The organism is Bradyrhizobium sp. CSS354 (assembly GCF_029051725.1).
Taxonomy (GTDB): domain Bacteria; phylum Pseudomonadota; class Alphaproteobacteria; order Rhizobiales; family Xanthobacteraceae; genus Bradyrhizobium.
In genome coordinates this window covers 1-99,794 of record NZ_JAACFU010000023.1, presented here as the reverse complement: position 1 = coordinate 99,794, position 99,794 = coordinate 1, and the positions used below count along the sequence as shown (strand labels likewise).

Below are 99,794 nucleotides of genomic sequence, written 5' to 3'. Positions count from 1 at the left end.
GTGGAGGGTGATCTCGGGCACGTCAATTATCCGCAGTTGTAGCCCGCATGAGCGGAGCGACATGCGGGACAGCAAAGACCCGGATGTCGCTGCGCTCATCCGGGCTACGCGTGCTAGTCCGATTTGCGCGTCACACGCACCGCCCGAGCCGCTTCTAGTTCATAAATTCCGTCGGTGCAGTGGCCTGTCAAAAGATCGAGGCTGAATGATACCCAAGAGTCTCCAATTGGAGACCATGCTTCGCCGGCAAGTTTGGATTCTTTAACATTGATATTGCGGAAGCCATCCCACGAAATCCGCGGGCTAATCCATCGCAGGTCATCTGACCGAACCGCGCTGAAGTCGACCAATCCTTGGAAAACGATCAGTCCAAGAGCCGGTACCGCAATCGCGCGTTTGGTATCACTTGCAATGTGATCTCTAACTGCACGGTGTTCCGGATCGATAATGCAGGTGTCGCCATACGCGACAACGATCACGTCCCTTCCGTTGGGATGATCGAGCACAGCGGTGTAATCGAAGATGCCTCCCACGAAATTGCCCACCCATGAATCGGAACCCTTGGGATGGAAACGGACAACCAAACCTTCCCGAAATTCGCGGTCACCGCGTCCGGTCAAAGAGATGGCCGGAGGTCCGTACGGTGGTAGTCCTGGTAGTATTTCAAACCGCATGGGCTGTTTCCAACTTTGGGGGCGACGACCGTCGCCCCCAGAATTCGTACGGGCCCGCTCACAACACCCGATTGCTCTCCTTCACCTTCTCGGCATCCAGATACAAGTTCTCGCCCATCTCCTTGAACTTCGCGCTCATCTGCTTCATGCCGTCCTCGGCCGTCCCGCTCATCGACATGCCCAAGCCGTTCGGATCATTCAGCGTCGCCGCGTAGTCGCGGACGTCCTGCGTGATCTTCATCGAGCAGAATTTTGGCCCGCACATCGAGCAGAAATGCGCGACCTTGTGGGCTTCCTTCGGCAGGGTCTCGTCGTGGAAGTTCTTGGCGGTGTCGGGATCGAGGCCGAGGTTGAACTGGTCGCTCCAGCGGAAGTCGAAACGGGCGCGGGAGAGCGCGTCGTCGCGCAGTTGCGCGGCCGGATGACCCTTGGCGAGATCGGAGGCGTGGGCGGCGATCTTGTAGGTGATGACGCCGACCTTGACGTCGTTGCGATCGGGCAGGCCGAGATGCTCCTTCGGCGTGACGTAGCAGAGCATGGCGCAGCCGAACCAGCCGATCATGGCGGCACCGATGCCGGAGGTGATGTGGTCGTAGCCCGGCGCGATGTCGGTGGTCAGGGGTCCGAGGGTGTAGAACGGCGCCTCGCCGCACTCCTTGAGCTGCTTGTCCATGTTGATCTTGATCTTGTGCATCGGCACGTGGCCGGGGCCTTCGATCATGACCTGGCAGCCCTTGTCCCACGCGATCTTGGTGAGCTCGCCGAGCGTCTCCAGCTCCGCGAACTGCGCGCGATCGTTGGCGTCGGCGATCGAGCCCGGACGCAGGCCGTCGCCGAGCGAGAACGAGACGTCGTACTTGCGCATGAGGTCGCAGATCTCGTCGAAATGGGTGTAGAGGAAGCTCTCCTTGTGATGCGCCAGGCACCACTTCGCCATGATCGAGCCGCCGCGGCTGACGATGCCGGTGACGCGGCTGGCGGTGAGGTGGATGTATTGCAGGCGCACGCCGGCGTGGATGGTGAAATAGTCGACGCCCTGCTCGCACTGCTCGATCAGCGTGTCCTTGTAGAGCTCCCAGGTCAGCTTGACCGGATCGCCGTCGCACTTCTCCAGCGCCTGATAGATTGGAACGGTGCCGATCGGCACCGGCGCGTTGCGCAAAATCCATTCGCGGGTGGTGTGGATGTTGCGCCCCGTCGAGAGGTCCATCACGGTGTCGGCGCCCCAGCGGATCGCCCACACCATCTTCTCGACCTCTTCCTCGACCGATGACGTCACCGCCGAGTTGCCGATATTGGCGTTGATCTTGGTCAGGAAGTTGCGGCCAATAATCATCGGCTCCAGTTCACTGTGGTTGATGTTGCAGGGGATGATGGCGCGGCCGCGGGCGATTTCGCTGCGCACGAACTCGGGGGTGATGAAAGCGGGGACTTCGGCGCCAAAACTTTCGCCGTCGGCGAGGGCTGCTTCGGCACGTTCGAGCTGCTGCTTGCGGCCGAGATTTTCGCGCGCGGCGACGTAGATCATCTCCTTGGTGATGATGCCGGCACGGGCGAATTCGAGCTGGGTGATTTTGTGGCCGTCAAGGCCACGCAGCGGCTGGTGATAGGCCGAGAAGGCGCGCGCGGCCTTGTCCGTGGAGACGCTGCCGTTGTCCTCGGGCTTGATCTGCCGGCCCTGATATTCCTCGACGCCGCCGCGCTCCAGCACCCAGGCCTTGCGGCCGCGCGCGAGACCGGCGTTGACGTCGATGGTCACGCTGGGGTCGGTGTAGGGGCCCGAGGTGTCGTAGACCGGCAGGTTCGGCTCGCCGGCGCCTTCGGACAGGATGATCTCGCGCAGCGGCACGCGCAGGTCGGGCGCGGCATCGGGCGAGGCGAAGATTCTTCGCGACGAGGGCAGCGGGCCGGTGGTGACGGCGGGGACGGTCTTGTCGGGATTGGAGCGGATGTTCATGGGATCCTCCGGTTTAATTCGTATGTGTGTGCGTCTGGGCGATGGCGGTGAATTCTTGCTCCGTCATTGCGAGCGCAGCGAAGCAATCCAGAATCTCTCTGCAGAGACAGTCTGGATTGCTTCGTCGCAAGTGCTCCTCGCAATGACGAAGTGAGAGAGTGAGACGCATCACGCCGCCTCCGCGGACAGGCCGAGCCATTGCCGCACCCGCGCATCCGGGTCGGCGTTCTGGGTGACGTCGGAAACAACGGCGATGGAATCCGCGCCGGCGGCAAAGATCTCCGCCGCGTGCTCGAACTTGATGCCGCCGATCGCGACCAGCGGGATGGTGCCGATGCGCTTCTTCCATTCCGTGATCTTTGGAATGCCCTGCGGCTCGAAGCGCATCGACTTCAAGGTGGTGAAGAAGATCGGGCCCAGCGCGACATAGTCGGGTTTTGCGGCGAGCGCCGTTTCCAGCTCGGCATCGTCATGGGTGGAGAGGCCGAGCGACAGGCCGGCCTCGCGGATGGCGCCGAGGTCTGCGTCGGCAAGGTCCTCCTGGCCGAGATGTAAATATTTCGCGCCGGCGACGATCGCCGCGCGCCAATAATCGTTCACGACGAGCTTGGCTTGCGTGCCCGCGGTGATCGCCAGCGCGTCGGTGACCATCTGGAGCGACTGGGAATCGTCGAGGTCCTTTGCCCGCAGCTGGATGGTGCCGACGCCGAGTCTGGTCAGGCGTTCGACCCAGGCGAGGCTGTCGACGACTGGATAAAAGCGATCAGGATACGGCATGCCAAAAGGGTGTCCCAACGACAGGGGTGGAAGGGGAGGCGAAATCGCGGGCGTTCATCAGCCCGGCTTCGTAAGCGGTGCGGCCGGCCTCGATACCGAGGCGGAAGGCGTTGGCCATCGCGACGGGATCGGCGGCTTTTGCGATGGCGGTGTTGAGCAGCACGGCGTCGTAGCCGAGCTCGAGCGCCTGCGCCGCATGCGAGGGCGCGCCGATGCCGGCATCGACCACCAGCGTGATGTCGGGCAGCCGCTCGCGCATCAGCTTGAGCGCGTCACGGTTGGTGATGCCTTTCGCGCTGCCGATCGGCGCCGCCCACGGCATCACCACCTTGCAGCCGGCATCGACCAGGCGGTTGGCGACCGAGAGATCCTCGGTGCAATAGGGGAACACCTCAAAGCCGTCCTTGATCAGGATGGTGGCGGCTTCCACGAGTCCGACCACGTCGGGCTGCAGCGTGTCGTTGTCGGCGATGACTTCGAGCTTGATCCAGGACGTCGCAAACAATTCGCGTGCGAGCTTTGCCGTGGTTACCGCCTCGCGCACGCTGCGGCAGCCGGCGGTGTTCGGCAGCACGGTGACGTCGAGCTCGCGGATCAGATTCCAGAACGCATCGCCGGTCTTGCCGCCGGCGGATTCGCGCCGCAGCGACACCGTGACGATGTTCGAGCCCGAGGCGCGGATCGCCGACTGCATGATCGCAGGCGAGGGATAGAGTGCGCTGCCGATCAGCAGGCGGGAGGGGAAGGTCTTGCCGTAGAAGGTCACCATGTGGGAGGTGTCTCCTCAAATTCAACTGTCGTCCCGGCGAAGGCCGGGACCCATACCGCGTGATTTCCCTTAGGGCAGCTTGGCAGAGACCTTCCGTCCCAATGAAGGACGGTGGCTATGGGTCCCGGCCTTCGCCGGGACGACAAGGAGAGAGAACGTGCGATCATCTTCACCCTCCCTGCCGCGGCGTGATGATTTCGATCTCGTCGCCGGCCTTCAGCGCGGTCTCGGCCCAGCGGCTCTTCGGCACGACGTCGTAGTTGAGCGCGATCGCGAAATGGGTGCCTTCGTAGTCGAGCTCGCTGAGCAGCGCGTCAACGCTGGCCGAATTGATCTCGCGTTGCTCGCCGTTCACGATCACGCGCATTGCATCACCTCATTGTCGATCTGGCCGCGCTCGACATAGGCGAGCGTCAGCTCGGCCAGCGCCGGCGCGATCAGGAAGCCGTGGCGGTAGAGCCCGTTCACGGCGATGTTTTCGCCGCGAATGCCGATGCGCGGCAGATTGTCGGGGAAAGCGGGGCGCAGGCCGGAGCCGAATTCGACGATGCGGGCCTCGCCGAAGGCGGGATGCACGGCATAGGCCGCGCCCAACAGCTCCAGTGCCGAGCGGACGCTGACGCCGGTGTCCTCGGCCTCGATCGAGGTCGCGCCCAGCATGAACAGATTGTCCTCGCGCGGAATCACGTAGAGCGGCCAGCGCGGATGGATCAGCCGAACCGGGCGCGCGAGCTGCACCTCGGCGGTTTCGATCAGGATCATCTCGCCCTTGACGCCGCGAAGCTCTGGCTGCTCGTCGCGCGCAGAAAGGCCGCGGCAGTCGATGACGATGCCGTCGAGATCCCCGGCGGTGACGTCGCTGTCGAACTTGATGGTGCCGCCAGCAGCTTTGATGCGCTCGTGCAGTTTCGGCAGCACGCGGCGCGGCTCGACATGGCCTTCGGTCGGGAAGAACAGCGCGTCGCGGAAGCGGCCTTCGAGCGACGGCTCGAGCTCGGCCAGGCCGGCGGCATCGAGCCGGCGATGGCCTGCGGTCATCCGGGCAAAACGCTCGAAGTCGTGGCGCTCGCGCGGATGGGCGACGACCAGCGATCCGTTGAAGGGCGTGTCGGGCAGCTCGCGCCGCCAGATGTCGAGCGAGCGCAGGCCGAGCCTGGAGATGATGGGTTCGGAAACTTCCGCCTCGCAATAAGGCGCGAGCATGCCGCCGGCCCAATGGCTGGTGGCATCGGTCATTTCGGCGTCACCCCGCTCGTGCAGGGTGACGGCGTGGCCGGCCTGCGCGAACAGCAAGGCCTGCCAGGCGCCTGCAATGCCTGCGCCGATGATGGATACCGGGGAATCCGGTCGCTTGGTCGTCTGCAACATCCCTGTCCCTTCGCCGGCATGACCCGGATCAGGTTCAAAGGGTCACCGCGGTCCTGGGCGGATTTGCCCATTTAGCGGTATCTCAGCTCCTCCTCGGAGCACCCCTCGGAACGGACGGAATGTATGCCAGTGGAGTGGGATGTCAATGTGCTGTCGGTCGTCATGCCCGGGCTTGTCCCGGGCATCCACGTTCTTGATGCGGCGCGAAAGTTCGTGGATGGCCGGGACAAGCCCGGCCATGACGGCGATCAGCGAGCGGGCGCCTGCGCCCGGGCGTTGCGAACGCGCTGGGCGAGCTTACGGTGCGGGACGGCGCCGAATATCGGCTGCGGATTGCCGTTCGGCTCGAGCCAAGGGGCGCCCATACTGGCCTCGCCCATATTGGCGACTTGGACGGCTTCCTGCCGCTGCCGCTTTGCGGCGTAGTAATAGCCGCCGGCGAAATAACGAACGGCTCTCGCGTGATCGCCATTGGCGGCGTGATAGGCGCCGGCGAGATATTTCACGGCATAGGTGAGGTTGGTGTTGGGATCGCGCAGGCCGGCGGCATCACCGGTGTAGCCGACGCCGCGGGCGGTCGCGAGCTTGATCTGCATCAGCCCGATGGTGCCGCCATGGCCGACCAGGCCGGGCTGGTAGCGGCTCTCGCGCATGATGACGCGATGCACGAGCGCCTCCGGCACGCCGTTGGCGCGGGCATGGGCCGCGACCATCTCGGCGTATTCCGCTTGGCCCGCGAATGCCGCCTGCGGCAACGTCAGTCCGGCCGCGAGCAGCGCGGCAACATGTAAAATTTTCATCAGATATCCCGGAGGCCCCTGAGACTGATTGAACGCCTGCGCCCGGCTGCCGTTTAGGCCTCCCGAACGCGGCGATGATGTGACCAAACGCCGCCGTTAACGTTTTCGCGGCGCCGAGCCGCTGTGACGACTCAATGCTGGCGCAGGAGTTCCTTCAGGCGGACACCTCGCGACAGCAGGCCTGTCTATTCGCATAGGCGGATGAAAGCGAGTATGTCACGGCCAGCGAATCGGGAGAGGTGCCATGACAAAATCAACCATGGTCAATGCCCACACCGGCGAGATCCCCAGACATAACCCCTGTGCCCAATGCGGCACGCCGATCGCGCAGCCCGACTGGATCGAGCCGGGCGAAGGGCGCGTCTCCTATCTCTGGACCTGCCACGCCTGCAATTATCGCTTCGAGGCGGTAGCGATCTTCGACGAGGCGGCGCTCCAACATCCGCCGCTCGCGGCCTGAGGTTTATCTTTGGGCATGATTTCGGAAAAACCGCTGCACATTTTTCCGGATCATGCCTCAAGCCGCAAAGCCGCGGCTGCTGCCGCACCAGCAACTGCATCCGCTCGATCCCGCGCCCCGCGCGATGGTCGGCGAGAAACGGTGCGCTGCAAAATGTTCCTGAGTGACTTAGGAACAATCACGCGCAGCTCTGATACTCGCCCAGCGCGCGACGAAATTGCAGCGCGCGCGGAACTGGGACTGATCCGGACTGTTTTCTCCGCACAAGTTTTCTGCTGAAGGAGAGGACAATATGTTGATGAAATCGATCGCGGCCGGTCTCGCCGGTACCGCACTGCTCGCAACCGTTGCGTTCGCGCAAAATCCGACCGCCACCACCGACAAGGCGCCGGCTGCCGCCGCCTCGACGACCACCACGACCGCGTCGGGACAGTGGCGTACGTCCAAGATGGACGGCATCAAGGTCTACAACGACGCCAACGAGAACATCGGCTCGATCAATGATCTGCTGATGGACAAGAGCGGCAACATCAAGATCGCCGTGATCGGCGTCGGTGGCTTCCTCGGCCTCGGCGAGCATCTGGTCGCGGTGCCCTATGAGAAGCTGAAGTTCGTCAACGAGGCGGTTGCCTACACCGGCGCTGCTGGCAACAACCCGAACAGCGCAGCCAACCGGCCCGCGGCGAGCACCACGACGGGTGCCGCGACCGGCACCGACAACAAGCCCGCGACGACAACGACCGCGTCGTCCTCGTCGAAATGGTATCCGGATCACGCCGTGTTCAATGCGAGCAAGGACGAGCTGAAGAACATGCCCGAGTTCAAGTACTCGGAGTAATTCGGCTCTGAACGGCTAAACGAAGCGCGCCTGGTTTTTGCCGGGCGCGCTGTCGTGTCTTTTTTCGTCTGCCGTCGCCCCTCAGTCCGAGGAGCCCGCTGCAGGCGGGCGTCTCGAAGGACGGGGCGGGCGCGGGGTAGCCGCTAACGGCCAACTCCGCCACGCCACTCCGCAATCAGCCTCAGCCATGCCGCCGAATGAAACGCGCTCATCAGCAGATACATCGGCACCATCCCTCCGAGCATCGCCCCGTGTCCGGAGCCGCACAGCACGTCCGCCGGGCCATCGAGCACGGCCGTCAGCACGGCCATGATCGCGAAGGTCGGCGTCGCCGCCAGCCCGAGCCATCTGGCGAGGTGGCGCGCTGCCACCACACCGTTGCGGCTCGCGCCGGCAGTTGCGCTCACGGGACTAGTCACGTCCTTCAGCCGCCTCCTCGCGAAATGCCTTCTCGCCGGCGGTCGAGATCTCGACCCATTTCTTGTCGGGCGCCGCGCCTTCAGTGTAGCTGTCGTGCCAGTTCCACCATTTGTAGGTCGGCGTCTGCGGATAGCCTTTCGGCGAATCCTCCCAGACCTCCTGCCGTCCCAGCGGCGTGATGTCGAGATAATTCCAGGTGCCGCCCATCTGCTCGTCGCCGCGGCTCTTGACGAAGTAGGTGCGGAATATCCGATCTCCGTCGCGGTAGAACACGTTGGTCCCGTGCCATTCGTCGACGCCGAAATCCGCATCGAAACTGTCGGTGACGGTGACCCATGGCATGGTCCAGCCCATCCGCTGCTTCAGCCTGATGATATCGGCCTGCGGCGCGCGCGAGGCGAACACCAGCGTGGTGTCGCGGGCATTCAGGTGCGCGACATGGGCGACCTGATCGGCCACCATCGAGCAGCCGCGGCAGGCGTGATCCGGCCAGCCGAACACGCCCGGCTCGAAGAAGGCGCGGTAGACGATCAGCTGCCGCCGCCCCTGGAACAGGTCGTGCAGACTGATCTTGCCGCCGGGCCCCTCGAACGCATAGGTTTTGGTGACTTCCATCCACGGCATGCGCCGGCGCTCGGCGGCCAGGGCGTCGCGGGCACGGGTATGCGCCTTTTCCTTCACGAGCAGTTGCTGACGGGCGGCCTCCCAGTCCTGCGGCGACACCACCGGCGGTGTTTGCATGGCGGCCTGTCCGTTATTTCCTGCGTTGTCAGCTGATGTCATCATGGCTCTCCAACTTTTCCCGGGCGGTCGTTCCGTATCTCGCTATGCAAGATGCGGAACCGCTCGCTCCTCGCCGCACATTGTCGGCCGTCAACGATCTCTCGCACCGGACAGTTGCGCGGTGGGAGTAACAAGTGTGGCGGGATTTGAATGGAGTCGCTGATCACGGCCGCGGCCCGCGCGCTTGAAGCCGGCGATCCGCTCGGCGCGCTGAACCGCGTCGCACTGCGCAACGATGCACCTTCGCTGGCGCTGCGCGGCATCGCGATGGCGCAGCTCGGCGACCTCGCGAAGGCGAAGACGCTGCTGCGCAGCGCCGCACGCGCCTTCGGTCCGAGAGAGGCGGTCGCGCGTGCAAGATGCGTGGTGGCGGAGGCCGAGATCGCGCTCGTCTCGCGTGACCTGAACTGGCCGGCGAAGACGCTCGCGGCCGCACGGGCGACGCTCGAAGGTCACGGTGACCTCGCCAACGCCGCCCATGCGGGTCACATCGAGGCGCGACGACTTCTCCTTCTCGGGCGCCTCGACGAGGCCGAACGCACACTGGCCGAGATCAACACCACGCCGTTGCCCCCGCCTGCGCAGGTCGCCCGCGAACTCGTGATCGCCGGCATCGCCATCAGGCGGCTCCGAACGAAAGACGCGCGCGTGGCGCTCGGGCGCGCGGCGAGCGCAGCGCGGCAGGCCGGCATTCCAGCACTTGCGGCCGAGGTCGAAGGCACGAGCCGCGTGCTCGACACGCCCGCAGCGCGCCTGATCACGCGTGGGCACGAACGGCCGTTGCTGCTCGAGGAGGTCGAGGGCCTCGCGACATCGGAAGCGCTCGTGGTGGACACATTCCATCACGCGGTTCGCAGGCGAGGCATCCTCGTGCCGCTCGGAAGGCGGCCGGTGCTGTTCGCACTCGCCCGCATCCTGGCGCAGGCCTGGCCGGCCGACGTCTCGCGGGAAATGTTGATCACGGGAGCGTTTCAGGCAAGGCACGTCGATGAATCGCATCGCGCCCGGCTCCGCGTCGAAATCGGGCGGCTCCGCACCAAGCTCGAGCCTCTCGCCGACGTCAGCGCGACGAAGGAGGGTTTTGTGCTGACATCGCGCAAGACGCGGCAGGTCCTCGTGCTGGCACGGCCCGTCGAGGAGAAGCACGCCAGCGTGCTGGCTTTCCTCTCCGACGGCGAGCCCTGGTCGAGCTCGGCGCTCGCGCTGGCGCTGGCAACGAGCGCGCGCACCGTGCAGCGGGCGCTCGAAGAGCTGGCGCGATCGAACAAGGTGCAGTCCTTCGGACACGGACGGGCGCGGCGCTGGATGACGCCGCCCGTCCCGGGTTTCCCGACAGGCTTGTTACTCCCCGGATCGCTCATGAAGACGTAAGGTGGGATTCACACCACAGGGACCGAGCAGATGAAACGTTCAGCCGCCGAGATCGTCAGGGAATACGGGCCCTTTGCGGGCGTCGAAGCCGTGCACGGCGTCACCTATGACGGCAGCCATATGTGGTTCGCATCCGGCGACAGATTGAATGCGGTCGATCCGGCCGACGGCAAGATCGCCCGCTCCATCGATGTCGCCGCGCATGCGGGAACGGCGTTCGACGGCCGGCACCTGTTCCAGATCGCCGAGGACCGCATCCAGAAGATTGACGCTGCGACCGGCAAGGTGCTCGCCACCATCCCTGCACCTGGCGGCGGTGGCGATTCCGGATTGGCTTGGGCCGAGGGCTCGCTCTGGGTCGGGCAGTATCGGGAGCGCAAGATCCATCAGGTCGATCCCCAGACGGGAAAAATTCTCCGCACCATCGAAAGCAAGCGCTTCGTCACCGGGGTGACCTGGGTCGACGGCGAACTGTGGCACGGCACCTGGGAAGGGGAGGACAGCGACATCAGGCGGATCGACCCAGATACGGGCAAGGTGCTGGAGCAGCTCGACCTGCCCGCCGGGACGATGGTGTCGGGATTGGAGTCCGATGGCGGCGACCGTTTCTTCTGCGGTGGCGGAGATCGCGGCAATGTGAGAGCGGTCCGCCGTCCCAAACGCGGCTAGTTTCGTGAGGGGCTGCCTGAATCCACGGCAATTGCGCATTCGCAGCCGTTAACCCATTCGCCGCAATTCCACCCCATCGGTACGCTCTAGCGCCCCTCTCTCCCGCCCTGTAAAATCCCTCCCGGGCGGCCTGGGGGATTGATGCGACTAACTCTGAACTTGAAGACCATCCTGATCGCCGTCGCGGTACTCGCGGCGTCGTTTTTCATCAGCCTGAAGGCGATGGACTTGCTGTCGCCGCGGGCGACGAATTCCGCGCCGCCGGTCGCGCAACTGCCGCCGCTGCCGCCGGTCTCGAAGAGTTCGATCGTGGTGGCGCCGGTCGCCATCGCGCTGTCGGCGATCCGCGAGCAGGCCGAGAAGGCCGCCCCGCGCAATTTCGCCGGCAAGGCCGAGAACCCGATTTCGCAAATCCTGGAGAACGCCGACATCGGCTGGTCCGCCGTGCGCGGGCCGATGTCGGCTGCGGGCGACAAGGACGTGCTGACGATCTCGACACCGCTCACGGGCAAGCTGAACGTGACGGGATCGCTGTCGTCGAAAGCCACCGGCGCCCTCGGCGAGGCGCTCGGCAGCGTGCTCGGCGGCAATGCCGCAAAACAGATCGGCGCGGTCAACATCAAGAATCTGAACGCCAGCGCCGAGATCAAGGGCAACGTCGTCGTCACCTCGCGGCCGAAGCTCGCGGCCAACTGGCATCTCGAGCCCAATCTCGGCGCCCAGGTCAATCTTGGCGACACCAACCTCAACGTCTCGGGCGCCAAGGTCAACGTGCCGGCGCAGGTGAAGCCGCTGATCGACAAGACAGTCGGCGAACAGATCAACGCCGTCTCCGAACGCATGCGCAACGATCCGACCTTGCGGGAGAACGCGAAGCTGCAATGGGCCAAGGCCTGCCGCTCGATCCCGCTGCAAGGCTCGGGCTCCTCGGCCGCGCTGCCGCCGCTCTGGCTGGAGATGAAGCCGATCCGCGCCATCGCGGCGCAGCCGCGCGTCGATGCGCAGGCCGTGACCCTGCTGCTGGGCCTGGAAGCGGAGACGCGCGTTACGTCCACGCCGACCAAGCCCGACTGCCCGTTCCCCGACAAGATATCGATCGTGCCGCCGACCGGCACCGGTGTGAATATCGGCGTACCCATCGACGTGCCCTTCACCGAGATCAACAAGCTGATCGCGGCGCAGATGGTCGGCCGCACCTATCCCGAGGACGGCTCCGGTCCGGTGGACGTCACCGTCAAGAGCGTCAACGTGATCCCGTCGGGCGAGCGCCTCCTGATTTCGCTGCTGGTGCGCGCCAAGGAGAAGAAGAGCTGGCTTGGTCTCGGCGCCGAAGCGACCGTGCACATCTGGGGCCGGCCGATGCTCGACCAGGCGCAGCAGACGCTGAGGCTCGCCGACATCCAGCTCGCGGTGGAGTCGGAGGCGGCCTTCGGCCTCCTGGGTGCCGCGGCGCGCGCGGTGGTGCCGCAGATGCAGCAGGCGCTGGTGCAGAAAGCGACGATCGATCTGAAGCCGATTGCCGCCAACGCACGCGAGAAGATCGCCGCCGCGATCGCCGACTTCCAGAAAAACGAGGACGGCATCAAGGTCGAGGCGAAGATCGACAGCCTGACGCTGGCCGACATCGCCTTCGACTCCAAGACGCTGCGCGTGATCGCGGAAGCCGGCGGCTCGCTGAATGTATCTGTGACGAAACTGTCGGGAATGTAGCGCGCGCCTTTCCTCGAGGGGTTCGTGCGCGTCGTCGCTTGCACCGCTGGCAATCTGGTCGGAGGATGCTAAGCTGTTCCTCGCACCTTCGGACGAGGTGCTGACAGCAGTGTGGCTGATAACGCGAGGACGACATGGAAGCCGGCATGGTCACGCCTGCGCCGGCGCTGGTGCGATTTTCCGGCATTCAGAAGACCTACGATGGCGAGCACCTCGTGGTGAAGAACCTCGATCTCGACATCAGGAAGGGCGAGTTCGTCACCCTGCTCGGTCCGTCGGGCTCGGGCAAGACGACCACCCTGATGATGCTGGCGGGTTTCGAAGTTCCGACCCATGGCGAGATTATCGCGGACCGGCCGATCAAGAACGTGCCGCCACACAAGCGCGACATCGGCATGGTCTTCCAGAACTATGCCTTGTTTCCGCACCTGACGATTGCGGAGAATATCGCCTTCCCGCTATCCGTCCGCAACACGAACAAGGCCGAAGCGCAAGAGCGCGTGAGGGCAGCGTTGCGCATGATCAAGATGGAAAACCTGGCGCAGCGGCGGCCCGGGCAGTTGTCCGGCGGTCAGCAGCAGCGCGTGGCGCTTGCCCGTGCCCTGGTGTTCAATCCGCAACTCGTGCTGATGGACGAGCCCCTGGGCGCCCTGGACAAGCGCCTGCGGGAGCAGATGCAACTGGAGATCAAGCAACTGCACGAGACGATGGGCATCACCGTCGTCTACGTCACCCACGATCAAAGTGAAGCGCTCACCATGTCGGACCGCATCGCCGTGTTCAACGACGGCATCGTGCAGCAGATCGACAGGCCCGACGCGCTGTATGAGCATCCGGTGAACAGCTTCGTCGCCCATTTCATCGGCGAGAACAATGTGCTGTCCGGCACCGTCGAGACGGTCGAGAAAGGATATTGCCGCGTTGCGCTGGCGGGCGGCGGCGCCGTGACCGCACGAGCGGTCAACGTATCGGGCGCGGGCGCATCGACCTCGCTGTCGGTGCGGCCGGAGCGGATCGCCATTATCCCGAATGGCACCTCCAGCGACCAACCGAACCGACTGCCTGCCAAGGTGCAGAACACCATCTATCTCGGCGACCACGCGCTGGCCGTGCTCGACGTCGCCGACAACAGGGAGTTCATGGTCAAGCTTCAGCCCGGGGCGCATGACAGCCTGAGAGCTGGCAACGTAAGAGCCGATAGCCTGAGACCTGGTGATGACGTGTTCATCACCTTCCGCCCGGAGGACTGCCTGGCTCTCGATCCCGTCTGATCCAACGATGCAACATCGCTCCCACGCGGGCGGACCTGCACCGACCAAGCTCAACGCAATTCACGTGAAGAAGAAGGAACAAAGACCATGCTGAAGCGCAAGATTGTACTGGGGTTCGCCGCGGCATTCACCGCCAGCGCGGCGCTGGCCACGGTCGCGCAGGCGCGTGACCTCACCGTCGTGTCGTGGGGCGGCGCCTATCAGGATGCCCAGAAGAAGGTCTATTTCGAGCCGTTCAAGAAAGCGACCGGCGTTGCGATGAACGACGAGTCATGGGACGGGGGCGTCGGCGTGTTGCGCGCCAAGGTGCAGGGTGGTGCCGCCACCTGGGACGTCGTCCAGGTCGAGAGCGACGAACTGGCGGTTGGCTGCGAGGAAGGCCTGTTCGAGAAGCTCGACTATTCGAAGATCGGCGGCGAGGCCGCCTATATCCCACCGTCAGTCAACGCTTGCGGCGTCGGCGCCATCCTCTACGATTTCGTTCTCGGCTACGACAAGGACAAGCTGAAAGAGGCTCCCAAGGGCTGGGCCGACTTCTTCGACACCAAGAAGATTCCGGGCAAGAGGGCCTTGCGTCAGGGCCCGAAGACCACGCTGGAGATCGCCCTCATGGCCGACGGCGTCGCGCCAAAGGACGTCTACAAGGTGCTGGCGACCGACGAAGGCGTCGAGCGCGCGTTCAAGAAGCTGGACACCATCAAGGGCGACATCGTGTGGTGGAAGGCCGGCGCTCAGCCGCCGCAATTGCTCGCCTCCGGCGAGGTGGCAATGACCTCGGTCTACAATGGCCGCATCGACACCGCGAACAAGAACGAGAAGAAGAATTTCGGCATGGTGTGGGACGGAGCGCTGTTTACCCTCGACACCTGGGTCATCCTGAAAGGCAGCCCGAACAAGGATGCGGCCTACAAGTTCCTGGACTTTGTCGGCAAAGCGGAGAACCAGTCGAAACTGTCGGAGAACATTGCTTATGGCACCTCGAACAAGGCCGCAGCCGCTCTGCTCGCGCCTGCTGTTCTGAAGGACCTGCCGACGGCACCCGACAACATCAAGAATGCGGTCGAGATCAACGTCGCCTTCTGGCTCGAGAACATCGACCGCCTGACCGAGCGCTTCAACAAATGGGCAGCGAAGTAGCGCGCCCCGCAGGGCTCGACCAATGACGGATGCGCTCTTGACCGGCGCCAACGCATCGACCGAGGTGCCGCTCAAGCGCCGATTGCGGCGTGCGGAGCGAGCACGCCAGGTCAAGGCATTGGCGCTGGTGCTGCCGCTTCTCGTCTTCCTGCTCTTCACCTTCGCTGGGCCCATCGCCGGCATGCTGTGGCGCTCGGTCGATGACCGGGAGGTGCGCCAGGTTCTGCCTCAGACCATCGCGGCTCTCGCCAGTTGGGACGGCAGGGATCTGCCGGACGAAAAGGCCTACGCGGCGCTGGCCGGCGACATCATGGCGGCGCGCGCTTCCGGCACCATTGCGATTGCGGCCAAGCGGCTAAATTACGCACTGAACGGCTTCCGCACGATCCTGACCAGCACCGCACGCAATCTGAAGACCGTGCCCGAGCCCGGCACGGCGAGGGAGACGCTGGGCAAGATCAACCCCGCCTGGCGCGAACGCGCCACTTGGACCACGATCAAGGACGCCAGTGGTCCCATGACCGGCTTCTATCTTTTGTCGGCGCTCGACCTGACGCGGAACGTGGACGGCGCGATCGTCGCGGCCCCGCCGGATCAGGCCATCTACCGCGACGTTTTCGTCCGCACCTTCCTCATCAGCCTCAGTGTCACGGCACTTTGCCTGATCCTCGGCTTCCCGGTCGCTTACTTGCTGGCCGCGCTGCCGCCCGGCCGGTCGAACCTGCTGATGATCTTTGTCCTGCTGCCGTTCTGGACGTCTCTGCTGGTCCGCACCTGCGCCTGGATCGTTCTGTTGCAGGGCAAAGGCGTCGTGAACGAAAGCCTGCTCTGGCTTGGCATCGTCGATACGCCGTTGCGCCTGATCTACAACCGCTTCGGTGTCTGCGTGGCCATGACCCACGTTCTCCTGCCGTTCATGATCCTGCCGCTGTACAGCAGCATGAAGGCGATCTCGCCTGCTTACATGCGTGCCGCCGCCTCGCTCGGTGCGCCGCCGGTCGCCGCCTTCCTGCGCATCTACCTGCCTCAAACCCTGCCCGGCATCGGCGCGGGAAGCCTGCTCGTTTTCATCCTGGCGCTCGGCTATTACATCACGCCGGCACTCGTCGGGGGCGCCGCCGACCAGATGATCAGCTACTTCATCGCGCTCTACACGACCGAGACGGCCAATTGGGGGCTTGCTTCGGCACTGGGTGCGGTGCTGCTGCTCGCCACTATTCTGCTCGCGCTCGTCTACGGAAAGCTGGTGCAGGGACAGCAGGTGACGGGAGGGATGAAGAATTGAGCGACAGTCCCTCCCTCCGCACGCCCAGTCAGCGCATCGCGTGGGCCGCGACCATCGTGATCTCCACGCTGGTGTTCATCTTCCTGATCGCGCCGATCCTCGCGATCATGCCGCTGTCCTTCAGCTCGGGCTCGTATCTCACCTATCCGCTGCCGGGTCTCTCCCTGCGCTGGTATGACGACTTCATCAATTCGCCGCGCTGGATGAATTCGCTGAAGAACAGCATGATCATCGGTGTGGCCTCGACCCTGCTGTCGATGGTGCTCGGCACGCTGGCCGCGCTGGGGCTGGCGCAGTGGAAGAGCCGGTTCAAGCCGCTCGTGCTGGCTTTCGTGCTGTCGCCGGTCGTCGTGCCCGGGGTCATCACCGCGGTCGGCCTGTATTTTTTCTTCGCGCCGATCGGACTGACCGGCAGTTATCTCGGCTTGATCCTGGCCCACACCGCGCTGGCGACGCCCTTCGTGGTGATCACGGTCGGCGCGACGCTGCAAAGCTTCGACACCAATCTGGCACGCGCCGCCGCCTCGCTCGGCGCTTCGCCGCTTGATGCGTTCCGCCGCGTGATCCTGCCGCTGATCCTGCCTGGCGTGGCGTCGGGGGCCCTGTTCGCCTTCGCGACCAGCTTCGACGAGGTGGTGATCGTGCTGTTCATGGCAGGTCCGGAACAGCGCACGCTGCCGCGCGAGATGTTCAGCGGCATCCGCGAGAACATCAGCCCGACCATCACGGCAGCGGCGGTGATTCTGACCACGGTCTCGGTGATCCTGCTCGCCACGCTGGAAGGCTTGCGCCGACGCAATGAACGGCTCAAGGGCAGCGCGTGAGCGGGATCGGCGCTTCTCGCTCACCCGGCTTGCGGCAGGGCTATCGCATGTGAGCATGCGCGAGAGGTCGTCATGCCCGGGCTTGTCCCGGGCATCCACGTTCTTTGTGCCGCATGGTTAGACGTGGATGGCCGGGACAGGCCCGGCCACGACGCGAAGGCTTTGCGCCCAAACTCTCGGATCAGATTCGATTGCTTTCCCGCAAGCGGGGAGAGACGAAGGAACACCGCCGCGCCCTGCTTATTTCTCAACCCTCCTCGCGCATCCCGGGCTTTGCGACCGCGTCCGTTTGTCGCTAGAACATGCCCGCAACAACGCCCAAACAACAACACAAAGGGAGAAACAAAATGCAAAAACTCATCGCCGCGGTCGCGGCCGGTCTCGCTCTCGCCGCCACTTCGGGCGCCGCGCAGGCGCAGATTTCGGACGACGTCGTCAAGATCGGCGTGCTCACGGACATGTCGAGCCTCTATGCGGACGCGACCGGCAAGGGCTCGCTCGCGGCCGTGGAGATGGCGGTCGCCGATTACGGCGGCAAGGTCGCGGGCAAGCAGGTCGCCGTGGTCTCCGCCGATCACCAGAACAAGCCCGACGTCGGCGTCAACATCGCCCGCAACTGGTACGACAACGACAAGGTCGACGCGATCTTCGACGTGCCGACCTCGTCGGTGGCGCTGCCAATCTCGGCGCTGACGCGCGAGAAGAACAAGATCCACATCAATTCCGGCGGCGGCTCATCCGATATCACGGGCGTCGCCTGCTCGCCCAACACGGTGCACTGGACCTACGACACTTATGCGCTGTCCAACGTCGCCGGCAAGGCGATGGTCAAGCGCGGCGAGGACTCCTGGTTCTTCGTCACCGCCGACTACGCCTTCGGCATGGCGCTGCAGCGCGACGCCGCCAACGTCGTCAAGGAGAGCGGCGGCAAGGTGCTCGGCGAGGTCCGCCATCCGCTCAACTCGTCGGACTTCTCCTCCTTCCTGCTCCAGGCCCAGGCCTCCAAGGCCAAGGTCGTCGCGCTGGCCAATGCCGGCGGCGACACCACCAACGCGCTCAAACAGGCGGCCGAGTTCGGCCTGACGCAGGGCGGCCAGAAGATGATCGCCTTGCTCATGGAGATCACCGACGTTCATTCGCTCGGCATCAAGTCGACGCAGGGTCTGATCATCACCGACGCGTTCTACTGGGACACCAACGAGGAGACGCGCGCCTTCTCCAAGCGCTTCAACGAGAAGGTCGGCCACATGCCGACCATGATCCAGGCGGGGCTCTATTCGGCGACGATGCATTACCTGAAGGCGATCGACGCCATCAAGTCCGACGAGGCACCGAAAGTGATGGAGCAGATGCGCAAAACGCCGGTCAACGACTTCTTCGCAAAGAACGGCAAGATCCGCATCGATGGCCGCATGGTCCACGACATGTATCTGTTCGAGGTCAAGAAGCCAGAGGATTCCAAGGGCGAGTGGGACCTCTACAAGCTGATCGCCACCGTGCCCGGCGACGAGGCCTTCCGTCCGCTCGACAAAGGCGGCTGCCCGCTGGTGAAGGGGAACTAGGGACAGATAACCGGCCGGCGTCCTGCGTCGGGGGCTGGTTACGGCGAAGCCGCCTGCAAATATGCAACCACCTTCGCCGCTTCCTCTGCCGAGACGCCGCCATAGGGCTGCATCTTGTTGCCGGATACGACTTCGTCCGGCTTGACCATGAAGCGGGTGAGTTTGTCCTGGTCCCAGACGAAGTCGGCTTCTTTCATCGACGAGGAATAGTTGTAGTTCGGCAGCGAGCCGGCTTTGCGTCCGACGATTTTATTGAGGTTGGGGCCCAGACGATTGTCGCCCTCTTTCACCGAGTGGCAGGTTCGGCAGGAATTGTTGAAGGCCTGCTGGGCTGCGTCGCCGCTCGCCGGCTGCTGTGCGAGCGAGGCGGGCGCGGTGAGCAGCAGTGCCACTGCGCCGGCGAACACGTGCAGCCATGTGCCTTGCGGCGATTGCGGACGTGATTGCATTCGCGCCTCCATCGGGGATCGCGCCGCAGCACGCGCGCGCATCGGGATGCCGAGGGCCAACGAAAACGGCCCCGGTGGGTTCCGGGGCCGTTTGCGTCACAATGTCCTGTTGCTTACCGCGTCGCGGCGCCGAGGTCGGCGCGGCGCTCCGTCATCGGCAGCACGATGACCTTGGTGCCGACATTGACGCGGGAGTAGAGATCCGAGACGTCGTCATTGGTCAGGCGGATGCAGCCGGAGGAGACCTGCTTGCCGATGGTCTCGGGCGCGTTGGTGCCGTGGATGCGGTAGATGGTGCCGCCGAGATACATGGCGCGGGCGCCGAGCGGATTGCCGGGGCCGCCGGCCATGTGGCGCGGCAGATAGGGCTGGCGGGCGATCATCTTCGGCGGCGGGGTCCACGCCGGCCACTCCGCCTTCCTGGTCACTGACTGCACGCCGGACCAGGTGAAACCGTCGCGGCCGACACCGATGCCGTAGCGTATCGCCTGGCCGTTGCCGAGCACGAGATAGAGGTAGGTGTTGGGCGTATCGATGATGATGGTGCCGGGCGCCTCACGCGTCGCGTAGGAGACCGTCTGACGACGAAAGCGGGCGGGTGTTTCAATGACGTCCTGATCTTCGGACGGCGCGGCCTGATAGGGCGTCGCTTGATAGGGTTGGTACGGCTGCGGCGCTGCGATCGGCGGCAGCGGTTGGAAGAACGGGAAGAGCTGCACGGGCGCGGCCTTCGCCGGTCCGGCGAACGCGATCGCGGTGACAGCCACTGCGCCAAACGCAACGGCGCGCGAATAAGTCTTCAACGTCTCCAGATTGATCATTGGTCGCCCCTGTTTGCGCGGTGTTGCTTGGCCGCCCCGGCACCGCTTCGGTGCTCTGTTGCGTAGATCACTAACGGCAAGAAGTTTCGGGACGTTTGCGCGGAAAACCGAAAACGGCTTCATGGCGGCAAGGATTGTTTCATGACGGTTTCGTGGCTGCGTGGATCCGTTAACGAACAAAACAGCGGGCCGACACTTCCATGACGTCACACGCCTGAAATATCCGTGGTTGATGGTCCAAAGCCGAGAATCATAAAAATCTCGGGATTTCCCCATGCGGGTATTAATCGCGACTGACGCCTGGCATCCACAGGTCAACGGTGTGGTGCGGACGCTGACCTCGCTGGCTGGCGCGGCCAAGGCATTGGATGTCGAGATCGACTTCCTCACGCCGGACGGCTTTCGGTCGTGGCCGTTGCCGACCTATCCGGGGCTGCGCATTGCGCTGCCGAGCGGCAACGAGATTGCGCGGCGGATCGAGAAGGCGGCGCCGGAAGCGCTGCACATCGCGACCGAGGGGCCGATCGGCTGGGCGGCGCGGGCTTATTGCCGTCGCAACGGGCTCGCCTTCACCACCTCCTACACCACGCGCTTTCCGGAATATGTCTCGGTGCGAACCGGCATCCCCGCGAGTGTCGGCTACGCCGTGCTGCGCCACTTCCACGATGCCGCCGCGATGACGATGGTGGCAACGGCCTCGCTGCGGCAAGAGCTGTCCGAGCGCGGCTTCAAGCGGCTCGGCTTCTGGACCCGCGGCGTCAACACCGAGCTGTTCCATCCCGACTCTCCGGCCAAGCTCGATTTGCCCGGGCCGATCTTCATGACGATGGGCCGCGTGGCGGTGGAGAAGAATCTCGAGGCGTTCCTCTCGCTCGACCTGCCCGGCACCAAGGTCGTCGTCGGCGACGGCCCGCAGAAGGCTGCGCTCGAAAAGAAATATCCTGATGTGGTCTTCCTCGGCGAGAAGAAGGGCGCCGATCTCACCGCTCATCTCGCCGCCGCCGACGTGTTCGTGTTTCCGAGCCTGACCGACACGTTCGGCGTGGTGCAGCTCGAGGCGCTCGCCTGCGGCACGCCGGTTGCGGCGTTTCCGGTGACGGGTCCGAAGGATGTCATCGCCGATCATCCGATCGGCGCGATCGACCACGATCTGCGCGCCGCGTGCCTGCGCGCGCTCACCATGTCCCGCCAGACCTGCCGCAACTTCGCGCTGGAGCGCTCCTGGGAAAACAGCGCGCGCCAGTTCGTCGGCAACCTCACCTCACTTCAGCCCAGCCGTGCCTTGCGCGCCTCGCCTCGCATGGCGCGGCGGCCGGTGCGCGGTTGACCCAAAACGTTTTGAACCACAGCGAGAACCTCATCGATGGCTAAGATCATGAACCTTGACGGCACCCAGCAGCTCGACCTCACCCGTGGCACGGTCGAGCAGGCCTATGATCGCTGGGCGCCGGTCTATGACCTGGTGTTCGGGGGCGTGTTCGCCAAGGGCCGGCAGGCCGCGATCGCCGCCACCAACAAGATCGGCGGCCGGGTGCTCGAGGTCGGCGTCGGCACCGGCATCTCGCTGCCGCTCTACGCGCCGCATCTGCGCATCTTCGGCACCGACATCTCGGAGGCGATGCTCGACAAGGCGCGCCAGCGCGTCGCCGAGGGCAAGCTGAACAACGTCGAAGGCCTCGCGGTGATGGATGCCGAGAAGCTCGAATTTCCCGACAACTCCTTCGACGTCGTGATGGCGCAATACGTCGTCACGGCCGTGCCGAATCCGGAAGTCGCGCTGGACGAATTCGCCCGCGTGCTACGCCCGGGCGGCGAGCTGATCATCCTCACCCGCGTCAGCGCCGATACCGGCATGCGCCGCTTCATCGAGCAGAAGCTGCAGCCGGTGGTGCGCCCGCTCGGCTTCCGCACCGCCGAGTTCGCCTGGTCGCGTTACGCCAAATGGCTGGCCGGTGCCGACGGCATCGAGCTCGCCGAGCGCCGCCTGATCCCGCCGCTCGGTCATTTCTCGCTGGTGCGCTTCCGCAAGCTCGACGTCGCCAAGGCGGCATGACCCAGCTCACGGGTCGCGTGCGTCACCGCGTCGCTGCAAATCGTCACATGACAAAATGATGATGTCACACGGCCTACATCGAATCTCTGTAAATCCTGAAGCCGAAAGCATTTGGGGGAGAGCATGATCAAGAACTATCTCGAACAGCTGCGGATCCAGCGCTGGGACGACCATCGCTACTATCACCACAGCCGCATCAATCAGAGCCTGCACTTCGTCAGCGCGCTGAGCTTTCTGTTCGCATACGTCTGGCTGTTCGTCGATCCCATGGTATCGGCACTGGTCGGCTGGCTGGTGTCGATGACCTCGCGTCAAGCTGGTCACTTCTTCTTCGAGCCGCACGGCTACGACCACGTCAATCAGGCGACGCACGAGCACAAGGAAGAGATCAAGGTCGGCTACAACCTTCAGCGCAAGGTGGTGCTGATGTCGATCTGGGCGCTGTCGCCACTGGTGCTGTTGGTCGATCCCACGCTGTTCGGACTGTTCACGCCCTGGGCGGGCGCGACCGACTTCATGCGGCAGGTCGCCAAGATCTGGCTCGTGGTCGGCGGTGGCGGTCTCCTGTTCCGCACGGTGCACCTGTTCTTCATCCGCGACGTCGAGACCGGCCTCGTCTGGATGACGAAGATCCTGACCGACCCCTTCCACGATTTGATGCTCTACCGCAACGCGCCGCTGGCGCTGATGCGCGGCGAGCTGATGGATCCCGGCCTGCATCTCAAGCCCGAGCACACGCTGGGCCTCATCGGCGAGCCCACGCTCGAAGAGCAGCACGCCTGAGCGCGCCGTTCTCACCAAGGCCTCCGATGTCTGATGATTGCGTCATGCCCGGGCTCGTCCCGGGCATCCACGTGTTGGAGTTCTCGCGCGGAGCCGCGTGGATGGCCGGGACAAGCCCGGCCATGACGCCGTTGGAGGAACTAGCCTCAGCGCCCGAAGCGCTTGGCGAGCATCTCTTTCAGGATCTGCCGCTTGATGGTCTTGTTGGTGAGGACGCCATCGTGCCACCAGAAGCCGTCGGCCTTCATCTTCTCGGCCGCGCGGACGAAACGCTCGGCGACCTCGGTGAAATCGGCATCGGTATAGTTCAGGCTGAAGATCAGCCGGCCGGTGCCGACCCAGCTCAAGGACAGGCCTTCGGCACGCAGGTAATATTGCAGCATCCAGTTGTAGCGGGATGGCGTGCTGTATTTCACCGTCCAGATCGACGAGAAGTTGGCAAACCGCACCGGCAGGTCGGCGTCGATCATCATCCGGTTGAGCTTTTCCGCGCGGCCGTTCCAGGTCTCGTCCAGTCCGTCATAGACGGCGCGGAAATTCGGGCTGGCGAGCCGGCTCAGAAACTCGTCCATCGCCGTCATGACGTAGGGGTGCGAGTTGAAGGTGCCGCGGGCGAAGCAGACGTCGGCCGGGCGGTCGTCGCGGAAGCGGCGCATCAGCAGGCGTTTGCCGCAGACCACGCCGATCGGCAGGCCGCCGGCGAGGCTCTTGCCGTAGGTCACCATGTCGGCGCGGACGCCGAAATACTCCTGGGCGCCGCCTGCGGCGAGACGGAAGCCGACGAAGACCTCGTCGAAGATCAGCACGATGCCGCGCTCGGTGCAGACCTCGCGCAGCTGCTTCAGCCACGCGGTGTAGGCCGCGCGGTCGAAATTGCCGCCCCGGGAGGAATCGACCAGCGAGGAATCGCCGGGCGCGTTGCCGTTCGGATGCAGCCCCTGCAGCGGGTTGACCAGCACGCAGGCGATGTCCTTGCGCGTACGCAGCACGTGCAGCGTCTTCTCCGACATTTCGGCGAGGGTGTAGGTCTCGTGCGCAGGAATCGGATTGCCGACGCCGGGCTGCACGTCGCCCCACCAGCCGTGATAGGCGCCGGCGAAGCGGACGAGATGGCTGCGCTTGGTGTGATAGCGCGCGAGCCGCACCGCCTGCATCACGGCTTCGGTGCCGGACATGTGGAAGGACACTTCGTCGAGGCCCGAGATCTGGCACAGCCGCGCCACGTTCTCGAGGATGACGGGATGGTAGGGGCCGAGCACCGGCCCGAGTGCGTGCGCCCGCTTCTCGGAGCCCTCGATGCATTCCTTGTAGAAGTCGTTGCCGAAGATGTTGACGCCGTAGGACCCGGTGAGGTCGTAGGAGGTGTTGCCGTCGACATCCGTGACGGTGACGCCGCGCGACGACTCCACGAAGGTCGAGGTGCCCAAATGCTCGCGAACCAGACGCGAGAACTGGAACGGCACGCGGTAGGTCTCGGTGAAGTGCAGGTCGGAGATCTTTTCCGCCGCTTCCTTCGTCATCGCGCGGCCCTTGGGGTAGCGCTCGGCGTAGAGGCTTGCGAGGCGGAAGAAGCCGTCCTTGCGCTGCATTGCGATGTTCGCCGGCGCGCCGTCGCAGGCGAAGTACGCATCGCCTTCGAATTCGTAGAACGGGAGCAGCTTTGCCACCCGGCGCGACATCTTGGAATGTCCGGCGAGCGAGCGGTGTTTGGCGCGGGACAATTCGATCCGCGCCTTGATTTTCGGGAAGGCGGCGGCAGCGGACGCTGCGGCGGCCACGGACAAAGAAAGAATCGGGAGTGTCGTTTCCATGACAACAAGCGCTAATACTGCGAGCTGACAGATTCATGACAGTCAAAGCCCTCATCGCCTCTTTCACCCAGCAGGAAGACCTCAACTTCCTGTTGACCAACCGCATCCCCCGCGCGGCCCTGACCCGTTTCATGGGCTGGTTCTCCAAGATCGAGAACCCGCTGGTGCGGGACGGCTCCATCGCGCTGTGGAAGCTGTTCTCCGACCTCGATCTGTCGGAGGCGCGCAAGACCCATTTCAGGAGTCTGCACGACTGCTTCACCCGGGAGCTCAAGCCCGGCTTGCGGCCTTTTGATCCCGACCCCTCCATTGTCGCCAGTCCGTCCGACGGCATCGTCGGCGCCCATGGCCGGATCGCCGACACCGAGCTGTTCCAGGTCAAGGGCGCGCCGTACTCGCTACTCGATCTGCTCGGAGACTCCGTGCTGGTCGACCAGCACCGCAACGGCTCTTTCGTCACGCTGCGGCTGACCTCGAGCATGTACCACCGCTTCCACGCGCCCTTTGACGCTCATATCGAGCGCGTCACGCTGATCCATGGCGATGTCTGGAACGTCAACCCGATCGCGCTGAAGCGGGTCGAGCGTCTGTTTTGCAAGAACGAGCGCGCGGTGATCCGCACGCGTTTGCCGACGGGCGAGGCCGTGACGCTGGTACCGGTCGCCGCGATCCTGGTTGCAAGCATCCGGTTGCACTTCCTCGACATGGTGCTGAACGCGCAGACCAGGGGGCCGGTCAATTTCCCCTGCGACGTCAACGTGACCAAGGGCGAGGAGCTCGGCTGGTTCGAGCACGGCTCGACCATCATCATCCTCGCGCCCGGCGATTTCACCTTCTGCGACGGAATCGCCGAGGGCATGCGCATCCGGGCGGGTCAAGCGCTGCTGAGAAAAAACTAGCCTTCAATCTGCCGGGTCGAGCGCCTATATCTTTCGTGGGGACGTTCTACGACTGCGGATTGGGTGATGGCGCGGGCGCCGGTCATGGCGGCGGGTGGTATTGTGCTGCGGCGAGGTGCGCCGCCGCTGATTGCCGTCGTGCGCCAGCGCAAGCGCAACGAATGGGTCTTGCCCAAGGGCAAGCTCGATGACGGCGAAACGCCGAAGCAAGCCGCGCATCGCGAAGTGCTGGAAGAGACCGGCCACGACGTTGCCATCCACGAGTTTCTGGGCACGCTCGTCTACCAGTCGGGCGGACGTTCCAAGGTGGTACATTTCTGGCGGATGGAGGCCGGGGACGGTCCGGTCCGCAAGCTGATGAACGACATCAAGGCGGTCGACTGGCTGACGCTGGAAGACGCGCTCGCGCGCCTATCGCGCGAGTACGAGCGCGTTTTCCTGACGCAGATCGGCCCGATCGCGCTTGCGGCGGCGGGGCTTGCATCCTCGCCTGCGTCCGAGCCGACGCTGGCAACCGACGATGTCGATGCGGCTTTGCAGACACTGACACCGGCTGAAGCGGCGTCGGTCGGCGAGTTGCGGCACGGTCTTTTGCAAAAGATGAAGGCGTGGCTACGCGGCGAGGCGTGAGCTGTTGTCGCGCCCTGCTTACGAGTGCAGAAGCATCCGCGGGTTGACGGCGGAGATAGCATCACTCCCTCCAGATCGTCATTGCGAGCGCAGCGAAGCAATCCAGAATCTTTCCGCGGAGGGACTCTGGATTGCTTCGCTGCGCTCGCAATGACGGGGAGAGAGAGCAGCAAGCTGACGCACGTCACCGCCGCTCCTTCTCCTTTGGGGCCGGCACTGGCCTTCGCGGCGCTGCGGGGCGTTGTGCGGCGGGCGGGCGCTGCTGGAAGCTGCCCGGTCGCTGCATGCCCGGCTGTTGAACCGCGGGCGGCTGGCCCGGCTGCAATCCGGTGCGCGGCAGTCGCGGCTGCAGGCCGGGCTGCTGTTGCGCTCCGCCCGGCTGCTGCGGCGCGACTCCGCCGGGCTGCGTCGGAATCTGCCCACCGCGTTGCGGCCGGGTCTGCGGCGTGCCGTCAGGCTGCGTGCCTTGACCGGCGCGCGGTAGGCCTGCCGGACGCCCCGCGCGTTGCTTCTGGCCTTGTTGCTGCTGACCTCGACCCGCGCGCGGCGTACCCGGTTGCACCGCGCCGCCTTGGCCCGGCCGCTGCGGCGGCTGGGCGCCTTGCTGGTTGCCTTGGCGACCTGGCGCGCCCGGCTGCTGTTGGCCTGGACGGTTGTTCTGACCGGGCTGGCCGTTCGGCCGCTGCGGCGGTTGGCCGGGCGCCGTGTTCGGCCGCAATTGTTGCTGTTGCGGCGGTTGGAACGGCCGCGGAATGCGCGGGCTCGCGGTCGGATTGGCGCGGCGGAAGTCGCGCTGCTCGGTGACGATCTGCCGGCCGGTGGTCTGCGCCAGATGCACCTGGCTGACGAAGCCGCGGTCGCGTGCGATCTGCTGTGGCGCAATCGTGATCGGCACCGCGGCAAAGCGCATGACGCCTGCAGCGGCTGCGCCCGGCCGGATTGCAAAACCGCTCGCGCCCTGCGTCAGCGCGCCGAGCCGCGTCCCACTCGTGCGGTCGTCGACGTCGATGTGTCCGACCCGGCCGTCGGCGTCGGGATAGAGCTTGATGTTGACGTTGTTGGCTTTGTTCGCGGCGGCGCCGTTCGGCACGTCGACGACGCCCGTGGTGCCGCGGATGCCGAGCGTCGCCGTCGGCGTCGTGATCTTCATGTCGCCGGTCTTTGCCACCGCCGCCGCAACGAAGGCGACCGTGCCCTTACCGATGTCGAAGATTCCTGCGTTGTGCTTGCCGCCGTCCTCATAGACGTAAGTGTCGATGGTGATCTTCGTGCTGGCGGAGAGGTTGAACGTGGTCGCGTCGTCGAAGGTGATGCCGAGCGAGGAGTTCGACGAAGTCTGCACGACGTCGTTGAGATAGATGTCGTCGCGCACCCGCAGCGGATAGGAATTTTTGTCTCGGATCACGGTCGCGATGCCCGTCACCGTCGCGACGTTGCCGATCGGCTCGACGGCGGCCGGCTGCGCCTCGGTCGCGGGAGCGGGTGAAGCCGATGGCGTCGGAGAGGGGGCGGGCGACGGCTGCGCTTGTGGCTGCGCCTGCGCAAGGTGGATTGCATCGGATGCAGATGCTGCGTTTGAGCCGGCCGGCGGCAAGGCCAGCAAGGCGAGCGCGAACAAGAAGCGGCGCCAGGCCACGAGAAAATTCAAGAGGAGGTCCCGGTGAGAAACGCGAGGCGAGATCGACCGATATCATCCTGATGCAGGTGAACGGCGGATGAATGTCTATCGCACGGGGGCAGCGAACGTTCAAACGGTACGCGATACTAGCTTGTGGCCAAGCCTCTCCACCGTCATGGCCGGGCTTGTCCCGGCCATCCACGCCTTGAAGCGCAGGACTAAGAACGTGGATGCCCGGGACAGGCCCCGGGCATGACGAAGAATGTGCATGTGTTGGAGACGTCACCTTTGGCGTCAGCTCACGCGCTTCCAGGTCTGGCCGCCGCAGAACATGCCGCCGAAGGCGCAGCCCTGCACGCGCATTGCATTCGGGCCCTTCATCGCAATCGTCGAGTCGTAATTGCGGCCGGAGTCGGGATCGTGGATGCGGCCGCTCCACTTCGCGCCGTCGGGCTTCATGTTGATCAGGATGCGCTCGTTGGTCTTTGCGGCGTAGCCGCAGAGATTGACGCCGCACTGTTCGACACGGACATTGCCCTTGTTCTCTTCGGTGGCCCAAACGCCGATCGGCGTGTTGGCAACCGCGACAGGCGCGGCGACGGGAGCCGGAGCGGGGGTCGGCGCAACTGCGACGGGTGCGGGCGCGGAAACGGGAGCGGGCGCCGCGACGGGCGCAGCCTGCGTTGTGGTGTCGTAGCTGGCGGCCGGAGCCGCGGCAACCGTCGTGGCCGGAGCCGCGATAGCGGGCGCTGCCGGCGCGGTCGCCTGCACCGGCGCCTGCTGCACGGGAGCCGGCGCGGGCTGCGTGGTCGTGGCCGGCGTGGTGTCGACGTCATCGTCCTTCGAGCCCAAGCCCTTGAGGTTGATGTTGTTCAGCTTGATCGGCTTGTCCGACAAGCCCGGCGCTACGATGGTCACGCAATTGAGCGAGGCGCAGTTGCGCGGCGTCTCGATGCGGATGTGCTGGCCTTCGATCTGGAACGAGAGCGAATTGCCGGCATGCGCGGCGGCGGTGGACGCGAGGAAGAGGGCAGTGGCGGCGATGGTGAGCTTGTTCATGACAACCTCCGAAGAATGTGTGGGTCCCGATGGGACTGAAGTCGCGGGTGGATGAAGCGTGGTTCGACCCTATGCCGGGCTGATCGGACGTTCTGTGATAGACGTCACAACGGCTCGCCGCCGCTGCGTGACGCAGCGCACATTCATCTGATTCCATCTGCGTAACCTCGTCGCGACACAGAGGGAGGCGCCGATGACGCGGCTTGTGACTTCGCTTGGCACATTGATCGCGCTGATGGCGATTGCGCCCGCAGCCGAGGCCGGGTCCTACGCGTTCTCAATCGGCGGTCATCGATTCCAGGTCGAGTCGTCCAGTCGTTGCCGATCGGCTTCGTGTGTTTCGGTTTCCTCCCATCGCAGCTTTCGGCCGGACGTCGATACGGCACCGGCGCCGGAGCCGGTGCGTCCGCCGCCGCAGCCGCTCTATCCCGTGGCTCCGGTCAGGCCGCCGCAAGCCATCGTGGTCGCGCCCGCGCCAGCGCCGGGGGCTCCTGTCCTTGCCTCAACGACGTCGCAGCCAATTGTTCTGCCGCCGGCGCCAAGCTCCAATCCGCCACGGGTCGAGCTACCGCGAATGGATCCGCCGAAGACCGTCGCGCTCGATCCGCCGCGCATGGAGGCGCCCGTCGTCGCGTCAAGGCCGGAGCTCGAGCAGGCCGTGACCAGCCCTGAGCGCAGCGACGACGAACAGGCCTATTTGCCGATCGGCGAATGGGAGAGCGCAGGCGCCAAGGGCACGGTCCGCATCGAACGCTGCGGTCCTGCACTGTGCGGCTTCGCACTGACCGAAGCGTCGACCAGGGGCGAGAGCGTGCTCGTCAACATGAAGCCGAAAACGCACGACGTCTGGATCGGTAACATCTACAGCCGCTCCAGCGGCAGCACCTATTATGCGAGGATGACGCTGAAGAGCTCCGGCAAGCTTCACGTCGAAGCCTGCGCACTGGGCCATTTCTGGTGTTCCGGCAACGACTGGACGCGAGCCGAAGAGCGGCCGGAGAAGCTGATCACGACGTCGCGGCAGTGGAGCGCGCGGTCGTAAGGGATGCGTTCGATAGCTTCGACTGAAGCCGCTAGACCATGCCGAGCACGATGGCGCCGACAAAGGCCATGGCGAGGTACGCGGTGATAACGCTCAGTTTCCCGGTGAACGTCATGAGGTCGCTCCCGCTGTCGCGCCGCCTTGCGCGAGAGCGTCATGGTTAACAGAAAGTCTCTTTTCGAAAAAGTCAGCCTTGCTGTCGCTCGCCCCCGGCAGGGCATTAGGCGCGCGCGGGCTGACATGGTTAAAGAACACTGAAATCAACACGTTGAAGAGTCTTTAAGTAAATTCACCGAACGTGCGTGCATGACGCGCGGAGTTCGTTTGTATCTCGTCGGCTCCATCGTCCTTGTTTCGTTAGCGGGTTGCGGACGCGGCTTCTTCCAGGCCGAACGTGAACCGTGGCGGGCCGAGGCCGAAGCCGCATGCCTGAAATCAGGCGCGGTGAAAGAGGGGCCGGATCTCGTTCGCATCGACCCGATCTCCGGGCCGGGCATGTGCGGCGCCGAGTTTCCGCTCAAGGTCGCCGCCCTCGGCGAAGCCTCGAGCAGTTACGGCTTTGCCGATGAGGAATTGCGTCCGCCCGGGAGCGTGGGCAGCCAGCCGCGCTGGCCGGTGACGCAGCCGCGATCGAATTACTCGCAAAGCCAGAACTATCCGCAACGCTCAAACTATCCCGAGAGCGCGGTGCGCCAGCCGTCCGGCTATGGCGCGCCGTCAGGCCCGGTGTCGTTGAACGCACCTGGCGTGGCGCAGCAGGAAGACGAGATCGATCTGCCGCCCGAGGGCACCGATGCCGCGGGCGCATCGCGCTACATGAATGCGCCGAGCTATCCGGCGCGGCCGGCGCCGTACTCGCAGGCGCCCGCGCAGCAACCGCCGCCGCGTCTTGGTCCGGCACAGGGCAACCCCGTCACTGCCGTCGGTCCTGTTGCGATCAAGCCGGTTGCGACGCTGGCCTGTCCCATCGTGTCCGAGCTCGACCGTTGGCTCGCCGACACCGTGCAGCCATCGGCGATGCGCTGGTTCGGCACCCGCGTCGCGGAGATCAAGCAGATCTCCGCCTATTCCTGCCGCGGCATGAACGGCAATTCGCACGCCCATATTTCCGAGCACGCCTTCGGCAACGCGCTCGACATCGCCGCCTTCGTGCTCGCCGACGGCCGCCGCGTCACCGTGAAGGATGGCTGGCGCGGCATGCCGGAAGAGCAGGGGTTCTTGCGCGACGTGCAGTCGGGCGCGTGCGTGCATTTCACCACGGTGCTGGCGCCGGGCTCGAACGTCTATCATTACGATCACATCCACGTCGATCTGATGCGCCGCGCCAGTCGCCGCCTGATCTGCCAGCCCGCCGCCGTCTCCGGCGAAGAGGTCGCCGGGCGCGCGCAATCGCGCAGCCCTTACGCCAGCAGACGCGATCCCACCATCACCGGCTCGCTGGGTACGCGCAAGAGCACGCTTCGCAAGCACGAAGAGGACGAGTACGCCGACGATTGAGGCTTGCGCGTGAGCCGTAGCCTGGATGGAGCGAAGCGCAATCCGGGGACGGCGTTCCCGCACTCCGCTTCGCTCCATGCGGGCTACGACCCCACGCCGGGCGGCCTCGCGCTGAGCCTTGCCTGTTCAGCCGACGTCGCGTCTTCGGCAGAGCGCATCTCGAGCGCAAAAATTTGCGCGCGCGCAAATCCCGCCTAAGCCATTGAAGTCAGAAAGACAATTGTGCCGCGGCGGGCCTTTTCGGCGGTTGGCACGGTCGCTGCAATGAGGAGGCTGCCACGAAGCGGCGCTGCCGGCGCCGTGAGCCAGCGGATCCCGTCATGCAGATGCCTGTCACCCCTCCTTATTCGGATCTCGAACAGCGCGTGCTGTCGCGCATCACGGAGGAGCGCTGGCTTGAACTCGCGTCCGAGCTGATCCGCACCGGGCAGCCGCGTTCCGGCAATCCGCTGGATCCCGACTTGCCGCCTGCCGAGGAAGAGGCGATCTCGATGCTGGTCGCGGGCAAGCTCGAAGCGCTGGGCATGGAGGTCACCAAGCACAGCGCGCAACCGCACCGGCCGAACGTGCTCGGCGTGCTCAGGGGACGGGACGGCGCCCCCTCGCTCATTCTCAACGATCACCTCGACACTTATCCGGCCGTCGAGCCCGAGAAATGGCACATGACGGATTTCGATCCGTTCAATGCGACGCGCCACGGCGATCTGCTTTATGCGCGCGGCACGTCCGACACGCGCGGCAACCTCGCTGCATCGTTGCTCGCAGTGCAGGCCCTGACCGAGGCGGGTGTGAAGTTCGATGGCACCTTGATGTGCTGCTACACCGTCGATGAGGAGCGGAACGGCACCGAAGGCTCTATCTACATGCTGAACAAGGTCGGCCTGACCGCCGACTACGAGATCACCGCCGAGCCGACCGCCTGGGGTGACGTCAACAAGGACTGGGGCATGAACCTGTCGGTGGCCAATTCCGGCCACTGCCTGATCGAGCTCACCGTTCACGGGATCAAGTCGCACATCTGGCGGCCGGACATCAGCGTCAACGCCATCATGGAAGCGGCAAAGCTGTTGCCCAAACTGAAGGACATGGCGTTCACGCATGTCCCCAGCAAGTTCATGGGACATACGCCGCCCTGCTGCGCCGTGGTGCGCATTCGTTCCGGCCTGCCTGGCGAGATGCAGTTCTCGCCGGATGCCTGCACCATCACGCTCGCCGTGGTCGGCATCGTGCCCGGCATGACGCTGTCGAGCGTGATTGCGGACATCGAGCGTCTCGGACGGGATACGTTTGCGGGCGTGAACGACGTCAAGGTCGAGGTGCGCCAGGTACCGGGCTCGCTGTTCGTCAACGCGACCGAGCCGGTGCCGGTCGAGGAGGAGCCCTGCCGCTCCTTGCGCGCCGTTTACCGGCGTCTGATGGGCCGCGAGCCCGGGGTCAACCGCAAGAATGCCTTCAACGACACGATCCGCTTCCGCGAAGCCGGCATCAATGCGGTGACGTTCGGTCCCGGAGAAGACGGCTGGGCCGTCGACAACGAGAACATCTCGATCACCAAGTCGGTGATGGCGACGCGGATCTACGCGCTGACCATCATGCAGATCCTGGGAGTGCGGACATGAGCATCGAGGCGACCCACATGACGATTCCAATCTCGCCGGATCGCACCCGACGCGGCAGCCTGCGGCTGCGGCTTCCGAAGGTCTCGCGATCGGTGCTGCTCTCGACGTTGACCGTTGCCGTGCTGCTGGCCGGCTGGGCCATCGTCACGGAGCGGGGCTGGGCCAACGAGCTGTTCCTGCCGAAGCCGCAGGCGGTTTGGGCCGCGTTCGTCAAGACGATGACGAAGGGATATCAGGGCGCGACCCTGCTTCAGCATCTGGGCGCAAGTCTCTATCGTATCCTCACGGCTTTCACGCTGGCCTGCCTGATCGGCATCCCGCTCGGCGTCCTCATGGGCGTGTCGCGCAACGCACGCGCGTTGCTCAATCCTTTGATCGAGTTCTACCGGCCATTGCCGCCGCTCGGCCTTTATACGCTGCTGGTGATGTGGCTCGGCATCGGTGAGAGCTCGAAGCTGTCGCTGCTGTTTCTTGCCGGCTTGCCGGGCATCGTCATCTCGACGATCCAGGCCGTCACCAGCGTGGATCCCGTTTACGTGCGCGCCGCACAGTCGCTCGGCGCGACCCGGCGCCATCTGCTCTTTCACGTCTACCTGCCGGCGGCGGGACCACTGATTCTCGCTGGCATGCGCATCTCGCTCGGATTCACCTACACCGTTCTCGTCGCCGCCGAAATCGTCGCGGCCTCCGCCGGTATCGGCTGGATGATCTGGGACGCCGCAAAATTCCTGCTGTCCGACGTCGTGATCATGGGGCTGATCGTGCTCGGTCTCACCGGCGTCGTGCTCGACCTCATGATGCGCGGCATCGCGAAACTGTTGATGCCGTGGGCCTGAATCCAATTCTGATCGTAGGGGAGACCTCCATGATGAAGAGACTGATTGCGACGCTCGCAGTTGCCACGTTGGCACTCACGGGCGCAGGACGCGCCGAGGACAAGCCGGCGAAGGTGACCGTCGGCTATCTGAACCTCGTGAATGCGCAGCTGGTCACCAAGCATCTTGGCCTGCTCGCCAAGGAGATGCCCGGCGTCGACATCAAATACGTCAAGATCGGCGGGGGCGGCGACATGCTGCGCGCGATCGCCGGCAACGACGTCGACTTTGGCGGCCTCGGCAATCCGCCGACCGCGATCGGCGCGACGCGCGCCCTGCCGATCAAGGGCATCCTGGTGATCAACATGCTCGACTACGTCGAGTCGATGGTGGTTCGCACCGACAAGAACATCACCTCGCTCAAGGACCTCAAGGGCAAGACGGTGGCCGCGCCGTTCGGCTCCACGACACACTACCTCCTGCTCCAGGCGCTTAAGGACGAGGGTGTCGATCCCGCCTCGATGAAGATTCTGGACCTCGCGCCGTCGGACATCGCGGCGGCCTGGCTTCGCGGCGACATCGACGCGGCCTGGTTCTGGGAGCCGAATCTCGGCAAGACCGTCAAGAACGGCGGCAGGATTCTCGTCACCTCGGGCGAGATGGCCAAGCGCGGCTACCCGACCTGGGACATCGGCGTCGTCATGAACGCGTTCGCGGAGAAGTATCCGTCCTATGTCGACAAGTTCATCAAGGCCGAATGCGAAGGCATCGATTTCTGGCTAAAGAACCCGGAGAAGACCGCGGAGATCATCGCGGAAGAGCTTTCGCTGCCCATCGAGGACGCGCAGCGAATGATGAAGGGCACCGGGATGATCCCCTGCAGCAAGCAGCTCACGGAGGAGTATCTCGGCACGTCCGCGAAAAAGGGCAAGTTCGTCGACACGCTGATCTCGACCGCCGACTTCCTGGTGAAGCAGGAGCGCCTGCCGAAGCTGCTGCCGCGCGCCGACTTCGAAGCCTTCATCCAGCCCGCCTATCTGGAAAAGGTGATCGGCCGCTAGGGTCGGTGCCGGCGGGCTTGCCTCGCCGGTACATTGCCAATTCCTGCAAGCACGTGACCGACATGAATCTCGCACCTCGCCACCTCCGCGCCGCCTATCGCAGCGGTGAGCTCAAGCCGTCCGATGTCGCCGCTTATGTGCTTTCGCGCCTTGACGACGCCGACCAGAGCGGCGTCTGGATCTCGACGGCAAATCCCGAAAGCGTCATGGCAAAGGCCCGTGCGCTCGATGCCCGCATTGGCGAGATCGGCAAGCTGCCGCTCTACGGCCTCGTGTTCTCGGTCAAGGATTGTATCGATGTGGCCGGCGAGCAGACCACCTCGGCCTGCCCGGAATTCGCCTACACCGCGAAAGACACGAGCCCGGTTGTCGCCGACGCCATGGCTGCGGGGGCGATCTATCTCGGCAAGACCAATATGGATCAGTTCGCGACCGGCCTCGTCGGCGTGCGCTCGCCCTATGGCATCGCCCGCAACCCGCACAATCCGGACTACATCCCCGGCGGCTCCAGCTCGGGTGCCGCGGTATCGGTCGCGACAGGCACTTCGTCCTTTGCTTTTGGCACCGATACCGGCGGATCGGGCAGGGTGCCGGCGTCCTATTGTGGCGTGACCGGCTTCAAGCCGGCGCCCGGCGCCTTCAGTCAGCGCGGCATGGTCTACGCGTGCCGTAGTTTCGATACCATCTCGCTCTACACGCGCGATCCCCGCGATGGCCACGACGTCTATCGCCTGTTGGCGCGGCGCGATGCCGAGGACTGTTTTTCGCCGGAAGCTTTCGCCGGATGGACGGAGCAGGCATCTCCACCGCGCCCCCTCAACATCGCAACGCCGCGTCCGGATCAGCTCAGGTTCTTCGGCAATGCGGAGACGGAGGCGCTGTTCGGCGATGGACTTCGCAAGCTGCGGCAGCTTGATCTGTCGGTCGCGCCAGTCGATTTCTCGCCCTTCATTTCGGTCAACGATTTGATGTTTTTCGGACCGTTCCTCGCCGAGCGGGACGTCTCGGTCGGCGCGTTCCTCGACGCCAACCCGGACGCGGGCGTGAAGATCGTGCGCGACCTCGTCATCGGCAGCCGGAAGTTCACGGCGGCCGACGCTTATCGTGCGCTCTACAAGGTCAAGGAGGTCCAGCGATCGCTGCGCGACTTCTGGCAAGATCACGATGCGCTGGTCGTGCCGACGGTCGGCACCGTGCTGAGCATCGACGACGTCGCGCGCGATCCGCTGACGGCCAACTTCAACAACGGCTATTACACCAATTACGCCAACCCGCTGAGCCTCGCCGCGATCGCCGTTCCGAACGCCGTCACCGCAGCCGGCGTGCCCTATGGCGTCACGTTCCTGGCCCCGGCCGGCCGGGAGCGCCTGCTCACCGATCTGGCTTGCGCTTTCATGGAGGCTTCGGCCGAGCCAGAACATCTGCGCCGCGTTGCAATCTGAGCGGAGACCTCCTAGCCTTCGAGCCGTCACTCGAAGGGAGACCGATCGTGGGGCGCAGCGATGCGCATGAGGTGGCCGATCCAGCTGAGCCGCGCGCCGAACTGCCACGGCCCGGGACCGGACGTTATGTGCTGAAGGCGTTGGACAAGCCCGATCTGGAGCTGGTGATGCGAACCGGCAGGCTCGCGGCCTACCAGAACCGCGAATATCTGCTGCGGGAGGGCGAGCCCGCAAACGGCGTCCACATCATCCTGAACGGGATCGTCGAAAGCACCCATGCCGGCACGCAGGGGCGCGAATTGATGCTGTCGACCTGGGAGGCAGGCGACTTCGTCGGCGCGCCCTATATCCTCGGCGATCATCGCCACAGCTGGTCGGCCCGCGCGCTCGGGCGGGTCGAAGCACTGCATCTCGACCAGGATGCGGTCCGCCGGTTGATCGCGCAGTCGCCCTCGTTCGCAATCGCGCTGATCGAGTGCCTCGGCTTCAAGGGTGAGACCTATTCGATGCTGGCGCAGACGCTGGCGGGACAGAAGGCGGCGGAACGGTTGGTGCTGCTGCTGGTCAAGCTATGCGAGAACGCGGCCCAGGACGAGAGCGGCCCGATCTCGCTCGGCCGCATCACGCAGGCCAATCTCGCGCGCATGATCGGCGCGACGCGCCAGTCGATCAGCCTGATCCTCAGCCGCCTCCAGGACGAGGGCATCATCTGGACCGGCCCGACCAAGATGGTCGTCAACGATCTCGCTGCGTTACGGAAGCAGGTGACCGACTAGGTCGTGTCCATCAAGGTCAGCTTACCGACGCAAAACGGAAGTCTCCCGCCTTGAGCATGATGGGCGGCTTGTGACCGGAGCGAAGGTGCTGTTTGTCTGAATCAGCTTCGGGCCAGTAAACGCACTAGCTTCCACCGAACTGGAACAATCTCCAAGCGATCCGGTTGAATTCCTGGAGAAGCCTGTCGTTTATCAGGGAAGGTGTTTCACATGGATGACGAACGAAAATCATCAAAAGCTGGGGAACGGGCCGCTGAAGGCTTGCGCGAAGCGACTGCTAAGGAAGAAGCGAAAAACGAGAGCAAGACGGGACACGATTTAGCGAAGGGCGCTGATCGCTTCGAAGAACGCTCTAAAAGCTCCGATGGAAGAAGCGCAGAAGAGAAACAAAAAGGGTGAATGTATACGGCAGACCCGGCGCGGCATTTCAGTGGAGGAAAGCAGGCGAGCCGGGACCCGATAGCATCGAGGTTGTGCCGATGACAGTCCGTCCCGGTAACAGCCACCTGACGCTGGTGCTTCGGACTGTCACGGAAGCGTCAACTAGCTCGAACTTGTCGCACTGACTTAGATCTCGTAGCGCGAAGGGGCGTCCCAGCTGCAATCATCTGTGCAAAGTGCGAGCATATGGCAGCTGTGAACCACACCTCCCTGAGAAGCCGCGTCCGTCGCCTCTACGAAGGTACAACGCCTAGCGCCGTTGGTTTCCGCTATGCGTTGCTCGCGTTTGATGTTGTGACCATACTGTTCATCATCGGAACGTCGTTCCTGCACCCCAGTGAGATCATCGAAACGTTCGACCTGCTATTCGGCGCAATGATATTAGCCGATTTTTCAGCACGGCTACTCGCCGACCGGCACCCGCTTCGAAAGTTTGCCCGCCTCTCGACATGGGCTGACATAGTCGCCATCGTTTCATTCCTGGCGCCGCTCGCTGGCGAGGCGGGCGGCTTTCTGCGGATTTTGCGGACGTTGGGACTGCTTCGTGACTACCAGATGCTCGCTAGGTTGCGCATGGATTCGTCATTCTTCCGTCGCAACGAGGAGGTCATCTTTGCCGTCACTAACCTTGCGGTTTTCATATTCGTCATGACGGGGATAGTTTACGAGACTCAGAAGTTCCGCAACGATCAGATTCGGAATTATGCTGACGCGCTGTATTTCACTGTTACCGCGCTGACGACGACCGGCTTTGGCGATATTACCCTGCCAGGCACAATAGGTCGTTTGATAACCGTCGTGATCATGATTTTCGGAGTAACCCTGTTCTTCAATCTCGCGCGCGCATTGTTGAGTCCGAACAAGGTCAGATTTCCTTGTCCAACTTGCGGACTACAGCGGCATGAGAGCGATGCCGTGCATTGCAAAGCATGCGGCGCTGTTCTCAATATTCCCGATGAAGGTTTGGCGTAGCTGTTGCTACCTCGGCGATCGAGACGTATTGCCGTCATCAGGAGCGGTGCCCAAGCGGCCATTCGGCGTGGATGGCGTTTTTCGGTCGTGGGTGCCCGCTCGCGAGGAGCTCTAGCGCCGGGCGCCGTCGAAAATCACTTTCGGGTCGACTTCGACGGTGCCGGGACCAGCCCCATGCACAGCTGCACCTCGGACGGGACATTGTAGGTCCGCATGATGTGGCGGCTGTCGCGCAGGCCGGTCGCCTCACGCTGCACCACGAACATCCAGAGCGCGTGGCCGGCTTCCATCACCAGCTTGCGCCTGGCCGGCTGCATCGAGGCCGGCACCTCAGGGAGGGCATGGGCGGCGTCGAACTCGCGCAAGCGCGCCAGCGCCTGTTCGAGCGTGCGGCCCATCCGTCCGAGCGCGGAGGCCTGTTCCTGGACAATCTCGTAATGGAGGATATCGACGGGCGGGCGGAGATCACGGGACATGAGCCCCAATATAGGACCGACGGAACGGCCTGCAACGCGTGCCGTTACTTCGCCCGATACACCGCCAGGAACATTCGCGTCGCGCTGTCGACGACTTCGCTCATGCGCTCTTCCGACGGCGCGGGGGCGGCCTGGAAGACGAAGGGCAGGAACAGCGAGGCCTTGCACAGTTCCATGAATTGCGAGGCCGCCAGATCGCAATCGTCGATCGCGAGATCGCCGGAGGCGACATGGGCTTTGAGATAGTCGGAGAGGCGGTTGATGGTCTTGTCCAGCACCCGCGCATAATAGCGGCGGCCGACGTCGGGCATGCGCTCGGCGATAGCCATCACGGTCCGGATCGCGGACCCGCCGCCGGGCCGGCACAGCAGATGGATGTAAGCCTGGCCGAAATCCTTCAGCGTGGTCTCGGCATCGCGCGCGGGATCGAAATTGAACGCGACCTGCCCGTGCTGGAGCGCCTCCTGCTCGAGGATGGCTTCGAACAGCGCGCATTTGTCGGCGAAGTAGACGTAGAGCGTGCCCTTGGAGACCTGCGCCGCGCGGGCGATCTCGCCCATGCTGGCACCGTCAAACCCGAGATCCATGAACACCTTGCGGGCTCCGTCCAGGATCTGGCGGCGTTTGGAACTGTCCTCCTCTTGGATGACGTGCAGATGTTCGCGAGCGGCTACAACCATTGGTTCAGGGTCTCGGAAAGTTTTTCCATCGGTCCAGGGCCATGAAACCGAAATAAAGGATTCGGGCCAGTAGGCTCTGCCCCGGAATATTATCTATATTGACCGAACCGTTCGGTCAATGATATTTGGGATAGGCGAGAGGAAAGCGGCCGCACGGCGGCCGTCCCTCATCGCGCTTTTTTTGGGGAGGCCTTCATGGCCGTATTGAGAGACCAGGCTGCGCGGGTCCTTCGCAAGGACGCCGTGGAGACGCCGACGCCCGCGGGTGGCGACGCTGCCACCGAGACGTCTGTAGCTCTCGCCGAGCAGTTGCGCTCTCATGTGGTCGAGGAAGCCAAGCGCCTTCCCAGCGAGGCGCCGGAGAAGCCCGTGACCGACAAGCCGGCCGCAGCCCCAGACGCGCCCGCCGCCGCCGGCGCGCCGAAATCCGGCAAGCGCAAATTCGTGATGATGGGAGTAGGGCTGCTTCTGGCGCTCGCGGCCGCGAGCTATGCCGGCTATTACACGCTGGTTGGCCGCTTCTACGTCGCGACCGACGACGCCTATGTCCGCGCCAACAACACCATGCTGGGCGCGCGCGTTGCCGGCCACATCTCCTCGATCCTCGCCGGCGACAACACGACGGTGCGCGCCGGCGACATCGTCTTCCGCATCGACGACGGCGACTACAAGATCGCGGTCGACGCCGCCGCGACCAGGATCGCGACCCAACAGGCCACCATCGATCGCATCGGCCGCCAGGTCGCGGCGCTCGACAGCCAGGTCGCACAGGCCAAGGCGCAGCTCGTCTCCGCCGAAGCCGGCCTCAAGCGCGCCGACCTCGATTATGAACGCCAGCAGGCGCTGAGCAACAAGGGTTTTGCCTCGCGCGCCACCTTCGAGAGCTCCGAAGCCGGACGCGACCAGGGCGCTGCCGCGGTCAAGGCTGCGCAGGCCGCCTACGATGTCGCGCTCAGCAATGTTGACGTCGCCAAAGCGCAGCAGGCCGAAGCGCAGGCGCAGCTCGCCGAGCTCAAAACCACGCTCGCCAAGGCCGAGCGCGATCTCGCTTTCACCGCGGTGCGCGCGCCGGTCGACGGCACGTTCTCGAACCGCCTCGTCAGTGCCGGCGACTTCGTCGCGGTGGGCCAGCGGCTCGGCAACGTCGTACCGCTCGACAACGTCTATATCGACGCCAATTTCAAGGAGACCCAGCTCAAGCGCATCCGCCCCGGCCAGCCGGTGACGATCAAGGTCGACGCCTACGGCATGCGCAAATTCTCCGGCGTCGTCGACAGCATCGCGGCGGGCTCGGGCTCGGTATTCACGCTGCTGCCGCCCGACAACGCCACGGGCAACTTCACCAAGATCGTGCAGCGCGTGCCGGTCCGCATCCGCGTGCCGAAGTCGGTCGCGAAGCAAAACCTGCTCCGCGCCGGCATGTCGGTCTACGCGAGCGTCGATACCAACAAGGGCGCGGCCGACGCCGACAGCGAGGTCGATCTCGACGACGCCACCATGATCCATCCGCAGTAGCGCACCTGCGCCGCGAGGTCAGACCATGGCGAACGCCACGACCGCTTCACCTGCCATGATGGCGGACCCCGCTTCGGAGCGCATCGCGCCGAAGCGGCTGTTCGCTTTCATCATCATGGTGTTCGGGATGTTCATGTCGATCCTGGACATCCAGATCGTCTCGGCGTCCCTGAGTGAAATCCAGGCCGGCCTGTCGGCGAGCTCCAGCGAGGTCTCCTGGGTCCAGACCGCCTATCTGATCGCCGAAGTGATCGCGATTCCGCTGTCGGGATTTTTGTCGCGCGCGTTTGGCACGCGGCTGTTGTTCGCGATCTCGGCGGCCGGCTTTACCGCATCGAGCCTGCTCTGCGGCTTCGCCACCACCATCGAGGAGATGATCCTCTGGCGCGCGCTGCAGGGCTTTCTCGGCGCCGGCATGATCCCGACCGTGTTCGCTTCGGCCTACACCGTCTTCCCGCGCACCAAATTCCACATCGTCGGTCCCATCATCGGGCTCGTCGCGACGCTGGCCCCGACCATCGGGCCGACCGTCGGCGGCTACATCACCGACCTGATGTCCTGGAACTGGCTGTTCTTCATCAACATCGTGCCCGGCATCGGTATCACCATCGGCGTGCTGGCGCTGGTCGATTTCGACGAGCCGCATTTCGAATTGCTCGATCGTTTCGACTGGTGGGGACTGCTGTTCATGGCCGGCTTCCTGGGCACGCTGGAATACGTGCTGGAGGAAGGCCCGCAATATGAATGGATGCAGGACCCCTCGGTCGCGATCTGCGCCTGGATCTGCGGCATCTCGGCGATCGCCTTCTTCTGGCGCGTGTTCACGGCGGCCGAGCCGATCGTCAATTTACGCACCTTTTCCAACCGCAATTTCGCGATCGGCTGCGTCCTTCAGTTCTGCATCGGCATTGGCCTCTACGGCCTGACCTACATCTATCCGCGCTACCTCGCCGAAGTGCGCGGCTACAGCGCGCTGATGATCGGCGAGACCATGTTCGTCTCGGGCATCACCATGTTCCTGGTCGCGCCGGTGGTCGGCCGTCTGATGGCCAAGTACGACATGCGCTACATGATCGCGTTCGGGCTTGTCGTGTTCGCACTCGGCTCCTACCAGATGACCTGGATCACGCGCGACTACGATTTCTACGAGCTGTTGATTCCGCAGATCCTGCGCGGCATCGGCATGATGTTCGCGATGGTGCCGACCAACAACATCGCGCTCGGCACGCTCGCGCCCGACCGGGTGAAGAACGCCTCGGGCCTCTTCAACCTGATGCGCAATCTCGGCGGCGCCGTCGGTCTCGCCGTCATCAACACCGTGCTCAACGACCGCACCGATTTGCATATCACGCGCCTGCAGGAGCGCGTGACCTGGGGCAACGCGACCGCGACCGAAACCCTGACCATGTTCATGCAGAAGTTCCAGGGGCTCGGCGATTCCACCCTAATGGCGATGAAGCAGCTCAGCCAGCTCGTGCATCGCCAGGCCGTGGTGATGAGCTTCGGCGATGCTTTCTTCATCCTGACGCTGTTCTATCTCGGCCTCACCCTGCTCGTCACACTGTTGAAGAGGCCGGCCTCGCCGTTCGGCGCCAGCGGGGACGCGCACTAGGCCAGCCACTCATCCGGTGTCATCGCCCGCGAAGGCGGGCGATCCAGTATTCCAGAGGCCTTGGTTGGAAAGCGCGCTCCTGCCATAGAAGCCGCGGCGTACTGGATGCCCCGGTCAAGCCGGGGCATGACGGAGGAGCGCGCGGCGACGCGCACTAATTTGCAACACTCGTGCGTGATCTCGCGCGAGCCCCGTTGCAAATCACCAATGACACATCTATAAAGCGCACCTCATTCCATCGAACCGGGAGGATTTGCATGATTTCGTCGCATTCGCAGATCGCACGCCCGCGCTCGATGATGCTCTGGCTCGATATGTGCGCGGCCTCCTAGAGGCCTCTTCCGCCAGCTTCGATTGGGCTTTCAGTCCCGATCGCTCCGCTTCCCAGATCAAAGCCAACTTTAGGTGACGCCGTCTCGGCCCTCGCGGCCGGTCTGTGTCCATCAATGGAGCCGGCCCGCGTCATAAGCGGCCGGATGATGCCATGACCGCTCTGTCGAGAAGGCCCGCGGCGATACGCGTGGTGCTGCCCTTCGTGTTCCGGCACTGGCTGAAGCAGCCGGGGCGTACCCTGATCGTGGCAGGCGGCTTGTTGGGTGCGACCATCGCCGACCTGTTCATGCCGGTATTCTCCGGACATCTGGTCGACGCCCTGACGCGCGGCCCTTCCGATACCGCCGCGCGTCACGCGGCGCTGATGGCATTGGGCGGTATCGTGGCGCTGGGCGCGGCGTCCATGGTGCTGCGGCTGACCGGCCTCCAGGCCATCGTGCCGTTCTCGCTGAAGATCATGTCCGAGGTCGCGCAGGAAGCCTTCATGCGCGTGCAACGGTTCTCGACCGACTGGCACGCCAACTCCTTCGCGGGATCCACGGTGCGCAAGGTCACCCGCGGCATGTGGGCGCTCGACCTGTTGAACGACACCATCTTGATGGCGCTGGCGCCGTCGCTGCTGGTGCTGATCGGGTCGATGATCCTGCTCGGCCTGCACTGGGCCTCGCTTGGCGCGGTGATCGCGCTTGGCGCGCTGGTCTATGTCACGATGACAGTGCTGTTCGCGACGCGCTACATCGCGCCGGCCGCGCGAATCTCCAATGCCTGGGACACCAAGGTCGGCGGCACGCTGGCGGATGCGCTGACCTGCAACGCCGTGGTGAAGTCCTTCGGCGCGGAGGCGCGCGAGGATGCGCGGCTTGCCCGGGTCGTCAACCGCTGGCGCGTGCGCGTGCGGCGGACGTGGCTGCGCTATAACTACACCAATCTGGCGCAGCTCTCGGTGCTGCTGGCCTTGCGCGCCTCCGTGATCGGCGGTGCCGTGCTGCTGTGGATGTCGGGGCGGGCTTCGCCCGGCGACGTCACCTATGTGCTGACGAGCTATTACGTGATCCATGCCTATTTGCGCGACGTCGGAATGCACATCAACAACCTGCAGCGCTCGGTCAACGACATGGAGGAGCTGGTGGCGATTCATGACGAGCCGATCGGGATTGCGGATGCGACGGACGCGCGGCCGATCGCGATCGAGCGTGGCGAGCTCGTGTTCGATGACGTCACGTTCCATTATGGCGGCCATCACGCGCCGCTCTACGAGGGGCTATCGGTCATGATCCGCGCCGGCGAACGCGTCGGTCTCGTCGGCCGCTCCGGCTCCGGCAAGACCACTTTCGTCAAGCTGGTGCAGCGGCTCTACGACGTCACCGGCGGCCGCGTTCTGATCGATGGGCAAGACATCGCCAAGGCCACGCAGCATTCGCTGCGCAGCCAAATCGCGATCGTGCAGCAGGACCCGATCCTGTTCCACCGCTCGCTCGCCGAAAACATCGCCTATGGCCGGCCCGGCGCCAGCCTGGAGGCGATCGAGCAGGCGGCACGGCTGGCCAACGCGCACGACTTCATCGTGCGCCTGCCCAAGGGCTACGGCACGCTTGTCGGCGAGCGCGGCGTCAAGCTCTCCGGCGGCGAGCGGCAGCGCGTGGCGCTGGCGCGCGCCTTCCTGGCGGACGCGCCGGTGCTGATCCTGGACGAAGCGACCTCGAGCCTCGATTCGGAATCCGAGGCGCTGATCCAGCAGGCGATGGAGCGGCTGATGAGAGGCCGAACCTCGATCGTGATCGCGCACCGGTTGTCGACGGTACGGAGCCTCGATCGCATCCTGGTGTTCGACCACGGCGAGATCGTCGAGCAAGGCACGCATTCCAAGCTCGCGGCCAAGCCCGGCGGCATCTATCGCGGCCTGTTCGAGCGCCAGGTGGTGGAACTCGGACAGATCGCAGCAGCGGAATGAGTGGCGCGCGGCGGCGGGACGAAAGTCCCGCCGTCGCGCCGCCGGAGGATGGATGACATGAAGGACCTGACACGCGGCTCCATCGTGAGCCACATCCTGAGCATGGCGCCACCGATCGTGGTCGGCATGATCACGATCATGATCTGCCAGCTGGTCGACCTGTATTTTGTGTCGGGACTGGGCGATGCGGCAATCGCGGGCGTCGCCGCGGCCGGCAATGCCGGCTTTCTCGTCAACGCGCTGATGCAGGTGCTCGGCGTCGGCACGGTGGCGCTGATGGCGCACGCCGTGGGGCGCAAGGATCGCGGCGACGCCAACCTCGTCTTCAACCAGTCGGTCGTCCTCTCGGTGCTGTTCGGGCTCCTGACCCTCGGCGCAGGCTTCGCATTGTCGCGTCCATATATGCGCGCGGTCGCGGCCGATGAGGCCACGGTCGAAGCCGGCGCGATTTATCTGCTCTGGTTCATGCCAGCTTTGGCGCTGCAGTTTGCGTCGCAGGTCATGGCGTCTGCGTTGCGGGCGACAGGCATCGTGCGGCCAAGCATGCTGGTTCAAGCGCTTGCAGTGGCCATCAATATCGCGCTGGCGCCGGTCCTGATCTCGGGTTGGGGCACCGGGCACGCGCTCGGTGTTGCCGGAGCGGGCCTCGCAAGCTCGATTGCCGTCTTCATCGGTGTGCTCATGCTGCTGGTGTATTTCCTGAAATTGGAACGCTATGTCGCCTTTGATCCCGCGCAATGGCGGCCGCAGCTTCGGCAGTGGAAGAGGATCCTCAATGTCGGCCTGCCCGCAGGCGGCGAGTTCGTGATGGTCTTCATCATCATGGCCGTGGGCTATTACGTGCTCAGCGTTTTCGGCTCGGCGGCACAGGCCGGATTTGGCATCGGGACGCGTCTGCTCGGCCTGATGCAGATGCCGGCGCTCGCCATCGCCCTTGCTGCAGGGCCGATCGCCGGCCAGAACTTCGGCGCCGGCAACGGAGCGCGCGTGAGAGAGACCTTTGTCAAGGCGGCGCTCATCGCGACCGCCGTGATGATCGTTTTCTTGATCCCGGCGCAACTCGCGCCTGGTCTGTTGCTGACCGGCTTCTCGAAGGATCAGGAGACGATGGCGGTTGCGTCGCTCTTTCTGCGCATCGTCTCGCTCAACATGGTGGCGCAGGGGCTGATCTTCACCTGCTCAAGCCTGTTTCAGGGGCTTGGCAACACCAAGCCGGTGTTGTGGACCTCGGCAACGCGGGTCCTCACCTATTCCCTGCCGTCCATCTGGCTCTCGACGTGGCCGGGCTTCCGGATGGAGCATGTCTGGTACCTGTCGATCGCGACGACCACGCTGCAGGCCGCCTTGAGCGTGTGGCTGCTACGGCGTGAATTCAGCAAGCGCTTGGTGGCGCTCCGGCACGAGGACTCCCCCGAGCCGGCCGTGCCCGAGCCCGTGGCGTCTCCTGCACGCGCGCCCGCGTAGCAAGCGCTTGTCTACGTGCTTGGCGTCGGCGTTGCCGGCGGCACGGCGCTCGCCGCGAAGAAAAGACGGAGCTAGTGCGTGCCCAAACTGTTCCAGACCAGGCCGAGGCCCGACAGGAATAAGAGACCGAGCACGACATCGCCAAAATGCTTGTCACTCAGCGCGTGATAGACGCGCGCGCCGGCCCATGCGCCGATCAAGGTGCCCGGAAAGGCAACCACCGCGAGCCAGACCACCTTGAACGCGACGAGGCCCGAGGCCGTCTGCAACACCAAAGCGGTGGCGAGCACGGTGAAATTGAAGAGCTGGAAGATGCCGCGCCGCTCGTGCTTGTTCCAGCCGCGAATGTTCGCCCACAGGATCGGAAGCGGCCCCGACAATCCGGCGAGACCGCCAAGAATGCCGCCAGCGAAGCCGATCGCGCCGTCGGCGATGCGACCGCCGAACGTGATGGCGAGCGGCTTCTTGTTGAGGTACAGCGCGGTCGAGAAGATCAGCAGCAGCACGCCGACGCTCAGCTTGAACACTTTTGGATCGGCAGAGGCGACCAGCATGGTGCCCAAGGGCACGCCGATCAGTCCTCCAATCAGGAACGGCCAGACCAGCGAGAGATCAAAACTCTTCCACATCGACGGCAGCGTCGAGCTCTGCGCGATCACCGAGCAGATCAGCACCAGGGGCACCGCGAGCGAGGGCGGCAGCACGTAGAGCCAGATGCCGAGTGCCATCAGCGCCGTGCCGAATCCGGCAAGGCCCGAGACGAAGCCCCCGGCGAGTGCGCCGAGCAGCAGCAGCGCGTAGGTGAGTATTTCCAACAGATTGTCCCTGTTATCTGGACGATCCCGAACTGTTGATCGCCATCGCTCGCATAGCACAGCTGCGGCCGTGCAGGTCAATTTCAAAACCGCACGCAAGCGTGATCCTCAGCGGCGGGCGTTCGCGAAAGACAGGCCTACATGATGCTCGTACTTCAAACTGGGGGCCCGCTCGACGCCATCATGCGGTTCGATCGGCCAGTCTCCCGAATGAGCATATGGAGAAGGACGATGACTCGCAAGATTGCCGTCGCGGCCGCGCTAGTGTCGGCGGCGGCCTTGACGCCGACAATGGCGGAGGCCCAGTTTTCCGAGCCTGCGGCCTATCAGGCTGCCCATCCGGACCGCGACGTTCTGAATGGCGGCCAGCTCACGCCCGCCGCGCGCGGGGCTCTCGGCCAGCCGAGCGATGCCTACGCATCGCAGGCTTATCCATCGGCTGTTGCGCCAGTCGTGCGCTCGCGGCATCGCCGTCAGCATCGATAGGCATTTTTTGGGGCATGATCTTTTCGGAAAACCGCTGCACACTTTTCCGGATCATGCTCTAGACGATCTGTCTGGTGTCGGCGGGCCTGTGCAGCGCGTTGACCAGGATGCGGAGCGCTTCCGTCAATTCCGCCCTGTTGCGCGCCGCGCCAAGCGAGACGCGTGCCGCGTGTGGCGGCGTTCCGTCGACGGTGAAGGCCTCGCCGGCGACGACTGCAAGTCCATTCCGCAGCAGATGCGCCGCGACGTCGGGACGGCCCTCCGGCAGCCGTAGCCACAGATGGTGAGCGGCGGGCTTGGCCTGGAACTCGAAGCCTTTGAGTGCCCGTTGCGCGAGCTGCTGGCGGCCGATCGCCTCGCTCCTGATGGCGGTGATGATGCGGTCGGCGATGCCGGTCTCGATCCAATGCGTCACCAGCGCGACCATCAGCGGCGCCGGCATCTGCACCGTCGCTTGCAAATAATTGCGCATCTCCCGCTGCGAGGTGCTGTCGGGCGTCACCAGATAGGCAACCCGTAGCGCGGGCGCGATGCATTTTGACAGCGTGGTTGCGAGATATGTCCGTTCCGGAATGAGATTGGCGATCGGCGATGCCGAGCGATCGAGCAGCCCGTAGGCGTCGTCCTCGATCAGAACCGTATCGGAATCGTTGATGATTTTTGCGATGGCGCTGCGGCGCTCGGGCAGAAGCGTCGCGGTGGTGGGATTGTGCAGCGTCGGAATGAGATAGACCGCTTTCGGCTTGTGCGTGCGGCAAGCCTTTGCCAGCGCGTCGGGCAGGATGCCGCCGTCGTCCATGGCGACGCCGACGAGCTTGACGCCGAGCCGCGCGGCGGCGGCCCTGATGCCGGGAAAGGTGAGGGCCTCCGTCAGCACGATGTCGCCGGGCCGGGCGAGGTGGGCGAGCACATTGAACAGGATCGTCTGCGTGCCGGGAAAGATCACGAGCCTGTCGGCGTGCGCATGTGGCACACGTGTGCGCATCCAGCGCGCCGCGACCTCGCGCTCGTGGGCGCTGCCGCCCGGCGGCTGATAGTTGAGATGCGCCGTCAGGCCCGATTGCGCGCGGATGGCTTCCATCCCGGCGATGATGCGCTCGTCGAGCTGCGCTTCGAGTGGCTGCGGCGGCACGTTCATCGAGAGATCGATCGCGACGGGATGCGGCAGATCGACCGCGCGGCGCGCGCTGGTCTCCGACACGAACGAGCCCTGGCCGACCCGGGCCTCCATGATGCCGCGGCGCCGCGCTTCGGTGTAGGCGCGCGTCACCGTGGTGAGATCGATGCCGAGCGCCTTTGCCAGCGCCCGCTGCGTCGGCAGTTGCTGGCCGCGCACCAGCCGGCCGGCGGCGATATCGGCCTCCATGGCCTCCACGATGCGCTGATAGCGCGGCCCGCTCAGCTCCGAGATTGTAGGGGTCCAATCCATGCAATTAACGTCCATATCCTTTGAATGTATGGATGCAAGATATTATTGTATGGATCGCAGAAAAGGAAGAGGTGGGGTCATGGCGACCGGTTCAGTCTCTCTGGCAAAGGCGATGTGGCGCGGTTTCTTGGGCAAATGCCCGAACTGCGGCGAAGGGCATGCGTTCGGCCGTTTCCTGAAGGTGGCTGATACCTGCGACCATTGCGGCGAGGAGCTGTTTCACCAGCGCGCCGACGATTTTCCGGCCTATCTCGTGATGGTCGTCGTCGGCCATCTCGTGGTCCCTGCAATCCTCGCGGTCGAAACCGCCTATGCGCCGGCCGTCTGGCTGCAACTGGCGGTGTGGCTGCCCGTGACCTTGTTCGCTTCGCTCGCGCTGCTGCAGCCGACCAAGGGTGCCATCGTCGGGCTGCAATGGCAGATCGGCATGCACGGTTTTGAGGCGGGCAAGCTGCGGCGCGAAGCTGGTCAGGGTGCACCCGTCCTCGTGAAGGTGAACACGCGCGCGGCTTAAAGAGCCGTAGCGTTTACATCGCGCGGTCGGCCGCTAAACTCCATCGTACAAACAAGAACGATGGAAACGCTGATGGCCGTACGCTCAAAAACCTTCCTGCTTTGTCACGGTGCGTGGTCCGGCGGGTGGGCCTGGAAGAAGATGCATCCGCTGCTGGCGCAGGCCGGCCATCGCTTCATTGCGCCGACCTATACCGGGCTCGGCGAGCGCGCCCATCTGGCCAGCCCCGCGATCGATCTCGACACGCACATCCAGGACATTCTCAACGTCATCAGGTTCGAGGACCTCGAGGACATCGTGCTGCTCGGTCACAGCTATGGCGGCATGGTCGCCACCGGCGTCGCCGATCGCGCGCGCGAGCGGGTGACGCAATTGATCTATCTCGACGCCTTCGTGCCGCGTGACGGCCAATCGCTGTTCGATCTCCACGAGGGCGGGCGCGAGCCGATGCGCAAGGCAGCAAGCTCAGGCGACGGCTACCGCATCCCGCCGAACCCGCCGCCGCCGGACACGCCGCAGGCCGATCTCGACTGGCTCAACGCGCGCCGGATCAACATGCCGATCAAATGTTTCGAGACGAAGCTGAAGCTCGAACATGGCGAGCCGAAAGTGCCGCGCAGCTACATCTATTGCACGCGCATTCCGCCGGGCGACGTGTTCGGGCAGTTTGCGAAGCGCACGAAGAGCGAGGATGGCTGGCGTTATGTCGAGCTCGACGCCAGCCACGCGCCGAACGTGACAGCGCCGGACGCGCTGATGGGCGTGTTGCAAGAGATCGTCGGCTAATCCTCTACTGTCATTCCCGGGCTCGCGAAGCGAGAGCCCGGAATCCATTCATCACCCATACTGCGGCCCAATGGATTCCGGGCTCGTGCTGCGCACGCCCCGGAATGACGGCGCCAAATGGTGAGGGGCTCGATGCGGTTAGCATCGAACCCCTCGTTGCAAGATATCAGCCGGCCTGTAAGCCGGGTTCTGTAGGGCACCGTCCGCTTGCGCGAACGATACGTGACGGCCATTCCTCTGGGACCATGTTTGCACATGGCCTCGAGCAACCTACCCGGACGGCGGGCCTGACATCGCCCCGCGGCGTTATCGCTTTCGCGAACAGCCCGCTACGCCGTCCCTATTCGGTTTTGCTCCCGGTGGAGTTTACCATGCCGGCTCCGTTGCCGCAGCCGCGGTGCGCTCTTACCGCACCTTTTCACCCTTACCCTGCGAAGCCCGAAGGCGAAGCAGGGCGGTTCGTTCTCTGTGGCACTTTCCCTGGGGTCGCCCCCGCCGGACGTTATCCGGCACCGTATGTCAAGGGAGCCCGGACTTTCCTCCCCGGCGGCCTTTCGGCACTTGCCGGAGCGGCCGTCCGGCCGACTGACGGCTTACGCATGAAGCATTTGTGTCGGTTCCGCAAGCCGATATCGCCATGCACGGTTCGCCCGAAATAATTTATCCTGAAGATGTCGTTGGGCGCGTGCCCCGTTCGACTGGATGTCGGCGATCCAGCCGTGCAACAGGAGTTAGGCGATGCAATATTTGCTGATGATCTACCAGAACGAAGCCGAGTACGCGAATATGCGTCCGGCTGCCGGCCAGCAGATGACGGCGGAATATCAGACCTTCACGCAAGGCATCATTCAGAGCGGCAATTTCAAGGCCGGCGACCGGCTGCAGCCGACCACGACCGCGACGACGGTCCGCGTGCGCGACGGCAAGACGCTGACGACCGACGGCCCGTTTGCCGAAACGCGCGAGCAGCTCGGGGGTTATTACCTCGTGGAGGCCAAGGATCTCGATGCTGCGATCGAGATCGCGGCGCGGATTCCGTCGGCACGTATCGGTTCGATCGAGGTGCGGCCGATCTGGGTCTACGACAAGTGATGGCGCAGCCGCGCATCGGGGCATGACGCTGTCCGAGATCGACAAGGTCTTCCGCGACGAGGCGGGGCGGGCGCTGGCCACGCTGATCCGCCTCGTCGGCGATTTCGATCTCGCCGAGGACGCGCTTCAGGACGCCTTTGCGGTGGCACTGGAGCGCTGGCCGGTGTGCGAGGTCCCCGACAATCCGCGTGCGTGGCTGGTCAATGTCGCCAAGCACAAGGCCATCGACCGTATCAGGCGCCAGGCCGTCTTCCGCGGCAAGGAGCAGGCGCTCGTGCACGAGCTCGAGCTGAACGCGCAAGCGCCCAACGAGCCGCCGGCAATGCTCGACGACGATATGCTGCGGCTGATCTTCACCTGCTGCCATCCTGCATTTGCGCCCGAAGTCCAGGTCGCGCTGACGCTGCGCACCGTCTGCGGGCTCTCCACGGCGCAGGTCGCGCGCGCCTTCCTGGTCAGCGAAGAGGCGATGGGGCAGCGTCTCGTCCGCGCCAAGCAAAAGATAAGGCTCGCCGGCATTCCCTATGAGGTCCCCGAGCGCGACACGCTGGTGCCGCGGCTCGATGGTGTGCTTGCCGTGATCTATCTCGTCTTCACCGAAGGCTATGTGGCGACGTCCGGTGCGGATTTGATGCGACCCGATCTTGCGGCCGAGGCGATCCGGCTTGGCCGTTTGCTCGACCGGCTGCTACCCGATCGCGCGGGGATCAAGGGCCTGCTGGCGCTGATGCTGCTGCACGATGCGCGCCGCGCAGGGCGCCAGACCGCCGCCGGCGACATCGTGCTGCTGGAAGAGCAGGATCGTTCGCGGTGGCACCGTACACAGATCGAGGAGGGGCTGCGTCTCGTGGACGACGCACTGCGCGTGCCCGGTCGGCCGCAGCCTTATGCAGTGCAAGCCGCGATCGCCGCGCTGCATGCGCGCGCGCCGAGCTATGAGCAGACAGACTGGCCGCAGATCGCCAGTCTCTACGAGGTGCTATTGCGCATCAACCCGTCGCCAGTGGTTGAGCTCAACCACGCGGCGGCAGTGTCGATGGTCGATGGTCCCGCACGTGCGCTCGATCTCGTGGATGCGACCGCCGCACGCGGTGGGCTTCATGGTTACGAACTGTTGCCAGCAGTGCGGGCGGATTTGTTGCGGCGGCTCGGCCGGAGTGAGGAGGCGCGCGAGGCCTATCGCGCGGCGACGGAGGCGACGCAGTTGGAGCCGCTGCGAAGGCTGTACGCGCGAAGGATGAGGGAGATGGAGTAGTCGCCCCGCACTTCGTCATTGCGAGGAGCACTTGCGACGAAGCAATGAGGGGGTGTGGCTGTCGCCGTCACTTCGTCGCGATGGTCGTTGTCTCCTGAGGGAGACTCCCCAACAGCGCCTGCAAGGTCGACAGCGTCGAGTGATCCGCGACCCCATCCAGTCGGGCCGGGCGGAAATGGCGCTGGAACGCGGTGACGACTTCCATGGTCGCGGCGTCGTATTTGCCGGTGAGGGGAACGCCGTAGCCGTATCTGGCGAGCGCCTGCTGCAGGCTCAGCACCTCGTCGCTGATGGTGCCGAGCATCAGGCTCTCGCCGCGCACGACCGGCGCGGGCGTGACCCAGTGGCCGACGCCGGAATTGGCCAGCGAATGCCACGGAAATTTCTCGCCGGGATCTTTCTTGCGTGCGGGCGCCACGTCGGAATGGCCGAGCACCCGGTGCGCGGGCACCTTGCGGCGGAGCATGATGCCGCGGCACAGCGCGATCACGGCGGCGATCTGGCGCAGCGGAAACTCCGGATAGCCCCAGTCGTGGCCGCGATTGACGATCTCGATCCCGATCGAGCAGGAGTTGATGTCGTCCTCGCCGGCCCAGGACGAGACGCCGGCATGCCAGGCACGCCTGGCCTCCGGCACGCATTGCACGATGCGGCCGTCTTCCAGCACGACATAATGTGCCGACACCTCGGTGCCCGCGGAGCAGAGCCGCGCGAGCGCTCCTTCGACGTCGGGCATGCCGGTGTAGTGCAGCACGATCATATCGGGCTGCCGGCCCTTGTTGCGGTCGCCATGGTTCGGTGAGGGGATGATGTCGGAGACGATCGAGGAATCCGGCTCGAACGTCCGCATGTTCGCGGCGGCCTTGGGAACCGGGAGAACACGTTGACGCTTCGAATCAGATCCAGACGGCGTGGACGAACCGGACGACATAAACAGCTCGAGACAGACAGAGAGTGGGCCAAGCCCTTCTCTTTACTATTCCTTTACCCTCGATCGCGCGCAATCCGGCGACGGGGTTAACGGATGCATTTTGGCGCATGTGTGTGGATGAAGCATCACCGCCGCGTCAGCCTTTCGACTTGTCGCGAGCCGATCAACGCTTTCTTAACGCTAAGGGCCGTTACTGAGAGATGAAGAGCCGACCCGCGTCCGGAGGCGGCCAAAGCGTATTTTGGCTCGAAATCCCATGGCTGCCCGACAAATTCCAAGGGGAATACTGGGTTGGTGGCCCGGGACGACCGGGCTCGGTAACTATGTTGGACGGGGGTTGGGTCGTGGAACCGCCGCGACGCGGAATCATTCGAGGCGTTATGAGCTTGTTCGTCCCCGATCTCACTTGGGAGTCCGGCGGGGCGATTGGCAGGCCTGGCGCATGAGCTCGGCTGCGCACATCCCCGTTCTTGGCCGTGAGGCCATCGACCACCTCGCCCCGCGCGAGGGCGGCCTTTATATCGACGCGACCTTTGGTGCCGGCGGCTACACTCGTGCGATTCTCGACGTGCCGGGAACCCGGGTGATTGCCGTTGACCGCGACCGTACTGCGATCACAGGCGGCGCAGAGCTGGTCGAACGCTCCGCGGGGCGGCTGACGCTCGTTGAAGATCGCTTCTCCAACCTCGCCGAAATCTGCGCGGCTCAAGGCGTCGATGGCGTCGACGGCGTCGTGATGGACGTCGGCGTGTCCTCGATGCAGCTCGACCAGGCCGGCCGCGGCTTCTCGTTCCGCCTCGATGGTCCGCTCGACATGCGGATGGGGCAGGCAGGCCCGACTGCGGCCGACATCGTCGCGCGCGCGTCAGAAGGCGATCTCGCCGACATCATCTATCTCCTCGGCGAAGAGCGGCAGTCGCGCCGGATCGCCCGCGCCATTGTCGCAGACCGTCAGGAGACGCCGTTCACCACCACGCGCGCGCTCGCCGATCTCGTCGGCAGGGTGGTTCGTTCCAAGCCTGGCGATATTCACCCGGCGACGCGGACGTTTCAGGCCCTGCGCATCTTCGTCAACGAAGAGCTCGAGGAGCTCCAGAGTGCGCTCATCGCCGCCGAGCGTGTGCTCAAGCCCGGCGGTCGCCTCGTGGTCGTCTCATTCCATTCGCTGGAAGACCGCATCGCCAAGAATTTCCTCGCCGATCGGTCCAAGACAGGTGGCGGCTCACGCCATTTGCCGGAAGTGTCGCAGGCGGTGCCGAGCTTCCAGCTTCTGACGCGGCGGCCGGTGATCGCAGGCGAGGACGAAGTCGCGCATAACCCGCGCGCGCGGTCGGCAAAACTCCGCGCCGCCGAGCGCACCTCGGCGCCTGCGCATGACGATCGCGAGCAATCGTCCTGGCCAAAACTCTCCGACGTCATGAGAGGTGGCTAGCGCATGCGCTTCATCCACCTCCTCGTCATCGGTGCGCTGATCTTCGCGGCGGCCCATGTCTACCGGATCAAGATGGACTCCACGGCGCGCACCGAAAAGGTGCTGCGGCTGCATGCGGAGATCCGCGAGCAGCGCGATGCGATCGCGGCGCTGCGCTCCGAATGGGCCAAGCTCGATGCGCCCCTGCGCTTGCAAGGCCTGTCCGACCGCCATCTGCAGCTCAAGCCGGTCAACGGCACGCAGTATGATTCACTGAAGAATTTGCCCGAGCGTCCGCCGCGGATGTTCAGGCCGGGCGAGCCCGATCCGATCGGCGCCATGCTCAATACCATCGAAGCCGCCAGCGATCCCGATAATGTGACGGGCTCCGTGCCTCAGCCCGAGGACAAGCCATGAGTGCCGTGACCCCGGCCAAGCCTGCAGAAAAGCGGACCGAGCCTTGGCGGCAGCGGCTGATCCGCAGCCTGCTTTACGGGCGCAATGTCGATCGCGCGGCCAAGGCGCGGGCGCGCGTCGGTCTGGCGATGCTCGCCTTCGGCGCGGTCTACGCTCTGATCGGCGGCCGGCTCGTGATGTTCGCGATCGGCGCCGACGCCCACGGCGCGCGCCGCGCCGCCTCGCAGGAGGTGGTCGCGACCGCGCGACCCGACATCGTCGATCGCAACGGCGCGATCCTCGCGACCGACGTCAAGGCGTCGAGTCTGTTCGGCGAGCCGCGCCGCATCATCGACAAGGATGAGGCGATCGAGCTTCTGACCGCCACCGTGCCCGACCTCGACGAGGCTGAGGTGCGCGAGCGCCTGAAGACGCGCAAGGGCTTCGTCTGGCTCAAGCGCGAGATTACGGCGAAGCAGCAGCAGGACATCCACAAGCTAGGCATTCCCGGCATCGGCTTCCTGCGCGAGAACAAGCGCGTCTATCCGACCGGCAACGAGGTCGCCCACCTCATCGGTCTCGTCAACATCGACAACCAGGGCATCGCCGGCATGGAGAAGTGGCTCGACAATCAAGGGCTGGCCGATCTCCACCGCGCGGGCTTTGCCACCGACCGGCTGCAAAAGCCGATCGAGCTCTCGGTCGATCTACGCGTCGAGCACGCACTGCGTGACGAGCTGCTGAAGGCCAAGGAGAAATATCACACCAAGGCCGCCTCCGGGATCGTCTCCAACGTCAAGACCGGCGAGATCGTGGCGATGGTCTCGCTTCCGGATTTCGACCCGAACAATCCGAAGGAAGCGCACGACCCCGACCGCATCAATCGCCTGACCACCGGCGTCTACGAGATGGGCTCGACCTTCAAGGCGTTTACGCTGGCGATGGCGCTCGATTCCGGCAAGATCAATTTGAACACATCGTGGGATGCACGCGGAAACCTGCACTACGGCAAGTTCACCATTCACGACAGCCATCCGCTCGGACGTTTCATCAACACCAAGGAAGTGTTCACTTTCTCGTCCAATATCGGCGCCGCGCGGATCGCGCTCGGGCAGGGCGTCGAGGCGCACAAGGCATTCCTCGCCAAGATGGGCCAGTTGACGCGACTGCGCACCGAACTGCCGGAGAGTGCGGCTCCGCTGATACCGCGCCGCTGGGGCGAGCTGAACACGGTGACCATCGCTTTCGGCCAGGGCATGTCAGTGGCGCCGCTGCAGGCGGTGATGGGCATCAACGCGCTGGTGAACGGCGGCTATCTGATTCCGCCGACTTTCATGAAGCGCAGCGAGTCCGAGGCGGCGGCGATGGCCAAGCGCGTCATCAGGACCGAGACCAGCGACAAGATGCGGTTCCTGATGCGGCTCAATGCCGAAATCGGCACCGCCAAGACCGCTGACGTCAAGGGTTACTACGTCGGCGGCAAGACCGGCACGTCCGAGAAGGTCATCAACGGCCGCTATGCCAAGAAGCGGGTGCTCAACTCCTTCACCGCGATCATGCCCTGCGACGATCCGAAATATCAGATCCTGATCATGCTGGACGAGCCCCAGGCGATTCCCGAAACAAAGGGTTTCATCACCTCGGGCTGGAACGCGGTGCCGACCGGCGGCAAGGTGATCGAGCGGATCGCCCCGCTTCTGGGCGTCGAACCGCGGTTCGACCTGCCGCCGTCCGAGCGCCTTATTCTTGCAGCATCCAGGACAACCCAGTAATCAACCGGGTGGGCCGTTGCCGCTGCTGAGTCGGGATTTCCCTGGAGATTCGGCGATCCGGTCCGGCATGTCGACTGGAAGACCATGAAGCTGCGCGACCTCCTCGATCAGGACGTTCAGGGTAATGATGCCGCAATTGAGCCCGCGGTCGCGGCGCTCGACGTGAGCGGCGTTGCCCTCGACAGCCGCGCGGTCAAGCCGGGTGATCTCTTCTTCGCACTTGCGGGCAGCAAGACCGACGGTGCGCGTTTCATCGATGCCGCGATTGCCGCAGGCGCGTTGGCGGTCGTCGGCGACCATGCGTCTGATGGCTGCAAGGTGCCGTTCATCACGGTCGCCAATCCGCGCCGCGCGCTGGCGCTCGCCGCGGCAAGATTCTACCCCGCGCAACCCGCGACCATTGCGGCGGTGACCGGCACCAGCGGCAAGACCTCGGTCGCCGCATTCACCCGCCAGATCTGGGAGCGGCTGGGGCACGCTTCCGCCAGCATCGGAACCATCGGCCTGGTCTCGCCGAAGCGTACCGTCTACGGCTCGCTGACGACGCCCGATCCGATCGCGCTGCACCGGCAACTCGACGAGATCGCGCGCGAGGGCGTCACGCATCTCGCCTTCGAGGCCTCCTCGCACGGGCTCGATCAGTATCGCCTCGACGGCGTGCGCGTGTCCGCCGGCGGCTTCACCAATCTCTCGCGCGACCACATGGACTACCATCCGACCGTCGCGCATTATCTCGCGGCCAAGCTCAGGCTGTTCCGCGAACTGGTGCCGCCGGGAGGCGCGGCCGTGATCTCCGCCGATCATGATTGCTCGGCGGAGGGAATCAGTGCTGCGAATTCGCGCGGCTTGCGCGTGATGGCGGTCGGTCGCAACGGCGACGGGGCAGGCGAGGGCATTCGTCTCGCGGGTGCGGAGGTCGAAGGCTTTTCGCAAGTGCTCGCGCTCGAACATCGCGGCAAGCAATATGCGATCCGGCTGCCGCTGGTCGGCGAATTCCAGATCGAGAATGCGCTGGTGTCGGCCGGTCTTGCGATCGGCACAGGCAGCGACGCCGCAGACGTGTTCGCGAGCCTCGAACGTCTCGAAGGCGCCAAGGGCCGGTTGGAGCGCGTCGGCGAGCGCAATGGCGCGCCGATCTTCGTCGATTACGCGCACAAGCCCGACGCGCTGGCCAAGGCGCTGCAGGCGTTGCGTCCCTACGCCAGGCGCAGGCTGGTCGTCGTGTTCGGCGCCGGTGGCGACCGCGATGCCGGCAAGCGTCCGATTATGGGCGAGATCGCGGCCGGCAACGCCGACGGAATCATCGTCACCGACGACAATCCTCGCAGCGAGAAACCGGAATCTATCCGCGCCGAAATCCTAGCCACTGCGAAGGGCGCCCGCGAAATCGGCGACCGCGCTGCGGCGATCCGTACTGCGATCGCGGAATTGGAAGATGGCGATGCGCTGCTCATCGCCGGCAAGGGCCACGAGACCGGGCAGATCGTCGGCGGAGAGGTTTTGCCCTTCAGTGATCACGAGGCGGTCGCCGCCGCACTAGCGTCGAGGATTGCATGAGCGCGCCCATATGGACGGTGGCCGAAGTGGCGCGCGCGCTGGGCGCTGCCGGATCGTTCCCGGATACGCCGATCGACTTCGTCACCCAGGACAGCCGGCTGGTGAAACCGGGCAGCCTGTTCGTGGCGCTGAGCGGCACGCCGAGCGGCGGCTTCATTTCGGCCTTCGCCAGCGCGCGCGACGGCTGGGAGTTCGCGGACAAGGCCGAAGCTTCCGGCGCGGTCGCGATGATCGTGCCGCACGAGATCGCGGGCATCCGCATTCCCCAGATCGTCGTCAAGGACACGCTGATCGACGGTCTCTGGAGCCTTGCGCGCGCGGCACGTGCGCGCTTCAACGGACCGGTGATCGGACTCACCGGCAGTGCTGGCAAGACCAGCACCAAGGAATTCCTTGCAGCCTACCCCAATGCCTATGCCAGCCCGTCGAGCTTCAACAATTTCTGGGGCGTGCCGCTGACGCTGTGCAATGCGCGGCCCGATGCCAGTCTCTGGGTCGTCGAGATGGGCATGAACCAGGCTGGCGAGATCGCGCGGCTCAGCGAACTGACGCGGCCGACAGTCGCGCTCGTCGTCAACGTCCAGCCGGTGCACCTGGAGAAGCTCGGCTCGCTTGAAGCCATCCGCCGCGAGAAGGTGTCGATTGCGCTCGGCCTGCCCCCGGAAGGCGTGCTGGTGCTGCCCGCCGGGATCAAGGCGCCGGACTGGAAGGGCAAGGTCATACGCTTCGGCGAGAAAGCCGAGGTGCACGAGGTCGCGCACGCGCCGCATGGCGACAGCTGGCAAGTCGTGGCCGCGCTCGGCAAGAAGGAGATCGCGTTCAGCCTGACGCCGGGCGCGCCGCACCGCGTCCAGAACGCGCTCGCCGCGCTCGCATCGATCCGTGCGGCCAACTTCGATGCGGCCACGCTTGCGATCAAGCTCGACCGCGTCGGCATCATGACCGGCCGTGGCGTCGAGCAGGCGGTCGGCGGCGTCACCGTGGTCGACGACAGCTTCAACGGCAATCCCGCCAGCGTGGCTGCCGCGCTGCAAAGCCTGCAGGCGCGCAACACGACCGGCGGCCGCCGCATCGCGGTGCTCGGCGACATGCTGGAGCTGGGCGATGGCGCGCCCGGCTATCACACCGACCTTGCCAGGCATCTCGACGGCATCGATGGCGTCTATTGTGTCGGGCCGCTGATGCGTCACCTGTTCGAGGTGCTTCCAGCCGGCAAGGGGCTCGGCTGGCACGACGACCCCGTCACGCTGAAGCCGGGCGAGGTCGCAAATCTGCTGAGGGCAGGCGATGTCGTGGTTGTCAAGGGCAGCAAGAAGATGTTCTGGGTCAACAAGTTTGTGCCGGGCCTAGTGGCCGCCTTGCAGGCAAGGGCGTAAACTGCTTGGAAGGCGCTGTTCCCGAATCCCACCGTTTCCGGCGCGAAGCCGTTCGTTTTCTTTAGAGGTCGCCCGACCCCATGATGAAGACCAGCGAATGCGCGTGAGGCAGGTTGACAAGGCCAAGATCAAGGCGCGTGCAAAGGCGCCATAGGACCGTCTGAATGTTTTACTGGTTGATCGAGCTCTCCAACACATTTCCGGGCTTCGGTGCCGTTCGCACCTTCCTGAACGTCTTCCGCTACATCACCTTCCGCACCGGCGGCGCCGTCGTCACCGGCGCGCTGTTCGTGTTCCTGTTCGGCCCCTGGATCATCGACCATCTGCGCATCCGGCAAGGCAAGGGGCAGCCGATCCGGGCCGATGGTCCGCAATCGCATCTCGCCAAGAAAGGCACGCCCACCATGGGTGGGCTGATGATCCTGTCCGGCCTCACGGTCGGCACGGTGCTGTGGGCCAATCCGCTCAATCCTTACGTCTGGATCGTGCTGGCGGTGACGCTCGGCTTCGGCTTCGTCGGCTTCTATGACGATTATCTCAAGGTGACCAAGCAGACCACGACCGGGTTCGGCAGCAAGCTTCGCCTGCTGATCGAGGCGGCGATCGCGCTGGTTGCCTGCTACGCGCTGGTGCGGCTGAACCGCGATCCGGCGTCGACCGCGCTGACGATTCCTTTCTTGAAGGACACCGTGCTGCATTTTGGCTGGTTCTTCGTCATCTTCGGCGCCTTCGTCATCGTCGGCGCCGGCAATGCGGTGAACCTCACCGACGGTCTCGACGGCCTTGCCATCGTGCCCGTGATGATCGCGACCGCGAGCTTTGCGATGATCGCCTATCTCGCCGGCAACGCGGTGTTCGCCGATTACCTCCAGATCAAATATGTCGCCGGCACCGGCGAGCTCGCGGTGCTCTGCGGCGCCTTGCTGGGCGCGGGCCTCGGCTTCCTCTGGTTCAACGCGCCGCCGGCCTCGATCTTCATGGGCGATACCGGCTCGCTCGCGCTCGGCGGCATGCTGGGTGCGATCGCGGTGGCGGTGAAGCACGAGATCGTGCTCGCGGTGATCGGCGGCCTGTTCGTGCTGGAGGCGGTCTCCGTCATCGTGCAGGTGGTGTCGTTCAAGATGACGGGAAAACGCATCTTCCGGATGGCGCCGATCCATCATCATTTCGAGCAGCTCGGCTGGACCGAGCCGCAGATCGTCATCCGATTCTGGATCATTTCGGTGATGCTGGCGCTCGCCGGCCTGTCCACGCTGAAGCTGCGGTGAGCCCTTGATGATCCCCGTCACGTCCTTTGCCGGCAAGACGGTCGCGGTGTTCGGCCTTGGCGGCTCGGGGCTCGCGTCCTGTCACGCCTTGACGGCGGGCGGCGCCGAGGTGATCGCCGCCGATGACAATGCCGACAACGTCGCCAAGGCCGCGCAAGCGGGCTTCATCACGGCAGATCTACGCAACGTCTCATGGGCGAATTTCGCCGCGCTGGTGCTCGCGCCCGGTGTACCGCTGACCCATCCGGTGCCGCATTGGAGCGTGCTGAAGGCGCGCGAGGCCGCTATCGAGGTGATCGGCGACATCGAGCTGTTCTGCCGCGAACGGCGCCGGCACGCACCGGATGCGCCGTTCGTCGCAATCACCGGCACCAATGGCAAATCGACCACGACGGCTTTGATCGCGCATCTCACCAAAGTCGCCGGTTACGACACCCAGATGGGCGGCAATATCGGCACCGCGATCCTGTCACTGGAGCCGCCGGGCATGGGTCGCGTCCACGTCATCGAGATGTCGTCCTACCAGATCGACCTCACGCCCTCGCTCGATCCCTCCGTCGGTATTCTGCTCAATGTCAGCGAGGACCACATCGATCGCCATGGCACCATCGCGCACTACGCCGCGGTGAAGGAGCGCCTCGTTGCCGGTGTGCAGGCCGGCGGCACCGCGATCGTCGGCGTCGACGACGGTTTTTGCCGCGATATCGCCGACCGGCTCGATCGCGCCGGCAAGAATGTGGTGCGCATCTCGGTCAGGAATCCGCTGGCCTCCGGCATCCATGTCGAGCATGGCACCATCGTGCGCACCGCGGGTGGCGCGCGCAGTGAAATCGCCAAGCTCGGTGGCATCGGTTCTCTGCGCGGCCTGCACAATGCGCAGAACGCGGCGTGCGCGGCCGCCGCCGCGCTCGCGATGGGCATTGGCCTCGATGTCTTGCAGAACGGCCTGCGCAGCTTTCCCGGCCTTGCACATCGGATGGAGCAGGTCGGCCGCCGCGGCAACGTGCTGTTCGTCAACGACTCCAAGGGCACCAATGCGGACGCCACCGCGCATGCGCTGTCGTCCTTCTCCGACATCTTCTGGATCGCCGGCGGGAAGCCGAAAGCCGGCGGCATTACGGGCCTCACCGGCTACTTCCCGCGCATCCGCAAGGCCTATCTGATCGGCGAGGCCGCGCAGGAGTTTTCGGGGACGCTGGGCACGCAAGTGCCGCACGAGATCAGCCAGACCCTCGACGTCGCCGTCGAGCAAGCCGCACGCGATGCGGAAGCGTCGGGGATCACTGACGCGGTCGTCCTGCTGTCACCCGCCTGCGCCTCCTTCGACCAGTATCGCAATTTCGAGATCCGCGGCACCCGGTTCCGCGAGCTGGTGCAGGCGCTGCCTGGCGTGAAGCCGGTGGTGTAGGGACGCTGCTGGTTCTTGCTCCGCTGTCGTCGCCCGGCTTGACCGGGCGACCCAGTATTCCAGAGGCGGCGCTTGAGCCGAGGGGCTGCGGCGTACTGGATACCCCGGTCGAGCCGGGGCATGACAGTGTGTTTTGCGGCGACGGCTGAGATCATCCGCGATTCCTTAACCCTGCGGTAACCAACCTCGGCGACCAATGGACCGACCTCTGTCCGAAAGCGGCCGCCATGCTCTCCCGTGAAGAACGCACCCCCTTTTCCGAGTGGTGGTGGACCGTCGACAAGCCGCTGATGGGGGCCATTCTGGCGCTGATGCTAACCGGCGTGATCCTGTCGCTGGCGGCGAGCCCGCCGGTTGCGACCCGCATCGGGCTCGATCCCTTCCATTTCTTCAGCCGCCACGTGATGTTCCTGGCGCCGTCCGGCCTGGTGCTGCTCGGGGTGTCCTTCCTGTCGCCGCGGGCGATTCGTCGATCGGCGCTGATCATCTTCGCGGCCAGCATCGTTCTGATCGTGCTGACGCTCGCGATCGGCCCCGAGGTGAAGGGCTCGCGGCGCTGGATCACGCTGATCGGCGTCAACATTCAGGCCTCCGAAATCGCAAAGCCGTCGTTCGTCGTCATTGCCGCCTGGCTCTTCGCGGAATCGACCAGGCGGCCGGAGATGCCGGCGACCTCGATGGCGCTCGCGCTGCTCTTGATGCTGGTCTCGCTGCTGGTGATGGAGCCCGACTTCGGCCAGACCATGCTGATCCTGATGGTGTGGGGCTCGCTGTTCTTCATCGCGGGCATGCGGATGATCTGGGTGTTCGGGCTCGCCGGCCTCGGCGCCGCCGGGCTGTTCAGCGCCTACCTTTTTGTTCCCCACGTCGCCGGCCGTATCAAGCGCTTCATGAATCCGGCCTCGGGCGACACCTTCCAGGTGGATACAGCCATGGAGGCTTTCTACAACGGCGGCTGGTTCGGGCTCGGACCGGGCGAGGGGATCGCCAAGCGCAGCCTGCCGGACAGCCACACCGACTTCGTGTTCGCGGTTGCCGCCGAAGAGTTCGGCATCATCCTGTGCCTCGCGATGCTGGCACTGTTTGCCTTCGTCGTCATCCGCACGCTGTCGCGCGCCTACGCCAACGAAGACATGTTCTCGCGCTTCGCTGCTTCGGGTCTTGCGATCCTGTTCGGCGTGCAGGCCGCGATCAACATGTCGGTCAATCTCCAGCTCATCCCCGCCAAGGGCATGACGCTGCCCTTCATCTCCTATGGCGGCTCCTCGATCGTGTCGCTGGCCTATGGCGTCGGCATGATGCTGGCGCTGACGCGGCTGCGCCCGCGCACCGAAGTCGAGGCGAGCGGCCACGCCGAGGCGATGCGCAGCTACGCGTAGTTTTTCGTCATTGCGAGCGAAGCGAAGCAATCCGGAATCCCTCCGCGGAGGCAGTCTGGATTGCTTCGCTTCGCTCGCAATGACGGGCAAGACACTGTAAAAGTCCCTGCCATGGACACCTCCCCCTTGATTCTTCTCGCCGCGGGCGGCACCGGCGGCCATTTGTTTCCGGCCGAGGCGCTCGGCGTCGAGCTGATCCGGCGCGGATTCCGCGTCCGTCTCGTCACGGACGAGCGCGCGCTGCGCTACAGCGGGCTGTTCACCAAGGACATGATCGACATCATTTCGAGCGAGACTGCGCGTGGACGCAATCCGCTGCAGCTCGCCTATGCCGGCCTGACGCTGGCGGCCGGCACGCTGTCCGCCTACAGCCTGATCAAGCGACTGAAGCCGGTCGCCGTCGTCGGCTTCGGTGGCTATCCGACGCTGCCGCCGCTGGTCGCCGCAAAATTCGCCGGCGTGCCCGGCATCATCCATGATGCCAATGCCGTGCTCGGCCGCGCCAACCGATTCCTGTCGAGCCGCGTGCGCGCCATTGCGACGTCATTGCCCGGCGTGCTCGATCGCGATCCGGCGCTATCGGGCAAGACCACGACGGTCGGCACGCCGATGCGTCCGGCGATTCTCGCCGCAGCTGGCGTGCCATATGCTGCGCCTGAAGCGAACGGTCCGCTGCGCCTGCTCGTCGTCGGCGGCAGCCAGGGCGCGCGCATCATGGCCGACATCGTGCCGGGCGCGATCGAGCGCCTCGAACCCGCGCTGTGGAGCCGGCTCGTCCTCACCCAGCAGGTGCGCGACGAGGACATGGCGCGCGTGCGCGCGGTCTACGACAGACTGAAGATCAAGGCCGAGCTTGCGCCGTTCTTCACCGATCTGCCGGCGCGGCTTGCCTCCAACCATCTGGTGGTGTCGCGCTCGGGCGCCGGCACCGTGGCCGAACTCGCCGCGATCGGGCGGCCCTCGATCCTGGTGCCGCTGCCGGGCGCGATCGACCAGGACCAGTTCGCCAATGCCGGCGTGCTGGCCAAGGTCGACGGTGCGATCCGCATTCCGCAAACCGAGTTTTCCTCCGATCGCCTCGCCGCCGAGATCTCCGCCTTCGCCGCCGAGCCCGCGCGTCTTGCCGCCATGGCGCAGGCCGCCCGCGGCGCCGGTCGGCTCGACGCAGCGGAGCGGCTGGCCGATCTGGTGGCCAAAATCGCGGGAATCTGACGCCAAACGTGGAATTTCCATAGTTTTACCGTCATGGCCGGGCTTGTCCCGGCCATCCACGTCTTGCAAGAAAGACGCTAGGATTCGTGGATGCCCGGGACAAGCCCGGGCCTGACGAGGGAACTGCGGGATACGCCATGAGACTGCCGCGCGAGATCGGACCCATCCACTTCGTCGGGATCGGCGGGATCGGCATGAGCGGCATCGCCGAGGTGCTGCTCAATCTCGGCTATACCGTGCAAGGCTCGGACGCCTCCGACAATTACAATCTCGACCGTCTCCGCAAAAACGGCGCGAGGGTCTCGGTCGGCCACAAGGCGGAGAACGTCGACGGCGCCGAGGTCGTCGTGGTCTCCACCGCCATCAAGCGTGACAATCCGGAACTGACGGCGGCGCGCGAACGGCGCATCCCTGTGGTGCGCCGGGCCGAGATGCTGGCCGAGCTAATGCGGCTGAAGAGCTGCGTCGCCATCGCCGGCACCCACGGCAAGACCACGACGACCACGATGGTTGCGACGCTGCTCGACGCCGGCGGCCTCGATCCCACCGTGATCAACGGGGGCATCATCAACGCCTACGGCTCCAACGCGCGTCTCGGTGCGGGCGACTGGATGGTGGTCGAAGCCGACGAGAGCGACGGCACGTTCCTGAAGCTGCCGACCGAGGTCGCGATCGTCACCAATGTCGATCCCGAGCATCTCGATCACTTCAAGACCTTCGAGGCGGTGCAGGACGCCTTCCGCCATTTCGTCGAGAACCTGCCGTTCTATGGCTTCGCCGTGATGTGCATCGATCATCCCGTGGTGCAGACTCTTATCGGCAAGATCGAGGATCGGCGCATCATCACCTATGGCGAGAATCCGCAGGCCGATGTGCGCTTCGTCGACCTGACCCCGACGGGCGGCGGATCAAAATTCAAGGTTGCGTTCCGAGATCGCAAGACGGGCGCCGTGCACGAGATCGCCGATCTCGTGCTGCCGATGCCGGGACGCCACAATGCCTCGAACGCGACGGCTGCGATTGCGGTCGCGCGCGAGCTCGGCGTGTCGGACGAGGCGATCCGCAAGGCGATCGCCGGCTTCGGCGGCGTCAAGCGCCGCTTCACCAAGACCGGCGAGTGGAATGGTGTCACCGTCATCGACGATTACGGCCATCATCCGGTCGAGATCGCGGCGGTGCTGAAGGCGGCGCGGGAATCCACCAACGGCAAGATCGTCGCCGTCGTGCAGCCGCATCGCTATACCCGCCTGCAGTCGCTGTTCGAGGAATTCTGCACCTGTTTCAACGACGCGGATGCGGTGATCGTCGCTGAGGTCTACGCCGCAGGCGAGACGCCGATCGAGGGCATCGACCGCGACCATTTCGCCGCAGGCCTGCGTGCCCACGGCCACCGCGAGGTGATCCCGCTGGCGGCAGCCTCCGATCTCGCCGGCATCGTCAGAGGCGTGACGAAGTCGGGCGATCTCGTCGTGTGCTTAGGGGCCGGCAACATCACGCAATGGGCGTATGCCTTGCCCGGCGAGTTGAAGGCGCTGGGGTAGGGCAGTGAGCTTCCCCGACATCACACCCTCGCTCAAAGCCGCGATGCCCGATCTCCGCGGCCGGCTGCTGGCAAACCAGTCGCTCGCCGAGCTCACCTGGTTTCGTGTCGGCGGTCCGGCGCAGGTGCTGTTCACGCCGGCGGACGAGGACGATCTCGCCTACTTCCTCGCGCATCTCGCAAGCGACATTCCGGTCTATGTTGTCGGCGTCGGCTCCAACCTGATCGTGCGCGACGGCGGCATTGCGGGCGTGGTGGTCCGTCTGGCGCCGCGCGCCTTCGGCGAGGCGAGCGCGAGTGGCGATGTCGTCACCGCGGGCGCGGCCGCGCTCGACAAGCGCGTGGCGGAAGTCGCCGCGTCAGCCAATATCGGCGGGCTCGAATTCTATTTCGGCATTCCCGGCACGGTCGGCGGCGCGCTGCGCATGAATGCAGGCGCCAATGGCGGCGAGACCAGGGACGTGTTGATCGAGGCGCGAGGCGTCGGGCGCGACGGCACGAAGCACGTCTTCTCCAATGCCGACATGAAGTTCGTGTACCGCAACAGCGGCGTCGATCCCTCTATCATCTTCACCTCCGCGCGTTTCCGCGGCGAGATCAGGGATGCCGAGGCGATCCGCGCGCGCATGGCGGAAGTGCAGACCCATCGCGAAACCGCGCAGCCGATCCGCGAAAAGACCGGCGGCTCGACCTTCAAGAATCCGCCCGGGCATTCCGCCTGGAAGCTGGTCGATGCCGCCGGCTGCCGCGGTTTGCGCGTCGGCGGCGCCGAGGTATCCGAGATGCACTGCAATTTCTTGATCAACACGGGCAATGCCACCGCGCACGACATCGAGACGCTGGGCGAGACCGTTCGTGAACGGGTGAAGACGAATTCCGGAATTGAGCTACACTGGGAAATCAAGCGGATCGGAATTCGCGCGTGAGTGTCATTCCGGGGCTCGCGAAGCGAGAGCCCGGAATCTCGAGATTCCGGGTTTGATGCTTCGCATCGCCCCGGAATCACGAACACAGACAGGTGACGGACCAAAGAACATGCGCATCACCATCCTCTTCGGCGGCTCCAACCGCGAACGTCTGGTTTCGGTCGCTTCAGCCCAGGCGCTGCATCAGGCGCTGCCCGAGGCCGATCTCTGGTGGTGGGATGTCGAGGACAAGGTGCATGTCGTGCAGTCCAGACAGCTGCTCGAACATGCCCGTCCGTTCGAGGATGAATTCAAGCCGGGCACGTCAGGCATTCCGTTGGAGCAGGCGCTCGACCAGGCCAGGGCGGAGAACCGCGTGCTGGTGCTCAGCCTGCATGGCGGGAGGGCCGAGAACGGCGAATTGCAGGTGATGTGCGAGGCGCGCGGCGTGCCTTTCACCGGATCGGGCTCGGCCTCCTCGCATCTCGCGTTCGACAAGATCGCAGCCAAGCATTTCGCTGCGCTCGGCGGCGTGACGCCGCCGGCCAACGTTGCGCTGGACCAGATCGACGAGGCCTTCGCCGAATACGGCCGGCTGATCGCAAAGCCCGCCAGGGATGGCTCGAGCTACGGCCTGATCTTCGTCAACGCCAGGCAGGATCTCGTCGCCGTCCGCAATGCCGCCAAGCACGAAGAGTACGTGATCGAGCCCTACATCGCCGGCGTCGAGGCGACCTGCGGCGTGCTGGAGCGGCCGGACGGCTCGATCATCTCGCTGCCGCCGATCGAGATCATTCCGGGCGAGGGCAGTTTCGACTACGCGGCAAAATATCTTTTGAATTCTACTCAGGAGATCTGTCCAGGCCGCTTCACGGCGGAGATCACCTCGGCGCTGAAGCAGCAGGCGATGCTGGCGCACCGGGCGATGTCGTGCACCGGCTATTCCCGTTCGGACTTCATCGTCTCGGACAAGGGGCTGGTCTATCTCGAAACCAACACGCTGCCCGGCCTGACCAAGTCCTCGCTCTACCCCAAGGCGCTGAAGGCCGAGGGCATCGAGTTCGTCGACTTCCTGCGCGGCCTGGTCGAGCTCGCCGTGGCCGGTGTGCGAAAATAATTAGGACTGGTTAACGGCCGAATCGGCGAAACGGCCGGTTTTGGAACCCAAAACCGGTAAAATGCCGGATATTGCGGCATAAATGCCTCACAGGCCTGGGCAAAAAGCTCACGTCGTTAACGAACTTTACCTTTTGTTTACCAGGACGTCCGAAGGTTAACGCTGGCGGCGCATATGACGCTTTGGCTGCCGGCGCGTGGACCGTTGCGGGTGTTGTCACCTCCAGCGAACGCTCTGAAGGGGAGAGGTTTTCTTCTGCCGAAGACCAGCACCCGGCCCGGCAAGTCCGAGACGTCATGTTCGCCAGGACCCGCGCGATGTCGCGGGCAAACTGTTGACGAGCTCGTGCAATGGATGGAGCAGGAAGCCTCACTCGGTCGCTTTTCAGATCGCTGAGGCCCCAAGCTGACCTGACGGCGGCCGCTATCGGAGCGGTCGTGCTTCTGCGCGAGTGGGTGCAGGACAAGCGCCAGGAAAGAGTTCACGGCGCGCGTGCTGCAGCCAAGGAAAAGATCAGGGCCAAAGCCGTCATCGAGCGCGAGCCGCCGCCGCGGCTGGTCGCGCTGGTCGAGCGCTATCTGCCGCGCCGGGTCGGGATCACCATGACGGTGCTGCTCCTGATCGGAAGCTGCGGCTTCGGTATCGTCAAGGGCGGCCATCTCCAGGATTTCATCACGGCGGTCAACGACACCCGCAACGCGCTGGCCAATTCCGCCGGCTTCCGCATCACCTCCGTCGTGATCAACGGCCGCAAGCAACTCAGCCAGGACGAGATCCTCGCGATCGGCGGCGTCAGCGGCCGATCCTCGCTGCTTTTCCTCGACGCCGACGCCGTGCGCGACAAGCTCAAGGCCAATCCCTGGATCGCGGATGCGACCGTGCTGAAGCTCTATCCGGGCCAGCTCATGATCGAGCTCACCGAGCGCAAGGCGTTCGCGCTGTGGCAGGAGGCCGGCCGGCTCTCCGTCATCGCCGATGACGGCGCCGTGCTCGAGCCCTATGTCTCGCGCCGGTTCCTGTCGCTGCCCCTCGTGGTCGGCAAGGGTGCCGAGACGCAGGCCCGCGACTTCCTCGCTTTGCTGGCGCGCTATCCGCAGGTCAATTCGATCACCAAGGCCGCGATTTTCGTCGGTGAGCGGCGCTGGAACCTGAGGCTCAAGGATGGCCTCGACATCCGCCTGCCCGAGCAGGACGTCGGCAACGCGCTTGCGATGCTGTCCAGGCTCGACAAGGAGGACAGGCTGTTCTCCCGCGACATCGTCGCCATCGACCTGCGCCTGCCCGATCGGCTGGTGGTGCAGCTGTCCGAGGACGCCGCCAAGGCGCGCGACGATTTGTTCAAGGACAAGAAGAAGAAAAAGGCCGGGGACGCTGCATGACCGGTCTTGATCGCACCCAGACACCGAAGACACGCCCGATTCCGCACAAGCGCGGCGGCCTCGTCGCCTGCCTCGACATCGGCACCAGCAAGATCGCCTGCATGATTGCGCGGCTGAAACCGTCGGCGCCGAGCGAAGCCCTGCGGGACCGGACCCATGCGGTGGAGCTGATCGGCTACAGCCAGATCCAGTCGCGCGGCATGAAGGCCGGCGCTGTGATCGATCTAGGCGAATGCGAGCAGGCGGTGCGACAGGCCGTCGGGCTTGCGGAGAAAATGGCCAAGGTGCGGGTCGAGTCCGTGCTGCTGTCGGTGTCCGGCGGCCGGCTCTCCGGTCAGCTGGTCGAAGCCGCGGCCGACATCCGCGGCGGCGCCGTGACGCCGGCCGATGTCAGCCGCGTCACCTCCACCGGCATGCGCCACGCCACCGGCGAAGGCCGCACCGTGCTGCACGCGCTCCCGGTCGGCTACACGCTCGACGGCGTCAAGGGCATCCGCGACCCCCGCGGCATGGTCGCGCATCAGTTCGGCATCGACATGAACGTCGTCACCTGCGACGCCACGGTGGCGCGGAACCTGATGCTGGCGGTCGAGCGCTGCCACATCAACGTCGAAGCCATGGCGGCGAGCCCCTATGTGGCAGGCCTGTCGGTGCTGACCGACGACGAGGCCGATCTCGGCGCTGCCGTGGTCGAGATGGGCGCGGGCACCACCACGATCGCGGTCTTTTCCGGCGGCCGCTTCGTACATGCCGCGGGTTTTGCGGTCGGCGGGCAACACATCACGATGGATCTGGCGCGCGGACTCTCCGCGACCATTGCCGATGCCGAGCGAATCAAGACGTTATACGGGACCGTCATCACCGGCGGATCGGACTCGCGTGAGCTGATGTCTGTACCGACAGCCGGTGACGAGCAGGATCTGCCGCAGATCGTCTCCCGCGCTACCATCGCCAACATCGTCAAGCATCGTGCCGAGGAAGTCTTCGAAATGGTTCGGGACAAGCTGAAGGATTCGCCCTTCGCCTCAGAGCCCAACGGCCGCGTCGTGCTCTCGGGCGGGGCCTCGCAGCTCACCGGTCTCGTTGAGCTCGGAACGCAGATTCTCGGCCGGCCCGTGCGGGTCGGACGTCCGCTCGGTTTCGGCCGGCTGCCCAACGAGGCGAAGAACGCCGCCTTCGCGGTGCCGGCCGGACTGCTCGTCTACCCGCAATATGTTCACCACGAACATGTCGAACCGCGGCATACGCGGCAGCAGGTCAGGACGGGGACCGGCGGGTATTTCGGAAAGGTCGGACGATGGCTACGCGAGGGCTTCTGATGACTCCTTCCCGCAATATTCGATTTTCACCAACTCCCGCGGCCGCCGGCCGGGGCGAACCCACGCGCGCGTGATCGAGAGGCAAACATGACCATCAGCATCAATGTTCCTGATATTCACGAACTGAAGCCCCGCATCACCGTGTTCGGCGTCGGCGGCGCCGGTGGCAACGCCGTCAACAACATGATCACGGCGGGCCTCCAGGGCGTCGACTTCGTGGTCGCCAACACCGACGCGCAGGCGCTGACGATGTCGAAGGCGCAGCGCATCGTCCAGATGGGCACGGCCGCCACGCAAGGGTTGGGCGCAGGTTCGCAGCCGGTCGTTGGCGCCGCCGCAGCCGAAGAAGTCATGGACGAACTCCGCGACCATCTCTCGGGCGCCAACATGGTGTTCGTCACCGCCGGCATGGGCGGCGGCACCGGCACCGGTGCGGCTCCCGTGATCGCCAAGATCGCGCGCGAGATGGGCATCCTCACCGTCGGCGTCGTGACCAAGCCCTTCCACTTCGAGGGCGGCCGCCGCATGCGCACCGCGGAAGCAGGCATCAACGAGCTGCACAAGGTCGTCGACACCCTGCTGATCATCCCGAACCAGAACCTGTTCCGGGTCGCCAACGAAAAGACCACCTTCGCCGACGCCTTCGCGATGGCCGACCAGGTGCTCTATTCCGGCGTTGCCTGCATCACCGACCTGATGGTCAAGGAAGGCCTGATCAATCTCGACTTCGCCGACGTCCGCGCCGTCATGCGTGAGATGGGCAAGGCGATGATGGGCACGGGCGAAGCCTCCGGCGACAAGCGCGCGCTGACCGCCGCCGAAGCCGCGATCGCCAACCCGCTGATCGACGATAGCTCGATGAAGGGCGCCAAGGGCCTCCTGATCTCCATCACCGGCGGCAAGGATCTCACCCTGTTCGAGGTCGACGAAGCTGCGACCCGCATCCGCGAGGAAGTCGACCAGGACGCCAACATCATCGTCGGCGCCACCTTCGACGAAGCCCTCGACGGCCTGATCCGTGTCTCGGTCGTCGCCACCGGCATCGAGCAGGCCGCGATCGCGCGCAACAGCCAGGCCACCAGCGCTCCCGTGGCCAATCCTGCTCCGCAGGCGCAGCAGGCTCCCGCCGCTCCGGCCGCGGCTGCCGAGAGCCGTCTTGCCGATTTGACCGCACGGCTGCGCGCCGACAATCAGCGCATGGCCGAGCGCGCCCAGAAGTTCGAAGCGCAGACCCCGGCCGTCGGATCGGGCCAGTTTGCCGCCGCTCCCACGGCTCCGCGTCCGAACGTCGAGCGCGCTGCGCTTGCCGCCATCGCCGCCGCCGTTGCGGACGTTCCGCAGGCTCCCGCGCCGATGCAGACCTATGGCGACGTCACCGTGCGTCCGATCGCGCAGAAGCCCACACTGTTCCCGGAGCCTGAGCAGGCGCCGATGGCCATGCATGAGCAGATGACGCCGGAAACCTTCATCCCGCCGCAGGCCGAGCGTGCGCCGGTCCGCACACCGCGGATGCCGCGGATCGAGGAACTCCCGATGCCCGCTCAGGCCGAGCTTCGCCAGGCCCGCGGCGAGGTCGAGGAGGAGACTCCGCAGAAGACCCGGTTGTCGCTGCTCCAGCGCCTCGCCAATGTCGGCCTCGGCCGTCGTGACGAGGAGAGCGAGGCGCCGATCGCGGCCCGCACCGCCGGTCCCGCGATGCCGCCGCTGCCCGATCGCCGCCCCCAGAAGACCGTGGCGCAGCAAATCGCGTCCGCCGAGCCGGTGTCCGAGTATGCCCGTCGTCCCGCGCCGCAGGGCCTGGACATGCATGGCCGTCCCGCGCCTGTTGCCCCGGCGCCACAGGGAGACGACCATCTTGATATCCCGGCCTTCCTGCGGCGGCAGGCGACCTGAGGATTGTTACAATAAGGCAGACGAAAAAAGGTCCCGGCGGGAAGCTTGCCGGGACCTTTTCTTTTGCCCCGGGCATATCCGGATTGCGTGACCAAGCAACTGATTTTAAATCATTAATTACGTATTCGATGGTTCAGTAAAACTGCCGAAAACGGCTCCGAACTCCGGTCCAATTTGGTTAAGCCTTGGCGCGAATACGGCGGGTTTGGGGTAACAATCGGTAAAAAAGCGTGAGTTGGCGCTGTTTGAGGCAGTGACTATGGTTTGCCGTGACTTGGGGATACGGATTCGGAACGAGCGGTCTAGGCCGCTCAGTCGGGTTCAGTATAAGTCGCGATGGTCGTAGTGGGGCGGTTCCTGATGAAATTTAGCCGGCAAACAACGCTTCGTGCGCAAGCCAGTGTGGCAGGCGTCGGCGTTCATTCCGGTCTTCCCGTCACGCTCACGCTTGGACCCGCGCCTGTCGACGCGGGCTTTGTTTTCGTCCGTACCGGGCTTGAGGGAAGCGACCGCGAAGTTCAGGCCACCGCCGAGCAGGTGATCGCGACCGATTTCGCCACCGTCCTTGGTGATCGCAACGGTCCGCTGGTTTCCACCGCCGAGCATGTGCTTGCTGCGCTGCGGGGCATGGGCGTCGACAACGCCATCATCGAGATCGACGGGCCCGAAGTGCCGATCATGGACGGCAGCGCGGCAGCCTTCGTTGCGGCGATCGACCAGGCCGGCATCGTGACCCAGCCGGCACAGCGCCGCTTCATCCAGGTTTTGAAGCCGATCTCGGTCAAGATCGGCGACTCCTTCGGTGAGATCAGGCCCTATGCCGACGGGTTCCGCGCCGAGGTCGAGATCGACTTCACCAATCCTGTTATCGGCCAGCAGAGCTACGCCTTCGACCTCAACCCGGAGCGTTTCCGCCGCGAAGTCGGCCGGGCCCGGACTTTCGGTCTGATGTGCGATGTCGCGCGGCTCTGGAGCGCCGGCTATGCGCTCGGCGCCTCGTTCGACAACACCGTCGTGTTCGACGAGGAGCGGCTGCTGAACACCGAAGGCCTGCGCTACGCCGACGAATGCGCCCGCCACAAGGTGCTGGACGTGATTGGCGACCTCGCGCTGGCCGGTCTGCCACTGCTCGGCGCCTACCGCTCGGTACGTGGCGGCCACAAGCTCAACCACGCCGTCCTGACCGCGCTGCTCGCCGACCGTACCGCTTGGCGGGTGGTCGAGGGCGAGGCGGCCCGCCGCACCACGCGTCCGGTGGCCGAAACCGGTCGTGGCATCGTCGGTGGCCGGATCGCCGCGGTCTACGGGCCGGACGTTTCCTGAAGCGAGACTTCCCGAAGAGAGACGAGCCTGAAGAGACCCGTTGCCATGGGTGTTTGGCGGCGGTTTTCTCCGGGAAACTCCTGGTAACGATGATCGGCTAGGATTGCGGCGCGTTCGCCTTAATCCGGGCGGAATGCCTGCCTATCCGGTTGGTTGAAGATCGTTTTCGGTTACACCGGCGTGGCTGCATGGTAGGCACCACGGCTATATTTCGCGCCCAGGACGGGGTTCGTGGGCTGGCGGACACCGCATCACAGGGCGTCAGGGCAATACTCATGTCGGCACAGCGTATGACGCGCGGATATCTTCAGGTCCCGTCTCGAGAGGTCTCGTCTCGAGCTCGTGGGCTGCTTCAGGTTGTCGCCCTCTTCGTGCTCGCGCTGCCGCTGGCCGGCTGCGGCACCGGGGCGCTTTGGGACAAGTTCACGGCCAAGGACGACACCTTCGTCGAGGAGCCCGCCGACAAGATCTACAATGAGGGCCTGTACCTCATGAACGAGAAGAAGGATATGAAGGCGGCGAACAAGAAGTTCGAAGAGGTCGACCGCCAGCATCCTTATTCCGACTGGGCCCGCAAATCATTGCTGATGTCGGCCTACGCTTCCTACCAGGGCGGCGATTATGACAATTGCATCGGCGCGGCCACCCGCTACGTCACGCTGCATCCCGGCAGCCCGGATGCGGCCTATGCGCAATATCTGATTGCCGCCTCGCATTACGACCAGATTCCGGACATCAGCCGCGACCAGACCCGCACCGAGAAGGCGATCGCCTCGCTGGAAGAGGTGGTGCGCAAATATCCGACGTCCGAATATGCGACCTCGGCCAAGGCCAAGATCGAAGGTGCGCGCGACCAGCTCGCCGGCAAGGAAATGAACGTCGGCCGCTACTACGCGCAGAAGCGCGACTACACGGCGGCGATCAACCGCTACAAGGCCGTGGTGACGCAGTATCAGACCACCCGCCATGTCGAGGAGGCGCTGTACCGCCTGACCGAGGCCTATATGGCGATCGGCATCGTCGGCGAGGCCCAGACGGCCGCCGCCGTGCTCGGGCACAATTTTCCTGACAGTCGCTGGTATAAGGACGCCTATAATCTTGTAAAATCAGGCGGTCTCGAACCGAGCGAGAATCAGGGGTCCTGGATTAGCAAGACCTTCAAGAAAATGGGTCTCGGCTAGGAAATAGAGTTCCATGCTGGCGCGTCTGTCGATCCGTGACATCGTCCTGATCGAACGGCTCGATATCGAATTCGCAACCGGCCTCGCGGTTTTGACCGGCGAGACCGGTGCGGGCAAATCCATCCTGCTCGATGCCTTTGCACTGGCGCTCGGCGGCCGCGGCGATGCCGGCCTCGTGCGCCATGGCGCGGAGCAGGGGCAGGTCACTGCCGTATTCGATATCCCAAAAAACCATCCCGCGGCCAAAATCCTCGCGGAGAACGGGCTGGAGGATACCGGCGAGATGATTCTCCGCCGGGTCCAACTCGCCGACGGCCGCACCCGCGCCTTCATCAACGACCAGGCGATCAGCGTGCAGACGCTGAAGGCGGTCGGTGCTGCCCTGGTCGAGATCCACGGCCAGCACGACGAGCGCGCGCTGGTCGATGCCGCCACCCACCGCCGCCTGCTCGACGCCTTCGCCGGCCTCGAAAAGGACGTCTCGGCGGTCGAAGCGCTCTGGGACGCCCGCCGCACCGCCAACACAGCGCTGGACGAGCATCGCGCCGGCATGGAGCGCGCCGCGCGCGAAGCCGATTACCTTCGTCACGCCTCCGACGAATTGAAGCAGCTCGCGCCCAAGGACGGCGAGGAGACCTCGCTGGCGTCCCGTCGGACCACGATGATGCAGGGCGAGAAGATCGCCTCCGACCTGCGCGAGGCGCAGGAGGCGGTCGGCGGCCACCATTCGCCGGTCGCCTCGCTGTCGGCCGCCGTGCGCCGGCTGGAGCGCCGCGGCGTCAACGCGCCGGCGCTGGTCGAGCCCGCGGTGAGGGCGATCGACATCGCGATCAACGCGCTGGAGGAGGCCGACCAGCATCTCCAGGCGGCGCTTGCCGCGACCGATTTCGACCCCTCAGAGCTCGAACGCATCGAGGAGCGACTGTTCGCGTTGCGCGCCGCCTCGCGCAAATATTCGACACCGGTCGATGGGCTCGCCGCGGTTGCTGCCAGATACGCCGCCGATGTCGTCCTGATCGATGCCGGCGCCTCACGGCTGAAGAAGCTGGAGCAGGCCGCGATCGAGGCCGATGCGCGCTATGCCGCGGCCGCCAAGAAGCTGTCGATGACGCGGCAGAAATCGGCGGAGAAGCTCAACAAGGCGGTCAACGCCGAGCTCGCGCCGCTCAAGCTCGAACGCGCCAAGTTCATGACCCAGGTCCAGACCGACGAGGCCACGCCGGGTCCGCAAGGGTTCGACCGCGTCGAGTTCTGGGTGCAGACCAATCCGGGCACCAAGCCAGGGCCGATGATGAAGGTCGCCTCCGGCGGCGAGCTGTCGCGTTTCCTGCTGGCGCTGAAGGTCGTGCTGTCCGACCGCGGCTCGGCGCCGACTTTGGTGTTCGACGAGATCGACACCGGCGTCGGCGGCGCGGTCGCGGACGCGATCGGCGGACGGCTGGCGCGCCTCGCCGGCAAGGTCCAGGTGATGGCCGTCACCCACGCGCCGCAGGTCGCCGCCCGTGCCGACCAGCATCTGCTGATCTCCAAGGACGCCCTGGACAAGGGCAAGCGCGTCGCCACCCGCGTCAATGCGCTCGCCGCCGACCACCGCCGCGAGGAGATCGCGCGGATGCTCGCCGGCGCCGAGATCACCGCCGAAGCAAGGGCTGCCGCGGACCGGCTGCTCAAGGCGGCGACGGCTTGATTTCGTGTCCCGGACGCGCGTAGCGCGAGCCGGGACCCAGAATCTCGCCCCGGCTCTGCAGCGCACCGCTAAAGAAGCGCTGCGCTGCGTCCGGGGCGCGAGACTTCAACCTGCCTTTACCCTCCCGTCCGCTCCGTCGTATTCAAGCACCATGGCCAGAGCAGTAAAATCCAAAGCAACACCGCTTCGCGACGTCGTCGACCTCACCAAGGCGCAGGCCAAGCTCGAGCACATGCGGCTTGCGCTCGAAATCGAGGGGCATAACGAACGCTACTATCAGGAGGACGCGCCCACCGTCACGGATGCCGAGTATGACGCGCTGCGCCAGCGCTTTAACGCGATCGAGAAGCGCTTTCCGGAATTCGTCAGCGCGGACTCGCCGTCGCAGAAGGTCGGCGCTGCGCCATCGGGCCGCTTCAAGAAGGTGCGGCATTCGGTCCCCATGCTGTCGCTCGACAACGCCTTTGCGGAAGAGGATCTGCGCGACTTCGCCGGCCGCATCGTGCGCTTCCTGAAGCTCGACGACGACAGAATCGATTTCTCCGCCGAGCCGAAGATCGACGGCCTCTCGATGTCGCTGCGCTATGAGGGCGGTGAGCTCGTCACCGCCGCGACTCGCGGCGACGGCGCGGTCGGCGAGGACGTCACCGCCAACATCCGCACCCTCGAAGACGTGCCGCAGAAGCTGAAGGGCCGCAACGTCCCCGATATCTGCGAGGTGCGCGGCGAGGTCTACATGACCAAGAAGGCGTTCTTGGCCCTCAACGAGCGGCAGAAGGCGGAAGGCGGCACCATCTTCGCCAATCCGCGCAATTCGGCCGCGGGCTCGCTCCGGCAGAAGGATCCGACCATCACCGCCTCGCGCCCCCTCGGCTTCTTCGCCTATGCCTGGGGCGAGATGAGCGCGATGCCCGAGGGTACGCAGAGCGGCATGATCGGCTGGTTCGAGCGCTGCGGCTTCAAGACCAATCCACTGACCAAACTCTGTCACTCCGTCGAGGAGCTGCTCGCCTTCCATCACTCGATCGAGGAGCAGCGCGCAAAGCTCGACTACGACATCGACGGCGTCGTCTACAAGGTCGACCGCATCGACTGGCAAGAACGGCTCGGCTTCGTCTCGCGCACGCCGCGCTGGGGCATCGCCCACAAATTCCCCGCCGAACGCGCCATGACGGTGTTGCGCGACATCGAGATCCAGGTCGGCCGCACCGGCTCGTTCACGCCGGTGGGCAAGCTCGAGCCGGTCGGCGTCGGCGGCGTGATCGTGCAGAACGTCACGCTGCACAACGAGGACTACATCAAGGGCATCGGCAACAAGGGCGAGGTGCTGCGCGAGGGCCGCGACATCAGGATCGGCGACACCGTCGTGATCCAGCGCGCCGGCGACGTCATCCCGCAGGTGGTCGACGTCGTCCTCGACAAGCGGCCGAAGGCTGCCAGGGAATTCCAGTTTCCGAAGAAGTGCCCGTGCCCGTTGCACACTGATGTCACGCGCGAGGAGACGGCGGCAGGCGAAGAGGGCTCACGCGCCCGCTGCACCGGCGAGTTCGCCTGCCCCTATCAGAAGATCGAGCATCTGAAGCTGTTCGTGTCGCGGCGCGCCTTCGACATCGACGGTCTTGGCGAGAAGCAGCTCCAGTATTTCTTCGACGAGGGTTTTGTGAAGGAGCCAGCCGACATCTTCACCCTGGAAAAGCGCAATTCGAAACTCAAGCTTGAGGACATCGAGGGTTACGGCGCAACGTCGGTGCGCAATTTGTTCAGCGCGATCGAGAGCCGCCGGAAGATTGCACTGGAGCGCTTTATCTACGCGCTCGGCATGCGTCATATCGGCGAGACCACGGGGCTGGCACTGGCACGCGGCTATGGCTCCTGGGACGCCTTTCACGACGCCAGCCTCAAGGTCGCCAAGGGCGACGAGGAGGCGATAGCCGAGATGGATGCGCTCGACCAGATCGGCGAGACCGTGATCAAGAGCATCGCCGATTATTTCGGCGAGACCCACAATCGCGGCATCGTCGAGCGGCTGACCAAGGAGGTCGAGATCATCGACGCCGAGAAGCCGAAGAGCAATTCCGCCGTCGCCGGCAAGACCGTGGTGTTCACGGGCTCGCTGGAGAAGATGACGCGCGATGAGGCCAAAGCCACCGCTGAGCGGCTAGGCGCAAAAGTGTCCGGATCGGTGTCCAAGAAAACCGATCTCGTCGTCGCCGGTCCCGGCGCGGGTTCGAAGCTCGCGGAAGCCAACAAGCATGGCGTCAAGGTGCTGACCGAGGACGAGTGGCTGGCGCTGATCGGGGAGTGAGAGGTTCTTTTCGTCATTGCGAGCGAAGCGAAGCAATCCAGAATCTTTCCGCGGGTCGCAGTCTGGATTGCTTCGCTTCGCTCGCAATGACGGGGCGACGGCGCGCCCCCTTACATCATCCCGTTCTCTTCCTCTTCCGCCTGCTCGATCAGCGTCTCGCTCACCATGACCTCGCGGCGGGGGACGACGAAGATCATGGTGCAGGCGCAGAGCAGCGAGATCGCCAGCACCGCGGCGGTGAGCGGCAGCGTGGTGGCGGAATGGCCGCCGAGATAGGCGCCGAATTGCGACATCAGCGCGCCGATGCCCTGCTGGAGGAATCCCATCGCACCTGACGCCGTGCCGGCGGCCTCGGGACGGATGCTGATCGCGCCGGCGGCCGAGTTCGCCATTACGAAGGCATTGCCGACCATCACGATCATCTGCGTGCCGAACAGCCAGGCGGGCGCCTCGTTCCAGCCGGCGAAGCTCCAGAGCAGGTTCAACAGGCTGCCGCAAAGCTGCAGCGCGAGGCCGAACCAGATCAACTTCTCCAGCGAGTGCCGCGGCGCGAAGCGCACGCAGAGCAGATTGCCGACGAGATACGCAAAACCCGTCGTCGCGAACCACGCGCCGTATTCGGCGCTGGTCCTGCCCATCTGCGTCACCACGATATAGGGGCCGCCGCCTGCGAAGGTGAAGATGATCTGCGAGGCCAGCACCTGGCACATCACGTAGCCGACGAAGGCGCGGTTGCGGATCAGGATGCCGACGTCGCCGCGAAAGCCGCTGCCGGCGGCGCGATCTCGGCGGGTCTCGGGCAGCGCGATCGCGATGCCGACGGCGACGATGATCGCGGCGACGGTGATGGCGTAGAAGATCGCGCGCCAGCCGAATGCGGTTTCGATCAGGCCGCCGGTGAGCGGGGAGACCATCTGCCCGATCATCAGCGCCGCGACGACGAGGCTGATCATCGAGGCGACGCGGTCGCGCTCGTAGATGTCGCGGATGATGGCGCGGCTCACCACCATGCCGGCGGCGCCGCCCAGCGCCTGGAAGAAGCGCGCGGCGATCAGCTGCGGCAGCGTTTCCGCGAAGATGCAGGCGACGCTGGCGACGACCATCAGCGCCAGTCCTCCGAGCAGCACCGGGCGTCGCCCGAAACGGTCCGACAGCGGGCCCATGATGAGTTGCGACAGCGCGATGCCGACCATGTACAGCGACACCGTCATCTGCGCGACCGAGATGTCGCTGCCAAATGTCGTCGCCAGCACCGGCAGCGCCGGAACCAGCATGTAAAGCGAGATCGGCGCGATCCCGGTCATGACGACGAGCAGCAGCAACACCACGCGCGAGGTCGCGAGGTTCTTCGCCGTTTCCGGCGGTTTGCTCATCATGCCGTGCATGCGTGTCCGTCTGGTAGAAATTCGAATCGGACTCTAGCGTGCTGGCACATGACGCATATCGGCGTTTCGGAATGCGGCTATACGGATTCCGGGACGGTTGTGATGAGGCACGGGGCGACCGATTGGGCGCGATGTTCGTGCCAGAAAGTTGGTGTCATCGCCCGGCTTGACCGGGCGATCCAGTACGCCGCGGCTTGTCCGCATGCGTTTGCTGTCTCTGGAATACTGGATTCCCCGCCTTCGCGGGGAATGACAGCGGGGGTGGAAATGAGCCTTGCGCAAATCGCGTGGTGCTATGCGTCGAGCCCGTGAATGGCGAACTTACGCCTTCAACTCCGCCGTGGCCTGGTCCAGCCAGGCCTTCGTCGTCTCGTCCAGCGCTGGCCGCACCTCGGTCCTGACGCGCGCGTGATAGGCGTTGAGCCAGTCGAGCTCGTCCTTGCCCAGCATGGCCACATCGATCAGCCGGCGGTCGATCGGCGCCAGGGTCAGCGTCTCGAACGCGTTCATCGATTTTTCCGCGCCCTTGATGTCGGCTGCGACCACCAGTTCGAGGTTCTCGATGCGGATGCCGAAACCGTCGGTCTTGTAGTAGCCGGGCTCGTTGGACAGGATCATGCCGCGCTTCAGCGGCGTGGTGCCGAGCTTCGATATCCGCGCCGGTCCTTCGTGCACCGAGAGATAGCTGCCGACGCCGTGGCCGGTGCCATGCTCGAAATCGACGCCGGCGGCCCAGAGATATTGCCGTGCGAGTGTGTCGAGCTGCGCGCCGGTGGCGCCGTCGGGAAAGACCGCCCGCGCGATCGCGATGTGGCCGCGCAGCACACGCGTGAAGCGGTCGCGCATCTCGTCGGTCGGCTCGCCCACGGCCATGGTGCGGGTGACGTCGGTGGTGCCGTCTTCATATTGTGCACCTGAATCGATCAGCAGCAGATCGCCGGGCACGATCCGCCGGTTGCTCTTGCGGGTGACGCGGTAGTGCACGATGGCGCCATTCGGGCCGGTGCCCGATATGGTCGGGAACGACACGTCCTTGAGCGCGCCGGTGTCGCGGCGGAACGTCTCCAGTGCCTCGACCGCGTCGATCTCGGTGAGCTTGCCGCTTGCCGCCTCGCGGTCGATGAAGGCGAGGAAGCGTGCCAGCGCCACGGCGTCGCGCCGGTGCGCCGTTTGCGTGCCCTTGATCTCGGTCGTGTTCTTGACCGCCTTGAGCAGCGCGATCGGATCGCTGCCGCGCACCGGCTTGCCGCCGGCACCCGTGATCAGCCGGCTGAGGGCGTCGGCCGCGGTCGCATTGTCGAGCGCAATCGATCCACCGCTCTTGGCGAGCGCCATCAGCGTCGGCGCCATCGCATCGGGCTCGCGCACGTCGGCGGACTGCTCGAGATGGTCGCGAGTCAGATTTGAGAGCTTGCGGTGATCGATGAAGATGGTGGGGCGGCCGTCCTTCGGCACCAGCGCATATGACAGCGGCAGCGGCGTATGCGCGACGTCGGCGCCGCGGATGTTGAAGGTCCAGGCCACGGCATGGCTGTCCGACAGCACCAAGGCATCGACCCCGAGCTTGCCGATCTCGCTCCTGATCTGCGTCAGCTTCTCGGCTTCAGTCACGCCGGCATGTTGCATCCCGTGCACCGTGACCGGCGCAATCGGCGGCTGTGGCCGGTCCTGCCAGATCGCATCGACCGGATTGCTGTCGACCGCGACCAACTCGGCACCGGCCTTGGTGCAGGCGGCGGCCAAACGCTCGGCTGCCGAAAAAGTGTGCAACCACGGATCAAATCCGAGGCGGTCGCCGGCCTTCAGGTGTGCCGATATCCAGCTTTCCGGCGGGGGATCGATCAGAGATTCCACGGCCCAGGCCCTTGAATCGACCTGCTTGGCCGCCTGGATCGTGTAGCGTCCATCGACGAAGACCGCAGCCTCGTGCGTCAGCACCACCGCCAGCCCCGCCGAGCCGGTAAAACCGGTTAGCCAGGCCAGACGCTCTTCCGACGGCGGCACATACTCATTCTGCTGCTGATCGGCGCGTGGAATCACGAAACCGGTCAGCTTGCGGCGGGCGAGTTCTTCACGGAGCGCGGCCAGCCGGGCGATCAGTGCGACGCCGGCCTCGGGCTCCTCGAATGTCTGGAAGTGCGCTTCGAACATGGTGGATCACTTTAGGATCATGCGGATCAGTCCGCAATGTAGACGCATTTGAGGTCGCATCTGGCATGGACTGTGCTTGAACAAGTTCCATTCGAATTGAGTGGAGTACAGGATGCGGCAGTTGCGCTTCGTTCGGATAACAGGGAAATTCGAGCAAGTTGTTCATCTCAACGACGAGGGGACACTCGATGCCAGCGTTCACGTTTGAGAAGATTACGCCGCCGGTGCGCCGCGTTCCGGCTGCGGCGACAACACCGAAGAAACCGCGCGGCCTCATCAGCCAGATGATCGACCGTTTCGCCGAACGCCGTGCGAGGCGCGCCTCGCAGGCCGAGCGCGCGATGCGCCGGGACGAGAAGGCCGCAAAGTAGCGGCATCTACTGCAGCACCCGTACTCACCCCATCTTCCGCAGCAGCAGGCTGCTCCACCCTTCGATCCGCAGGTGCTTCAGAGGCACGAGGCCGCGCGCGCGGTAGGCGGCGATCACGGCGGGGACCTGGGGCGTCAACAGGCCGGAGAGGATGACGCGCCCGCCAGGGGCGAGGTGCCGCGTCAACGGGCCCGCCAATTGCCGTAACGGATTGGCAAGGATGTTGGCCAGCACCAGGTCGAACGGGCCGCATCTGCCGAAATCAGCCGCAGCGAAGCCGGTGGCGCGGATCACTCGCACATGGTGACCGACCTCGTTCAACAAGGCGTTCTCGGCTGCCACCTTGACCGAGGCCGGGTCGATGTCGGAGGCCAGCACCGCGTGATGCAGCGCCTTCGCCGCCGCTATCCCGAGCACGCCGGTCCCGGTGCCGAGGTCGAGCACGCGGCCGGGCCGGGTGCTTTTCAGGACATGGTCAAGCAGGAGTAAACAGCCGCGTGTGGTGCCGTGATGGCCGGTGCCGAAGGCGAGAGCGGCCTCGATCTCGATGGCGAGCTTGTTTGGCGGCACGCGGTCGCGGTCATGGCTGCCGTGGACGACGAAGCGCCCGGCCGGCACCGGGACGAGATCTTCCAGGCTTGATTTGACCCAGTCCCTGGCTTCGACGGTGTCGAAGGCCAGCGTGTCCGCGATCTCATTTCCTGCTGAGGTTGCAACGAGTTCGCGAAGCCACGCCCGGTCCGGCGCGTTCGCGAAATGCAGCGCGACGTCCCACTGTCCGTTAGGCTGCTCGAAGGCGGCGACCGCCGCATCGTCCTCGAAGAACATTTCGGTGAGGACGTCGACAATGCGCCTGGCGGCGATCTCGCTGCCGATCGAAAAACTGGCGCGATGGGTGGAGGGCTGCATTCTCAGGGTTCCGTCCGGTTCAATTTTTGGAACTTTTGTTCCCAATTTTTCGCATAACTTGCATTCTTGAGATTAACCCGACCGCAGGTTGTAGGACGTAAATTTGCGGATGTTGGGCAAACCACACAGCTCGAAATGGAATAGGAGGCGAGACTTGAAGCGCATGATTTTGAAGTTCTGGACCGACGATTCAGGTGCAACCGCAATCGAATACGGCCTGATCGCAGCAGGTATCGCGCTGGCGATCATCACCGTGGTGAACGGCCTGGGCACCACGATGAACGAGAAGTTCACCTCGATTAGCACCTCCTTGAAGTAATTTCCGCCTCCCATTTCCGGCGGGGCCATTTCTCCATACGACTGCTTTCGACCAGCGCCCGCCGGGGGGAATTGCCCCCTGGCGGGCGACGTCGTTTTTGGGGGGGCTTTCACAGAATGCCCACAGGCTATCCGCTCGCTTGTCCGGACATTGGCCACAGATTGTCCCGCCGCTCATCCCCGGATTTTCCACCAACTTGTACCAGGCATGGACGAGCGTAACCCACAGCTCTTCCACAGCTCTGCCAACAACCTGTCCACAGCTTATCCCCGGGCTTATCCACGCCTTCCGAACAGCGACCTGAGATCTCTCAGGATCGCCTGCGCGGCGTTGTGGCCGGGGGCGCCGGTGACGCCGCCGCCGGGGTGGGCGCCGGAGCCGCAGTGATAGAGGCCCCTCACGGGTCCGCGATAATCGGCGTGGCCCAGCATCGGCCGCGCCGAGAACAGCTGGTTCAGCGTCAGCGCGCCGTGGAAGATGTCGCCGCCGAGCAGGCCGAATTGCCGTTCGAGATCGAGCGGTGACAGGATCTGGCGGCCGAGCACGCTTGCCGCAAAACCCGGCGCGTATTTGTCCACCGTCGCGATCATGAGGTCGGCGACCTCGTCGCGATGGTCGTCCCACGACTTTCCATCGGGAAGCTCCGGCGCGACATGCTGGCAGAACAGGCTCGCGACATGTTGTCCTGCGGGCGCGAGGGTATCGTCGAGCGTCGAGGGGATCAGCATTTCCACGACCGGCTCTCGACTCCAGCCGTGCGCGCGGGCATCGAGAAAAGCGCGGTCCATGTAGCCGAGATCAGGGGCCAGGATGATGCCGGAGGTGAGATGATCGCCGTCGCCCGGCAGCGCCGTGAAGGAGGGCAGGCGGTCCAGCGCCACGTTCATGCGGAAGGTGCCGGAGCCGTTCTTCCAGTGCCGGATGCGGGCGAGGAAGTCGGCCGGCAGCGCATCGGCGGCGACCAGCCGCGTATAGAGCAGCTTCGGATTGACGTTGGCCGCGACATATTTCGCGCGGATGGTTGTGCCGTCCTCCAGCGCCACGCCGACCGCGCGGTCGCGCTCGACGATGACCTCGCGCACGCCCGCATCGGTGTCGATCACAACGCCGCGGTCGCGTGCGGCGCGCGCCATGGCTTGCGTGATCGCGCCCATGCCGCCGATGGCGTGCCCCCAGACGCCCTTCTTGCCGTTCACCTCGCCGAAGGCGTGATGCAGCATCACATAGGCCGAGCCCGCGGCGTAAGGGCTGGCATAATTGCCGACGATGGCATCGAAGCCGAACAGCGCCTTGACCAGATCATGCTCGAAACGTTCATCCAGCATCTCGCCGGCCGAGCGGGTGAAGAGATCGAGCAGGCTGCGGTTCTGCTCCAGCGATAGCCCACGAAGGATGTTGGCGCTCTGGAACGCGTTCACGGCTTCGCGGATCGAGGCCGTGCCGAAACCGTCGAGCAGGTTTGGCGGCGCGCGCAGCACGAACTGCCGGAGCACGTCGGCGATCTCTTCGAGCTCGCGCGAAAACCCATCGAGCGCGTTTGCATCATGCGCGCTCAGCCGTGCGACGGACGCCTGCGTCCGCCCCTGGCCGGTGAGGAGATAGCTGCCGTCGGGCGCGGGCAGAAAATTCTGCGCGCGCCGTTCGACGATCCGCAGGCCCTGCTCGGCCAGCTTGAGGTCCCGGATCACCTGCGGATTGAGCAGGCTCACGGTGTAGGCCGCGACCGAATTGCGGAAGCCGGGATGAAACTCCTCTGTGACCGCGGCCCCGCCGACCACCTTGCGGCGCTCGACCACGCGCACGCGCAAGCCGGCCATCGCGAGATAGGCCGCGCAGGTGAGGCCGTTATGGCCAGCGCCGATGATGACGACGTCGGTTTCGATCATGCGTCCCTGGTGGTGTCATTCCGGCGTGCGCGAAGCGCGAACTGTGGTGCGGGCTCCGCACCGGAGAATGTGGAGGTTCCGGGTTCGATGCTCCGGGCCGCGCTTCGCGGTCCGGTCGCATCGCCCCGGAACGACCGTCTTATATCAAGCATTCCCCGCTGCAACATCACGAGACCCTTTATTGCTCGTTCAGGCGCCTTGTGCTCCATTGCGCGCGCCCGGCGCCCGCCGGGATTATGCCGGAGCTTCCATGGATTCGATCGTGCAACCCGCCGCCACGGAGCAGCCGTCCTCGTCGCGCAACCGGCTGCTGCTGACGGTCTACACCGCCGCGATCTTCGTCAGCGCGCTGTTGCTGTTCTCGGTGCAGCCGCTGTTCACGAAGATGGTCCTGCCGCGGCTCGGCGGCTCGCCGGCGGTGTGGTCGGTGGCGATGGTGTTCTTCCAGTCGCTGCTGCTGGCGGGCTACGCCTATGCGCATGTGTTGATGCAGGTGAGGAACCGCATCGTTCCGGTGGTGGTGCATCTCCTGCTGCTGATCGCAGCCTTCGTCACGTTGCCGCTCGGCATCGCCTCGGCCTATAGCGAGCCGCCCGGCTCGGGCTACGCGATCTGGCTGCTCGGCCTGTTCGTGATCTCGATCGGGCTGCCGTTTTTCGCGCTCGCCGCCAACAATCCGTTGCTGCAGGCCTGGTTCGTCCGCACCGGGCATCCTGCCGGACATGATCCCTATTTCCTCTATGCGTCCTCCAACATCGGCAGCTTTCTCGCCCTGCTGTCCTATCCGTTCCTGCTGGAGCCGATGTTCACGCTGCACACGCAGAACCGGCTCTGGACCGGCGGTTACGGCATTCTGATCCTCCTGATCGCGGCATGTGGCGTGCTGCTGTTGCGCTCGCCGAAGCTGGCCATGGTCGATGCGCGCACCGAGGATATCAACGCGCCGGCGCCCGGTTTCATGACGCGGCTGCGCTGGATATTCCTCGCCGGGGTGCCGTCCGGCCTGCTCATCGCCGTCACCGCGCACATCTCGACCGACGTTGCGGCCGCGCCGCTGCTGTGGGTGCTGCCGCTGTCGCTGTACCTCTTGACCTGGGTGGTGGTGTTCCAGTCGCGGCCGCTGCTGCCGCACAAATGGATGCTGATGCTCCAGCCGGTCGCGATTGCGGGCGTCGTCTTCCTGCTGGCGTTCGGCGGCGAGCAGAACCTGCTGCTGACGCTCGGTGGCCATCAATTGTGCTTCTTCGTCATCGCCATGGCCTGCCACGGCGAATTGGCGCGGACCCGGCCTGCCGCCAAATATCTCACCGGTTTCTATGTGGCGCTGTCGTTCGGCGGCATGGTCGGCGGCCTGTTCGCAGGGCTCGTCGCGCCGTTCACATTCTCCTGGATCGCCGAATACCCGATCCTGGTTGCGCTTGCCGCGCTGTGCCGTCCGCCCGCGAACGAGCGGCTGGCGGGCATCGTCAAATGGTACTGGCTGGCGCTTGCCGCGCTCGCCGTGGTGCTCGTTGCGCCGTCCATCATGACGGGCGGGCTGTCGACCTGGTTCGAGGATCACCGGGTCTGGGCGGCTGGCGGCGTCGGCGTCCTCGCCGCGCTGCTGGCACTGGCGGTCAACGCCGACCGCTGGAAGATTTTCGCCACCGTCGTGCTCGCGCTGGCGTTGATCCGGGTTTATCCGGCGGACGAAGGCCGCGTCACCACGGTGCGCAGCTTCTTCGGCGTGCACAAGATCGTGGTGACGCCCGGCGGCTATTTCCACGTGCTGATGCACGGCACCACGATCCACGGCGCCGAGCGTTTCCTCAACAATGACGGCACGCCCGTCACCGGCCGGCCCGAGCCGATCACCTACTATCACAGGGATGGCGGCATCGGTCAGGCCGTCACCGCGATCCGCGAGCGCAAGGGCGCGCCGCTGAAGGTTGCCGCAATCGGCGTCGGATCGGGCACGCTCGCCTGCGCTGCCGAGCCCGGCGAAAGCTGGACCTTCTTCGAGATCGACCAGTCGATGGTCGACGCGGCAAGCGATCCGAAGAATTTCCGCTACATTTCGAGCTGCATGCCGGGCCTGAAGCCGGTGATCGGCGATGCCCGCCTCACCTTCGCGAAGGAGCCGGACGGCGCCTACGATCTCATCATCGTCGACGCCTATTCGTCGGATGCGATCCCGATCCATCTTGCCACCGAAGAGGCGATGAAGATCTACAAGGACAAGCTCGCTCCGCACGGTGCCGTGGTGATGCACGTCTCCAACCGCCACCTCGATCTCGAGACTGTCGTGGTCGGCATCGCCGATGCCAACGATCTCAAGAGCTGGGTCTACAACGAGGATTCGGGGCGCGATGGCGACTACATCTTCTCGACCGACGTCGTCATCTCCGCCCGCGAGGATGCCGACGTCGGCAGGCTCGCATCGTCGAAATCATGGGAGCAGACCGAAGCCGACGACAGGGTGCGGGTCTGGACCGACGATTACTCCAACATTTTGGGCGCGCTGTACCGGCGCTTGCGGGACGGGGAGTAGGGCCCGCTTCTACGGCTCCACCGGCGTCCCCGCGGGCAACGCAATTGCCTTCTTGCCCGCAACTTGCCGCAACAAATCGGGCTTGTCGGAGATGATGCCGTCGACGCCGATCTCGATCATGCGCGCCATGTCTTCGGGTTTGTTGACCGTCCAGACCACGACACGCAGCCCGAGCGCATGGGCCTCGGCGATCAGTGCCGCGGTCACATCGCCGAAATAGGGCGACCATACTGTGCCGCCCGCAGCCTTGATGGTTCGGGGCAGCGACCTGCCATGATCGGCCGGGCTGAATCCCGCTGTCCAATTGGTCGCTTTATCCAGCGCCACCGTCTGGCTCGAGCCGCGCTGGAGCGTCAGGTACACCGTCGGCATCTTTGGTGCTCGCTGCTGGACGAGCAGCAGGGTCCGCCAGTCGAACGACTGGATCATGACGCGGTCGGAGAATTTTTCGGCTTCGATTAGCCCGAGCAGCCTGGTGACGAAAGCTTGCGGATCGAGCGTCTCGTCCGGATGGTTCGGATCGATCTTGGTCTCGATGTTGAAGCGCACGCGCGTGTTGCCGGACTTGCGCACCAGCGCGAACAGCTCGCTCAGGGTCGGAATGCGGGTCCCGGGCATAGCGCGCTGGTCGGGGAATTGCTTCGCGTAAGGGCTGCCTGGTCGGATCTCGCCGACGTCATAGGTCCTGACGTCGGCGAGCCGCAGTTTCACGAACGGCGTGCCGGGAGGCGCGATGTAGGCGCCGCTCGCATCCCGCGCGAGATCAGGATTGAGCCCGCGCTCATGCGAGACGACGACTTCGCCGTCGGCGGTGATGCCGACGTCGAGCTCCAGCGTGTCCACACCCATCGACAGCGCGTTGGCGAAGGCCGGAAGCGTGTTTTCCGGCAGCAGTGCCCGCCCGCCGCGATGGGCCTCGATGTCGAAGGCCGAATCAGATCCCGAATCGAATCCCATGGCCGGTCCCGCAATGAGAAGTGACAGTACGGTCAAGATTGTCGCAGCACGTGACGGCATGGCGGCTCGAGGGGCAAGCGGAAAGAGTGATATTTCAACGCATTTGGGCGCGTTCGGCCCATAGTATAGGCTTTCGTGGCTGTTGAAACCTTGGGCGGCGGCTTGGGTTGCGGCCGCCGCAGGGGTATGTACTCATAGTCGGCGCCCTGGAAATCCGCCCGTGCAGCAGCAACGCGATCATCGAATTATCCGCAGCCGGCATTTTCGCCGGATGCAGCGGCGGCATTTCATCATCTTCGACGTTTTGCCCTTCATCGGCACGCTGGTGGCACTGGCCCTTCTGCTCTACCGCCCGATCGGCGCGATGGAGCTTGGCCTGTTCGTTGGCTTCTGGCTGGTCACCGGCCTCGGCCTCACCGTCGGCTATCACCGGCTCTTCACCCACCGCGCCTTCGCGACCTCCACGGCGATGAGTGCGATCCTGGTCGTGATGGGATCGATGGCCGGCCGCGGTCCCATGCTGTCCTGGGCGGCAATGCACCGCCGGCACCACGAATTGTCCGATCACGACGGCGATCTGCATTCGCCGCGGCTGCACGGCGAGGGCCCATTCGGCCGCCTGCGCGGCTTCCTGCACGCGCATTTGACCTGGATGATCGAGCACGATTATCCCAACGTTGCGCACTATGTCCCGGACCTGATGGCGGATCGCAGGCTCGTTGCCGTCAACAGCTACTATTACACCTGGGTCGGTCTCGGCCTGGTGCTGCAGGCCGCGATCGGCGGCCTCGCCACCATGAGCCTGTGGGGCGCACTGACCGGCTTGCTGTGGGGCGGCGTGGTGCGCATGTTCGTGGTCGAGCAGACCATGTCGGCCATCAACTCCGTGATGCATAGCTTTGGCGCGCAGCCCTTCGTCACCCGCGACGACAACAGCCGCAATCTCGGCGTGATGGCCTGGCTTGCCTGGGGCGAGGGCTGGCACAACAACCACCACGCCTTTCCCTATTCCGCGGCGTTCGGCCTGCGCTGGTTCGAGTTCGATCCCGGCTACATCTTCATCCGGGCTCTGGAAGCGCTCGGACTGGCCTGGGACGTCAAGGTGCCGAGCGAGGAGAAGATTGCGCGACGCATGCTGCGGCAGCCGGGCGACGCCGCGCCCGACCTCGAAACGGGCTGAGCATCATCCGCCGGCTCACGCCGGCGATGGCGCGGCTTTGAACCGATGCTGTTCAACGACTATCCCTTTCTCCTGGTCTTCCTGCCCGCGGCGCTGCTGATCTATCGCCTGGCCGATCCTCATCCGCAGTGGCGAATCGGCGTGCAGGTCGCGCTGTCGATCGCCTTCTATGCCTGGGGCAGCCCGTCATTCGTCCTGCTCCTGATCGGCTCGATCGCGATCAACTGGCTCGCCTCGGTTGCCTATGGGCGTGTGAAGTGGCCGGCGGTGCTGACGCTGGTGATCATGCTCGATCTCGCGGTGCTGGCGCTGTTCAAATACGCCAACTTCCTTTTCGCCAATGTCGGTCTCGTGCTCGGTACGACGTTGCCGGTGCTCGACGTCGGGCTGCCGCTCGGCATCTCCTTCTTCACCTTCCACCACATCATGTATCTGGTCGACCTCAAGCGCGGCAGGGCGCCGCTCTATGCGCTCGACCGCTACGCGCTCTACATCGTCTTCTTCCCGCAGGCGATCGCCGGCCCCCTGGCGCGCTGGTCGGAGGTGATGCATCAGTTCGGCAGGCAGGTCTACGTTCCGGGCTGGCAGCGCCAGTTCTGCGTCGCGACCTGCTTCATCGCGATCGGCCTATTCGAAAAAATCGTGATCGCCGACGGCCTCGCCCATCTGCTCGATCCCATCTACGCGCAGGCAGCGAATGGGCCGTTGCCCAGCGGCGATGCGTGGCTCGCCTTCTGCTTCTCTTTCCAGATCCTGTTCGATTTCTCCGGCTATTCCGACATCGCGATCGGCCTCGGTCTGCTGTTCGGCGTGCAGCTGCCGTACAATTTCAATGCGCCGCTGCGCTCGACCAATATCCAGGATTTCTGGCAGCGCTGGCACATCACATTGATGCTGTTCCTGCGCGACTACGTGTTCTATCCGCTGGTCAATCTGCGTCTTTTGCCGCGGAGCTGGCTGCCCGTGCAGTTTTTCGGCGCGATGATGATCACGATGGCGCTGTGCGGCCTGTGGCACGGCGCGAGCTGGACCTTCGTGCTGTGGGGCGTGCTGCACGGGCTTGCGCTGGTCGCCTGCACGCTGTGGCGTCGCTATGGCCCGACGTTCCCGTCATGGCTCGGCTGGGCGCTTACCGTGCTGTTCGTGCTCGCAACCGGCGTGGTCTTCCGCGCGGGGTCGGTGGAGGCGGCATGGCACGTCTTCTGTGGGCTGGTTTCGCCGCTGCCGCTCGATCGCGGAAAGCATTTGTGGCCGCTGATTCTAGCGCCGCTGTTCGCCTTCCTGCTGCCGGCGAGCCAGGACATCGTGGCGGTGTTCACGCGCCGTCCCAATCCGTGGCTCGCGGGTCTGCTCGGTCTTGGGCTATTCGCATTGCTGCTCCATATGGGTGGTCGGGATCTCCATGACTTCGTCTACTTCAAGTTCTGAGACCGACCCCGGCTGGGGCCGGAGCTTGCTCGCGTGCCTGGGCACGCTGATCGGGGCTGCGCTGCTGGTGCTCGCACTCATGGTGGCGGTCGATCCCTATGACAGCGGCAAGCTCGGTGTGTTCGGTATCGACGGCGTCGACAATCGTCTGACCCAGATCACGGCCGCGAGCCGCGCGAGGAATCCGGATTTCAATGCCGCTATCCTGGGCAATTCGACGGCGCAGATGATCGAGCCGACGAAATTGTCGCGCGCGACCGGCCTGCGCTTCGTGCAGCTCTACATGACCGGTGCGTTTCCCCGCCAGGAACTCGCGGTGCTGGACTTCTTCCTCCGGAATCACCGGGAGGTCGGCGCACTAGTGATTGTGACGGACCCCGGCTGGTGCGAGCATGCACGGGCCAAGGAGGAGGGCGGCGTCCCATTCCCCGACTGGCTCTATGACAGAAGCGTCGTCGCCTACGCTGCACGGCTGATCTCCTGGCAGGCAATCGAGCACGCTGTTCAACGGATCAGTATTGGGCTCGGCTGGCGACCACGGATGAACCCCGACGGCTTTGTCAGTTACGAGGACATCTGGCCCCCGGGTCAATTCAAGGAAGTCGGCTGGCCCAGGGATCCGGCGCCGTCCTTGTCCGCCGAGATGCGGGCGACATTTCCCGAGATCGCTGCGCTGGCAGATAGCGTCAGGACATTGCCGGCCGATGTGCCCGTCGTCATCATCGTGCCGCCGACCTTCGCGACCACCGTGCCGAAGCCCGGCACGGAAGCGGCCCTGGAGCGCAGCGCCTGCGACGCGGCGCTGAAGAAAGTGGTCGTGGGCCGACCGCGCAGCAATTTCATCAACTATCGCGTTGACAACGATCTCACGCGCGACCGCGCCAATTTTGCCGACTTCATCCACTATCGCCCCATCCTCGCGCGCAAGATCGAGCAGGGGATCGCCGCGAGCCTGCGCGATGGGGAGAGCGCGAAGATCGACTTCTGAATCGTCTCAGCCGAGCTGGTCGAAACCGCCATCGAGCCAGAGCTTGCGCGCCAGCTTGCGCTGGATCTTGCCGCTGGTGGTCTTCGGCAGGGTGCCGGGCCGGATCAGCGCGATGTGGCGCGCGGAGAGTTCATGGTTATCGGCGACGGCCTCGCGAATCCGGCCCGTGATCGCTTCGGTGTCGATCGAGTGGCGCGCGCTGCGCTCGATTTCCTGGACGATGACGAGCGCCTCCTCGCCGGTCTCGTCCGGCACCGAGAACGCCGCGCCGCAGTTTTCGCGCAAAGCTTGGTCGAGGGACTGCACCGTGCGCTCGACGTCCTGCGGATAATGGTTGATGCCGCGGATAATGATGAGATCCTTGATCCGTCCCGTGACGAACAATTCGCCTGTGACGTCGATGAAGCCGAGGTCGCCGGTGCGCAGCCACGCACCGTCTTCGCCGGCAAGCTGCGCATTGAGCCCCTCGCGCGTCGCCTCGTCGTTGCGCCAATAGGCGCGTGCGACATTGGCCCCGTTCACCCATATCTCGCCGACGCGGTCCGCGGGCAGGCGCGTCCGATTGTCCGCGTCCACGATCGCGATCCGTTCGCCGGTGAGCGCGCGCCCGCAGCCGACGGCGATTTGCGCGTCTTCGGCGCTGGAAGGCGCCTCCGATGCATGCGCCTGAAGCGCCGTGCGGCTCAGGCTGCGTGTGACATGACCGCCGCCGCGGCGTCCGCCGGAAATCAGGAGCGTCGCTTCCGCCATTCCGTAGGCGGGATACATCGCGCGCGGGTCGAAGCCGTGCGGCGCAAATGTCTGGATGAACACCTCGATGGTTTCCGCATGCACCGGCTCTGCGCCGTTCAGCGCGATCCTGAGCGAGGACAGATCGATGCCCTCGATCTGATCGGCGCGGAAGCGGCTTACGCAGAGGTCGAAGCCGAAATTCGGGCTGCACGCCACTTCCGCGCGGTAATGAGAGATCGCGCGCAGCCAGCCGAGCGGCCGCTGCATGAACGCGTTCGGCGCCATCAGCACGCAGGTCGCCCCGATATAGAGCGCCTGCAGTGCGTTCAGGATCAGCCCCATGTCGTGATAGAGCGGCACCCAATTGACGTAAGTCGATTGCCGGGTGTTGCCGAGCGCGAGCCGGATCATCTCGAGATTGGCGAGCAGATTGGCGTGGCTCACCATCACGCCTTTGGGCGCGGACGTGGAGCCGGAGGTGTATTGCAGGAAGGCGATGTCGTCCGGCGCCGGCTCGGGCAGTTCGATCGTCTCACCGTCGGCCGCGGCGAGATCGACCTCGATCCAGCGAATGTGCTCGTACGTGAAGCGTGCCCGCAGATCACCACGGAGCGCGACGGCCGAATTGGTGAGTGCCAGCGTCGGCGTGCAATTGGCGAGTATCGTGGCGCTGGCGTCGCGCGCGCTGTTTCGCCGCGGCATCATCATCGGCACGGCGATGATGCCGGCCATCAGACAGCCGAAGAACGCCACCATGAACTCGATGCCGGGCGGAAACACCAGGATGGCGCGGTCGCCGGGACGCGCGGCCGCGGTCAGTCGCGACGCGAGCGCGGATGCGGAGTGATGCAGTTGGCGGAAGGTGAGGACAGCTTCCTCCGCCCCGCGATCAGAGACGAAGACATAGGCGCGGTCGTCGGCCTGCTCCTCCGCACGCCGGGCCAGCAGTGCCACGAGCGAGCGGAAGGTTTCCATGGTTGCGCCGGCTTCAGCCGCCCTCAGGCGGCGGGGCGGATTGCGCGCTTGTCGGCGAGAAATCGCGACAGCGCCTCAACGGTCGGATGGTCGTAAAAGTCGTCCGTCGATAGTTCGAGGTCGAGCTTCTCTTCGAGTTCCATCATCAGGTAGACCAGCATCGCCGAATCGAGCCCGAGGCGGCTGAATTTCGTGCCGATGTCGACGCGGTCCTTCGAAATGCGCAGGATATTTGCCAGGGCGGTAACGCAGAAATCCGAAATCTGCTCGCGTGTCATGTCATGCCCCAGAAACAATGGGAACGACAATACGGGCGACCCCCTGGTTGTCAATTTGGTCGGAACGCCGCTGCGTTGAAGGTTGTGGACTGTTGCTTCCTTGCGTCGGCCGGTGCCCAATCCCTGCACAGGCCGGCGCTATTTCCTGCGGTCGACTGCGGCAAGCGCCCGTCGCGGCAGCGGCTTCCTGATTCGCTGGCGCAGCAACGCCGCGTTCAGATAGGGTCAGTTCTGGTAGTAATAGCCACGCGGTTGGTAAACCTGCCGGGGCTGCGGCTGATAGTAGGTGCCGTTGCCCTGATTGTAATATTGCTGCGGCTGCTGCTGATAGACCTGTGCGTCATAGAGCGGGCGGCTGCCGCGCGGCGCGGGGTAGCGCGCGCCGGTGTCGCTGCCGTCGGCCGGATAGATGTAGTTGTCGTCCTGCGGCATGTAGCGGCGGGCGGGCTGTGCCGGCGGCGCTAGATTCACGGGATCACCGGATGTGGCGTATTGCTCTTCGGCGGGCTGCGGCGCGCGGGCCACTGCCGTGGGGTTGCGGCCACGCGGATTGCGCGCCAGCGCCACCTGCGCCGAGCCGGTCAGCGTCACCGTGGTGTTGAGCACGCCTTGCTGCTGCACCAGCGCGTAGAGCGTCGTGGCATTCTGGCGCGACAGCCGCACGCAGCCATGCGAGGCGGGCGTGCCGAGCCGGCCGACCGAGTCGGTGCCATGGATGGCGTGCCCGACCTTGGTGAAGAAGATCGCATGCGGCATCGGCGCGTCGTCGAATTCCTTGGAATAGTGATCCTCTTCCATGCGGAAGGTGCGGAACGCGCCGTTCGGCGTCTCCCGCGAGGGGATGCCTGTCGACACCGGCCAGTGGTAGCGCGCGACGCCGTCGACGGCGACGGTCATCTGCTGATTGTCCTTGTCGACGGTGATCTCGACCTTGGCCTGCGCGGTGCCCGCGCTCAAAAGCATCAGGGAGGTGAAAGCAATAAAAAACGAACGCATCGGACTTCTGGCCTCCGGCCTGTTCACACTAGGCGCCGCGGCTCTCCGTCCCCCGGCGTGCACTATGCCTGCAATCCGGCTTTCGTTCCAGCGGCCTGCCCGCCCATCGTTAACGGGACGCCCGGCGTAAGCAAGGCCGCTTTGTGCCGCAAAGCCAGCGGCGGTGCTGACATTTTCGCGAGCGGGAGATGCGTTCACAACGCCGACAATTGGTCACATTGGCGCAACCATTTGGCTGCATCGGCGTTGCGATTGACCTGCCTTGGCTGGCGACCTCCGCCGCTGGTTTTACCTTTGGGAATGAAGATGAACAGAGTTTGTGTTGCCGCCGCTTCACGGCCGGCTGGTCTGCCTTTCCGCCTGCTCTTCGCTGGCGCCGCCGTTCTGGCCGCGCTGTCCTGCATCCCACAGCCTGGCCATGCCCAAGGCATCGTTCGGGGCGCCCAGGAGGGTTCTTATGAAGGCAACCGGATCGCCGGCCCCGTCGGCGGCGTGGTGGGTGGCGCGGTCGGCGCCGGTGTCGGCGGTGCCGTCGGCGCTGTCGAGGGGGTGTTCGGCATTCCCCATCGCGGCCACCGTCGCTGCCGTGGCTATTACGACGGGTACAACCGCTTCCACTGTTATCGGTGATGTCGCCGTAGCCCGGATGGAGCGAAGCGCAATCCGGGACCGCTGTCGCCTGAAAGCCGCGCCTGTCCCGGATTACGCTTACGCTCCATCCGGGCTGCGCCTCTCCATCAGTTCTTTAACCGATACCCCGTGCGGAAAATCCACCAGATCGCGACCAGACAGATCACCAGGAACGCCGTGGTCATGCCGATGCTGACGGCCATGCTGACGTCCGCGATCTCGTAGAAGCTCCAGCGGAAGCCGGAGATCAGATAGACGACCGGATTGAGCAGCGCCACCGTGCGCCAGGCGGGCGGCAGCATGTCGATGGAATAGAAGCTGCCGCCTAGGAAGGTCAGCGGCGTCACCACCAGCATCGGGATCATCTGCAGCTTTTCGAACCCGTCGGCCCAGATGCCGATGATAAAGCCGAACAGGCTGAACGTTACCGCCGTCAGCACCAGGAAGGCCAGCATCCAGACCGGATGATGGATGTGCAGCGGCACGAACAGGCCGGCCGTGGCGAGGATGATCAGGCCGAGGACGATCGATTTGGTCGCGGCCGCGCCGACATAGCCGAGCACGATCTCGAAATAGGAGATCGGCGCCGACAGGATCTCGTAGATCGTGCCGGTGAATTTCGGGAAGTAGATTCCGAACGAGGCGTTGGCGATGCTCTGCGTCAGCACTGAGAGCATGATCAGGCCCGGCACGATGAAGGTGCCGTAGCTGACGCCCTCGACCTGGCTGATGCGCGAGCCGATCGCGGCGCCGAACACCACGAAATACAGCGAGGTCGAGACCACCGGCGAGACGATGCTTTGCAGCAGCGTGCGCCAGGTGCGCGCCATTTCGAACAGGTAGATGGCGCGGACAGCCCGGTAGTTCATGACGCCCTCACGAGATCGACGAAGATGTCCTCGAGCGACGATTGCGTCGTGTCGAGATCGTTGAGACGGATGCCGGCGGTACGAAGGTCGCCGAGCAGGCTGGTGATGCCGGTGCGCTCGCCCTTGGTGTCGTAGTCGTAGACCAGCGTCGCGCCGCCGTCACAGAGGTCGAGCTCGTAATGGCCAAGACTCTCCGGCAGCGCATCGAGCTTGCCTTGCAGATGCAGCGTCAGCCGCTTCTTGCCCAGCTTCTGCATCAAGGTGGCCTTGTCCTCGACCAGCACGATCTCGCCCTTGTTGATGACGCCGATGCGGTCGGCCATCTCCTCGGCTTCCTCGATGTAATGCGTGGTCAGGATGATGGTGACACCGGATTGCTGAAGCGTGCGCACCACCTCCCACATGCCCTTGCGCAACTCGACATCGACGCCGGCGGTCGGCTCGTCCAGGAACAGGATCTGCGGCTCGTGCGACAGCGCTTTGGCGATCATCACGCGGCGCTTCATGCCGCCGGAGAGCGTGATGATCTTGCTGTCCTTCTTGTCCCACAGCGAGAGGTCCTTCAGCACCTTCTCGATATGATCGGGGTTCTTCGGCTTGCCGAACAGCCCGCGGGAGAAGCTCACGGTCGCCCACACGCTCTCGAAGGCATCGGTGTGCAATTCCTGCGGCACCAGCCCGATCAGCGAGCGCGCCTTGCGATAGGAGGTCTGGATGTTCTCGCCGCCGACGAGGACCTTGCCTTCGCTCGGATTGGCGATGCCGCAGATGATCGAGATCAGCGTGGTCTTGCCGGCGCCGTTGGGGCCGAGCAACGCGAAGATTTCACCGCGTTTGATGTCGAGGTTGACGTTCTTGAGCGCCTTGAAGCCGGACCCATAGGTCTTCGACAAATTGGCGACGGAAATGATGGAGGACATGATGGCCGCAAGTCTGAGGGGCAAAGGCTGGGGGGAGGGAGGCTGGAACCAGCCGTGAGG

At 64.8% G+C, this 99,794-nt stretch carries 88 protein-coding genes, 1 other RNA gene and 1 riboswitch; of the genes, 59 read left to right on the top strand and 30 right to left on the bottom strand.

Going from position 1 to position 99,794, the window contains the following annotated elements:
• Positions 1 to 113: 113 nt before the first annotated feature.
• The 7 genes from GWG67_RS34265 to GWG67_RS34235 form a co-directional block, all read right to left on the bottom strand.
• Positions 114 to 674 (bottom strand): hypothetical protein, encoded by a 561-nt coding sequence (locus GWG67_RS34265; protein WP_275173972.1) that lies wholly within the window; start codon positions 672 to 674, stop codon positions 114 to 116.
• Between the two features lie 58 nt (positions 675 to 732).
• Positions 733 to 2,631, bottom strand: coding sequence for a phosphomethylpyrimidine synthase ThiC (thiC, locus tag GWG67_RS34260; RefSeq protein ID WP_275173971.1), 1,899 nt, complete (start codon positions 2,629 to 2,631; stop codon positions 733 to 735).
• A gap of 168 nt (positions 2,632 to 2,799) precedes the next feature.
• On the bottom strand, positions 2,800 to 3,408 hold the full coding sequence (locus GWG67_RS34255) for a thiamine phosphate synthase (RefSeq protein WP_275173970.1): 609 nt from the start codon (positions 3,406 to 3,408) through the stop codon (positions 2,800 to 2,802).
• A complete protein-coding gene (locus GWG67_RS34250; RefSeq protein WP_275173969.1) occupies positions 3,395 to 4,177 on the bottom strand; it encodes a thiazole synthase in 783 nt (260 codons plus the stop codon). Before GWG67_RS34250 ends, GWG67_RS34255 begins: the two co-directional genes overlap by 14 nt.
• 169 nt (positions 4,178 to 4,346) lie before the next feature.
• Entirely contained in the window at positions 4,347 to 4,544 is a 198-nt protein-coding gene (gene thiS / locus GWG67_RS34245) for a sulfur carrier protein ThiS (RefSeq protein ID WP_007600772.1), read from the bottom strand.
• The gene (locus tag GWG67_RS34240) at positions 4,535 to 5,545 is read right to left on the bottom strand and encodes an FAD-dependent oxidoreductase (RefSeq protein ID WP_275173968.1); all 1,011 of its coding nucleotides are present in this window, start codon (positions 5,543 to 5,545) and stop codon (positions 4,535 to 4,537) included. Before GWG67_RS34240 ends, thiS begins: the two co-directional genes overlap by 10 nt.
• Positions 5,533 to 5,661: riboswitch (TPP riboswitch) on the bottom strand. Its footprint overlaps the gene before it by 13 nt.
• Positions 5,662 to 5,793: 132 nt before the next feature.
• Positions 5,794 to 6,345 carry a lytic transglycosylase domain-containing protein gene (locus GWG67_RS34235; protein WP_275173967.1) on the bottom strand — a complete coding sequence of 184 codons (552 nt, stop codon included), beginning with the start codon at positions 6,343 to 6,345 and terminating at the stop codon, positions 5,794 to 5,796.
• Between the two features lie 244 nt (positions 6,346 to 6,589).
• Here GWG67_RS34235 and GWG67_RS34230 point away from each other — a divergent pair, with 244 nt between their 5' ends.
• Complete coding sequence (locus tag GWG67_RS34230; protein ID WP_275173965.1) at positions 6,590 to 6,805, top strand: hypothetical protein; 216 nt, start codon at positions 6,590 to 6,592, stop codon at positions 6,803 to 6,805.
• A 292-nt stretch (positions 6,806 to 7,097) separates the two neighbouring features.
• Positions 7,098 to 7,643: a PRC-barrel domain-containing protein gene (locus GWG67_RS34225; protein ID WP_275173963.1), complete on the top strand. Its 546-nt coding sequence runs from the start codon at positions 7,098 to 7,100 to the stop codon at positions 7,641 to 7,643.
• Between the two features lie 143 nt (positions 7,644 to 7,786).
• On the opposite strand, the gene GWG67_RS34220 is transcribed toward GWG67_RS34225, so the two are convergent.
• Entirely contained in the window at positions 7,787 to 8,062 is a 276-nt protein-coding gene (locus tag GWG67_RS34220; RefSeq protein ID WP_275173962.1) for a hypothetical protein, read from the bottom strand.
• Entirely contained in the window at positions 8,055 to 8,849 is a 795-nt protein-coding gene (locus GWG67_RS34215) for a DUF899 domain-containing protein (protein ID WP_275173960.1), read from the bottom strand. The genes GWG67_RS34220 and GWG67_RS34215 overlap by 8 nt, the downstream gene beginning before the upstream one ends.
• A gap of 147 nt (positions 8,850 to 8,996) precedes the next feature.
• On the opposite strand from GWG67_RS34215, the gene GWG67_RS34210 reads away from it, so the two are divergent.
• The 8 genes from GWG67_RS34210 (at position 8,997) to GWG67_RS34175 (ending at position 18,675) form a co-directional block, all read left to right on the top strand.
• Entirely contained in the window at positions 8,997 to 10,217 is a 1,221-nt protein-coding gene (locus GWG67_RS34210) for a helix-turn-helix domain-containing protein (protein ID WP_275173958.1), read from the top strand.
• Between the two features lie 30 nt (positions 10,218 to 10,247).
• Positions 10,248 to 10,886 carry a PQQ-binding-like beta-propeller repeat protein gene (locus GWG67_RS34205; RefSeq protein ID WP_275173956.1) on the top strand — a complete coding sequence of 213 codons (639 nt, stop codon included), beginning with the start codon at positions 10,248 to 10,250 and terminating at the stop codon, positions 10,884 to 10,886.
• Between the two features lie 141 nt (positions 10,887 to 11,027).
• On the top strand, positions 11,028 to 12,596 hold the full coding sequence (locus GWG67_RS34200) for a DUF4403 family protein (RefSeq protein ID WP_275173954.1): 1,569 nt from the start codon (positions 11,028 to 11,030) through the stop codon (positions 12,594 to 12,596).
• A 134-nt stretch (positions 12,597 to 12,730) separates the two neighbouring features.
• Entirely contained in the window at positions 12,731 to 13,867 is a 1,137-nt protein-coding gene (locus GWG67_RS34195; protein WP_275173952.1) for an ABC transporter ATP-binding protein, read from the top strand.
• Positions 13,868 to 13,954: 87 nt separating this feature from the next.
• The gene (locus tag GWG67_RS34190; protein WP_275173950.1) at positions 13,955 to 15,004 is read left to right on the top strand and encodes an ABC transporter substrate-binding protein; all 1,050 of its coding nucleotides are present in this window, start codon (positions 13,955 to 13,957) and stop codon (positions 15,002 to 15,004) included.
• Positions 15,005 to 15,026: 22 nt separating this feature from the next.
• Complete coding sequence (locus GWG67_RS34185; RefSeq protein WP_275173948.1) at positions 15,027 to 16,289, top strand: ABC transporter permease; 1,263 nt, start codon at positions 15,027 to 15,029, stop codon at positions 16,287 to 16,289.
• The gene (locus GWG67_RS34180) at positions 16,286 to 17,113 is read left to right on the top strand and encodes an ABC transporter permease (protein ID WP_275173946.1); all 828 of its coding nucleotides are present in this window, start codon (positions 16,286 to 16,288) and stop codon (positions 17,111 to 17,113) included. The genes GWG67_RS34185 and GWG67_RS34180 overlap by 4 nt, the downstream gene beginning before the upstream one ends.
• A gap of 347 nt (positions 17,114 to 17,460) precedes the next feature.
• Positions 17,461 to 18,675, top strand: a complete 1,215-nt coding sequence (locus tag GWG67_RS34175) for an ABC transporter substrate-binding protein (protein WP_275173944.1) — start codon at positions 17,461 to 17,463, stop codon at positions 18,673 to 18,675.
• Positions 18,676 to 18,713: 38 nt separating this feature from the next.
• Here GWG67_RS34175 and GWG67_RS34170 read toward each other — a convergent pair whose 3' ends face one another.
• A complete protein-coding gene (locus tag GWG67_RS34170) occupies positions 18,714 to 19,124 on the bottom strand; it encodes a cytochrome c family protein (RefSeq protein WP_275173942.1) in 411 nt (136 codons plus the stop codon).
• A 113-nt stretch (positions 19,125 to 19,237) separates the two neighbouring features.
• Complete coding sequence (locus GWG67_RS34165; protein WP_275173941.1) at positions 19,238 to 19,945, bottom strand: L,D-transpeptidase; 708 nt, start codon at positions 19,943 to 19,945, stop codon at positions 19,238 to 19,240.
• Between the two features lie 274 nt (positions 19,946 to 20,219).
• Between GWG67_RS34165 and GWG67_RS34160 the strand changes: the two genes are divergently transcribed.
• The 3 genes from GWG67_RS34160 to GWG67_RS34150 all read left to right on the top strand — a co-directional run bounded on the left by GWG67_RS34160 (position 20,220) and on the right by GWG67_RS34150 (position 22,781).
• Complete coding sequence (locus tag GWG67_RS34160; protein ID WP_275173939.1) at positions 20,220 to 21,272, top strand: glycosyltransferase family 1 protein; 1,053 nt, start codon at positions 20,220 to 20,222, stop codon at positions 21,270 to 21,272.
• Positions 21,273 to 21,308: 36 nt separating this feature from the next.
• Entirely contained in the window at positions 21,309 to 21,998 is a 690-nt protein-coding gene (locus tag GWG67_RS34155; protein WP_106945316.1) for a methyltransferase domain-containing protein, read from the top strand.
• A 123-nt stretch (positions 21,999 to 22,121) separates the two neighbouring features.
• The gene (locus GWG67_RS34150; protein ID WP_275173937.1) at positions 22,122 to 22,781 is read left to right on the top strand and encodes a hypothetical protein; all 660 of its coding nucleotides are present in this window, start codon (positions 22,122 to 22,124) and stop codon (positions 22,779 to 22,781) included.
• A 146-nt stretch (positions 22,782 to 22,927) separates the two neighbouring features.
• On the opposite strand, the gene GWG67_RS34145 is transcribed toward GWG67_RS34150, so the two are convergent.
• On the bottom strand, positions 22,928 to 24,592 hold the full coding sequence (locus GWG67_RS34145) for an aminotransferase class III-fold pyridoxal phosphate-dependent enzyme (RefSeq protein ID WP_275173936.1): 1,665 nt from the start codon (positions 24,590 to 24,592) through the stop codon (positions 22,928 to 22,930).
• 35 nt (positions 24,593 to 24,627) lie between these two features.
• Here GWG67_RS34145 and asd point away from each other — a divergent pair, with 35 nt between their 5' ends.
• Both asd and GWG67_RS34135 read left to right on the top strand, forming a co-directional pair.
• The gene (gene asd / locus GWG67_RS34140) at positions 24,628 to 25,491 is read left to right on the top strand and encodes an archaetidylserine decarboxylase (protein ID WP_275173934.1); all 864 of its coding nucleotides are present in this window, start codon (positions 24,628 to 24,630) and stop codon (positions 25,489 to 25,491) included.
• Between the two features lie 66 nt (positions 25,492 to 25,557).
• Complete coding sequence (locus tag GWG67_RS34135; protein ID WP_275173932.1) at positions 25,558 to 26,121, top strand: NUDIX hydrolase; 564 nt, start codon at positions 25,558 to 25,560, stop codon at positions 26,119 to 26,121.
• Positions 26,122 to 26,305: 184 nt separating this feature from the next.
• Here GWG67_RS34135 and GWG67_RS34130 read toward each other — a convergent pair whose 3' ends face one another.
• A complete protein-coding gene (locus GWG67_RS34130) occupies positions 26,306 to 27,769 on the bottom strand; it encodes a FecR domain-containing protein (protein ID WP_275173930.1) in 1,464 nt (487 codons plus the stop codon).
• A 264-nt stretch (positions 27,770 to 28,033) separates the two neighbouring features.
• Complete coding sequence (locus GWG67_RS34125) at positions 28,034 to 28,798, bottom strand: DUF2147 domain-containing protein (RefSeq protein ID WP_275173928.1); 765 nt, start codon at positions 28,796 to 28,798, stop codon at positions 28,034 to 28,036.
• A gap of 193 nt (positions 28,799 to 28,991) precedes the next feature.
• On the opposite strand from GWG67_RS34125, the gene GWG67_RS38990 reads away from it, so the two are divergent.
• The 9 genes from GWG67_RS38990 to GWG67_RS34080 all read left to right on the top strand — a co-directional run bounded on the left by GWG67_RS38990 (position 28,992) and on the right by GWG67_RS34080 (position 38,463).
• Complete coding sequence (locus GWG67_RS38990; protein ID WP_342761074.1) at positions 28,992 to 29,840, top strand: DUF2147 domain-containing protein; 849 nt, start codon at positions 28,992 to 28,994, stop codon at positions 29,838 to 29,840.
• A 306-nt stretch (positions 29,841 to 30,146) separates the two neighbouring features.
• Positions 30,147 to 31,337, top strand: a complete 1,191-nt coding sequence (locus tag GWG67_RS34115) for an extensin family protein (RefSeq protein ID WP_275173924.1) — start codon at positions 30,147 to 30,149, stop codon at positions 31,335 to 31,337.
• Positions 31,338 to 31,657: 320 nt separating this feature from the next.
• Entirely contained in the window at positions 31,658 to 32,956 is a 1,299-nt protein-coding gene (locus tag GWG67_RS34110) for a M20 family metallopeptidase (protein WP_275173922.1), read from the top strand.
• A complete protein-coding gene (locus tag GWG67_RS34105) occupies positions 32,953 to 33,792 on the top strand; it encodes an ABC transporter permease (protein ID WP_275173920.1) in 840 nt (279 codons plus the stop codon). Before GWG67_RS34110 ends, GWG67_RS34105 begins: the two co-directional genes overlap by 4 nt.
• Before the next feature lie 29 nt (positions 33,793 to 33,821).
• Complete coding sequence (locus tag GWG67_RS34100) at positions 33,822 to 34,832, top strand: ABC transporter substrate-binding protein (RefSeq protein ID WP_275173919.1); 1,011 nt, start codon at positions 33,822 to 33,824, stop codon at positions 34,830 to 34,832.
• A gap of 62 nt (positions 34,833 to 34,894) precedes the next feature.
• On the top strand, positions 34,895 to 36,274 hold the full coding sequence (locus tag GWG67_RS34095) for an amidase family protein (protein WP_275173917.1): 1,380 nt from the start codon (positions 34,895 to 34,897) through the stop codon (positions 36,272 to 36,274).
• Positions 36,275 to 36,321: 47 nt separating this feature from the next.
• Positions 36,322 to 37,050, top strand: coding sequence for a Crp/Fnr family transcriptional regulator (locus GWG67_RS34090; protein ID WP_275173915.1), 729 nt, complete (start codon positions 36,322 to 36,324; stop codon positions 37,048 to 37,050).
• Between the two features lie 210 nt (positions 37,051 to 37,260).
• Entirely contained in the window at positions 37,261 to 37,449 is a 189-nt protein-coding gene (locus GWG67_RS34085) for a hypothetical protein (RefSeq protein ID WP_275173914.1), read from the top strand.
• Positions 37,450 to 37,677: 228 nt separating this feature from the next.
• A complete protein-coding gene (locus GWG67_RS34080; RefSeq protein ID WP_275173912.1) occupies positions 37,678 to 38,463 on the top strand; it encodes a potassium channel family protein in 786 nt (261 codons plus the stop codon).
• Between the two features lie 134 nt (positions 38,464 to 38,597).
• On the opposite strand, the gene GWG67_RS34075 is transcribed toward GWG67_RS34080, so the two are convergent.
• Complete coding sequence (locus GWG67_RS34075) at positions 38,598 to 38,939, bottom strand: DUF6665 family protein (protein ID WP_275173910.1); 342 nt, start codon at positions 38,937 to 38,939, stop codon at positions 38,598 to 38,600.
• Positions 38,940 to 38,983: 44 nt separating this feature from the next.
• The gene (locus GWG67_RS34070) at positions 38,984 to 39,619 is read right to left on the bottom strand and encodes a TetR/AcrR family transcriptional regulator (RefSeq protein WP_275173908.1); all 636 of its coding nucleotides are present in this window, start codon (positions 39,617 to 39,619) and stop codon (positions 38,984 to 38,986) included.
• A 195-nt stretch (positions 39,620 to 39,814) separates the two neighbouring features.
• Here GWG67_RS34070 and GWG67_RS34065 point away from each other — a divergent pair, with 195 nt between their 5' ends.
• The 4 genes from GWG67_RS34065 to GWG67_RS34050 all read left to right on the top strand — a co-directional run bounded on the left by GWG67_RS34065 (position 39,815) and on the right by GWG67_RS34050 (position 46,494).
• Entirely contained in the window at positions 39,815 to 41,134 is a 1,320-nt protein-coding gene (locus GWG67_RS34065) for an HlyD family secretion protein (protein WP_275173906.1), read from the top strand.
• Positions 41,135 to 41,159: 25 nt separating this feature from the next.
• Positions 41,160 to 42,746, top strand: a complete 1,587-nt coding sequence (locus GWG67_RS34060; protein WP_275173904.1) for a DHA2 family efflux MFS transporter permease subunit — start codon at positions 41,160 to 41,162, stop codon at positions 42,744 to 42,746.
• Between the two features lie 484 nt (positions 42,747 to 43,230).
• Positions 43,231 to 45,030: an ABC transporter ATP-binding protein gene (locus tag GWG67_RS34055; RefSeq protein WP_275173902.1), complete on the top strand. Its 1,800-nt coding sequence runs from the start codon at positions 43,231 to 43,233 to the stop codon at positions 45,028 to 45,030.
• A 57-nt stretch (positions 45,031 to 45,087) separates the two neighbouring features.
• Positions 45,088 to 46,494 (top strand): MATE family efflux transporter, encoded by a 1,407-nt coding sequence (locus GWG67_RS34050; RefSeq protein ID WP_275173900.1) that lies wholly within the window; start codon positions 45,088 to 45,090, stop codon positions 46,492 to 46,494.
• Between the two features lie 71 nt (positions 46,495 to 46,565).
• Here GWG67_RS34050 and GWG67_RS34045 read toward each other — a convergent pair whose 3' ends face one another.
• Positions 46,566 to 47,309 carry a sulfite exporter TauE/SafE family protein gene (locus GWG67_RS34045; RefSeq protein ID WP_007600830.1) on the bottom strand — a complete coding sequence of 248 codons (744 nt, stop codon included), beginning with the start codon at positions 47,307 to 47,309 and terminating at the stop codon, positions 46,566 to 46,568.
• A gap of 231 nt (positions 47,310 to 47,540) precedes the next feature.
• Between GWG67_RS34045 and GWG67_RS34040 the strand changes: the two genes are divergently transcribed.
• Positions 47,541 to 47,795 (top strand): hypothetical protein, encoded by a 255-nt coding sequence (locus tag GWG67_RS34040; protein ID WP_275173898.1) that lies wholly within the window; start codon positions 47,541 to 47,543, stop codon positions 47,793 to 47,795.
• A 58-nt stretch (positions 47,796 to 47,853) separates the two neighbouring features.
• Here the strand turns inward: GWG67_RS34040 and GWG67_RS34035 are convergent, their stop codons facing one another.
• Positions 47,854 to 49,224 (bottom strand): PLP-dependent aminotransferase family protein, encoded by a 1,371-nt coding sequence (locus GWG67_RS34035; RefSeq protein WP_275173896.1) that lies wholly within the window; start codon positions 49,222 to 49,224, stop codon positions 47,854 to 47,856.
• A 79-nt stretch (positions 49,225 to 49,303) separates the two neighbouring features.
• On the opposite strand from GWG67_RS34035, the gene GWG67_RS34030 reads away from it, so the two are divergent.
• Together GWG67_RS34030 and GWG67_RS34025 are read left to right on the top strand one after the other, a co-directional pair.
• Entirely contained in the window at positions 49,304 to 49,738 is a 435-nt protein-coding gene (locus GWG67_RS34030; protein ID WP_275173895.1) for a DUF983 domain-containing protein, read from the top strand.
• Between the two features lie 72 nt (positions 49,739 to 49,810).
• On the top strand, positions 49,811 to 50,524 hold the full coding sequence (locus GWG67_RS34025) for an alpha/beta fold hydrolase (protein ID WP_275173894.1): 714 nt from the start codon (positions 49,811 to 49,813) through the stop codon (positions 50,522 to 50,524).
• Between the two features lie 162 nt (positions 50,525 to 50,686).
• Here the strand turns inward: GWG67_RS34025 and rnpB are convergent.
• Positions 50,687 to 51,113: RNase P RNA component class A (rnpB, locus tag GWG67_RS34020), an RNA gene on the bottom strand.
• Between the two features lie 149 nt (positions 51,114 to 51,262).
• On the opposite strand from rnpB, the gene GWG67_RS34015 reads away from it, so the two are divergent.
• Both GWG67_RS34015 and GWG67_RS34010 read left to right on the top strand, forming a co-directional pair.
• Positions 51,263 to 51,616: a YciI family protein gene (locus GWG67_RS34015; protein WP_275173893.1), complete on the top strand. Its 354-nt coding sequence runs from the start codon at positions 51,263 to 51,265 to the stop codon at positions 51,614 to 51,616.
• A 22-nt stretch (positions 51,617 to 51,638) separates the two neighbouring features.
• Positions 51,639 to 52,871 carry an RNA polymerase sigma factor gene (locus tag GWG67_RS34010; RefSeq protein WP_275173892.1) on the top strand — a complete coding sequence of 411 codons (1,233 nt, stop codon included), beginning with the start codon at positions 51,639 to 51,641 and terminating at the stop codon, positions 52,869 to 52,871.
• A 67-nt stretch (positions 52,872 to 52,938) separates the two neighbouring features.
• Here GWG67_RS34010 and GWG67_RS34005 read toward each other — a convergent pair whose 3' ends face one another.
• A complete protein-coding gene (locus tag GWG67_RS34005) occupies positions 52,939 to 53,721 on the bottom strand; it encodes an N-acetylmuramoyl-L-alanine amidase (protein ID WP_275173891.1) in 783 nt (260 codons plus the stop codon).
• Positions 53,722 to 54,244: 523 nt separating this feature from the next.
• Here GWG67_RS34005 and rsmH point away from each other — a divergent pair.
• The 19 genes from rsmH to ligA all read left to right on the top strand — a co-directional run bounded on the left by rsmH (position 54,245) and on the right by ligA (position 80,230).
• Positions 54,245 to 55,234: a 16S rRNA (cytosine(1402)-N(4))-methyltransferase RsmH gene (gene rsmH, locus GWG67_RS34000; RefSeq protein ID WP_275173890.1), complete on the top strand. Its 990-nt coding sequence runs from the start codon at positions 54,245 to 54,247 to the stop codon at positions 55,232 to 55,234.
• A 3-nt stretch (positions 55,235 to 55,237) separates the two neighbouring features.
• Positions 55,238 to 55,630 carry a hypothetical protein gene (locus GWG67_RS33995; RefSeq protein WP_027570696.1) on the top strand — a complete coding sequence of 131 codons (393 nt, stop codon included), beginning with the start codon at positions 55,238 to 55,240 and terminating at the stop codon, positions 55,628 to 55,630.
• A complete protein-coding gene (locus GWG67_RS33990) occupies positions 55,627 to 57,381 on the top strand; it encodes a penicillin-binding protein 2 (protein WP_275173889.1) in 1,755 nt (584 codons plus the stop codon). Before GWG67_RS33995 ends, GWG67_RS33990 begins: the two co-directional genes overlap by 4 nt.
• A gap of 84 nt (positions 57,382 to 57,465) precedes the next feature.
• Positions 57,466 to 58,938 (top strand): UDP-N-acetylmuramoyl-L-alanyl-D-glutamate--2,6-diaminopimelate ligase, encoded by a 1,473-nt coding sequence (locus tag GWG67_RS33985; protein WP_275173887.1) that lies wholly within the window; start codon positions 57,466 to 57,468, stop codon positions 58,936 to 58,938.
• A complete protein-coding gene (murF, locus tag GWG67_RS33980; RefSeq protein WP_275173886.1) occupies positions 58,935 to 60,314 on the top strand; it encodes a UDP-N-acetylmuramoyl-tripeptide--D-alanyl-D-alanine ligase in 1,380 nt (459 codons plus the stop codon). The genes GWG67_RS33985 and murF overlap by 4 nt, the downstream gene beginning before the upstream one ends.
• A gap of 164 nt (positions 60,315 to 60,478) precedes the next feature.
• Positions 60,479 to 61,582, top strand: coding sequence for a phospho-N-acetylmuramoyl-pentapeptide-transferase (gene mraY / locus GWG67_RS33975; protein ID WP_106945343.1), 1,104 nt, complete (start codon positions 60,479 to 60,481; stop codon positions 61,580 to 61,582).
• Positions 61,583 to 61,589: 7 nt separating this feature from the next.
• A complete protein-coding gene (gene murD, locus GWG67_RS33970) occupies positions 61,590 to 62,990 on the top strand; it encodes a UDP-N-acetylmuramoyl-L-alanine--D-glutamate ligase (RefSeq protein ID WP_275173884.1) in 1,401 nt (466 codons plus the stop codon).
• 227 nt (positions 62,991 to 63,217) lie between these two features.
• Positions 63,218 to 64,369, top strand: coding sequence for an FtsW/RodA/SpoVE family cell cycle protein (locus GWG67_RS33965; RefSeq protein ID WP_275173882.1), 1,152 nt, complete (start codon positions 63,218 to 63,220; stop codon positions 64,367 to 64,369).
• 111 nt (positions 64,370 to 64,480) lie between these two features.
• On the top strand, positions 64,481 to 65,581 hold the full coding sequence (murG, locus tag GWG67_RS33960; protein ID WP_275173880.1) for an undecaprenyldiphospho-muramoylpentapeptide beta-N-acetylglucosaminyltransferase: 1,101 nt from the start codon (positions 64,481 to 64,483) through the stop codon (positions 65,579 to 65,581).
• A 137-nt stretch (positions 65,582 to 65,718) separates the two neighbouring features.
• Positions 65,719 to 67,122, top strand: coding sequence for a UDP-N-acetylmuramate--L-alanine ligase (gene murC / locus GWG67_RS33955; RefSeq protein WP_275173878.1), 1,404 nt, complete (start codon positions 65,719 to 65,721; stop codon positions 67,120 to 67,122).
• Positions 67,123 to 67,126: 4 nt separating this feature from the next.
• The gene (gene murB, locus GWG67_RS33950; RefSeq protein WP_275173877.1) at positions 67,127 to 68,047 is read left to right on the top strand and encodes a UDP-N-acetylmuramate dehydrogenase; all 921 of its coding nucleotides are present in this window, start codon (positions 67,127 to 67,129) and stop codon (positions 68,045 to 68,047) included.
• A 109-nt stretch (positions 68,048 to 68,156) separates the two neighbouring features.
• Positions 68,157 to 69,143: a D-alanine--D-alanine ligase gene (locus tag GWG67_RS33945; protein ID WP_275173876.1), complete on the top strand. Its 987-nt coding sequence runs from the start codon at positions 68,157 to 68,159 to the stop codon at positions 69,141 to 69,143.
• Between the two features lie 350 nt (positions 69,144 to 69,493).
• Positions 69,494 to 70,522 (top strand): cell division protein FtsQ/DivIB, encoded by a 1,029-nt coding sequence (locus tag GWG67_RS33940; protein WP_275173874.1) that lies wholly within the window; start codon positions 69,494 to 69,496, stop codon positions 70,520 to 70,522.
• Entirely contained in the window at positions 70,519 to 71,841 is a 1,323-nt protein-coding gene (gene ftsA, locus GWG67_RS33935) for a cell division protein FtsA (protein WP_275173872.1), read from the top strand. The genes GWG67_RS33940 and ftsA overlap by 4 nt, the downstream gene beginning before the upstream one ends.
• An 87-nt stretch (positions 71,842 to 71,928) precedes the next feature.
• Positions 71,929 to 73,734 (top strand): cell division protein FtsZ, encoded by a 1,806-nt coding sequence (gene ftsZ / locus GWG67_RS33930; RefSeq protein WP_275173871.1) that lies wholly within the window; start codon positions 71,929 to 71,931, stop codon positions 73,732 to 73,734.
• Positions 73,735 to 74,094: 360 nt separating this feature from the next.
• Entirely contained in the window at positions 74,095 to 75,057 is a 963-nt protein-coding gene (gene lpxC / locus GWG67_RS33925; protein ID WP_275173869.1) for a UDP-3-O-acyl-N-acetylglucosamine deacetylase, read from the top strand.
• A gap of 275 nt (positions 75,058 to 75,332) precedes the next feature.
• Complete coding sequence (locus GWG67_RS33920; RefSeq protein WP_026232697.1) at positions 75,333 to 76,238, top strand: outer membrane protein assembly factor BamD; 906 nt, start codon at positions 75,333 to 75,335, stop codon at positions 76,236 to 76,238.
• A 13-nt stretch (positions 76,239 to 76,251) separates the two neighbouring features.
• Complete coding sequence (gene recN / locus GWG67_RS33915) at positions 76,252 to 77,925, top strand: DNA repair protein RecN (protein WP_275173867.1); 1,674 nt, start codon at positions 76,252 to 76,254, stop codon at positions 77,923 to 77,925.
• Positions 77,926 to 78,076: 151 nt separating this feature from the next.
• Positions 78,077 to 80,230, top strand: a complete 2,154-nt coding sequence (ligA, locus tag GWG67_RS33910) for an NAD-dependent DNA ligase LigA (protein WP_275173865.1) — start codon at positions 78,077 to 78,079, stop codon at positions 80,228 to 80,230.
• Between the two features lie 110 nt (positions 80,231 to 80,340).
• Here ligA and GWG67_RS33905 read toward each other — a convergent pair whose 3' ends face one another.
• Both GWG67_RS33905 and GWG67_RS33900 read right to left on the bottom strand, forming a co-directional pair.
• Positions 80,341 to 81,615 carry a multidrug effflux MFS transporter gene (locus GWG67_RS33905; RefSeq protein ID WP_275173864.1) on the bottom strand — a complete coding sequence of 425 codons (1,275 nt, stop codon included), beginning with the start codon at positions 81,613 to 81,615 and terminating at the stop codon, positions 80,341 to 80,343.
• Between the two features lie 321 nt (positions 81,616 to 81,936).
• Entirely contained in the window at positions 81,937 to 83,766 is a 1,830-nt protein-coding gene (locus GWG67_RS33900) for an aminopeptidase P family protein (protein WP_275173862.1), read from the bottom strand.
• Between the two features lie 188 nt (positions 83,767 to 83,954).
• Between GWG67_RS33900 and GWG67_RS33895 the strand changes: the two genes are divergently transcribed.
• Positions 83,955 to 84,137 (top strand): hypothetical protein, encoded by a 183-nt coding sequence (locus GWG67_RS33895; RefSeq protein WP_275173861.1) that lies wholly within the window; start codon positions 83,955 to 83,957, stop codon positions 84,135 to 84,137.
• 24 nt (positions 84,138 to 84,161) lie between these two features.
• Here the strand turns inward: GWG67_RS33895 and GWG67_RS33890 are convergent, their stop codons facing one another.
• A complete protein-coding gene (locus GWG67_RS33890) occupies positions 84,162 to 85,046 on the bottom strand; it encodes a 50S ribosomal protein L11 methyltransferase (RefSeq protein ID WP_275173859.1) in 885 nt (294 codons plus the stop codon).
• A 154-nt stretch (positions 85,047 to 85,200) separates the two neighbouring features.
• Here GWG67_RS33890 and GWG67_RS33885 point away from each other — a divergent pair, with 154 nt between their 5' ends.
• On the top strand, positions 85,201 to 85,365 hold the full coding sequence (locus GWG67_RS33885) for a Flp family type IVb pilin (RefSeq protein WP_275173857.1): 165 nt from the start codon (positions 85,201 to 85,203) through the stop codon (positions 85,363 to 85,365).
• Positions 85,366 to 85,640: 275 nt separating this feature from the next.
• Here GWG67_RS33885 and GWG67_RS33880 read toward each other — a convergent pair whose 3' ends face one another.
• On the bottom strand, positions 85,641 to 87,251 hold the full coding sequence (locus GWG67_RS33880) for an NAD(P)/FAD-dependent oxidoreductase (RefSeq protein ID WP_275173856.1): 1,611 nt from the start codon (positions 87,249 to 87,251) through the stop codon (positions 85,641 to 85,643).
• 250 nt (positions 87,252 to 87,501) lie between these two features.
• On the opposite strand from GWG67_RS33880, the gene GWG67_RS33875 reads away from it, so the two are divergent.
• The gene (locus tag GWG67_RS33875) at positions 87,502 to 89,781 is read left to right on the top strand and encodes a spermidine synthase (RefSeq protein WP_275173855.1); all 2,280 of its coding nucleotides are present in this window, start codon (positions 87,502 to 87,504) and stop codon (positions 89,779 to 89,781) included.
• 9 nt (positions 89,782 to 89,790) lie between these two features.
• Here GWG67_RS33875 and GWG67_RS33870 read toward each other — a convergent pair whose 3' ends face one another.
• Positions 89,791 to 90,738, bottom strand: a complete 948-nt coding sequence (locus tag GWG67_RS33870; protein WP_275173854.1) for a glycerophosphodiester phosphodiesterase — start codon at positions 90,736 to 90,738, stop codon at positions 89,791 to 89,793.
• A gap of 220 nt (positions 90,739 to 90,958) precedes the next feature.
• On the opposite strand from GWG67_RS33870, the gene GWG67_RS33865 reads away from it, so the two are divergent.
• Genes GWG67_RS33865 through GWG67_RS33855 form a run of 3 tightly spaced genes read left to right on the top strand, consistent with a single transcriptional unit; the run spans position 90,959 to position 94,334 of the window.
• Positions 90,959 to 91,918 (top strand): acyl-CoA desaturase, encoded by a 960-nt coding sequence (locus tag GWG67_RS33865; protein WP_275173853.1) that lies wholly within the window; start codon positions 90,959 to 90,961, stop codon positions 91,916 to 91,918.
• Between the two features lie 45 nt (positions 91,919 to 91,963).
• Complete coding sequence (locus GWG67_RS33860) at positions 91,964 to 93,346, top strand: MBOAT family protein (protein ID WP_275173852.1); 1,383 nt, start codon at positions 91,964 to 91,966, stop codon at positions 93,344 to 93,346.
• A gap of 25 nt (positions 93,347 to 93,371) precedes the next feature.
• Entirely contained in the window at positions 93,372 to 94,334 is a 963-nt protein-coding gene (locus GWG67_RS33855) for a hypothetical protein (protein ID WP_275173851.1), read from the top strand.
• 6 nt (positions 94,335 to 94,340) lie between these two features.
• On the opposite strand, the gene GWG67_RS33850 is transcribed toward GWG67_RS33855, so the two are convergent.
• From GWG67_RS33850 to GWG67_RS33840, 3 genes are all read right to left on the bottom strand, one after another.
• Entirely contained in the window at positions 94,341 to 96,041 is a 1,701-nt protein-coding gene (locus tag GWG67_RS33850; protein WP_275173850.1) for a fatty acyl-AMP ligase, read from the bottom strand.
• A gap of 23 nt (positions 96,042 to 96,064) precedes the next feature.
• Positions 96,065 to 96,448: an acyl carrier protein gene (locus GWG67_RS33845; protein WP_275173848.1), complete on the bottom strand. Its 384-nt coding sequence runs from the start codon at positions 96,446 to 96,448 to the stop codon at positions 96,065 to 96,067.
• A 96-nt stretch (positions 96,449 to 96,544) separates the two neighbouring features.
• Positions 96,545 to 97,315: a L,D-transpeptidase gene (locus tag GWG67_RS33840; protein WP_275173847.1), complete on the bottom strand. Its 771-nt coding sequence runs from the start codon at positions 97,313 to 97,315 to the stop codon at positions 96,545 to 96,547.
• A gap of 306 nt (positions 97,316 to 97,621) precedes the next feature.
• Here GWG67_RS33840 and GWG67_RS33835 point away from each other — a divergent pair, with 306 nt between their 5' ends.
• Positions 97,622 to 97,945, top strand: coding sequence for a hypothetical protein (locus GWG67_RS33835; protein ID WP_275173846.1), 324 nt, complete (start codon positions 97,622 to 97,624; stop codon positions 97,943 to 97,945).
• Positions 97,946 to 98,052: 107 nt separating this feature from the next.
• Here GWG67_RS33835 and GWG67_RS33830 read toward each other — a convergent pair whose 3' ends face one another.
• Both GWG67_RS33830 and GWG67_RS33825 read right to left on the bottom strand, forming a co-directional pair.
• Positions 98,053 to 98,814, bottom strand: coding sequence for an ABC transporter permease (locus GWG67_RS33830; RefSeq protein ID WP_275173844.1), 762 nt, complete (start codon positions 98,812 to 98,814; stop codon positions 98,053 to 98,055).
• Complete coding sequence (locus GWG67_RS33825) at positions 98,811 to 99,734, bottom strand: ABC transporter ATP-binding protein (protein WP_275173843.1); 924 nt, start codon at positions 99,732 to 99,734, stop codon at positions 98,811 to 98,813. Before GWG67_RS33825 ends, GWG67_RS33830 begins: the two co-directional genes overlap by 4 nt.
• Between the last annotated feature and the right edge of the window lie 60 nt (positions 99,735 to 99,794).

What these genes read in the sequence shown, in the direction of transcription:
- GWG67_RS34265 (WP_275173972.1), bottom strand. Translation starts at nt 674, where the DNA reads ATGCGGTTTGAAATACTACCAGGACTACCACCGTACGGACCTCCGGCC.
- thiC (WP_275173971.1), bottom strand. Translation starts at nt 2,631, where the DNA reads ATGAACATCCGCTCCAATCCCGACAAGACCGTCCCCGCCGTCACCACC.
- GWG67_RS34255 (WP_275173970.1), bottom strand. Translation starts at nt 3,408, where the DNA reads ATGCCGTATCCTGATCGCTTTTATCCAGTCGTCGACAGCCTCGCCTGG.
- GWG67_RS34250 (WP_275173969.1), bottom strand. Translation starts at nt 4,177, where the DNA reads ATGGTGACCTTCTACGGCAAGACCTTCCCCTCCCGCCTGCTGATCGGC.
- thiS (WP_007600772.1), bottom strand. Translation starts at nt 4,544, where the DNA reads ATGCGCGTGATCGTGAACGGCGAGCAACGCGAGATCAATTCGGCCAGC.
- GWG67_RS34240 (WP_275173968.1), bottom strand. Translation starts at nt 5,545, where the DNA reads ATGTTGCAGACGACCAAGCGACCGGATTCCCCGGTATCCATCATCGGC.
- GWG67_RS34235 (WP_275173967.1), bottom strand. Translation starts at nt 6,345, where the DNA reads ATGAAAATTTTACATGTTGCCGCGCTGCTCGCGGCCGGACTGACGTTG.
- GWG67_RS34230 (WP_275173965.1), top strand. Translation starts at nt 6,590, where the DNA reads ATGACAAAATCAACCATGGTCAATGCCCACACCGGCGAGATCCCCAGA.
- GWG67_RS34225 (WP_275173963.1), top strand. Translation starts at nt 7,098, where the DNA reads ATGTTGATGAAATCGATCGCGGCCGGTCTCGCCGGTACCGCACTGCTC.
- GWG67_RS34215 (WP_275173960.1), bottom strand. Translation starts at nt 8,849, where the DNA reads ATGATGACATCAGCTGACAACGCAGGAAATAACGGACAGGCCGCCATG.
- GWG67_RS34210 (WP_275173958.1), top strand. Translation starts at nt 8,997, where the DNA reads ATGGAGTCGCTGATCACGGCCGCGGCCCGCGCGCTTGAAGCCGGCGAT.
- GWG67_RS34205 (WP_275173956.1), top strand. Translation starts at nt 10,248, where the DNA reads ATGAAACGTTCAGCCGCCGAGATCGTCAGGGAATACGGGCCCTTTGCG.
- GWG67_RS34200 (WP_275173954.1), top strand. Translation starts at nt 11,028, where the DNA reads ATGCGACTAACTCTGAACTTGAAGACCATCCTGATCGCCGTCGCGGTA.
- GWG67_RS34195 (WP_275173952.1), top strand. Translation starts at nt 12,731, where the DNA reads ATGGAAGCCGGCATGGTCACGCCTGCGCCGGCGCTGGTGCGATTTTCC.
- GWG67_RS34190 (WP_275173950.1), top strand. Translation starts at nt 13,955, where the DNA reads ATGCTGAAGCGCAAGATTGTACTGGGGTTCGCCGCGGCATTCACCGCC.
- GWG67_RS34185 (WP_275173948.1), top strand. Translation starts at nt 15,027, where the DNA reads ATGACGGATGCGCTCTTGACCGGCGCCAACGCATCGACCGAGGTGCCG.
- GWG67_RS34175 (WP_275173944.1), top strand. Translation starts at nt 17,461, where the DNA reads ATGCAAAAACTCATCGCCGCGGTCGCGGCCGGTCTCGCTCTCGCCGCC.
- GWG67_RS34170 (WP_275173942.1), bottom strand. Translation starts at nt 19,124, where the DNA reads ATGCAATCACGTCCGCAATCGCCGCAAGGCACATGGCTGCACGTGTTC.
- GWG67_RS34165 (WP_275173941.1), bottom strand. Translation starts at nt 19,945, where the DNA reads ATGATCAATCTGGAGACGTTGAAGACTTATTCGCGCGCCGTTGCGTTT.
- GWG67_RS34160 (WP_275173939.1), top strand. Translation starts at nt 20,220, where the DNA reads ATGCGGGTATTAATCGCGACTGACGCCTGGCATCCACAGGTCAACGGT.
- GWG67_RS34155 (WP_106945316.1), top strand. Translation starts at nt 21,309, where the DNA reads ATGGCTAAGATCATGAACCTTGACGGCACCCAGCAGCTCGACCTCACC.
- GWG67_RS34150 (WP_275173937.1), top strand. Translation starts at nt 22,122, where the DNA reads ATGATCAAGAACTATCTCGAACAGCTGCGGATCCAGCGCTGGGACGAC.
- GWG67_RS34145 (WP_275173936.1), bottom strand. Translation starts at nt 24,592, where the DNA reads ATGGAAACGACACTCCCGATTCTTTCTTTGTCCGTGGCCGCCGCAGCG.
- asd (WP_275173934.1), top strand. Translation starts at nt 24,628, where the DNA reads ATGACAGTCAAAGCCCTCATCGCCTCTTTCACCCAGCAGGAAGACCTC.
- GWG67_RS34135 (WP_275173932.1), top strand. Translation starts at nt 25,558, where the DNA reads ATGGCGCGGGCGCCGGTCATGGCGGCGGGTGGTATTGTGCTGCGGCGA.
- GWG67_RS34125 (WP_275173928.1), bottom strand. Translation starts at nt 28,798, where the DNA reads ATGAACAAGCTCACCATCGCCGCCACTGCCCTCTTCCTCGCGTCCACC.
- GWG67_RS38990 (WP_342761074.1), top strand. Translation starts at nt 28,992, where the DNA reads ATGACGCGGCTTGTGACTTCGCTTGGCACATTGATCGCGCTGATGGCG.
- GWG67_RS34115 (WP_275173924.1), top strand. Translation starts at nt 30,147, where the DNA reads ATGACGCGCGGAGTTCGTTTGTATCTCGTCGGCTCCATCGTCCTTGTT.
- GWG67_RS34110 (WP_275173922.1), top strand. Translation starts at nt 31,658, where the DNA reads ATGCAGATGCCTGTCACCCCTCCTTATTCGGATCTCGAACAGCGCGTG.
- GWG67_RS34105 (WP_275173920.1), top strand. Translation starts at nt 32,953, where the DNA reads ATGAGCATCGAGGCGACCCACATGACGATTCCAATCTCGCCGGATCGC.
- GWG67_RS34100 (WP_275173919.1), top strand. Translation starts at nt 33,822, where the DNA reads ATGATGAAGAGACTGATTGCGACGCTCGCAGTTGCCACGTTGGCACTC.
- GWG67_RS34095 (WP_275173917.1), top strand. Translation starts at nt 34,895, where the DNA reads ATGAATCTCGCACCTCGCCACCTCCGCGCCGCCTATCGCAGCGGTGAG.
- GWG67_RS34085 (WP_275173914.1), top strand. Translation starts at nt 37,261, where the DNA reads ATGGATGACGAACGAAAATCATCAAAAGCTGGGGAACGGGCCGCTGAA.
- GWG67_RS34080 (WP_275173912.1), top strand. Translation starts at nt 37,678, where the DNA reads ATGGCAGCTGTGAACCACACCTCCCTGAGAAGCCGCGTCCGTCGCCTC.
- GWG67_RS34075 (WP_275173910.1), bottom strand. Translation starts at nt 38,939, where the DNA reads ATGTCCCGTGATCTCCGCCCGCCCGTCGATATCCTCCATTACGAGATT.
- GWG67_RS34070 (WP_275173908.1), bottom strand. Translation starts at nt 39,619, where the DNA reads ATGGTTGTAGCCGCTCGCGAACATCTGCACGTCATCCAAGAGGAGGAC.
- GWG67_RS34065 (WP_275173906.1), top strand. Translation starts at nt 39,815, where the DNA reads ATGGCCGTATTGAGAGACCAGGCTGCGCGGGTCCTTCGCAAGGACGCC.
- GWG67_RS34060 (WP_275173904.1), top strand. Translation starts at nt 41,160, where the DNA reads ATGGCGAACGCCACGACCGCTTCACCTGCCATGATGGCGGACCCCGCT.
- GWG67_RS34055 (WP_275173902.1), top strand. Translation starts at nt 43,231, where the DNA reads ATGACCGCTCTGTCGAGAAGGCCCGCGGCGATACGCGTGGTGCTGCCC.
- GWG67_RS34050 (WP_275173900.1), top strand. Translation starts at nt 45,088, where the DNA reads ATGAAGGACCTGACACGCGGCTCCATCGTGAGCCACATCCTGAGCATG.
- GWG67_RS34040 (WP_275173898.1), top strand. Translation starts at nt 47,541, where the DNA reads ATGACTCGCAAGATTGCCGTCGCGGCCGCGCTAGTGTCGGCGGCGGCC.
- GWG67_RS34035 (WP_275173896.1), bottom strand. Translation starts at nt 49,224, where the DNA reads ATGGATTGGACCCCTACAATCTCGGAGCTGAGCGGGCCGCGCTATCAG.
- GWG67_RS34030 (WP_275173895.1), top strand. Translation starts at nt 49,304, where the DNA reads ATGGCGACCGGTTCAGTCTCTCTGGCAAAGGCGATGTGGCGCGGTTTC.
- GWG67_RS34025 (WP_275173894.1), top strand. Translation starts at nt 49,811, where the DNA reads ATGGCCGTACGCTCAAAAACCTTCCTGCTTTGTCACGGTGCGTGGTCC.
- GWG67_RS34015 (WP_275173893.1), top strand. Translation starts at nt 51,263, where the DNA reads ATGCAATATTTGCTGATGATCTACCAGAACGAAGCCGAGTACGCGAAT.
- GWG67_RS34010 (WP_275173892.1), top strand. Translation starts at nt 51,639, where the DNA reads ATGACGCTGTCCGAGATCGACAAGGTCTTCCGCGACGAGGCGGGGCGG.
- GWG67_RS34005 (WP_275173891.1), bottom strand. Translation starts at nt 53,721, where the DNA reads ATGCGGACGTTCGAGCCGGATTCCTCGATCGTCTCCGACATCATCCCC.
- rsmH (WP_275173890.1), top strand. Translation starts at nt 54,245, where the DNA reads ATGAGCTCGGCTGCGCACATCCCCGTTCTTGGCCGTGAGGCCATCGAC.
- GWG67_RS33995 (WP_027570696.1), top strand. Translation starts at nt 55,238, where the DNA reads ATGCGCTTCATCCACCTCCTCGTCATCGGTGCGCTGATCTTCGCGGCG.
- GWG67_RS33990 (WP_275173889.1), top strand. Translation starts at nt 55,627, where the DNA reads ATGAGTGCCGTGACCCCGGCCAAGCCTGCAGAAAAGCGGACCGAGCCT.
- GWG67_RS33985 (WP_275173887.1), top strand. Translation starts at nt 57,466, where the DNA reads ATGAAGCTGCGCGACCTCCTCGATCAGGACGTTCAGGGTAATGATGCC.
- murF (WP_275173886.1), top strand. Translation starts at nt 58,935, where the DNA reads ATGAGCGCGCCCATATGGACGGTGGCCGAAGTGGCGCGCGCGCTGGGC.
- mraY (WP_106945343.1), top strand. Translation starts at nt 60,479, where the DNA reads ATGTTTTACTGGTTGATCGAGCTCTCCAACACATTTCCGGGCTTCGGT.
- murD (WP_275173884.1), top strand. Translation starts at nt 61,590, where the DNA reads ATGATCCCCGTCACGTCCTTTGCCGGCAAGACGGTCGCGGTGTTCGGC.
- GWG67_RS33965 (WP_275173882.1), top strand. Translation starts at nt 63,218, where the DNA reads ATGCTCTCCCGTGAAGAACGCACCCCCTTTTCCGAGTGGTGGTGGACC.
- murG (WP_275173880.1), top strand. Translation starts at nt 64,481, where the DNA reads ATGGACACCTCCCCCTTGATTCTTCTCGCCGCGGGCGGCACCGGCGGC.
- murC (WP_275173878.1), top strand. Translation starts at nt 65,719, where the DNA reads ATGAGACTGCCGCGCGAGATCGGACCCATCCACTTCGTCGGGATCGGC.
- GWG67_RS33945 (WP_275173876.1), top strand. Translation starts at nt 68,157, where the DNA reads ATGCGCATCACCATCCTCTTCGGCGGCTCCAACCGCGAACGTCTGGTT.
- GWG67_RS33940 (WP_275173874.1), top strand. Translation starts at nt 69,494, where the DNA reads ATGGATGGAGCAGGAAGCCTCACTCGGTCGCTTTTCAGATCGCTGAGG.
- ftsA (WP_275173872.1), top strand. Translation starts at nt 70,519, where the DNA reads ATGACCGGTCTTGATCGCACCCAGACACCGAAGACACGCCCGATTCCG.
- ftsZ (WP_275173871.1), top strand. Translation starts at nt 71,929, where the DNA reads ATGACCATCAGCATCAATGTTCCTGATATTCACGAACTGAAGCCCCGC.
- lpxC (WP_275173869.1), top strand. Translation starts at nt 74,095, where the DNA reads ATGAAATTTAGCCGGCAAACAACGCTTCGTGCGCAAGCCAGTGTGGCA.
- GWG67_RS33920 (WP_026232697.1), top strand. Translation starts at nt 75,333, where the DNA reads ATGTCGGCACAGCGTATGACGCGCGGATATCTTCAGGTCCCGTCTCGA.
- recN (WP_275173867.1), top strand. Translation starts at nt 76,252, where the DNA reads ATGCTGGCGCGTCTGTCGATCCGTGACATCGTCCTGATCGAACGGCTC.
- ligA (WP_275173865.1), top strand. Translation starts at nt 78,077, where the DNA reads ATGGCCAGAGCAGTAAAATCCAAAGCAACACCGCTTCGCGACGTCGTC.
- GWG67_RS33905 (WP_275173864.1), bottom strand. Translation starts at nt 81,615, where the DNA reads ATGCACGGCATGATGAGCAAACCGCCGGAAACGGCGAAGAACCTCGCG.
- GWG67_RS33900 (WP_275173862.1), bottom strand. Translation starts at nt 83,766, where the DNA reads ATGTTCGAAGCGCACTTCCAGACATTCGAGGAGCCCGAGGCCGGCGTC.
- GWG67_RS33895 (WP_275173861.1), top strand. Translation starts at nt 83,955, where the DNA reads ATGCCAGCGTTCACGTTTGAGAAGATTACGCCGCCGGTGCGCCGCGTT.
- GWG67_RS33890 (WP_275173859.1), bottom strand. Translation starts at nt 85,046, where the DNA reads ATGCAGCCCTCCACCCATCGCGCCAGTTTTTCGATCGGCAGCGAGATC.
- GWG67_RS33880 (WP_275173856.1), bottom strand. Translation starts at nt 87,251, where the DNA reads ATGATCGAAACCGACGTCGTCATCATCGGCGCTGGCCATAACGGCCTC.
- GWG67_RS33875 (WP_275173855.1), top strand. Translation starts at nt 87,502, where the DNA reads ATGGATTCGATCGTGCAACCCGCCGCCACGGAGCAGCCGTCCTCGTCG.
- GWG67_RS33870 (WP_275173854.1), bottom strand. Translation starts at nt 90,738, where the DNA reads ATGGGATTCGATTCGGGATCTGATTCGGCCTTCGACATCGAGGCCCAT.
- GWG67_RS33860 (WP_275173852.1), top strand. Translation starts at nt 91,964, where the DNA reads ATGCTGTTCAACGACTATCCCTTTCTCCTGGTCTTCCTGCCCGCGGCG.
- GWG67_RS33850 (WP_275173850.1), bottom strand. Translation starts at nt 96,041, where the DNA reads ATGGAAACCTTCCGCTCGCTCGTGGCACTGCTGGCCCGGCGTGCGGAG.
- GWG67_RS33840 (WP_275173847.1), bottom strand. Translation starts at nt 97,315, where the DNA reads ATGCGTTCGTTTTTTATTGCTTTCACCTCCCTGATGCTTTTGAGCGCG.
- GWG67_RS33835 (WP_275173846.1), top strand. Translation starts at nt 97,622, where the DNA reads ATGAACAGAGTTTGTGTTGCCGCCGCTTCACGGCCGGCTGGTCTGCCT.
- GWG67_RS33830 (WP_275173844.1), bottom strand. Translation starts at nt 98,814, where the DNA reads ATGAACTACCGGGCTGTCCGCGCCATCTACCTGTTCGAAATGGCGCGC.
- GWG67_RS33825 (WP_275173843.1), bottom strand. Translation starts at nt 99,734, where the DNA reads ATGTCCTCCATCATTTCCGTCGCCAATTTGTCGAAGACCTATGGGTCC.